Origin of the sequence: Mucilaginibacter pankratovii, assembly GCF_014773265.1 — a bacterium.
GTDB lineage: Bacteria > Bacteroidota > Bacteroidia > Sphingobacteriales > Sphingobacteriaceae > Mucilaginibacter > Mucilaginibacter pankratovii.
This window is the reverse complement of record NZ_JACWMY010000009.1, coordinates 115343-230685: the sequence shown is the minus strand read 5'-3', so window position 1 is coordinate 230685 and position 115343 is coordinate 115343. Positions and strand designations below refer to the sequence as shown.

105 protein-coding genes and 1 tRNA gene (2 of these 106 running past the window's edge) are annotated in these 115343 nt (G+C 45.3%); 55 read left to right on the top strand and 51 right to left on the bottom strand.

Features of this window, described 5'->3' with window-relative positions; genetic code table 11:
* Positions 1–89: the start of an acyl carrier protein gene (locus IDJ77_RS18075; RefSeq protein WP_031266521.1), read on the bottom strand. 148 nt of this gene lie to the left of the window's left edge; 89 of the gene's 237 nt are visible here — the first part of the coding sequence; it begins with the start codon at positions 87–89; its stop codon lies off the left edge, out of view.
* A gap of 152 nt (positions 90–241) precedes the next feature.
* On the opposite strand from IDJ77_RS18075, the gene IDJ77_RS18070 reads away from it, so the two are divergent.
* Complete coding sequence (locus IDJ77_RS18070; protein ID WP_191190384.1) at positions 242–661, top strand: IPExxxVDY family protein; 420 nt, start codon at positions 242–244, stop codon at positions 659–661.
* Between the two features lie 69 nt (positions 662–730).
* Complete coding sequence (pyk, locus tag IDJ77_RS18065; RefSeq protein WP_191190383.1) at positions 731–2167, top strand: pyruvate kinase; 1437 nt, start codon at positions 731–733, stop codon at positions 2165–2167.
* A 115-nt stretch (positions 2168–2282) separates the two neighbouring features.
* On the opposite strand, the gene IDJ77_RS18060 is transcribed toward pyk, so the two are convergent.
* The 7 genes from IDJ77_RS18060 to IDJ77_RS18030 all read right to left on the bottom strand — a co-directional run bounded on the left by IDJ77_RS18060 (position 2283) and on the right by IDJ77_RS18030 (position 12549).
* Entirely contained in the window at positions 2283–2972 is a 690-nt protein-coding gene (locus IDJ77_RS18060; protein WP_191190382.1) for an SIMPL domain-containing protein, read from the bottom strand.
* Between the two features lie 489 nt (positions 2973–3461).
* Complete coding sequence (locus IDJ77_RS18055) at positions 3462–3959, bottom strand: thioredoxin family protein (RefSeq protein WP_191190381.1); 498 nt, start codon at positions 3957–3959, stop codon at positions 3462–3464.
* Between the two features lie 279 nt (positions 3960–4238).
* Complete coding sequence (locus IDJ77_RS18050) at positions 4239–4844, bottom strand: lipoprotein signal peptidase (RefSeq protein ID WP_191190380.1); 606 nt, start codon at positions 4842–4844, stop codon at positions 4239–4241.
* On the bottom strand, positions 4845–5228 hold the full coding sequence (locus IDJ77_RS18045) for a TraR/DksA family transcriptional regulator (RefSeq protein ID WP_191190379.1): 384 nt from the start codon (positions 5226–5228) through the stop codon (positions 4845–4847).
* 1 nt (position 5229) lies between these two features.
* Entirely contained in the window at positions 5230–8619 is a 3390-nt protein-coding gene (ileS, locus tag IDJ77_RS18040; protein WP_191190462.1) for an isoleucine--tRNA ligase, read from the bottom strand.
* Between the two features lie 248 nt (positions 8620–8867).
* Positions 8868–10406 carry an OmpA family protein gene (locus IDJ77_RS18035; RefSeq protein ID WP_191190378.1) on the bottom strand — a complete coding sequence of 513 codons (1539 nt, stop codon included), beginning with the start codon at positions 10404–10406 and terminating at the stop codon, positions 8868–8870.
* Positions 10407–10728: 322 nt separating this feature from the next.
* Positions 10729–12549 carry a hypothetical protein gene (locus tag IDJ77_RS18030; RefSeq protein WP_191190377.1) on the bottom strand — a complete coding sequence of 607 codons (1821 nt, stop codon included), beginning with the start codon at positions 12547–12549 and terminating at the stop codon, positions 10729–10731.
* A 210-nt stretch (positions 12550–12759) separates the two neighbouring features.
* On the opposite strand from IDJ77_RS18030, the gene ku reads away from it, so the two are divergent.
* From ku to IDJ77_RS18010, 4 genes are all read left to right on the top strand, one after another.
* Positions 12760–13530, top strand: a complete 771-nt coding sequence (gene ku / locus IDJ77_RS18025; protein WP_191190376.1) for a non-homologous end joining protein Ku — start codon at positions 12760–12762, stop codon at positions 13528–13530.
* A 288-nt stretch (positions 13531–13818) separates the two neighbouring features.
* Entirely contained in the window at positions 13819–14361 is a 543-nt protein-coding gene (locus IDJ77_RS18020; protein ID WP_191190375.1) for a YciE/YciF ferroxidase family protein, read from the top strand.
* Positions 14362–14585: 224 nt separating this feature from the next.
* Entirely contained in the window at positions 14586–15248 is a 663-nt protein-coding gene (locus tag IDJ77_RS18015; RefSeq protein WP_191190374.1) for a hypothetical protein, read from the top strand.
* 256 nt (positions 15249–15504) lie between these two features.
* Complete coding sequence (locus IDJ77_RS18010) at positions 15505–16194, top strand: hypothetical protein (protein ID WP_191190373.1); 690 nt, start codon at positions 15505–15507, stop codon at positions 16192–16194.
* Positions 16195–16310: 116 nt separating this feature from the next.
* Here the strand turns inward: IDJ77_RS18010 and IDJ77_RS18005 are convergent, their stop codons facing one another.
* The 6 genes from IDJ77_RS18005 to uvrB form a co-directional block, all read right to left on the bottom strand.
* Entirely contained in the window at positions 16311–18830 is a 2520-nt protein-coding gene (locus IDJ77_RS18005; RefSeq protein ID WP_191190372.1) for a YfhO family protein, read from the bottom strand.
* Positions 18831–18990: 160 nt separating this feature from the next.
* The gene (locus IDJ77_RS18000; RefSeq protein WP_191190371.1) at positions 18991–19287 is read right to left on the bottom strand and encodes a hypothetical protein; all 297 of its coding nucleotides are present in this window, start codon (positions 19285–19287) and stop codon (positions 18991–18993) included.
* Between the two features lie 5 nt (positions 19288–19292).
* Positions 19293–19541, bottom strand: a complete 249-nt coding sequence (locus IDJ77_RS17995) for a DUF4834 domain-containing protein (RefSeq protein WP_191190370.1) — start codon at positions 19539–19541, stop codon at positions 19293–19295.
* Between the two features lie 88 nt (positions 19542–19629).
* A complete protein-coding gene (locus IDJ77_RS17990; protein ID WP_191190369.1) occupies positions 19630–19890 on the bottom strand; it encodes a Txe/YoeB family addiction module toxin in 261 nt (86 codons plus the stop codon).
* Positions 19875–20081, bottom strand: coding sequence for a DUF2683 family protein (locus IDJ77_RS17985; RefSeq protein ID WP_191190368.1), 207 nt, complete (start codon positions 20079–20081; stop codon positions 19875–19877). Before IDJ77_RS17985 ends, IDJ77_RS17990 begins: the two co-directional genes overlap by 16 nt.
* An 81-nt stretch (positions 20082–20162) precedes the next feature.
* Positions 20163–22190: an excinuclease ABC subunit UvrB gene (uvrB, locus tag IDJ77_RS17980; protein ID WP_191190367.1), complete on the bottom strand. Its 2028-nt coding sequence runs from the start codon at positions 22188–22190 to the stop codon at positions 20163–20165.
* 258 nt (positions 22191–22448) lie between these two features.
* On the opposite strand from uvrB, the gene upp reads away from it, so the two are divergent.
* From upp to IDJ77_RS17930, 10 genes are all read left to right on the top strand, one after another.
* The gene (upp, locus tag IDJ77_RS17975) at positions 22449–23093 is read left to right on the top strand and encodes a uracil phosphoribosyltransferase (RefSeq protein ID WP_191190366.1); all 645 of its coding nucleotides are present in this window, start codon (positions 22449–22451) and stop codon (positions 23091–23093) included.
* 178 nt (positions 23094–23271) lie between these two features.
* On the top strand, positions 23272–24243 hold the full coding sequence (locus tag IDJ77_RS17970) for a DUF2975 domain-containing protein (RefSeq protein ID WP_191190365.1): 972 nt from the start codon (positions 23272–23274) through the stop codon (positions 24241–24243).
* A gap of 2 nt (positions 24244–24245) precedes the next feature.
* Positions 24246–24455 carry a helix-turn-helix domain-containing protein gene (locus IDJ77_RS17965; RefSeq protein WP_191190364.1) on the top strand — a complete coding sequence of 70 codons (210 nt, stop codon included), beginning with the start codon at positions 24246–24248 and terminating at the stop codon, positions 24453–24455.
* Position 24456: 1 nt separating this feature from the next.
* Positions 24457–24873 carry a DUF4279 domain-containing protein gene (locus IDJ77_RS17960; RefSeq protein WP_191190363.1) on the top strand — a complete coding sequence of 139 codons (417 nt, stop codon included), beginning with the start codon at positions 24457–24459 and terminating at the stop codon, positions 24871–24873.
* A gap of 24 nt (positions 24874–24897) precedes the next feature.
* Positions 24898–25629 (top strand): YjjG family noncanonical pyrimidine nucleotidase, encoded by a 732-nt coding sequence (locus IDJ77_RS17955; protein ID WP_191190362.1) that lies wholly within the window; start codon positions 24898–24900, stop codon positions 25627–25629.
* The gene (locus IDJ77_RS17950) at positions 25626–26159 is read left to right on the top strand and encodes a DinB family protein (protein ID WP_191190361.1); all 534 of its coding nucleotides are present in this window, start codon (positions 25626–25628) and stop codon (positions 26157–26159) included. The genes IDJ77_RS17955 and IDJ77_RS17950 overlap by 4 nt, the downstream gene beginning before the upstream one ends.
* Before the next feature lie 353 nt (positions 26160–26512).
* Positions 26513–27367 carry a UDP-2,3-diacylglucosamine diphosphatase gene (locus IDJ77_RS17945; protein WP_191190360.1) on the top strand — a complete coding sequence of 285 codons (855 nt, stop codon included), beginning with the start codon at positions 26513–26515 and terminating at the stop codon, positions 27365–27367.
* Positions 27368–27864: 497 nt separating this feature from the next.
* Entirely contained in the window at positions 27865–28356 is a 492-nt protein-coding gene (gene msrA, locus IDJ77_RS17940; RefSeq protein ID WP_191190359.1) for a peptide-methionine (S)-S-oxide reductase MsrA, read from the top strand.
* Positions 28357–28470: 114 nt separating this feature from the next.
* A complete protein-coding gene (gene rpiA, locus IDJ77_RS17935) occupies positions 28471–29166 on the top strand; it encodes a ribose 5-phosphate isomerase A (RefSeq protein WP_191190358.1) in 696 nt (231 codons plus the stop codon).
* Between the two features lie 29 nt (positions 29167–29195).
* Entirely contained in the window at positions 29196–29759 is a 564-nt protein-coding gene (locus tag IDJ77_RS17930; RefSeq protein WP_191190357.1) for a DapH/DapD/GlmU-related protein, read from the top strand.
* Between the two features lie 17 nt (positions 29760–29776).
* On the opposite strand, the gene IDJ77_RS17925 is transcribed toward IDJ77_RS17930, so the two are convergent.
* The 3 genes from IDJ77_RS17925 to IDJ77_RS17915 form a co-directional block, all read right to left on the bottom strand.
* Positions 29777–30793 carry an LLM class flavin-dependent oxidoreductase gene (locus IDJ77_RS17925; RefSeq protein ID WP_191190356.1) on the bottom strand — a complete coding sequence of 339 codons (1017 nt, stop codon included), beginning with the start codon at positions 30791–30793 and terminating at the stop codon, positions 29777–29779.
* A gap of 233 nt (positions 30794–31026) precedes the next feature.
* On the bottom strand, positions 31027–31818 hold the full coding sequence (locus IDJ77_RS17920) for an alpha/beta hydrolase (protein WP_191190355.1): 792 nt from the start codon (positions 31816–31818) through the stop codon (positions 31027–31029).
* 207 nt (positions 31819–32025) lie between these two features.
* Entirely contained in the window at positions 32026–32880 is an 855-nt protein-coding gene (locus tag IDJ77_RS17915; protein ID WP_191190354.1) for a helix-turn-helix domain-containing protein, read from the bottom strand.
* Between the two features lie 374 nt (positions 32881–33254).
* Here IDJ77_RS17915 and IDJ77_RS17910 point away from each other — a divergent pair, with 374 nt between their 5' ends.
* The gene (locus IDJ77_RS17910) at positions 33255–34934 is read left to right on the top strand and encodes a lectin (protein WP_191190353.1); all 1680 of its coding nucleotides are present in this window, start codon (positions 33255–33257) and stop codon (positions 34932–34934) included.
* Positions 34935–35571: 637 nt separating this feature from the next.
* Complete coding sequence (locus tag IDJ77_RS17905; protein ID WP_191190352.1) at positions 35572–38010, top strand: outer membrane beta-barrel family protein; 2439 nt, start codon at positions 35572–35574, stop codon at positions 38008–38010.
* Positions 38011–38251: 241 nt separating this feature from the next.
* Here the strand turns inward: IDJ77_RS17905 and IDJ77_RS17900 are convergent, their stop codons facing one another.
* Both IDJ77_RS17900 and IDJ77_RS17895 read right to left on the bottom strand, forming a co-directional pair.
* Positions 38252–38923 (bottom strand): peptidylprolyl isomerase, encoded by a 672-nt coding sequence (locus tag IDJ77_RS17900; protein ID WP_191190351.1) that lies wholly within the window; start codon positions 38921–38923, stop codon positions 38252–38254.
* Positions 38924–39408: 485 nt separating this feature from the next.
* Entirely contained in the window at positions 39409–39810 is a 402-nt protein-coding gene (locus IDJ77_RS17895) for a winged helix-turn-helix transcriptional regulator (RefSeq protein ID WP_191190350.1), read from the bottom strand.
* 111 nt (positions 39811–39921) lie between these two features.
* Between IDJ77_RS17895 and IDJ77_RS17890 the strand changes: the two genes are divergently transcribed.
* Positions 39922–40551 (top strand): FMN-dependent NADH-azoreductase, encoded by a 630-nt coding sequence (locus IDJ77_RS17890; protein WP_191190349.1) that lies wholly within the window; start codon positions 39922–39924, stop codon positions 40549–40551.
* Between the two features lie 223 nt (positions 40552–40774).
* On the opposite strand, the gene IDJ77_RS17885 is transcribed toward IDJ77_RS17890, so the two are convergent.
* Positions 40775–41464 (bottom strand): adenylate/guanylate cyclase domain-containing protein, encoded by a 690-nt coding sequence (locus IDJ77_RS17885; protein ID WP_191190348.1) that lies wholly within the window; start codon positions 41462–41464, stop codon positions 40775–40777.
* 202 nt (positions 41465–41666) lie between these two features.
* Here IDJ77_RS17885 and IDJ77_RS17880 point away from each other — a divergent pair, with 202 nt between their 5' ends.
* The gene (locus IDJ77_RS17880) at positions 41667–45338 is read left to right on the top strand and encodes an ABC transporter permease (protein ID WP_191190347.1); all 3672 of its coding nucleotides are present in this window, start codon (positions 41667–41669) and stop codon (positions 45336–45338) included.
* Between the two features lie 68 nt (positions 45339–45406).
* On the opposite strand, the gene IDJ77_RS17875 is transcribed toward IDJ77_RS17880, so the two are convergent.
* Positions 45407–45973 (bottom strand): hypothetical protein, encoded by a 567-nt coding sequence (locus IDJ77_RS17875; protein ID WP_191190346.1) that lies wholly within the window; start codon positions 45971–45973, stop codon positions 45407–45409.
* A gap of 180 nt (positions 45974–46153) precedes the next feature.
* Between IDJ77_RS17875 and IDJ77_RS17870 the strand changes: the two genes are divergently transcribed.
* Positions 46154–47044: a winged helix-turn-helix domain-containing protein gene (locus IDJ77_RS17870; RefSeq protein ID WP_191190345.1), complete on the top strand. Its 891-nt coding sequence runs from the start codon at positions 46154–46156 to the stop codon at positions 47042–47044.
* Between the two features lie 80 nt (positions 47045–47124).
* On the opposite strand, the gene IDJ77_RS17865 is transcribed toward IDJ77_RS17870, so the two are convergent.
* From IDJ77_RS17865 to IDJ77_RS17855, 3 genes are all read right to left on the bottom strand, one after another.
* Positions 47125–48201, bottom strand: coding sequence for a sensor histidine kinase (locus IDJ77_RS17865; RefSeq protein ID WP_191190344.1), 1077 nt, complete (start codon positions 48199–48201; stop codon positions 47125–47127).
* A gap of 96 nt (positions 48202–48297) precedes the next feature.
* On the bottom strand, positions 48298–48543 hold the full coding sequence (locus IDJ77_RS17860) for a DUF2630 family protein (protein ID WP_191190343.1): 246 nt from the start codon (positions 48541–48543) through the stop codon (positions 48298–48300).
* Between the two features lie 83 nt (positions 48544–48626).
* Positions 48627–48920: a hypothetical protein gene (locus tag IDJ77_RS17855; protein WP_191190342.1), complete on the bottom strand. Its 294-nt coding sequence runs from the start codon at positions 48918–48920 to the stop codon at positions 48627–48629.
* 414 nt (positions 48921–49334) lie between these two features.
* Between IDJ77_RS17855 and IDJ77_RS17850 the strand changes: the two genes are divergently transcribed.
* From IDJ77_RS17850 to IDJ77_RS17840, 3 genes are all read left to right on the top strand, one after another.
* Positions 49335–50246: a helix-turn-helix domain-containing protein gene (locus IDJ77_RS17850; RefSeq protein ID WP_191190341.1), complete on the top strand. Its 912-nt coding sequence runs from the start codon at positions 49335–49337 to the stop codon at positions 50244–50246.
* Between the two features lie 119 nt (positions 50247–50365).
* Positions 50366–51097, top strand: a complete 732-nt coding sequence (locus IDJ77_RS17845) for an SDR family oxidoreductase (RefSeq protein ID WP_191190340.1) — start codon at positions 50366–50368, stop codon at positions 51095–51097.
* A 67-nt stretch (positions 51098–51164) separates the two neighbouring features.
* Positions 51165–51515 (top strand): MmcQ/YjbR family DNA-binding protein, encoded by a 351-nt coding sequence (locus IDJ77_RS17840; RefSeq protein WP_191190339.1) that lies wholly within the window; start codon positions 51165–51167, stop codon positions 51513–51515.
* Positions 51516–51608: 93 nt separating this feature from the next.
* Here IDJ77_RS17840 and IDJ77_RS17835 read toward each other — a convergent pair whose 3' ends face one another.
* Positions 51609–51935, bottom strand: a complete 327-nt coding sequence (locus tag IDJ77_RS17835; RefSeq protein WP_191190338.1) for a DUF6616 family protein — start codon at positions 51933–51935, stop codon at positions 51609–51611.
* Positions 51936–52192: 257 nt separating this feature from the next.
* Here IDJ77_RS17835 and IDJ77_RS17830 point away from each other — a divergent pair, with 257 nt between their 5' ends.
* The gene (locus tag IDJ77_RS17830) at positions 52193–52969 is read left to right on the top strand and encodes a helix-turn-helix domain-containing protein (protein ID WP_191190337.1); all 777 of its coding nucleotides are present in this window, start codon (positions 52193–52195) and stop codon (positions 52967–52969) included.
* Positions 52954–53061: a helix-turn-helix domain-containing protein gene (locus IDJ77_RS28040; protein WP_191190461.1), complete on the top strand. Its 108-nt coding sequence runs from the start codon at positions 52954–52956 to the stop codon at positions 53059–53061. Before IDJ77_RS17830 ends, IDJ77_RS28040 begins: the two co-directional genes overlap by 16 nt.
* A gap of 97 nt (positions 53062–53158) precedes the next feature.
* Here the strand turns inward: IDJ77_RS28040 and IDJ77_RS17820 are convergent, their stop codons facing one another.
* A complete protein-coding gene (locus tag IDJ77_RS17820; RefSeq protein WP_191190336.1) occupies positions 53159–53899 on the bottom strand; it encodes an EcsC family protein in 741 nt (246 codons plus the stop codon).
* Between the two features lie 276 nt (positions 53900–54175).
* On the opposite strand from IDJ77_RS17820, the gene IDJ77_RS17815 reads away from it, so the two are divergent.
* The 12 genes from IDJ77_RS17815 (at position 54176) to IDJ77_RS17760 (ending at position 66708) form a co-directional block, all read left to right on the top strand.
* The gene (locus tag IDJ77_RS17815) at positions 54176–55159 is read left to right on the top strand and encodes a glycosyltransferase family protein (protein WP_191190335.1); all 984 of its coding nucleotides are present in this window, start codon (positions 54176–54178) and stop codon (positions 55157–55159) included.
* Positions 55160–55295: 136 nt separating this feature from the next.
* Positions 55296–56282, top strand: a complete 987-nt coding sequence (locus IDJ77_RS17810; RefSeq protein ID WP_191190334.1) for a DUF6427 family protein — start codon at positions 55296–55298, stop codon at positions 56280–56282.
* Between the two features lie 45 nt (positions 56283–56327).
* Entirely contained in the window at positions 56328–57020 is a 693-nt protein-coding gene (gene purQ / locus IDJ77_RS17805) for a phosphoribosylformylglycinamidine synthase subunit PurQ (protein ID WP_191190333.1), read from the top strand.
* Positions 57020–57763 (top strand): type III pantothenate kinase, encoded by a 744-nt coding sequence (locus IDJ77_RS17800; RefSeq protein ID WP_191190332.1) that lies wholly within the window; start codon positions 57020–57022, stop codon positions 57761–57763. The genes purQ and IDJ77_RS17800 overlap by 1 nt, the downstream gene beginning before the upstream one ends.
* Complete coding sequence (locus tag IDJ77_RS17795; RefSeq protein ID WP_191190331.1) at positions 57756–59069, top strand: hypothetical protein; 1314 nt, start codon at positions 57756–57758, stop codon at positions 59067–59069. The genes IDJ77_RS17800 and IDJ77_RS17795 overlap by 8 nt, the downstream gene beginning before the upstream one ends.
* 10 nt (positions 59070–59079) lie before the next feature.
* Positions 59080–59655: an LPS export ABC transporter periplasmic protein LptC gene (lptC, locus tag IDJ77_RS17790; RefSeq protein WP_191190330.1), complete on the top strand. Its 576-nt coding sequence runs from the start codon at positions 59080–59082 to the stop codon at positions 59653–59655.
* A 98-nt stretch (positions 59656–59753) separates the two neighbouring features.
* On the top strand, positions 59754–61862 hold the full coding sequence (locus IDJ77_RS17785; protein WP_191190329.1) for a SurA N-terminal domain-containing protein: 2109 nt from the start codon (positions 59754–59756) through the stop codon (positions 61860–61862).
* Positions 61863–61944: 82 nt separating this feature from the next.
* Positions 61945–62460 (top strand): DUF2480 family protein, encoded by a 516-nt coding sequence (locus tag IDJ77_RS17780; protein WP_191190328.1) that lies wholly within the window; start codon positions 61945–61947, stop codon positions 62458–62460.
* A gap of 44 nt (positions 62461–62504) precedes the next feature.
* Positions 62505–63281 (top strand): DUF3108 domain-containing protein, encoded by a 777-nt coding sequence (locus tag IDJ77_RS17775; RefSeq protein WP_191190327.1) that lies wholly within the window; start codon positions 62505–62507, stop codon positions 63279–63281.
* Positions 63282–63283: 2 nt separating this feature from the next.
* Positions 63284–63847 carry a DUF3109 family protein gene (locus tag IDJ77_RS17770; RefSeq protein WP_191190460.1) on the top strand — a complete coding sequence of 188 codons (564 nt, stop codon included), beginning with the start codon at positions 63284–63286 and terminating at the stop codon, positions 63845–63847.
* Between the two features lie 93 nt (positions 63848–63940).
* The gene (gmd, locus tag IDJ77_RS17765) at positions 63941–65077 is read left to right on the top strand and encodes a GDP-mannose 4,6-dehydratase (protein ID WP_191190326.1); all 1137 of its coding nucleotides are present in this window, start codon (positions 63941–63943) and stop codon (positions 65075–65077) included.
* Between the two features lie 23 nt (positions 65078–65100).
* Positions 65101–66708: a gliding motility protein RemB gene (locus IDJ77_RS17760; RefSeq protein ID WP_191190325.1), complete on the top strand. Its 1608-nt coding sequence runs from the start codon at positions 65101–65103 to the stop codon at positions 66706–66708.
* Between the two features lie 206 nt (positions 66709–66914).
* On the opposite strand, the gene IDJ77_RS17755 is transcribed toward IDJ77_RS17760, so the two are convergent.
* Together IDJ77_RS17755 and tilS are read right to left on the bottom strand one after the other, a co-directional pair.
* Positions 66915–67403 (bottom strand): hypothetical protein, encoded by a 489-nt coding sequence (locus IDJ77_RS17755; RefSeq protein WP_191190324.1) that lies wholly within the window; start codon positions 67401–67403, stop codon positions 66915–66917.
* A complete protein-coding gene (gene tilS / locus IDJ77_RS17750; protein ID WP_191190323.1) occupies positions 67400–68734 on the bottom strand; it encodes a tRNA lysidine(34) synthetase TilS in 1335 nt (444 codons plus the stop codon). Before tilS ends, IDJ77_RS17755 begins: the two co-directional genes overlap by 4 nt.
* A gap of 51 nt (positions 68735–68785) precedes the next feature.
* Between tilS and IDJ77_RS17745 the strand changes: the two genes are divergently transcribed.
* The gene (locus tag IDJ77_RS17745; protein ID WP_191190322.1) at positions 68786–71359 is read left to right on the top strand and encodes an OstA-like protein; all 2574 of its coding nucleotides are present in this window, start codon (positions 68786–68788) and stop codon (positions 71357–71359) included.
* Here IDJ77_RS17745 and rdgB read toward each other — a convergent pair whose 3' ends face one another.
* Together rdgB and IDJ77_RS17735 are read right to left on the bottom strand one after the other, a co-directional pair.
* Positions 71360–71944 carry an RdgB/HAM1 family non-canonical purine NTP pyrophosphatase gene (gene rdgB / locus IDJ77_RS17740; protein ID WP_191190321.1) on the bottom strand — a complete coding sequence of 195 codons (585 nt, stop codon included), beginning with the start codon at positions 71942–71944 and terminating at the stop codon, positions 71360–71362.
* Between the two features lies 1 nt (position 71945).
* Positions 71946–72512, bottom strand: coding sequence for a hypothetical protein (locus IDJ77_RS17735; protein WP_191190320.1), 567 nt, complete (start codon positions 72510–72512; stop codon positions 71946–71948).
* Between the two features lie 155 nt (positions 72513–72667).
* On the opposite strand from IDJ77_RS17735, the gene IDJ77_RS17730 reads away from it, so the two are divergent.
* Both IDJ77_RS17730 and IDJ77_RS17725 read left to right on the top strand, forming a co-directional pair.
* Positions 72668–74104, top strand: a complete 1437-nt coding sequence (locus tag IDJ77_RS17730; RefSeq protein ID WP_191190319.1) for a peptidylprolyl isomerase — start codon at positions 72668–72670, stop codon at positions 74102–74104.
* Positions 74105–74111: 7 nt separating this feature from the next.
* Positions 74112–75074 (top strand): AAA family ATPase, encoded by a 963-nt coding sequence (locus IDJ77_RS17725; RefSeq protein WP_191190318.1) that lies wholly within the window; start codon positions 74112–74114, stop codon positions 75072–75074.
* 191 nt (positions 75075–75265) lie between these two features.
* Here IDJ77_RS17725 and IDJ77_RS17720 read toward each other — a convergent pair whose 3' ends face one another.
* The 7 genes from IDJ77_RS17720 to mutL all read right to left on the bottom strand — a co-directional run bounded on the left by IDJ77_RS17720 (position 75266) and on the right by mutL (position 83295).
* Positions 75266–76132: a hypothetical protein gene (locus tag IDJ77_RS17720; protein WP_191190317.1), complete on the bottom strand. Its 867-nt coding sequence runs from the start codon at positions 76130–76132 to the stop codon at positions 75266–75268.
* Positions 76133–76226: 94 nt separating this feature from the next.
* On the bottom strand, positions 76227–77717 hold the full coding sequence (gene cysS / locus IDJ77_RS17715) for a cysteine--tRNA ligase (protein ID WP_191190316.1): 1491 nt from the start codon (positions 77715–77717) through the stop codon (positions 76227–76229).
* Between the two features lie 73 nt (positions 77718–77790).
* Positions 77791–78633: an NAD-dependent epimerase/dehydratase family protein gene (locus IDJ77_RS17710; protein ID WP_191190315.1), complete on the bottom strand. Its 843-nt coding sequence runs from the start codon at positions 78631–78633 to the stop codon at positions 77791–77793.
* A gap of 27 nt (positions 78634–78660) precedes the next feature.
* On the bottom strand, positions 78661–79773 hold the full coding sequence (locus tag IDJ77_RS17705; RefSeq protein ID WP_191190314.1) for an endonuclease/exonuclease/phosphatase family protein: 1113 nt from the start codon (positions 79771–79773) through the stop codon (positions 78661–78663).
* On the bottom strand, positions 79763–80644 hold the full coding sequence (locus IDJ77_RS17700) for a rhomboid family protein (protein ID WP_191190313.1): 882 nt from the start codon (positions 80642–80644) through the stop codon (positions 79763–79765). Before IDJ77_RS17700 ends, IDJ77_RS17705 begins: the two co-directional genes overlap by 11 nt.
* A gap of 35 nt (positions 80645–80679) precedes the next feature.
* Positions 80680–81402, bottom strand: a complete 723-nt coding sequence (locus IDJ77_RS17695) for a rhomboid family intramembrane serine protease (RefSeq protein ID WP_191190312.1) — start codon at positions 81400–81402, stop codon at positions 80680–80682.
* A 33-nt stretch (positions 81403–81435) separates the two neighbouring features.
* Entirely contained in the window at positions 81436–83295 is a 1860-nt protein-coding gene (mutL, locus tag IDJ77_RS17690; protein ID WP_191190311.1) for a DNA mismatch repair endonuclease MutL, read from the bottom strand.
* Between the two features lie 136 nt (positions 83296–83431).
* On the opposite strand from mutL, the gene IDJ77_RS17685 reads away from it, so the two are divergent.
* Together IDJ77_RS17685 and IDJ77_RS17680 are read left to right on the top strand one after the other, a co-directional pair.
* Complete coding sequence (locus IDJ77_RS17685) at positions 83432–85063, top strand: amidohydrolase (protein ID WP_191190310.1); 1632 nt, start codon at positions 83432–83434, stop codon at positions 85061–85063.
* Positions 85050–86867: a serine hydrolase domain-containing protein gene (locus tag IDJ77_RS17680; RefSeq protein WP_191190309.1), complete on the top strand. Its 1818-nt coding sequence runs from the start codon at positions 85050–85052 to the stop codon at positions 86865–86867. Before IDJ77_RS17685 ends, IDJ77_RS17680 begins: the two co-directional genes overlap by 14 nt.
* Positions 86868–87037: 170 nt before the next feature.
* On the opposite strand, the gene serS is transcribed toward IDJ77_RS17680, so the two are convergent.
* Positions 87038–88309 carry a serine--tRNA ligase gene (gene serS, locus IDJ77_RS17675; RefSeq protein WP_191190308.1) on the bottom strand — a complete coding sequence of 424 codons (1272 nt, stop codon included), beginning with the start codon at positions 88307–88309 and terminating at the stop codon, positions 87038–87040.
* Positions 88310–88423: 114 nt separating this feature from the next.
* Between serS and rsmI the strand changes: the two genes are divergently transcribed.
* From rsmI to IDJ77_RS17655, 4 genes are all read left to right on the top strand, one after another.
* Complete coding sequence (gene rsmI, locus IDJ77_RS17670; RefSeq protein WP_191190307.1) at positions 88424–89152, top strand: 16S rRNA (cytidine(1402)-2'-O)-methyltransferase; 729 nt, start codon at positions 88424–88426, stop codon at positions 89150–89152.
* A 12-nt stretch (positions 89153–89164) separates the two neighbouring features.
* Positions 89165–89704 (top strand): DUF1572 family protein, encoded by a 540-nt coding sequence (locus IDJ77_RS17665; RefSeq protein WP_191190306.1) that lies wholly within the window; start codon positions 89165–89167, stop codon positions 89702–89704.
* Entirely contained in the window at positions 89704–91335 is a 1632-nt protein-coding gene (gene lnt, locus IDJ77_RS17660) for an apolipoprotein N-acyltransferase (protein WP_191190305.1), read from the top strand. Before IDJ77_RS17665 ends, lnt begins: the two co-directional genes overlap by 1 nt.
* 367 nt (positions 91336–91702) lie before the next feature.
* A complete protein-coding gene (locus IDJ77_RS17655) occupies positions 91703–92053 on the top strand; it encodes a hypothetical protein (protein WP_191190304.1) in 351 nt (116 codons plus the stop codon).
* On the opposite strand, the gene IDJ77_RS17650 is transcribed toward IDJ77_RS17655, so the two are convergent.
* From IDJ77_RS17650 to IDJ77_RS17630, 5 genes are read right to left on the bottom strand one after another with little or no spacing between them, the layout of a single operon-like run.
* Positions 92054–92905: an N-acetylglucosamine kinase gene (locus IDJ77_RS17650; RefSeq protein WP_191190303.1), complete on the bottom strand. Its 852-nt coding sequence runs from the start codon at positions 92903–92905 to the stop codon at positions 92054–92056.
* Positions 92902–93285 carry a response regulator gene (locus IDJ77_RS17645; RefSeq protein ID WP_191190302.1) on the bottom strand — a complete coding sequence of 128 codons (384 nt, stop codon included), beginning with the start codon at positions 93283–93285 and terminating at the stop codon, positions 92902–92904. Before IDJ77_RS17645 ends, IDJ77_RS17650 begins: the two co-directional genes overlap by 4 nt.
* Before the next feature lie 36 nt (positions 93286–93321).
* Positions 93322–94638, bottom strand: coding sequence for a TolC family protein (locus tag IDJ77_RS17640; protein WP_191190301.1), 1317 nt, complete (start codon positions 94636–94638; stop codon positions 93322–93324).
* Positions 94639–94644: 6 nt separating this feature from the next.
* Positions 94645–97773 (bottom strand): efflux RND transporter permease subunit, encoded by a 3129-nt coding sequence (locus IDJ77_RS17635; RefSeq protein WP_191190300.1) that lies wholly within the window; start codon positions 97771–97773, stop codon positions 94645–94647.
* Positions 97774–97777: 4 nt separating this feature from the next.
* Entirely contained in the window at positions 97778–98896 is a 1119-nt protein-coding gene (locus IDJ77_RS17630) for an efflux RND transporter periplasmic adaptor subunit (RefSeq protein ID WP_191190299.1), read from the bottom strand.
* A 271-nt stretch (positions 98897–99167) separates the two neighbouring features.
* Here IDJ77_RS17630 and IDJ77_RS17625 point away from each other — a divergent pair, with 271 nt between their 5' ends.
* From IDJ77_RS17625 to IDJ77_RS17615, 3 genes are all read left to right on the top strand, one after another.
* A complete protein-coding gene (locus IDJ77_RS17625; protein WP_224751151.1) occupies positions 99168–100925 on the top strand; it encodes a M61 family metallopeptidase in 1758 nt (585 codons plus the stop codon).
* A gap of 264 nt (positions 100926–101189) precedes the next feature.
* Positions 101190–101345: a lmo0937 family membrane protein gene (locus IDJ77_RS17620; RefSeq protein WP_191190297.1), complete on the top strand. Its 156-nt coding sequence runs from the start codon at positions 101190–101192 to the stop codon at positions 101343–101345.
* A 62-nt stretch (positions 101346–101407) separates the two neighbouring features.
* A complete protein-coding gene (locus tag IDJ77_RS17615) occupies positions 101408–102100 on the top strand; it encodes a PAS domain-containing protein (protein WP_191190296.1) in 693 nt (230 codons plus the stop codon).
* On the opposite strand, the gene IDJ77_RS17610 is transcribed toward IDJ77_RS17615, so the two are convergent.
* The 3 genes from IDJ77_RS17610 to IDJ77_RS17600 all read right to left on the bottom strand — a co-directional run bounded on the left by IDJ77_RS17610 (position 102097) and on the right by IDJ77_RS17600 (position 104936).
* The gene (locus IDJ77_RS17610; RefSeq protein ID WP_191190295.1) at positions 102097–102480 is read right to left on the bottom strand and encodes a hypothetical protein; all 384 of its coding nucleotides are present in this window, start codon (positions 102478–102480) and stop codon (positions 102097–102099) included. The genes IDJ77_RS17615 and IDJ77_RS17610 overlap by 4 nt on opposite strands.
* Positions 102481–102594: 114 nt before the next feature.
* Complete coding sequence (locus IDJ77_RS17605; protein WP_191190294.1) at positions 102595–104562, bottom strand: M56 family metallopeptidase; 1968 nt, start codon at positions 104560–104562, stop codon at positions 102595–102597.
* A gap of 2 nt (positions 104563–104564) precedes the next feature.
* Positions 104565–104936, bottom strand: a complete 372-nt coding sequence (locus IDJ77_RS17600; protein ID WP_191190459.1) for a BlaI/MecI/CopY family transcriptional regulator — start codon at positions 104934–104936, stop codon at positions 104565–104567.
* 134 nt (positions 104937–105070) lie between these two features.
* Between IDJ77_RS17600 and IDJ77_RS17595 the strand changes: the two genes are divergently transcribed.
* On the top strand, positions 105071–106474 hold the full coding sequence (locus tag IDJ77_RS17595) for an MBL fold metallo-hydrolase RNA specificity domain-containing protein (protein WP_191190293.1): 1404 nt from the start codon (positions 105071–105073) through the stop codon (positions 106472–106474).
* 202 nt (positions 106475–106676) lie between these two features.
* Here IDJ77_RS17595 and IDJ77_RS17590 read toward each other — a convergent pair whose 3' ends face one another.
* Entirely contained in the window at positions 106677–107636 is a 960-nt protein-coding gene (locus IDJ77_RS17590) for an isopenicillin N synthase family dioxygenase (RefSeq protein WP_191190292.1), read from the bottom strand.
* 183 nt (positions 107637–107819) lie between these two features.
* On the opposite strand from IDJ77_RS17590, the gene IDJ77_RS17585 reads away from it, so the two are divergent.
* Entirely contained in the window at positions 107820–109769 is a 1950-nt protein-coding gene (locus tag IDJ77_RS17585; RefSeq protein WP_191190291.1) for a DUF6600 domain-containing protein, read from the top strand.
* A 70-nt stretch (positions 109770–109839) separates the two neighbouring features.
* On the opposite strand, the gene IDJ77_RS17580 is transcribed toward IDJ77_RS17585, so the two are convergent.
* Together IDJ77_RS17580 and IDJ77_RS17575 are read right to left on the bottom strand one after the other, a co-directional pair.
* Entirely contained in the window at positions 109840–110697 is an 858-nt protein-coding gene (locus IDJ77_RS17580) for a ferritin-like domain-containing protein (RefSeq protein WP_191190290.1), read from the bottom strand.
* Positions 110698–110703: 6 nt separating this feature from the next.
* Positions 110704–111396 (bottom strand): ferritin-like domain-containing protein, encoded by a 693-nt coding sequence (locus IDJ77_RS17575; protein ID WP_191190289.1) that lies wholly within the window; start codon positions 111394–111396, stop codon positions 110704–110706.
* Positions 111397–111834: 438 nt separating this feature from the next.
* Here IDJ77_RS17575 and IDJ77_RS17570 point away from each other — a divergent pair, with 438 nt between their 5' ends.
* The 3 genes from IDJ77_RS17570 (at position 111835) to IDJ77_RS17560 (ending at position 112643) form a co-directional block, all read left to right on the top strand.
* A complete protein-coding gene (locus tag IDJ77_RS17570; protein ID WP_191190288.1) occupies positions 111835–112146 on the top strand; it encodes a hypothetical protein in 312 nt (103 codons plus the stop codon).
* 87 nt (positions 112147–112233) lie between these two features.
* A tRNA-Val gene (locus IDJ77_RS17565) sits at positions 112234–112308 on the top strand.
* A gap of 38 nt (positions 112309–112346) precedes the next feature.
* Positions 112347–112643, top strand: a complete 297-nt coding sequence (locus IDJ77_RS17560) for a GIY-YIG nuclease family protein (RefSeq protein WP_191190287.1) — start codon at positions 112347–112349, stop codon at positions 112641–112643.
* Positions 112644–112708: 65 nt separating this feature from the next.
* Here IDJ77_RS17560 and IDJ77_RS17555 read toward each other — a convergent pair whose 3' ends face one another.
* Positions 112709–114445, bottom strand: a complete 1737-nt coding sequence (locus IDJ77_RS17555; RefSeq protein WP_191190286.1) for a PAS domain-containing protein — start codon at positions 114443–114445, stop codon at positions 112709–112711.
* Between the two features lie 18 nt (positions 114446–114463).
* A protein-coding gene (locus tag IDJ77_RS17550; RefSeq protein WP_191190285.1) for a hybrid sensor histidine kinase/response regulator crosses the window boundary here: on the bottom strand, positions 114464–115343 show its 3' portion. The gene runs 683 nt beyond the window's last position; 880 of the gene's 1563 nt are visible here — the last part of the coding sequence; the start codon falls outside the window, past its right edge; it ends in the stop codon at positions 114464–114466.

Genomic DNA, 115343 nt, shown 5'->3' with positions numbered 1-115343 from the left:
GTGAAGCTTGCTTCTGGTGTAACTTCACTTTCGTCAACACCCAGTTTTTCCACGATAATAGCTTTTACTCTTGAAGCGATATCAGACATAGTCTTAATAGTTTAATGATTAATAAATTTTCAGTGCAAAGAAAAATAAATTATGTTAAATATCAAATCTAAAAACTTCGCATAATTTATCAGAACAAAATTTTAATGCAAAGGTTTGGATTAGTAATTTTAACGCCGTAAAAGTAATGATTTTGAACAGGAAAAATTTAAAGTTTGAGATCGATTTTGATTTTATATTAATTGCGCTCACAACATCCCTTAAAGATTACCGCATTTGTTACCTTATTAACAAAAGTTTAAACTTTAATTTTGTGCGCCAGGACGACCTAAAACTGGATATTGGAACCGCCGGAAGCGAAGTTTTGTTCTCGATTTACCATTATAGCTGGGAAACTACCGAAACTGATTTTATTTTTATTGGTAATAAGGGATCAGACGGTTACCTTGTGCCCGAAATGCGCGAGGCCGACTATTTTATTTTAATAAAAAATTATATAGACGAAAACGACCTTGAAAGCATAATTTCGGCCCTTAATAAGATCCCCGAAGTGGTTGCCGCGGTAAAGATTGAACCGAAAAAAATAAAATCACGGGAAAATCTTTTATTTTAGCGGAAATTTAGATGTGTCAATACTACACTATTATAGTATTATAGAATAGCCCGATTTAAACCTGAGAATATGAATTTTTATTATAACCGTACCAAAATTGTTGCTACCATGGGGCCGGCATCAGCCAAAAAGGAAGTTTTACTGGCCATGATACGCGCCGGCTTAAACGTTTGCCGCCTTAATTTTTCGCATGGTAAACCCGAAGACCACAAGAAATTTGTTGACCTTATCCGCGAAATAAACGCAGAATATAAAACCAACGTAGGCATCCTGGCCGATTTGCAGGGCCCAAAGATCCGCATCGGCCTGGTAAAAGATGGCGGTATACACCTTATTAACGGTACACGCATTAACATCACCACAAAAGAATGCATTGGCGATGACAACCAGATCTACATCACTTACGAAACTTTTCCGCAGGATGTACAGGCAAACGAGATCATCCTTTTGGATGATGGTAAATTACAGCTAAAAGTTATCGAGACCAACCGTGTAGACGCTGTTGTTTGCGAAGTGGTACACGGCGGTATCTTAACATCGCGTAAAGGTGTTAACCTGCCAAATACCAAAGTATCTATCCCAAGCTTAACCGCGGATGACCTTGTTAACCTGCAGTACGCCTTAGAATGGGACCTGGATTGGATAGGCCTTTCTTTCGTTCGTACCGGTGAGGATATTGTAGATCTTAAGCGTATCATTCGCGAAAGCGGCAAAAGCGCCCGTGTAATTGCCAAGGTAGAAAAACCTGAAGCGATAGATAATATAGACGCTATTATTGCTGCTACCGATGGCGTAATGATTGCCCGCGGCGACCTTGGTGTTGAAATGCCTTTGGAAGAAGTACCTTTATTACAAAAAATGATAGCCCGCAAATGCCGCGATGCCTCTAAACCGGTAATTGTTGCTACGCAGATGCTGGAAAGTATGATAACCACCCCGCGCCCTACCCGCGCAGAAGTGAACGACGTAGCCAACTCGGTACTTGATGGCGCTGATGCAGTGATGCTAAGCGGCGAAACCTCAGTTGGCGAGTTCCCGGTTATTGTTATTGAAACAATGGCCAAGATAGTACGTAACGTGGAAGACCTGGGTTATCCATTCAACGCATCTAAACAAGAAAACCTGGATACCGCTCATCCAAATTTCCTGAGCGATAACCTTTGCGGCAGCGCGGTTTACCTTGCCGAGCACACTAAAGCGGCGGGCATTGTATCTATGACCACCTCGGGCTACACAGCCTTCGAAATTTCGAGTTATAGGCCAAAGGCAGGCACATACATCTTTACATCAAACAAACAGCTCCTGAACGCGCTGAGCCTTGTTTGGGGCGTACGTGCTTTTTACTACGATCAGTTGGAAAGTACCGACCAAACTATCACCGATGTAAATGATATACTGAAATCGCAAAGCCTGATAAAAACCGGCGATGTGGTTATCAACACCGCGGCAGTGCCTATCACCAAGCATGGCAAAACCAATATGCTTAGGGTGAGTGTGGTAGAATAAGTTTAAAGTCTTTAGTCGGAAAGTCCGGAAGACGGAAAGTCCGATAGACAGAAGGTAAATAAAGAAAAGGGTTATCGTAAATACGGTAACCCTTTTTATTTATGAGCACTATGTTTTATTTTATCTCGAACACGGCAGATACCTGGAAACGCAGTTTGATAGTTTTAAAGTTGATATTTGAATCGGACGCGCCCGAATTGTTAAAACTAATTGAATTAGAATACTGAGCTACATTATCGTACCGGGAGGCAGGCTCATCCACCTCTGAAATATTAAGCACACCGCCCAGTTTCTCTCCTACACTGTTTAATAGGTACTCAGCCTTATCACGGGCGGCTAAAAGGGCTTTTATTTTTAATTCTTTCTTTACTGCTGTTATTTTTGAATAATCGTAATCAGTTATCTGTGTCGATTCTACACCTTTTGCATCAAGCTTACCCAATATTTGATTGTATTTGGTGAGTTCTTTAAACTTAACGATATATTGTTTGCTGGCCAGGAAGTTTAAATGCTTCTTCCGTTCTTCCCAGTTTGATGCCGAGAGGTCATCGATGCTGAGGTCTTCTTTACTTACACCGGCATCAGCAAGGGCCTTTTGCAATTGTGTTTCCAGCTGCGATATCGTTACCTTTTTCTTGTCTTTAGTAAAGTATTCCTTTAGCGATATGGTTACTTTAATAATATCGGGTATTACTTCCTGCTCGGCTATGCCGCTTACTTCAATTTTACGGCGCAGGTCTGTGGTTTGCGCGAATACGTTGAGGGCGAATGTTACCAGCGCTGCTACTATCAGTATTTTTTTCATGGTATTGGATTGATAAGGTTTATAGGCAGCAATATAATTGATTTTGTTTGGAGTTTAAAGCAGGGTTATTGCGTTGCCCAGGGGACGATGGTATGGCGGCTCTACGGCATAGCCGTCAACTTAAGAGGGTAAAGAAGACGCGTAGCGTTGACCGATATTGTAGCAACGGATTTCAATCCGTTGTCGCAAGATAATATCAACGTAAAGAACCGTAGGTTCGGCCAATATAAATGGTAAATATTGATCGTACCTACGGCACTCATCAAAAACCCCGGGGTTGCACCGGCGGGTTAAAACCCGCCGCTACAACATTTATCGAGCCGATGGCTCTTAAAATCAAAAGTTTGCCAATCCTTAAGTTGACGGCCATGTCTGCCTACGACGCTTGCCACGCTTCGCTCGCAACCACGTAATGGAATAAAACTAAAAAAGCGGCCGATGCCGCTTTTTTAGTTTATGATTTTTTTCCTGATCTCTAATCTTCAGTCTCTACTTTGTCTTCTCTACGTAGCTCTTCGGATCCAACGCGGCAGGAGCCCAGTTTTGGAAAAACTCCAGTACTTTTTCTTTACTGTAGCCTTTGCCTTCTTCCAGGTAGGCAGAGTTTTGGGTATGCAGGCGGTTGCCTTTGCTATCCAGTATAATAAACACCGGGAAACCAAAACGCTGCGGGTAGCCCAGTTCGGCCAGCAGCTTTTCATTTGTATTCTCTTTGCTGTAATTTACGTGTACTACTTCGTAATTGCTGTTCAGGTAGGTATTTAGCGAATCTGTAGTGGTAACCAGTCCGTTAAAACGCAGGCACCACGAGCACCAGTTACCGCCAATTTGCAGTAAAACATTCTTATGCCCGGTTGCGGCTTTCTTTACCGCGGCAGCAATTTCCGCTTTGGCATTAGCTTCGGGGTGATACAGGGTTGGTGTGGTTTGTGCCCCTGCAACATTAACAAAGGCAATTATGGCAGCAAAGAGAAGCAATTTTTTCATGGGGTATATTTTATTAAAACCCAATATAGGGATTTGCCCGTACCGATTGGTTGACGTAGCGTAAACTTTACATTTGCGGGCATTTCTCACCACACGTCATTGCGAGGTACGAAGCAATCTCTACGTTGGACAAGCAGATTGCAAAGCGGCTCTGATTACCGGGAGATTGCTTCGTGCCTCGCAATGACGAGATGGATAAAAACAGGAAAAGCGGCTGATGCCGCTTTTCCTGTTTTTATGTTTTCCTACCCTCTGATCTCCAGCCTCCAATCTCTAAACTCAATCCTCCACCATTTCGCTGTTTGGGCTGCTTTCTTCAAGCTGCTCGTGTTTAAAGTAGCGTTTCTGATTGAACAGGATCAGGATAACGCCTACCGATATGGCCGAATCGGCCAGGTTAAAAATAGGACGGAAGAAGATAAACTCCTCGCCTCCCCAGATGGGAAACCACAGCGGGAAATGCCCTTCTATCAACGGGAAGTAGAACATATCAACCACACGGCCGTGGAATAACGGCTGGTTTTGAAACATGATACCGTAAAAAACCGAATCGATAATGTTGCCTACTGCTCCGGCCAGTATCAGGGCTACCATCATCACTAACCCCCGGTGATATTTATGCTTAATTAAGTGAACCAGCCCGTAGCCAATGCCACAAACCGCCACTATGCGGAATAAAGTAAGTGCAAGTTTACCCAACTCGCCGCCCAGTTCCATGCCAAAGGCCATACCATTATTTTCGGTATAGCGCAGCATGCCCCTGTTGCCCAGGAAATGAATTTCCTCGCCCAGGAACATATGTTGCCTCACCCAGATCTTAACGATCTGATCGAGCAGGACGATAAATGCAGCGGTTAAGAAAGGTTTTGTATAAGCTGCCTTCATTTATTGCTTTAATTTGGCTTCCATAGTTAGCGTGGTATGCGGCACTGCACGCAAACGCTCTTTAGGGATAAGCTTGCCGGTTTCGCGGCAAATACCGTATGTTTTGTTTTCTATACGTACCAAAGCGGCCTCTAACTGCTCAATGAATTTCTTCTGACGGGCAGCAAGCTGGTTTATCTGCTCTTTCTCTAAGGTTGCAGAACCATCTTCCAATGTTTTGTAAGTACCTGCGGTATCATCTGTACCGTTTGCATTGGGCGAGCTTAATGATGTTGCCAATGCAGCAAGCTCTTCTTTAGAGCTGCGTAGTTTTTCTAAAAGCAGGTCTTTAAATTCTTTTAATTCTGCGTCAGAATATCTTGTTTTTACGTGTTCTTGGCTCATATTAACTTTTACTAATAACTATTAAAATTTCAATTCCATCAATCTCTACTTTGTCGCCTTCATTCAACTGACTATCAAGCACAAGGCTTTCTGCCAAAATTTCGGCGCAAATATAGGATAAATTATTTTTCACTGCTTCCCCAATGTATGGGTGGTCGCTTACGCGGACGTTTATCTTATCGGTAACTTCAAATTCTTTCGACTTACGCAGATTTTGTATACGATTTACCAACTCTCTCGATATGCCCTCCTGTTTTAATTCATTGGTTAGCGTAACATCTAAAGCCACGGTTAGTTTTCCCAAATTTGCAACTTGCCAGCCAGGGACATCCTCGGCGATAATTTCTACATCAGAAATCAGTACAGCGTATTTAGTATCAAGTATCAGGATACTACCTTCGGCTTCCAATTTAGCTATCTCGGTTTGGCCAAACGCGTTGATGGCGGCGGCAACATCTTTCATATCCTTACCAACTTTAGCGCCCAGGGCTTTAAAGTTTGGCTTGATCTTCTTTTTAACAAAACCTTCGGTATCGGTAATGTACTCGATGTTCTTGATGTTTGTCTCGGATAGTATCAGGTCTTTCACCTTCTCTACCTGCTCTTTAAAGTTCTTATCCAGTATAGGCAGTAAGATCTTGCCAAGCGGGCGGCGAACCGGGATCTCTATCTTTTTACGCAGCGATAATACCAGCGATGAAATATCCTGTGCCAGTTGCATCCGCTCTTCCAGTGCGGTATCAACCAATTCCGGTTGGTACTCCGGGAAGTATGCTAAATGCACCGATTCAAATTCCTCTTTACCAGTAACCGAGTTCAGATCGGTATACAAACGCTCGGCAAAGAATGGCGCTATTGGCGACATGAGTTTGCTGATGGTGATCAAACAAGTATAAAGCGTTTGGTAAGCCGACAGCTTATCATCCGAATTATCCGACCTCCAGAAACGGCGGCGGCTTAAACGGATGTACCAGTTGCTAAAGTGCAGATCCACAAATTCCTGTATGGCGCGGGCGGCTTTGGTTGGCTCAAAGTCGGCATAAAAAGCATCAACCTCTTTGCTCAGGGTATTTAATAGCGAGATGATCCAGCGGTCGATCTCCGGGCGGTCATTAATGTTTATCTCGGCTTCGATGTAATTGAACTTATCGATGTTAGCATAAAGTACAAAGAACGAGTAAGTATTATATAGCGTACCGAAGAACTTGCGGCGAACCTCATCCAGCCCTTCCAGGTTAAACTTGAGGTTATCCCATGGCGCAGCGTTACTGATCATATACCAGCGGGCAGCATCAGCACCATATTGGTTTATGGTTTCGAAAGGGTCGATACCATTACCCAGGCGCTTGCTCATTTTGTTGCCGTTCTTATCAAGCACCAAACCATTGCTGATCACGTTTTTAAACGAGATGCCTTTGTTGCCTACTTCGGCATTTACGGCTTTGATCTCGTCGCTGGCTTCGCTCAGCATTACCGCGATGGCATGCAGGGTAAAGAACCAGCCGCGGGTTTGGTCAACGCCTTCGGCTATAAAATCTGCCGGGTAAGCGGCAGCAAACGCTTCTTTATTCTCGAACGGGAAGTGCCATTGCGCGTAAGGCATGGCACCGCTATCAAACCAAACATCTATCAGGTCCGGCTCGCGCAGCATTTTGTTCCCGGTTGATGAGGTTAAAATTACATCGTCCACATAAGGGCGGTGCATATCTTCCAGTTTAAAACCAGCCGGCATAAAGCCCGCGGCGATAGACTTTTCAATCTCTGCGTTCAGTTCGGCTATCGAACCAATGCATTTTTCTTCGCCGCCGTTCTCCTCGCGCCAGATAGGCAGCGGGGTACCCCAGTAACGGGAGCGGGACAGGTTCCAATCCACCAGATTTTCCAGCCAGTTGCCAAAACGGCCTGTACCTGTACTTTCGGGTTTCCAGTTGATGGTTTTGTTCAGCTCCACCATTTTATCCTTCACGGCGGTGGTTTTAATGAACCAGCTATCCAGCGGATAGTACAATATCGGCTCATCGCTGCGCCAGGAGTGCGGGTAGCTGTGCTCGTATTTTTGTACGTTGAATGCTTTATTTTCTTCTTTCAGCTTGATAGAGATCAGCACGTCGGTCGGTTTAAAACCTTCCGCTGCGCGTTCTGCATCGCTGTAATATTCTTCTTTTACGTAACGGCCGGCGTAGTCGGTAACTTCTTCTACAAAGCGGCCCTGCTTATCAACAAGCGGCACATCCTTGCCATTCTCGTCCTTCACCATTACCGATGGCACGTTGTTTTCCTTACATGCCCTAAAGTCATCCGCACCAAAAACGGAGGCGGTGTGCACAATGCCGGTACCGTCCTCGGTAGTAACAAAATCTGCCGGGATCACGCGGAAAGCGTTTTTCTCCAGGTCTTCGTTTGTTACATAAGGCATCAGCTGGTAGTAGTGCAAACCAAGCAACTGACTGCCTTTTATTTCGGCATCTATGCGGTAAGGGATAATTTTATCGCCGCCTTTGTATTCGTCGAAAGATGCACCTTCGCCTTCAGTTTTGAAATATTTTTTAACCAGGTCTTTAGCCAATACCACGCAAACAGGCGTGTAGGTATAAGGGTTAAAGGTGCTTATTTTTACGTAGGTGATATTCTCGCCAACGGCCAGTGCGCAGTTGGATGGCAGTGTCCATGGAGTAGTCGTCCAGGCCAGGATGAATACATCCGTTCCGGTGGGGACACCGGAATACAAAAACTCCGAATCGCCATCGCGCTTTACTTTAAATTGCGCGGTGATGGTGGTATCCTTCACCATTTTGTAGGTACCCGGCTGGTTCAGTTCGTGCGAGCTAAGCCCTGTGCCCGATTTTGGCGAGTAGGGTTGCACGGTGTAACCTTTGTACAACCAGCCTTTTTTATAAAGCTGCTGCAATATCCACCAAAGGCTTTCAATGTATTCGTTCTCGTAGGTAACATATGGGTTTTCCAGGTCAACCCAGTAACCCATCTTTTCGGTCAGATCGTTCCATACGTCGGTATAGCGCATTACCTCCTTGCGGCAGGCATCGTTATACTCTTTTACGGAGATCTTTTTACCGATATCGTCCTTAGTGATGCCAAGCGACTTTTCTACAGCAAGTTCAATCGGCAGGCCATGGGTATCCCAACCGCCTTTGCGTTTTACCTGGTAGCCCTTCAGCGTTTTGTAACGGCAAAAAATATCTTTAATAGAGCGCCCCATTACGTGGTGAATGCCGGGCATTCCGTTCGCGCTTGGCGGGCCTTCGTAAAAAGTATACGGCTTGGTAGCCGACCTGCTGCTTATGCTCTTTTCAAATATGCCGTTCTGCTGCCAGAACTCCAGTATATCCTTCCCTGTTTGCGACAGGTTTAACTGCTTATATTCCTTGTACATCAATCTGTTCGCCTCGAATTTTAAAGGTTGCAAAAATACGCAATTTTATCTTAAAAAAGGAGAAAAGCAGGGAAATGGAAAGGCAAAATTAAAGCAAGGTGGCGATTTTTAACCGCAGAGGGCGCGGAGAAAACGCAGAGTAGCACAGAGCTTTGCAAATAGATAGTTTAGCGCGGTATCTCTGTGTAACTCTGCGAATATTAAAAAAGCAAATCTCTGCGTTCTTTGCGATTAAAAATATCTACGCATTAATAATTCAATATCGTAAACTCTACCCTCCTGTTTTGCGCGCGACCTTCATCGGTATCGTTGGTGGTTACCGGGCGGGTTTTGCCGTAGCCACTTGCCTTAAGGCGCGCCGCCGCGATGCCTTTTGTAGTAAGGTATTTCACTACCGAGAATGCACGGGCCGCTGATAACTTATTATTGGCATCGTCTGTACCTACGTTATCAGTATGGCCACCGAGTTCAATTTCAAGCTTGGGTTTGCTTTGCAGGAGGGTCACCAGGCGGTTCAGATCGGGAAACGATTCGGGTTTCAGATCGGCTTTGCCGAACTCGAAAAAGATGTTGTTGATACGCACCACCTGCCCTTTTTCAAACGGCACCATGTACAGGTCGCGGGTTATTTCCTGGTACTCGCCAACTTTGGTCAGGTCGAGGTTATCCGATATCGGGATAAAATTTTCCTGGCTGGAGTTAAAGCCAAAATTTTTGCCATACGGCAGCACGATCTGGTAGGCGCCGGTACCCGGGTCGCTGATGGCGATACCTTCGTTATTGCCATTGGCCAGGTCTTCATAAATAATGGCGGCCTCAATCGGCTCCAGAGTTTTCTTGTTCAGCACCCGGCCTTTTACCAGTACCACGGGCTGCGGTTTTATATTGTCGTTCAGTTTGATGCGCACAATATCGCTTTCGCCAAAACCGCCTTCTTTAGAGCTGATCATGTAAGCGTAATCGCCTTTGGCTGCCAGTCTGAAGTATGAATCCCATTTGGCGGAGTTTACCGACGGACCAAGATTAACCGGCTCGCTCCATTTTTGCCAGGTATCATCCAACCGGGTTGTTTTGTAGATGTCGTTATCACCTAAGCCGCCCGGCCTGTCGCTGCTGAAATAGAGTGTTTTATTATCCAATGCCACAAAAGGCGAGGCATCATCATTGGCTGTGTTAAGTACTTTTATAGGTGCCGGCCGGCTAAAGCTACCATCTTCTTTTTTAAAGGAGATGTACAGGTCGTTATTGGCAGCACCTTTTTCTTCGCTAAAGTAAAACATCATGGCTTTGCCATCGGGCGTTAGGGTTGCGCCAACATATTTCCCCTTCACCATATCGGCAAAGCCCTCTATCTCTATGCCTATGGGAGTTTTCCAGCCGCCGGTAGCGTTGCGGGTTACTACCGAGTAACCCGTGCCGGTTACGCGTGTGCCGTTTTTAAAATATCCCTTAATAATGATGGTATTATTATCGGTTGATACATTGGTAATTGCCGAATGCGTTAAGCCGTTATTGAAAGGCGCCGCCATGTACCGCGCCAGGCCCCATTCCCCCTTTTCGTCCTGCTTAGCGTACCACAGGCTTTGGATCTCTTCGTTAGCTGCCTTGCGGAACATCTCGCGCAAAAAGTACAACTCGCGGCCATCTGCAGATATCACAGGGGTAAGCTCGGAATAGCGGCTGTTTACTTTATTGCCTAAATTTACGGGCAGGTAGGCATCCTGCGCCTGGCTGCTAATAGCTGCAAAGGCCATCAGCATCAACAAAAATATTTTTTTAATGTCCATGGTAATTGTGGGGTAAAATAACAGCCGGTTTTTGGCCGGCTGTGTATGGTTTGGGTTGAAAGGGTTAATTTTCACCCTCTTTACCAAAGGTAGAGAGGGTCGAACAGCGCAGCGCATTCGGGGTGAGTTAAATAGCCACGCGGCAATGTCCGCCCGGCGAGTCGACTCACCCCCAGCCCCTCTCTCCTTCGGAAAGAGGGGAGTTTGAAGAGGCGGCACTTTATGTAGCCTCACCTAAATCCTCTCCAAAGGAGAGGACTTTAAAAGAAAAGCATTTGGCAACCCTCTCCTATGGAGAGGGCAGGGTGAGGCTGCCGCTTAACTATTTCGTCAGATCCACCCTTGATACCAGCACCTTATCCCCTTTTTCTGTTTCGCTAAAGAAGAGGCTGTAGTTACCCAGGCGGGTTTCGTTTGTATTGGGAAACAGGTAGAAGCTCTTCTTTTCGCTCTCGCCCAAAAACTTAAACTCTGATAAAGCGCCGTCGGCAATGTTGATAGAACCGTATTGCATATTAAACAAGGGCGACCACGTGGTGGTTTCGGTGTTGGAGCTGAAGCCGAACGTGGTATGCGATTCTTTATGGATAGATTTTGCCATACGCATCATCCAGTACAGGCTTTTGCCGTCGCCGCTTTCCTGGATAAAGCTTTTTGATGGGATCATATCCGAAGTTAACGGCGCTTTATTGAAGAAACCACTGGTTTTGCTTTGGTCTAAAAACACACCGTAGTTGCGTTTCAGGTTACCCGTAGGGTCGAACTGGAACATGTAAACGCCTTTGTAGCTGCGGCCTTTTTTTATCTTTTTAAAGTCCTGACCGTTCACAAACACGTCGCCGCTTTTAGAGAAGGAGATGCCATTGATCACAAAGCTTTTGCCGTCGAACTCGGCGAATTTCTTTTGATCGGCGGGCTTGGCCTGCAGTTTTTCAAAATCTTCGATAGTTGGACAGCTCAGGAAATCGAACTTACCGTTGCTGATTTTGCCTATCTGGAAATTGGTATACTTCATGGCATCCATAGTCTCGTCTATCTTGCTTTGGGTGATACCGAAGTCAGCAGAGCCGGACAGCATAGAGAATCCACTTTTCAGTGCCCCCAATCCTCCGCCGCCCGAGCTTGCCGCTTCTTTTTCGTCATCATCCGCCGATGTTGTAGGTGTCATCACGGTTTTATAGATCTGGTCGATATACTTATTGCCATCCTTGGTGTTGGCCGATCCGTACAGGAAAACCGAGCCATCGTGTTCATAGGCACCCAGCACGCGCCAACCGTTTGATGGCGATTTAAAGTTGAATTTCTCCAGCACATCACCCTGTGTATTTAGCCTAACGTAGGTGTAATTGCCGGTGTTGGGGTCGGCCACTTTGCCCAGGCCTGATCCACCTTGTGGTGCAAACACCATGATCCAGTCGCGCGGGTAATCATCGTTGTCCAGTTCGGAGTTATCGTCCTCTACAGGTTCAGAAAATATCGGCGCGTTAGGGAAATCAAAGTCAAGTTTGCCAACCGTTTTAATGTTCACCTCGTTATCGCAGCTCAGGATATCGTAATGCATCATCGAGCCGGCGAGGTCGCCTTTTGAGCCTGGTTTGCCCGCAATAACCAGCACGGTACTGTCGGGCTTAACCTCGTAAGAGCCACCGCGGAAAACATATTTCTCGCCGTTCTCCTCTACTTTGGGTTTTACTTTCTCCAGCTGTTTAACCGATTTATTGTAGCTTCCGGTGAGCCAGAGGTATTTCCAGGTGATCTCTTTTTTACGGAAAACCAACTTGCCGCTAAGGTTGGCCGAAGCGCTTAAGCTATGCGAAACATAGCTGTCTCCCTTAAAGTTGAACCACTTGTATTTCTTTTTCATCTGTTCGATGGGTTGCTCATCCTTTTCGGTGTTGATGAGGTTGAGCTCTTTATCGTAGGTGTAAATTTCGCGTTTCACCATTTTTTTGGTGCTGCTGCGCAATACAAAAACCATATCGAAGGTTTCTTTTGCGGCGTTCACTTCCACGCCACCCAGGTAGCCGTTTTTGGCCTTGCGGGAGATGTCATAGCTTTTTTCGAGAATAGGTAACTGTGCATAAGCAGTGGTGGCGAGTGTGGTGCCGAACACAATGCAGAGAAGTAAATGTTTAATTTTCATAACAAGGCGGGTTGTTTTTCATCAAAAGTAGCTTTGCGGGCAAAGGCGGGCAATACCGTTAAAACGGTATAATAAGTTGCGGTTTTCCGCAAAATTGCCCAAAGCAGCTTAGCCACCCTTAGTATAATACGTAAGATTCCATCTTAATCTCCTCATACTAAAACCCTTCCCGCTTTTGTTGGTTATATCCGGTACTAAATTGCTGTATTAATGAGATCTATCTGGAAAGGTTCGCTTGGGTTTGGGTTGGTAAGCATCCCTGTTAAACTGTATTCGGCGGTGCAAAAAAGCACGCTGGACCTTGATATGCTGGATGGGCGCGATCATGCCAAGATCCGCTTTCAGCGGGTGAATGAGAACACGCACAAGGAAGTGCCCTACGATAAAATTGTAAAAGGCTATAAGCTGAACGACGATTACGTGATAGTAGACGCCAAGGATTTTGAAGATGCCGCACCCGAAAAAAGCAAGGTAATAGAAATTGAAAGCTTTGTAGAACTGGCCGATGTAAACCCCATGTTTTACGAAACCAGCTACTACACCGAGCCCGATACCAAAAACAACAAGGCCTATGCCCTGCTATTAAAAGCGTTGCAGCAATCAAAAAAAGCAGGACTGGCGCGCTTTGTACTGCGCAGTACCGAAAGCCTGTGTATTGTACACCCGCAAAAAAATGTGCTGGTGGTTACCCGCATCCGCTTTGGGCAGGAGATCCGCGATACAGACGACCTGAACATTGCTGATGATGTAACGGTAAGCAAGAAAGAATTGGACGTAGGCCTCGCCCTGGTTAACCAGTATGCCGAGGATTTTGATGTATCCAAGTACAAAGACGAATACAACGATGAGTTGCTAAAAATCATCCATGCCAAGGCCAAAGGTAAACGCGCTACCGTTAAAAAACTGAAACCTCACAAAACCAGCAGCGACGACCTGTACGATCAGCTGATGAGCAGCCTGAAGGTGAAGAAGGGGGCGTAATAATAGCGATGGTTTTGAAACCTGGATAACAATACATATCACGTCATGTTGAACTTGTTTCAACACCCCATTATAAAAGTCGCCACCACGCCAACCCGCCTTGCACATGCGCTACCTTGCATATGGGGTGCCGAAATAAATTCTGCATGACGGATTTGATTTCAACCACATGCTATGACCTCTACCTTCCGAAATAAGTCGTTATAATTAAATAATTAAATAACAACTAAAACCTATCACTGATTGTTGTGTTAATAGAGTACAAACAAACATTAAAACTCTACCAACATGGCAACTACAAAAAAAGCACCCGAAACCACCAATGTGGTTGAAGATTCGGCACTGAATGAATTATTTTTAGATGAACTGAAGGACATCTACTGGGCAGAAAAACACCTGGTGAAAGCTTTGCCGAAAATGGTAAAAGCCGCAACGTCTGATGAATTGAAAAGCGCGATTGAAACGCACATCGCTGAAACTGAAAATCATATTACCCGCCTCGAGAGCGCCTTTGCATCCATAGATGAAAAAGCTGTAGCGGTTAAATGCGAAGCAATGGCCGGCCTGTTAAAAGAAGCGGACGAAATTGTAAGCGAAACCGAAAAGGGCAGCTTAACCCGCGATGCAGGTATTATATCTGCAGCGCAAAAAGTTGAGCATTACGAAATTGCATCGTACGGCACACTGCGTACCCTGGCACTTACTTTGGGCTATACCGAAGCTGCCGAACTTTTGCAAGCCACCCTTGATGAGGAAAAAAATTGCGACAGCCTGCTTACCCAGATAGCCGAAGGCGGTATTAACGAAACCGCCAAAACCGAAAAAGAATAATTAAACGATTCAAATTAGCACTATGTAAAAAGGGTGGCCTGTAAAAAGGCCGCCCTTTTTTGTTTGTAGAAAATTTTAACTATGGTGTAACGGATACACCTATGTCTTCGTCAATGTAATCAAAATGTTGCAAAGCATAGGTACCATGCAGGCGGCGTTTTATTTAATAAACATCTATTCACAATTTACAAAATGGCCAAAGGCCTTATTATTTTTTACAAACCATGAAAAAGTACATCCTAACCCTGGTAGCAATAACCACCATATTATTCAGTGCCTGCAAAAAAGACAACTCAAACCAACCCGGCGATGACGCCACCGGCACTTACCAGCCCGTAACTACAGGCTCTACCTGGAGTTACCGCAACGAAACCTTCGCTATTGGCGACATCGGCGATGCGGAATTAGATACCACCGTAAACACCATGACAGCCGCCACCAAAGTTTACAACGGTAAAACCTTTCATAAACTTACATCAGTTACCGGTATCGAAACCGAAAGCACCTACTTTGGCTTTACCAACCATATTTATTACAACCATAGCTTTAACGCAGAAGCTGATGCAGAGCTTGAACTGCCTTATCTTAACGAAGAAACATCTGTAAACGGCACCTGGACCACTCCTTTAACGGTATCAGAAGGGCCCGAGTCGCAATTGAAAGGTACTATAGTAGAGAAAAACATCAGCAAAACCATATTGGGTAAAACCTATAATAACGTTATCCATTCTAAGCTGGAACTGCAAAGCAAAATTGGCGGCGTGTTTACCACCGTATTTACTTTTGATTTTTATGTAGCCAAAAATATTGGCGTGGTGGCTATTTACACCAGCTACGATGGCAACCAACTGAGTAAATCGGAGTTGTTCAGTCACAACATTAAATAACAAAACAAGCACTGCAATCTTCGCTATCACCCTGATAGCCAGTAAGGCAGCAATGCTACTTGTCCCAAAAAACATAAAATTAAAATAAATCCGTAGTTTTTTTTGGACTACTTAATGCCCGGCCCGCTTAATAGGGGTTGGGCATTAGTTTTGTATTAATATCTTTGCAACCAAATGCTTCAAATGAAAGGGTTTACACCCGCGTTTGCAGCAGCAAACCAAAAGGCGGTATTTTCCGTATTGTATTAAAACACGTATGAATAGAAAGTTACTTATATTTTTTGGGCTTTTAGCTTTATTTACACAAGCCTGTAAGTTAGATCCGCCTATTTTTGGCCCGCCGCCGAAAGAAGACTGGTCGGCCAGTTTTCAACCGCTGGGTACAGGCAGCTATTGGCAATATGTTAAGCAAGTTGAAGGTAGCCTTACCGATACAGCCGTACTTCTTGTTACCGGCGAACAACCTGTTATCAATGGGTTAACCTATCATACGGTTTACAGCGAATCTAAAAGAAACAGGGGCGATGATTATTTTTATGCTGATAATCATGTAATAATTGTAAGAGAGTTTTTTGCCAAATACAATGATAATGTGGAGATCCAGTACCTGGTAGATACGCTCACTGCGGGCCAAAGCTGGACAGCTAAAATTACCGATAGTGGTTTATTAGAGGGCGTTCCGGCCCGTTTGGTAGGCAAGGTATTAGAGGATAGCATTACCAAAGTTGTTAGTGGGATAACCTTCCCCCGGGTGAGACATACACAAATGCAGTTACAGCAGGATAAAGGCAGCGGCTTTCAAACCTTCGCTACTTACGATTACTACATACAAATGGGGGTTGGTGTAATAGAAAACATAGGTGTACAGGCTGACGGTACCGACCTTGGGCACATTCGTATTTTAAGTTACGATATTAAAAGCAACGAGATCAAAACCACAAACTAACACCTCACGCACCTTACATAGAACTTTCAAAGTTGCACGCCGGTGTAGGCAGATACAAATAAAAAGAGCGATGGATCTTAAACCCACCGCTCTTTTTTATTATAATATTGCCTTTATTACTTCGATTTTTTAGTCTCTGCTTTTGCAGCAACGGGCTTTGGTTCCGGCTTCTTCTTTTTCAGTTCGGCAAATAGCGCGCCGCCCAGGGCAAGCACCAGCAATATCGAACTTGCTAACGAGATACCTTCGCCGGTGTAATACGATGCCGGGTGGAAGATGAACTCGATTTTATGATTCCCGGTAGGGATATTTGCCGCACGCAGTAAATAATCGGCACGGAAGTACGGTTGCTCTGCACCATCTATCAGCATTTTCCAGCCTTTTTTGTAGTAGATCTCCGAGAAAATAGCCACCTGGTTGGTTGCCGAGCTGCTTTGGTAAGTTAAATGATCGGGCGTGTATTTAACCAGCTTAATAGTTGCGCTGGTATCTATAGCTAATGGCCTTGCTTCGGCAATTGATTTGTATTGCTGATCAACCATCGCCTCATCCTTCGGTGCGAAGCTGCTGATGGCCAGCATTTCCTCGTCGGCATTTTTAACGTATTTAACGCTTTTTATAAACCAGGCATGGCCGCAGGCGGTTTGGTTATTTTGCAGGCGGCTGCTATTTGTTTTGGGATCTGTGGTGATGATATACTTTGTGTTCAGCATATCCAGCACATCCTGGTTAATGCTTTTGGTAAACTGGTTATCTATCAGTTCTTCAATTCTTTTTAACCGGGCAGCCGAATAGCCACCTACCGTTTTGTGGAAGAAAGGGTTTGTAACATCGTACCTGATATTTTGGCCGGAATCAAACACCCTAAAATCAGGGTCGGTATCCTTCATAATAAAGGTATCAACCTCCCTTGGCGCAACCGCCTGGGCAGCCTCTATTTTATCCTGGAAACTGCTCTCTTTAAGGTAGCGCTTATCTACCTGCCACATATCTACCAGCACAATCACAAATAGAATGATAGATAGTATCTGCGCTTTTATTTTATTGGTGATAAATGCCCATAAAAGCCCAAAAGTTATCAGCAGAAATATAAAAGTGCGGATGGCATCTGCACGCTCGAGCGACATCCTGTCGCTGATAACGGCTTTACCCACCTCGTTGGCCGTAGTGGTATCGTTTTTAAGCGCCTGGGCCAGGTAGTTAACCATATCTGTATGGTTATCTGTTCTAAAGCTAAGGAATACGGTTGGTACCGCTATCAGGATGAGGGTAAGCCCGCCCACAATGCCACCGGCTATGTATAGTTTTTTGGTGATGGCCTTTTTATCCGGGTTCTCAATAACTTCCTGTACGGCCAGTAAAGCCAGTATAGGGAAGCAAAGGCTGGCAACCGCCAGTATGGATTCTACCGCGCGGAATTTGTTGTACAGCGGGAAGTAGTTGAAGAAAATATCTGAAAGGAACGGCAGGTTGCGGCCAAACGACAGGAAGAGTGTAAGTAGCACCGTGCCCAGCAACCACCATTTTAAGCGGTTACGAACAATGATAAGGCCCAATACAAACAGAAAGCAAATTACCGCGCCAAAATAAAACGGCCCCGATGTACCCGGTTTGGTACCCCAGTACAGCGGTATAATTTGCGAGGTTATTTGCTGAGCGTACTGCGTGGCCTGGTCTTGCGGGATGCCTTTATTGGTAAATACCTTAACGGTTGCAGCGTCTTCGCTTATGGGCTCCGCACTTGGCAGCGCGCCTCCGTAGGCATTAGGCACCAAAAACGTTAACGATTCGCCAACGCCCTGGCTCCACTGGTAAGCATATTCTTTATCTAAACCGGTGCTTGGTTCCTGTGTGGTAGATTTAAGGTTGGATTTACCGCGGATGGTTTCGGTACCGTAATCATAAGTGCTCCAAAGGATGGAAGCATTTACCGCTATGGCCAGTAAAGTAGCACCGGCCAAAAAGCCAAGCGCCTTTAAAAAAGGCTGCATTTTTTTCCCTTTAATGGCATGGAATAATTCGATGCACATTAAAATGATGATAGATAACAGCAGGTAATAGGTCATTTGGATGTGGTTGGAGCGGATCTCCATCGCCAGGAAAAACGCTGCCAAAGCCGAGCCGCTGAGGTAATTCCCCCTAAGCGTCATGATGATACTGGCTATTATAGGCGCGAAGAACGCTATGGCGAAGGCCTGATTGGAGTGCCCCGCTACCAGCAGTATAATATTATAACTGGAGAACGTGAACGCCACAGCGCCGGCAGCTGCCAGCCAGGGGTTCATTTTTAATACGATGAATAAAAAGTAAGTGCCCAATAAAAGCAGCAGCAGCGTATCTACCGGGTTAGGGAAGGTTGATTTGATAACATCAACCACATGCGTGGTAATGTTATTCGGGTATGGTGCCCAAATTTGGAAAGCGGGCATCCCGCCGAATATCTGGTTGGTCCAAAGGATGGTGGTATCCCTGGCGCGGTAATCGTTTACTTCTTTTTGGGTGGATTGCGCGCCGATAACATCGCTTTGCCCTAATGTTTTACCCTGGAATGAAGGGGTAAGGTAGAAAAAGCATATAGCTAAAAAAATTCCAATAACAGCAAGGTGGATGCCATTACGTTTAAACCAGTTATTCATCTAAATTATTTAAAGGATATTTATCTAATATTCTTCAAAAATAGAAATTTGAACGACAATAGGACAATTTGAAGATGAGCTTATTTGAAAATTTGAAAATGAACTATAGAATGTCCAGCCAATAAACATTTTCAAATCTTCAAATTCCCAAATCTTCAAATTAACAGTTATGCGGTTGCTTATTGATGTAGTAGAACACCACGGCCATCCCAACAATGCTGATAATGTAAACTATTGTATTTAAGCGGTTATACACTTCGCGGTTGCGGCGTATGTTGTAAGCGTTGTATAAGGCAAGCAATGCAATTGCCGCCCAAAAGAAGTTATTGATCTTATCGCAGGTAGAAAAAAGCGATATGAGCACGGCCAGTACAATACAGTTGGTTACTATGAGCAGTAATTGCGGCGGGGTGTTATCATGGGCACGCCTCCGTTTGTACAAGTTCTCTGGCAGCATAAGGTTTATTTTATTTCTTCGTAATCTACAAAATCGCCCTCGGTATCGGGCACTTTGCTCTTTTGGCCTTCGGGGATGTAATCAACCTTTATACGTCCCTCCGGCCGTTTTGGCTGCTGATAATTTTGCTGTTGAGCAGCATTTTGCTGCGCATTATTTATTACGCTCCTGAATATGGCGGGCAACAACAGTTTAAACAGGTAGCGCACGATATACAGAATACAAATAATTATGATTAATACTTTAAGTAACATCTTTTAATATTTTGGCTTACAAATATAAGTAGTATAACGTAATAATTGTTTGGATAGTTTGTAGATGGGCGGGCGTAGCAAAGTGGGTTTATTCATAGTGTCCTTTAAATGACATTATGAATATAACATTGTCAACAATTTTATAAACGACCCTGTGCTCGCGATTTATTCGACGGGACCAGTAACCTGAATAATTATGTTTTAATGGTTCTGGTTTACCAAGTCCGATGAACGGCTGCTTTTCAATTTCTATAAGTAAAACCTCTATTTTCTTTAATATCGCTTTTTGACCCGACCTGACAAAAAAACGAATATCGTCTTTAGCTGGCTCAGTTAATCTAAGTTCCATATATCTGCCGGCTTTATCGTAGTGGTTCTGCCTGCTTTAATATCAGCCTCGCCCCTCTCCATCTTAGCCACAAACTCCGGATTGTAGGGACTCTTTTCGTCTGTTTCAAAAGAAATCTCCAACGCTTTTAACACGGCAACAACAGCATCTAGTTGCTTTTTTGTTTTAGGATGTACGCTTAATGTTTCCATACTCAAAGTTAATCATTCAATTTGAAGATTTGGCAATTTGAAGATTTCATTTTCAAATCTTCAAATCGTATAATCTTCAAATTAGCTAAATTTCTCTTCCATCATCTTCTCCAGCGCAAACATTTCATCGCGCAGCTTGGCGGCAAGCAGGAAGTCCATATTCTTGGCGGCGGCAACCATGTCCTTGCGGGTGCTCTCTACCGATTTTTTCATATCGGCTTTGGTCATGTACTGCACTATCGGGTCGGCGGCGAGGGTCATGGCTTCATTCTCTACATAGGCTTGCTGCACACCGCCTTTAAAGTCTACCACCGAGGTTTGCTCCATAATTTCCTCACGCGTTTTGCCAACTGTTCTTGGTACAATACCATGCGCTTCATTATATTTTATCTGCAGCTCGCGGCGGCGGTTGGTTTCGCTCATGGTGATCGCCATCGAATCCGTTATCTTATCGGCATACATAATTACCCGGCCCCTGTCGTTACGGGCGGCGCGACCAATAGTTTGAATCAGCGAACGCTCCGATCTTAAGAAGCCTTCCTTATCAGCATCCAAAATGGCTACTAATGATACCTCCGGCAGATCCAGCCCCTCGCGCAGCAGGTTGATACCTATCAGTACATCAAACTCGCCTAAGCGTAACCCGCGTAATATCTCAACCCGTTGCAGGGTCTTCACTTCCGAGTGGATGTAGCGGCATTTGATGCCCAGCCGGTCCATATATTTGGCCAGTTCTTCGGCCATGCGCTTGGTAAGGGTGGTTACCAGAATGCGGTCGCCCATTTTAATGGTTTTATCAACTTCATCCAAAAGGTCATCCACCTGGTTTATCACCGGGCGGATCTCAATTATCGGGTCCAGCAACCCGGTAGGACGTATCACCTGCTCTACCACCACACCACCCGATTTTTCGAGTTCAAAATCTGCCGGCGTAGCGCTTACATAAATAGTTTGCGGTGCCAAACGTTCAAATTCCTGGAAATTGAGCGGGCGGTTATCCATCGCCGCAGGCAAGCGGAAGCCATAATCTACCAGTGAGATCTTTCTCGACCTGTCCCCACCGTACATGGCGCGGATCTGCGGCACAGTAACGTGGCTCTCATCAATCACCATCAGGTAATCATCCGGGAAATAATCCAGCAGACAGAAGGGGCGCATCCCCGGTTCACGACCGTCGAAAAAACGGGAGTAATTTTCTATCCCACTGCAATAGCCCAGCTCGCGGATCATCTCCAGGTCGTAATTAACCCTTTCTTCAAGGCGTTTTGCTTCTATAAAGCGGCCGTCATCTATAAATTGTTTTTTGCGGGTTTCCAGCTCTTCCTGTATGGCCCAAACCGATTGCTGGAAGCGTTCGCGCGGGGCAACGTACAGGTTGGCGGGATAAACCACCATATGCGTCATCTTCTCGATGGTTTTGCCGGTGGTGATATCAAAAGTGCTCAGTTCTTCTATGTCATCCCCAAAAAAGGAGATGCGGTAAGCGAAATCCATATAAGCCGGGAAGATATCCACCGTATCGCCTTTTACCCTAAAGGTACCGCGTTTAAAATCGGCCGTGGTGCGGGCGTATAAAATTTCTACCAGCCGGTGTAAAAAAGCATTCCGGCTAATGCGTGTACCCACCGCGAATTTGAATACCGAATTGGCAAAATCCTCCGGATTACCCATACCATAAATGCAGGAAATGGATGATACCACAATAACGTCCCTCCTGCCGCTCATCAGTGCCGAAGTGGTACGCAGGCGCAGTTTTTCTATCTCCTCGTTTATCTGGAGGTCTTTTTCTATATAAGTATTTGATGAGGGGATAAAGGCCTCGGGCTGGTAATAATCGTAATAGGATACAAAGTAGTTCACCGCGTTATCCGGGAAAAACTGTTTGAACTCGCCATACAGCTGGGCCGCCAGGGTTTTGTTGTGGCTGAGTATCAGCGTAGGCTTTTGGGTTTGCTCAATTACGTTGGCTATGGTGAACGTTTTGCCCGAGCCGGTTACCCCTAACAGGGTTTGGAACGGGTCGCCACTGTTTACGCCTTCCACCAGTTGTTTTATGGCAGTTGGCTGGTCGCCGGTAGGTACGTACTGGGAAGTTATTTTAAAATCCATTTATACAAAGGTATAGATTTGAGATGTTAGATATGAGATTTGAGATTAGCTTCCATAACAGTTTAAAATGCATGCCATCCTCTGTCAACAATTCAAAGCTACGCCCGGTTAATGACAACCCTATGGCAGCAGCTTTTTAGTAAACGAATTTATTTACAGATTGATTGCTATTGTCTGTCAATTTAGCAACCTTTAACAAGGTTTAAGGCGACAGTGTTCTGTCTCAAATCTCATATCTAACATCTCATATCTAAAACCATGCCCTTCATCCTCAATAAAACCGATAGCATTGCCAACCTGTACCTCGCCGATATGCGCGATGTTAGCAGCCAGCAGGACCGTGCCCGTTTCCGCCGCAGCCAGGAAAAGCTGGGTGCCATACTGGCCTACGAGATCAGTAAAACACTGAAGTACGAAAACCGCGAAGTGCAAACACCCCTTGGGATCTGCAAGGTAAACGTGCCTGCACAGCAGCCGGTACTGGCTACCATATTGCGTGCCGGGCTGCCATTTCACCAGGGTTTTATGGATTTTTTTGAGCAGTCAGAATCAGCCTTTATCACCGCCTGCCGTAAAACTAAAAAGAGCGGCAGCTTTACCATACAGGTGGACCACATCAGCACCCCCAACCTGGATGGTAAAGTTTTAATTATGATTGATACTATGCTGGCCACCGGGCAAAGCGTAGTAAATGTTTGTAAAGAACTACTGGCCCAATACAACATTGCCGAACTGCACGTAGCCGCCGTTATCGCCAGCACGGAAGGCATAGTACATGTACGCGCCAACCTGCCCAAAGCAAAAATTTGGGTTTGCGCCGTGGATGAGGAAATGACAAGCAAAAGTTATATAGTACCGGGATTGGGTGATGCGGGCGATCTGGCGTTTGGGGAGAAAGTGTAGGTTGATTTCGGATTTTGATGTTCGATTTCGGATTTATTAAGTAGGGCGATAATGTGTCCTGCCGTTTTAAAAAAACGAGTCTCGCAATTGATACGGGATAATTATTTATTGATTTACAATAAATAATTGTTTATTTGCAATAAATACCTATTATTGCAGAACCAAATCCTATGCCGCAATGAAAATCAAATTTAATACCAACCGCCTCGTTAATGCCACTGTTATTATTGTGTTTGTTTTATTGGCAACGCAATTCTACCTGCTGTTCACACACACAACTGTACCGGGCTTATACAACCACGATACATATTCTTACTCTGCAACCAATAACTTAAAACCTATCGATCCGTATATTTCTACCGAGCTTCCGCATAATAAATACGAGGCCTTAAAACGGAACAGCGAAGTTGCGCGCAGCTTTAAAAATGGCGAGTGGTTTGGTAGTGGCGGCGCGCAATTAGGGTGGTTTTTAGCTACCGATGGCGGGCAGCTTTGCGACACCTGTACGGCAGATGGTTTTTTCGCGGGCGCAAAAGGCGTGCAGCAATATTATATAAGGCTCCCCGGCTGGAAATTAAACCCCTGCGCCGCCGAACATCGGGGATTAATCCCCTCCGAGTTTTATGTAGAGCGCGGCCAATCGTACGTGCGTAAATTTGTTACCGATAAGGTTGAAAAAATGGCAAATGGCAACCACTATACCGTTCACCGGGTAGATGTGCCCGTAAAGTTCAGGTATAATAGCAAAGAAAACTGCATGATGATACCCGTTTCTTCATCAACAAAAGATGGGGTGACCTATCTATTAACCGGATTGGGCATTTTGCTTTTTATCTATATCTTTTATTTAATTGCCGCATTTTTAAAGTTCATTATAGATGTATCCAAAGGCTTGTCGTTCACGGCCAATAATGTAAAAAGGTTAAGGCTTATTGCGTTTAGCTTGTTAGGCTTCCCGGTTCTGATGTTGTTGCTCACTTTACTAACCCGTTTGGTGTTTAACAGTTACTTCACCAGCGATATTGTACTAAATGGGGATGTATGGAGCAAATCGTGGCCGGGCTTAGCTGCGGGAATTATATTTTTACTGCTTTTTAAAGCTTTCAGGCAAGGGAAAGCTCTTAAAGAAGAAAACGACTTAACCGTTTAACCATGCCGATAATTGTAAACCTGGATGTGATGATGGCAAAGCGCAAGATGTCGTTAACAGAACTTAGCGAGAGAGTAGGTATTACCATGGCCAATCTATCCATCCTAAAAACCGGCAAAGCAAAAGCAGTAAGGCTGGAAACACTGGAAGCGATATGCCGTATTTTAAACTGCCAGCCGGGAGATATTTTGGAGTTTGTTGATAACAAATAATATGAAGAAAAACGAAATTGACCTAAGGTTTATCATTGCCGACATTGAAGATAATAGTCACGATGCTATTACATTTTTGACTGGCGTGAATCCAATCTATGTGCGTATAAAAGGACTGCCCCGAAATCCCAAAAATCCGGCTTCTCCTTTATGGACAAATAACCTTTGGTCGATGGATAGTGGTTTGGGAAAGCATGCAGACTTTGAAACACAAATGAATGCATTGCTGGATATCATTGAAACAAAAAAAGAGGTATTTAAAACTTTCTGTACTGAATACCACTGTGAATTTGCATGTGCTTTAATGGTTTATCGCGACAATGGTGAAAGCACACCATCGGTACACTTGAATAAGCGATATAATAAACTAATAAAAGAACTCGACATTGAATTTGATATTGACCTGTATGTTTTTTAGAAGAACATCTTCTAACTTTGCCTCATGCCCAAATCCGAAATCGAAAATCCAAAATCCGAAATAAAAAAATACACCCACCTCTTTTTCGACCTCGACCACACCATCTGGGATTTCGACAGAAACGCGGAGGAAACCCTGCACGAGCTCTACGGCACATATAATTTAAAAGATATCGGCCTGCACTCCGCCGACTTGTTCATCGAAACTTACACCCGCCACAACCACCGCCTTTGGGCGCAATACCACCTGGGCGAGATCACCAAAGACGAGCTGCGCGATGCCCGCTTCAAATCAACCTTTACCGAGTTGGGCCTGCACCCCTCCCTGATGCCTGCCGATTTTGAGGATGCCTACGTAAACCTCTGCCCTACCAAAACCAACCTTTTCCCCCACGCGCACGAAACGCTGGCATATCTGCAGTCGAAATATACACTGCACCTGATATCGAATGGGTTTAAAGATTCCACCACATTAAAAGTGAACGGCACCGATCTTGTAAAATACTTTCAAAACATCATCATATCTGAAGTGGTAGGTGTAAACAAACCCGATCCGCTTATCTTCCAGCACGCTATCGATCTGGCCGGCACTACCAAAGAAGAAAGCCTGATGATAGGCGACAGCATAGAAGCCGACATCCGCGGCGCACTGGGTTTTGGTATGGACGCCATTTATTTCAACCCGCTTGGTTTGGAAAAACCGGTGGATGTGCCTGTACAAATAACCCATTTAAAAGAGTTAACTTTAATGCTATGAACATCGCCAAAGAGCGCCGCGCCATCGAGGCAGCATTAGACAGCTACCGCCAGCAATTAGACGGTTTTACCGAAGAGCAATTCGCTACCACCCCACCTATCGGCGGTTGGAGTTATTCTGAAGTGTACGACCATATCCTGAAGGCCAGCCTCGGTTCCTCCATCGCGCTGGAGCGCTGTACTCATAACAATTGCCCGCCCACTAAAAAAGGCATGAACTTTTGGGGACATTATATGATGCTTACCAGTAACTTCCCGCCTTTTAAAGTACAGGTGCCTGAGACGGTAGCCGCTAAAATGGCCCCTAAGAAAATCACGGTAGAAGAAGCCAAAAACCTCATCATCAAAGTACGCAAACGGATAGAAGATACCGCCAGATTACTCCCCGATGCCTCGCTCCGCGCCAAATGGGAACACCCGCGTTTAGGCATGCTAAATGCCGAACAATGGTTCAAGTTTATCCGTATACATCTGCAGCATCATTTAGAGCAGTTGGTGCGGATAAGTAAATCGTTTGAGGCAACTGTATAACTCGATTCCATTTTATAAAAAGAGATATCGTACTCAACTTTTACTAAAGGTTAATAACCCCGCCGATGTGGAGAAAATAAATGCATCCGCCAATGAAACCTTTTACATTTAACATAGTCTTAACAGTATAATCATTTGATAATAGGATATTTGTAAAAACAATACAAGATGAATTTTGAGTTTGCTTACTTGTTTGTAGTTGGATTGCTGGTGCTGCTTGGCGCATTCTATCTGAGCCCTTACGAACTAAAGGTTAATGAAGACGAGGACGACGAATAACCGCCCGCCCCAAAGCAATCTCCTTGTTTTATACCGGTATTTTTTACCGGGCTGCACAATTGTCCCCAAATTGAATGGCTAAAAGAGAAGTTGATATTGTTATTATATCTGATGTGCATTTGGGCACATACGGCTGCCACGCCAAAGAACTCCTGAAATACCTGAAAAGCATTAAACCAAAAATGCTTATCCTCAACGGCGATATTATTGATATCTGGCAGTTCAGTAAATCGTACTGGCCCGAAACACATATGAAGGTGGTACGCCGCATCCTTAAATTTGTTACCGAAGGCATCCCCGTGTATTACCTCACCGGTAACCACGATGAAATGCTGCGCAAGTTCACCGATTTCGACCTCGGCACCTTCCAGCTCCTCAATAAAGTAGTTTTAAATATCGACGGCAAAAAAGCCTGGATCTTCCACGGCGACGTGTTTGATGTTACCATGCAACACTCCAAATGGCTGGCCAAACTTGGTGCCGTTGGTTACGATACGCTCATTATCATCAACAGCATAACCAACTGGTTCCTTACCGCTATAGGCCGCCAAAAAATGAGTTTTTCGCAAAAGGTGAAGGCTAAGTTTAAGGACGCTGTTAAATTCATCAACGCGTTTGAACAAACCGCTGCCGACCTGGCCGTGGAGAAAGAATACAGCTACGTAATTTGCGGGCACATTCACCACGCCGAGATCCGCGAGATCCAATCTACCGAGCAAACCGGCAGCGTGCTATACCTCAACAGCGGCGACTGGGTAGAAAGCCTCACCGCGCTGGAGTACAACGATAAAGAATGGAAAGTGTTCACCTACACCCCCGAAGCCTTCCATACCGATAACGACGACGAAGACACCACCGACGCCGAAGACCTCGACGCCAAACTTGATGTAAATAAGCTACTGGAACGGTTTAGGCAGGAAGCGGAGTAGTGTTTAAAAATCCCTCCTTGGGGAGGGGCGCGATGGGATTGCGGCTGCAGGGAGGGGTTTAGCCGTCATGCTATAAAATTTTGCAAATATTTTCAATCAAATATTTAACCACTATGGCGTTGCCTTCGGCCCGGGCTTTACGCTGCAAATCCTCGCGCCGCCGCACACCTCCACCCTTCGCTGTGGGTTTCCGCTTCAATCCCTAACGCATTTTTCTGAACCGCTGATTTTAATGATTAATTGATTCCGTTGATTGTCTGAACTCGAATTTCAAAGAATTTATAGAAAGTACAGAATGGTAAGGCTGCATTTACTTAAGCTAAATCATTAAATTCAAGTTCAGACATCGGCCAAGAGCGGAACGGATTCCCCAAAAAAACTAAACCTGTCACCCCCATGCAATAACCCATTCTTCCACTTCCCCCTCATCAAAATATTCTTTAACTTCGAATAAGAAACAATTTATTGGTTCTCCGATTTAATTATAAAACAAGAATATGAATACTGAAAAAGCCATATTGGCCGGCGGCTGCTTTTGGGGCGTAGAAGAACTCATCAGGCAACAGCCGGGTGTTATTTCCACCGTGGTAGGTTATACCGGCGGTGATGTGCCCAATGCCACTTACCGCAATCACGGCACACATGCCGAAGGTATCGAAGTTATCTTCGACCCATCTGTAATATCCTATCGCAAACTGCTCGAATATTTTTTCCAGATCCATAACCCAACCACCCGCAACAGGCAGGGCAACGATGTGGGCATGTCGTACCGCTCAGCTATTTTCTACCTGGACGAAACGCAGCATGAAACCGCCACCCAACTGATCGCCGAGATGGATGCCTCCGGCGTATGGCCCGGGAAGATTGTCACCGAAGTGGTGCCTGAAACCGCTTTTTGGAACGCGGAAGCCGAACACCAGGATTACCTGCAGAAAAACCCTTACGGCTACACCTGCCACTTCGAACGGCCGGAATGGACGCTGAGCTAACTGTGTAACGGCTTTTTTTCAATTCCCTCCCCTGGGAGGGGCGCGCCGGACATACGCGCAAAGGCAGGGAGGGGTTTCGCCACTACACCCAACGTCCAACCGCAAACTAATACCATGAACGACTATAAATTAACGGCAGCCAAAGCAGCGTTGGGCCTTATCGGCCCCAACCAGTCCGTTGGCCTGGGCGCAGGCAGCACCATAGCGCATTTGGTAAACTTAATTGCCGGTGAATGCGAATATGCTGCCTCACTTACCTTTACATCCTCATCCTTTAAAACAACGCAGCTGTTAAGCGGGCGGGGCCTGCGCATAACACCCCCTGCCCTGCTCCGTCAACTCGACGTATACTTCGATGGCTGCGACCAGTTCGATGCCGAACTGAACGCATTGAAAAGCGGCGGCGGCATCCATACAACCGAAAAAATATTGGCCTCAATGGCCGATGAGTTTGTGCTGCTGGGTGATGAAAGTAAATTCGCGAAGCAACTGAATGCCACTTACCCGCTGGTGATCGAGATCCTTCCGCAAGCCCTGCAAATTGTGCTTGCTAAACTGGCAGCCCTGTTCCCGCTTGCTACTATTACCCAGCGGATAAGTACCCAAAAAGATGGCGCGCTTATTTCTGATAACGGGAACATGCTGGTAGATGTTTATTTTAACGAATTCCCCGCACCTGAGGAACTTGACATACAGGTTAAAATGATCCCGGGAGTGGTGGAACATTCCTTGTTTTATCACCTGGCTACCAAAGCCATTATAGCGGGGGAGAATGGCGTTAAAACCATTTTGCCACGGCGGCTAAACTGAACACATAAATAAAGCCTTTTAATTAAAAAATGCATCAACCAGATATTTTTGACCGGCTCAGATCAGGCGAACTTGTCCGGCTCACCGATCCGGAATTTTCAAAGGTAGACGAGGTAGTCGCCCGCACCATACGGCTTTCCGCGCAACTGAACACCGCCGGCGATATTCAGCAGATCCGCGAAATTCTAAGCGATATAACTGGAAGCGAAATTGATCAAACCACCGCCGTTTTTGCGCCCTTTTACACCAACTTTGGTAAGTTTATCAGTATCGGGAAAAATGTTTTCATCAACCACGCCTGTTCATTTCTGGATCTGGGGGGTATAACTATTGAGGACCACGTGCTAATAGGTCCGAGGGTGAACCTCGTTACGGAAAATCATCCCGCCGACCCGGTTGACCGGCGTGCATTAATTACCAAACCCATTGTTATCAAGCGAAATGCCTGGATTGGCGCCAATGCTACCATCCTTCCCGGAGTTACCATCGGCGAAAATGCTATTGTAGCTGCCGGCGCGGTGGTGGCCAAAGATGTCCCCGATAATGCCATCTTTGGCGGAGTTCCTGCGAAATTTATTAAATCGGTTATTTAGTTGCCGATAAACCTTGATTACTTACTAACCAGTGGGATCACCTTTTCGCCAATAAGTTCTATCGAACGCATCAGTTGTTCGTGCGTAAGCCCGGCATTATCCATCTGAAAGGTAAAGCGATCAACACCACCAAGGGATTCGCTGTGGCGGATGAGTTTTTCTGCAACCTGCTCGGGGCTACCCACCACTAAAACACCTTGCGGACCAATTAAATGATCAAATTGTGTACGGGTTACCGGTGGCCAGCCGCGTTCGCGGCCCAGCTTGGTCCACAGTTCGGCATAACCAGGGTAATACTCGCTTACTGCTCGTTCATTAGTCTCGGCTACGTAACCCGGGGAATGTAAACCCACTTTTAATTGCTCAGGCGTAAAGCCTGCGCGGGCACCGGCTTCGCGGTACAGGTCAACCAGCGGGCGAAAACGGGAGGTGTTACCGCCAATGATAGCCACCATTAAGGGCAAACCCAGCGTACCTGCCCTTGCAAAGGATTCGGGCGTGCCGCCTACACCCAGCCAAACCGGCATTTTCTCCTGAAGCGGCCGCGGGTAAACCGGCAGATTAGGGATAGCAGCCCTAAACTTGCCCGACCAGCTTACGAATTCGTTATCGCGTATGCGCAACAGCAGGTCCAGTTTCTCGCGAAACAAAGCATCGTAATCGTTAAGATCGAAGCCGAACAATGGGTAGGCTTCTATGGAAGAACCCCGGCCAACTACCATTTCGGCCCGGCCTTTAGAGATCAGATCGAGCGTTGCAAACTGCTGGAAAATCCGTACCGGATCGGAGGCGCTAAGCACCGTAACAGCACTGGTGAGCCTGATGCGGCTGGTACGTGCTGCCGCAGCAGCCAGGATCACCGCTGTAGCCGAATCTAAAAATTCTTTTTTATGATGCTCGCCGATACCAAAAACGTCGAGCCCTGCCTGGTCGGCGTGCACTATGCGTTCCAAAAGCTGTTCCATGGCATCTGCGCTGCTGAGCGTACTTGTGCCATACATCGCCGAAGCAAAACTATCTATCCCGATTTCCATGATGCAATATGCACAGCATTCAGGTTACCGGCGGTAATAGGCGGGTCATTTTTTACCAGCGGTTGCGGGATAGCTTCATGTGCTAAATCGCGCTATCAGTTTAGGTTTAATTTTACCGATAAGATAATAAATCACAAAAGCGGTATAGTTCAGTACAAGGCTATTTCTTTATAAAAAAAACCGCATGCCCCGGGGGGCATGCGGCCAATTACATCAAAAAATTAAACCTGAATTTACTTTGACGTGGCGTTCTGTGCGGCTTCTATGATCACTTTTGCTACGGCTTGCGGTTGCGACATGAATATCACATGGCTTCCTTTCACTTCGGTGATCTTTGTGTTTGACCGTTCGTACATTTTATGCTGGATCACCGGGTTGATGCTTTTATCTTCGGTAGCAATAATGCCATAGGCTGGTTTATTTTTCCAGGCCGGGTTAGTGATGGGGGTAATAAACCCTTTGGCGTAAAAGGCACCCTGAGAGGCGAACATAAAATCAGCTTCCTCTTTGCTGATGTCGGCACAAAAACCAGCGTGGTATTTTGCCTGGTCGTAATAAACAATGCCTTTATCATCAGGAGCCAATACACCATTTTCCGGTGCCGGAGGCGCAGTTTGCAACCACTGTAATGCCGATTCACCTTTGTCTGGTTGAAATGCCGCTACGTAAACAAGTGCTGCAACTTTTGGGTGGTTACCTGCCTCTGTGATTACTGCACCGCCCCATGAGTGGCCTACTAAAATGGTCGGGCCGTCTTGTTTGTCTAATGCCACTTTGGTTGCTGCAACATCATCTTCCAGTGATGTTAGCGGGTTTTGAACTACTGTTACGTGGTAGCCTTTTTTGGAAAGTACGGTGTAAAGCGCTTTCCAGCCCGAGCCGTCTGCGAACGCACCGTGAACAAGCACAACATTTTTTACGGCCTGGGCCTGCGCTAAAGTTGTAAAGCTAAAAATTACGGCCAGGGTGAATACCAAATTTACCAGGGCGCCTTTGATTCTGTTTTTTACTGTTGGAGTTTTCATTTTGCTATTGTTATTTTTTTTATGAATGATTTAACAATACAAAGGTGCCCCAAACAGGCGGGCCGGAGAATGCGGAGACTTCCCGAAGAATTGTAATTATTTCCCGATTGGAGATGATAAAGGTTAAATAAACATCATATGCTCTAAATAAAAGCAAAAAGGCCCATGCAAAGCAGCGGCCCGGTGGTTTCGTGTATGTTACTTATATCAAGCCGCAGGCACCACCTTGTTATTCCTGAATTCATTTGGCGACATAGCGGTATGCCGCTTAAAGAAATTGCAAAAATAGGCAGGGTCGTCAAAGCCCAGTTCGTAGGTTACCTGTTTAACAGATTTTGGCGTATAATGCAACAAACGTTTTGCTTCCAGTAAAATACGCAATTGAATGACCTGTAACGGTGTTTTATCGTTATACAGGGAAAATATATTGGACAAGGTTTTCGGCGACTTGTTCAGCATTCCTGCATAATAATTTACAGAGTGTTCTTCATGGAATTTCATTTCCACAAGCAGGTTGAACTTCCTGAAAATATCAAGCCGCTGATCCTGCAATTTTTCATCAGGGGCGTATTTAGACCTCGCCAGTTGGGTAACGATGATGATGAGGCGTTTAAGCAGCATCACTAACATATCGTTTTGGATATGATCGGGCGTGTTCAGCTCCTGGGTAAAGATCTCCAGCAACAGTTTCAGCTTATTCTGGTACGGGCCGTCGAGGCTGATGAAAAGGATATCACCCATCCCAAACAGGAAACCGGCACAGCTTACTTCAGCATCATGGTCAACAATACAATAAAATTCGCGGTTAAATTGCCAGGCAATAATGTCGTCCGGCCGTTCAAAATTAAAAGATTGATTGAACATCAGGGGCAGAATCGTATCCGGCATAAAATCGTAAGCTATGCCATCTATATTCACCACCTGTAAAGGGCCCTTGTTCCATGCTATAGTGAAATACTTCTTCTCTTTATCGCGGCTGTAAAACAGCCGGTCGAAATCTTTTTCGCCGCTGATCAGCAGCAGGTCGCCCCCGGTCTTTTTGTCTGTAATGGTCAACTTCATGTTATTGTTTTAAGAAAAGGTAGCGGTAAATATAGCGGGTAAATACCTAAACAAAAATACAGGTGAACACATCAATGTTCAAATTGATGCCGCCATGAGACCGGCCAATGTTTATTTAACGGCAAATGCGCATTGACACACAAAGGCGGCTAACTACTTAATCAAAAGGATATTAATTAATCTTTTGTTAAGTATTTTTTAATGGGCAACTCTTTATTTGCTCTCTAACCAAATATTGCCAGGTACCTTCTCCGGGTGCAGGGTATTAATAAACCAATATTACGCTTATGAAAAAACATGCATTGAGGCCGCCTTAGCTTGGGCACGCGCATTTTTATCGATCAATCTTTTACCAACCATTAACCCATTTAATTATGAAAATCAAAAAAATTTACACCATCATTTGTGTGCTTGCCATCAGCGCTATAAGCGCCTGCCAAAAAAAGGAATTAGTAAGCGAAGCTTTAAACATCAACGATTCGAAACCAAAACCAAAGCAGAGTATTATGGCATCTCCGGCCGGCGATGTGGTAGGCAAAGTAACCGTTGGCTACCAGGGCTGGTTCGCCGCTATTGGCGATGGCTCGCCCATAAACATCTGGTGGCATTGGGCCGACCCGAATAACCAGGCGCCAAACTCAACCAGTATCCGCATAAAATCATGGCCGGATGTACGCGAATACACCAGTACCTATCAAACAGCATTTGCAAACCTCAACAACGGGCAGCCGGCAAAACTATTCTCCTCTTTTACAGATCAAACGGTAAATACCCAGTTTTTATGGATGCAGCAAAATGGTATTGATTGCGCCGCCCTGCAGCGTTTTAACCCAACAGGCGGCGAAGGCCCCGTGCGCGATGCCATAACCGCCAAGGTAAAAACCGCCGCAGAAGCAACCGGACGTAAATTTTACATTATGTACGATGTTGGGTACTGGACAAACATGCAATCGGAAATTAAAGCCGACTGGACAAATAAAATGGCGGCCTACACATCTTCACCTGCTTATGCTAAACAGAACGGCAAGCCGGTTGTGTGTATCTGGGGTTTTGGGTTTAACGACGTGGGGCACCCATGGTCGGCAGCGGTTTGTTTGGATGTAATTAACTGGTTTAAAAGCCAGGGTTGTTACGTAATAGGCGGCGTGCCTGCCTATTGGCGGGATACTAACGCCACCGAAGTGAGGCCCGGCTTTTTGGCTACCTACAACGCGCTGAATATGATCTCGCCCTGGATGATTGGCAAAATAAGCAACATTACGGAAGCCAACAACTTCTATACCAACACCCAGGTTGGCGACCAGGCCTATTGCAACGCCAACGGCATTGATTACCAGCCATGCGTATTACCCGGCGACCTGCAATTGCGCCAGCGCGCACACGGCGACCTGATGTGGAGGCAATTTTATAACCTGATAGGTGGCGGTGCACAAGGCCTTTATATCTCGATGTTTGACGAATATAACGAAGGGAACCAGATCGCTAAAACAACAGAAAACTCCTCCTTTATACCGGCCGGCTCCAACTTTTTATCGCTGGACGAGGACGGTACCGTATGCTCTGCAGATTATTACCTGCGCCTTACCGGCGACGGTGGTAAAATGCTGAAGGGCCAAATTGGGCTTACCGCCACAAGGCCAACCCAGCCTGTTGTTGTCGGTGGTGGTACGGTACCTATAGGGCAGTCGGTAACGTTTAAAGGCTCCAGTAACAACCTGTATGTGAGCTGCGAGAATGGTACGCAAGCCATGAATTGTAACCGCGCTACCGCCGGTGGCTGGGAGCATTTTACCGTGGTAAGTGCAGGCAGCGGCAAAATAGCGCTGCAAAGCCAGGGCAAATATGTATCATCAGAAAACGGCACACAAGCCATCACCTGCAACCGTACATCCGTTGGCCCTTGGGAGCAGTTTGACTGGGTGAACAATGCCGATGGTACGGTGTCGCTCCGCGGAAGTAATGGTAAATATATTTCGTCGGAGAATGGGACGATGGCCATGACCTGCAACCGCACCACTATTGGCGGCTGGGAATCATTTAAACTAAACCAGTAAGGTTATCAGAGCTGCCGGGTATAACTGATACTCCGGCAGCTCACTTTTTTTTGAATAAAATTAAAGCGATATGGTTGGGCTTCTCACGCCCAACTATTTGTGCAGAAGGAAGCCATGGGCACGCCACACTGCCCTTATTACTGTGTTTTATTGCCAACAAGCCCGCTGCAAACACCCTTCTTAAGAGAGTAATAGCCCATCAATAGGCATATTCCATAAAACGTTCCGCTGGAACGTAAAAATTGTCGCTTTTTTTCTACCCATAAGACGTTCCTCTGGAACGGCTTTGTTTTTCTTCATCACCTTCGGGATGTTTTATGGGTAGAAAATGCCGAAGAATCGTCTAACGTTCCAGCGGAACGTCTTATGAATTACTCCCACTGTCAAGTTAGGGGCTTTACTCTCAAGGGGGGAATCGCACATCTCTCCTCGCATTTTTTTATCGTCCAAAAACCCTTGGCAATAACATCAATATTGGCGCAAATTTTTTTTTAGATAAGTGTAACAAATCTATTTATGGCGGTGTCTCACACCTATAGTACTATGCATAGCATGGTATTATGCAAATAACACAACTCGTTAAAAGCGCTTCGGATCTGCCCATGAATTTTTCTGTAAACATTTAACTAAACAAACTATGAAACTGAAATTGAAACTCATACTCATCCTCCTCTTTTCCATCTTCATCGTTCCGGCCTTCGCGCAAACTGCGCCGGTGCTATTCGCGGTAAAGGGAACCACAACCGATTCGGTAGTAAAGAAACCGGTTGCCTATGTAACAGTTAATCTGCGCAATGCAGCCAGGCAACTTGTGCGCACAGCAGCAACAAGAACAGACGGAACATTCTCCTTTGAGAAGCTACAGTCAGGAAAATATCTCCTCTCTATAATAAGCGTTGGGTATAATTCAAAAACTGTAGCGGTTGATCTTACGGATAATACAAAACCTGTGTTTGACCTGGGGAGTATCGCCATCAGCGGGCAAACCACCCAGCTTAAAGCGGTGGCTATTACCATGGATAAGCCTACTGTAAAACAGGAGGTCGACAAGCTCACTTACGACCTTAAGGCAGATCCCGACAGCAAAAGCAACAGTGTGCTGGAGATGATGAGAAAAGTTCCGCTGTTATCTGTAGATGGAGAAGACAATCTCCTTTTAAGGGGGCAAAGCGGTTATAAGATCCTGGTTAACGGGAAGCCTTCCAGCATGATGGAGCGGGACGCTAAAAATGTATTGAAAGGCATGCCCGCCTCCACCATCCAGAGCATCGAAGTTATTACCAACCCTTCCTCAAAATACGATGCGGAAGGGATAGGCGGTATTATCAACATCGTAACCAATAAAAAAACAAGTAACGGCTACAATGGCTCCGTAAATGTAAGCCATGTATTCCCGGTGGGCGGCCCCAGGGCAGGAGGATCATTTTCTTCCAAACAAGGCAAGTTAGAATTGTCCGGATTTTTTGGTGCTAATATCGCCAACACGCCTGCAGTAAGAAGTTCCATCGTGAGGTTAACTACCGGCGGCAGCCCCACTAACCTTAACCAGAATAACTCGCTGGAGTTTGATGGCAAAAACGGGTATATAGAAACCGGGTTTAGCTATGAAATAGATAGCCTTAACCTCATCTCGGGTCAGTTTAACCTTAACGGCAATAACCAGGACGGCACAAACCTGCAGAATTCTATCCTGAATGGCACTGGCGGCCTTATGCAGCAGTACGATCTGTTTAACAGCAACCAGGCCGGCGGCAGGGGAATAAATACTTCTTTAAATTATCAGCTGGGTTTTAAAAGCAACAAGCAGCGGCTGCTCACTTTCTCTTACCAGTATTTCACCTTCAACAATAGGCAAAATGCCGACCTGATGGCATCAAACCGTGTTAACTACACTACGCCGGATTATCTTCAGCACAACGAAGGGGAATCTTCGGAACAAACCTTTCAGGTGGATTATGTACACCCTGTAAAGAAATTGAATATAGAAGCAGGTGTTAAGGCCATTTTTAGGGATAATAACAGCGATTTTCAATACCAGTCGTACAATCCGGCTAAGGGCAATTTCGAACTCGACCCGACACGGAGCAATAAATTCGATAATAATCAAAATGTGTTCGGGGCCTATAACAGCTATACGTACACTTTAAATAGCTGGGCCTTTAAAGCGGGAGCACGCATTGAGGAGACCCTCATTGATGCCGATTTTATTTCAACCTCATCGCAGCTGAACAAAAACTTCTTCAATATCATTCCTTCGGTGAGCATTAATAAGAAGTTTAAGAATATGAGCAGCCTTAACTTCGGGTTCTCGCAAAGGATCCAGCGCCCGGGGATCTATCAGCTCAATCCGTTTGTCGACCGGTCGAACCCAAATTTCGAATCATCCGGTAATCCAAACCTCCGGCCCGCAGTATCCAATAACATCCAGTTAGGATATAACAGATCTAAGAAAGCTTCTCTGAACCTGATGCTCGGCTATAATTATTTTAACGACCTGATTATGCCTGTTGTGGTGTTTAACCCGGCCACTAATATTACCCGCAGCAGTTTTGATAATACAGGCAAAGCCCGGCTGTTTACCCTCAATACCAATATCAGTTACCCCATCACTAAAAAATGGAGCTCATCATTTAACGGAAGAATAGCGCACGGGCGGGTGCAGGGATTGGTAAACGGCGTGCTGGTGAAGAACCAGGGATTGATGTACGGCGCATCTTTAAACACTGCCTATAATTTTGAAAAAGGCTGGCGCGTAAGCGTTAATGCATTTGTGAATGGACCCAACCTGTCTATCCAGGGAACTTCAAATCCATATGCCAGCACATCATTCAGCCTTAATAAAGATATCGTAAAGGATAAGCTTTCGTTCTCTGCGACGGTTAATAACCCTTTCACAAAGTATAGGTATAATATCAGGGATTCATTCGGCCCCGATTTTGCGCAGACGAATACCAACATAGCCTACTTCAGGGGATTTACAACCAGCCTCAACTACCGCTTCGGTAAACTAAAAGAGGCCATGAAGAAAAACAAAAGAAGCATTAGTAATGATGATGTGCAGGGTGGAGCAAATTAGCCCTTTTGGAAGTGGTACGGTGATAACACGATTGGTGTTCGGAATAATTGAATTCGTTTCTTATCGCTCGCACATTTGACTCACCCCGACATCGCTATCGCTTGTCGACCCTCTCTGCTTCGCAAAGAGGGTAAAGAAAAAGGAAAAAGGCACCCCCTCTTTGCGCAGCAGAGAGGGGGCAGGGGGTGAGTCTCCTCGCGATGCGGACATGACCGCCATATGTAGAACATTAAAGTTTGCGCTATTTGCCTGCAAGCACTTTAGCTACCTGTTTAGAATTTAAAACGGTAATTTTCATCCATACGGGCATATCGGGGTTACCGTTTTTATCCACTTTCACGGCGGTAATTTTGTCTATCAGTTCTATTCCCTTTACAATTTCGCCAAACACGGTGTAGTGCTGATCGAGGGAGGGCGTACCGCCTATCGTAGTGTAGGCCTGGCGTTGTGCTGCGCTAAAGTGTACATTAGATCGCTTCTCTATGGTATCTAATCTGCCGCTGGTATATTTTCGCCCGTCTACAATGTAAAACTGGGTGGTAAACGATGACTGGGCGGGGTTATCGTCGCGGCCCATGGCCACAGCGCCCCGTTTATGAAATAAAGTGGTGTCCAATTCCGGCGCTATCCACTTTTGGTCGGCATTTAAAGTGCGGCCTTTATCATATAGCGAGTCCTGGTCGCCGCCTTGTATCACAAAGTTTTTAAGGATGCGGTTAAAAGTAGTTTTATTAAGGTATCCGCTTTTAACCAGCCTTATAAAGTTATCGCGATGCACCGGTGTTTGGTTATAGAGCATTACTATACACCAGCCCTGCGGGGTTTCAATTTTAACGTATTGGTTTACTTGCTGGGCAAAGCCATTGATGTTTAGTAAGATAGTAACTACTAATAAGATGAACGCTTTTTTCATTCGACGCGGTATAAGGTAGAACGCAACTTGCGTATCCACATTTGCTAATTTATACAAAAAGCAGTGGATACAAAATAGCTATCGGAAGTGGTGCGATGATAACACCGACCACAGGCTGAATTGCGGAATGCATCGAGCAGAAACACACCCCTCCACCCCTCTCAAGAGCAATAGCCCATCATTAGACAGATTCCATAAATCGTTCCACAGGAACGTAAAAATTGCCGTTGTTTTTCTACCCATGAGACGTTCCTACGGAACGATTTTGTTTTTTCATCCCTTCGGGATGTTTTATGGGTAGAAAATACCAAAGAACCCTCTAACGTTCCAGCGGAACGTCTTATGAATTACCCGCCTGTCTAATGATGGGCTACTATTCTCTCAAGAGGGGAATCGCACATTCCCCCCGCTTTCTTTAATCTTCTGAACACCTATGATGATAACACCTACCACAAGCTGAAAAGAACCACCAGGCGAAACTGCAATCAGATAACAACGGATCTTTTGACATCAGCTTCTGGATGCTGGGTCAGCTTTCTCTTGTGTTCATATCCCCAGTCAGTCAGAGCAGCAATAATATCTCCCAGTGTTTGGGCGTACTCCGTTGCAATATATTCGACAATAACAGGTTTCTGATTGGCCTGAACCACTCTTTCCACTAAACCGTTCAGTTCCAAATCCTTCAATTCATTGGAGAGCACTCTCGCTGAGATCCCCTTGATGGTGCGTTGTATTTCATTGAAACGGCAATATCCGCTAACAAGCGCAATCACAATTCTCAATTTCCATTTACCTCCCAAGACGTATAAAGCGTCTTCAATTGCAGCCAGATTTCTTAAGCACTGCAACTCCGTATACATTACGGTTTGATTGTTTTTTCCTATCATACTCCATGAGGTAGTAACCTAAAAGTTACTACTAACCTTTTGATTATTAATAACTTAATAATTACAAATGTACATATGTTTGCGGTGTTAAAAAACAAAAAAGTAAAAATCATGAAAAAAGTATTGCACATAATCTCCAGTCCACGCACTGAAGGATCGGTAAGTAGAAAATTAGGAAATGCCGTTGTTGATAAGATTAGAGAAACGCACCCAGGCAGCGTTGTGAAAGATTATGACCTGTCAAAAATTCTTTTTCCGCATATGGGAGAAGCGCTTATTAGTTCGTTCTATACGCCCGAGGAGAACCGCACTCCCGAACAGACTATAGCAGTTAAACACTCCGACGATATCATTGCAGAGTTGCAGGAGTCAGACATCCTGGTGATTGATTCACCTATGTATAATTTCACTATCACCTCTACGCTAAAAACCTTTTTAGACCACATCACCAGGCCTGGCGTAACATTCCGCTACACAGAAAACGGCCCGGAAGGGTTAATCAAAGGAAAAAAGGTTTATATCGCTTTTTCCTCGGGCTGGATTTATGACGAAAACGCTCCGGTAATTCCGGAATTTAATATGCCATACATCAAGAATGACTTCAATGTACCTTTTTTGAAGGTTCTTCTTGGTTTTTTAGGCATGACTGATGTTACTGCTTTCCGTGCAGACGGCGCCGAGCTTCACGGCATCAAGGAAACAGCTTACAGCAATGCTGTCGACAGCATTTTAATCGCCTAAGGTCCTGGCAAACTAAGTGGTATTGAAGAGAATTAACTGTATTCCATTACTAATTAGCCGTTTATGAAGAAGACTAATATGGTGTCTTTTAATACGGCACTAACTCAGGGGTTCAACTTAGGCTTTGCGATGATTGGTATTGCCCCCCACCCGCTCCCACTGGTCGAAGTTTATAAACTTCGACCTAAAATAAAGAAAGCTTTCAGCTTACCCGCCACACAAATCAACCCGATATCGCCAGCAAATAATCCATTTCCAGTTCCGCTTCTTCCAAAAACAGCCCTTTGTGATAAGGGCTGCCGGCGAGGCGCACCTGTAAATGTTGGGTGATGCCCTGTAGCGCCACAGCTTGCTGGCCGGCAGCTAACTGTTGCTGGCCGAGGAACTGGTAGGCGTATTCGGAGATCAGCAGGTCGTTATCCAGCTCTTTGGTTTTGGCCTGCAGGCGGGCGGCTATATTAACGGGGAGGCCCATTACCGCAAGTTGTGGTGAGCCTTCCAAAGCAAATTCATCTATAAAAACCCGGCCCGCGTGTAAGCCGGCACCCATTTCCAGCGGGGCGTTATCATCGTTTGCTGTATACGAATCGTTAAACAAATTAACCGTTTTAAACATAGCCAGTGTTGCCTGGTAGGCATTGTTCACGGCATCGCGCAGGGTATCCTGTAGGCCAAAAACGGCGTACAGGCTATCGCCGCCGGTTTCCACAATTTTGCCGCTAAAGTTTTTGATGATCTGGTTGAACGCGGTAAAAAGGCGGCGAACGATCTGGATAACGTACTGCTCTGGCTGCGATTCCATCAGGCCGGTAAAATTGCGGACGTCTAAAAACAAAATGGCGAGTTCCTGCTCGCGGTGAGGGGCGGCGCTGAGCGCGGGTAATGATATATGGGTGAGGTAATTGTTTTGCATATTAAATGTATTTATACCTATCAGACGACTCACATCGCCAAACATTTCAAAAAAAATTAAATTTTTTATTTCCTGATGCCGGCATGACAGAGGTGGCGGTCCATTTTGGGGTTCTATCGCAATTATTCTGCTTTACCCCGTTTAATTCTCGTAAATTAGTTGTCCTTGTTTTGATGGAACAGGCCTTGAGATAAAGAAAAACTTGAATACATATACCTTCCATATCACCCCCTTTCACCTGGCCTTCCTGGGAGCGATATTTATCGGGTTCTCTTTTGCGTTGCAATTAGGGTTCGCTAAAAGAACAAACCAAGCTGCAAACCGATTTTTAAGTTTAGCCCTAACTACCCTGGTGCTATGGTTACTTTGGGTACTGGGCCGGGACATCGGCCTTGCTACCCACTTCCCCCGCTGGAGCTTGCTGCCACTGCGGTTTTCGCTGGCGTTTGGCCCCCTCATCTTTTTTTATGTGATGAAGATAACACGGCCGGAGTATCAATTCCGCCGGAAGGACCTGTTACATTTTAGTCCGCTGTTGCTGGAATTGGGTATTCATGTTTTAGAAGTTAGGGATAGTATCATAACCGGAACGGCTACTTATAACACGCCCGCCTTTCATCAGCTGAACCCGGCGTTGCAATTGCTGGCCTTCATTTCGGTAAGCGTCTATCTATACGCATCTTACCAACTGGTAGAACGCTTTTACCGGGGCCTTAAATTTAACGGTGGCGACCGGCACCGCTACCAATTGCGGTGGCTGCATCACTCGCTAATAGGTTTCGGCGCGTTATGGCTTTTGTGGATCCCTTTTACAGCCGCCGACTATTTTTATCACCATTCCCGGTTAAGTATCCATGCTTATTATCCTTTATATCTTCTTTTAGCGGTAGCTGCCATCGGGATGGCGGCCGCAGCTTTTTTAAGGCAGGAAACCGGCATGTCGACAGCCCCTATTCCATATTTAAAGCTCCCGCTTCCCGCGGAAATGAAGCAAAGTGGTATTTGGCTAAAGAAAGCCCTAAAAGCCAACCTGTATTACCTGGACCCGGAGCTAAGCTTAAGCTCGCTTGCCGAAAAGCTTGAGCTAACCACTCACGAGTTATCCCGCATCATCAACACCGTGCTCAAAAAAAGCTTTAACGATTTTATCAATGAATACCGCGTTGCGGAAGTAACCCGTAAAATGCAGGACGCCGCATATGACCACATCACCCTGCTGGGCATTGCATTCGAATCGGGCTTCAATTCTAAAACCACCTTTAACCGCACTTTTAAACAGATCACGGGCAAAAGCCCGGTGGAATATAAAAACGATCTTAAAAAAGAGCGCCCATCTTATAATTTGGAGCGTTCGCCAGCGATTGCGACGGTAGTTTCGTCCCAGGAAGCCAGCCCAAAATGGTTTCGGTACAAACTAACCCGCAACTATATGTTTAAAAATTATTTCAAAATAGCCTGGCGCAACCTCACACGCAATAAAAGCTACGCTGCTATTAATGTTACCGGCCTGGCCGTGGGTATTGCCGTTTGTATAGTGATCTTTATCATTATACAATTTCAAACAAGCTTCGATAATTTTCATGCAAAGCAGCGCCGCATCTATCGTGTGCTCACCGAATACCATCACGCAGAAGCAGCAACCGTTTCTTACAGCAAGGACGTGCCCTTTCCCATGCCTGTAGGGTTGAAAACGGCTTTCCCGCAAATAGAGCAGGTAGCGCCAATTTATGCAAGCCAAAACGACCAGTTACTGATACTGGATAACAATGGCAACACCGAAAAGATATTTAAAGAGCAGCGGGGTGTATTTTATACCGATCCTTCCTTTTTTAAAACCTTTGATTTCCCTTTGCTGGCAGGTTCGTACGCATCCTTAAACGATCCCGACAATGTATTGCTTACCAAAGAAACAGCGGAAAAATACTTTGGCGACTGGAGAACAGCAATAGGCAAAACCATAAAGCTGCAGGCAGGCGGGTTTATATTTAGCCATGGCACCGATGTGTTGAAGGTTTCGGGCATTTTGGCAAGCATCCCTTCAAATACCGACTTTCAGCTAAAGCTCGTCGTTTCGTTTGCAACAGGCAGCGGAGTTGATATGCTAAAATCCACGGATTGGGAGGACAGGACGAACTCGGATTTTGGCTGCTATGTTTTACTGCCACCGAATGTATCGGTCGATAATTTTAACCGGCAATTGCGGGCGTATTCCCTCAAAGTACAATCTCCCGTTAATAAGGATACGCATATTTTGCAGCCCCTAAGCGCTGTGCATTATGATACCGAGGCCGGTAATTACAGCAACAAAACAATCAGTCACCAGTTGCTTAATGTATTATGGCTCATCGCGGCGTTCATCCTGCTAATTGCCTGCGTAAACTTCATCAACCTCTCCACCGCGCAGGCTGTTAACCGCGCAAAAGAGGTTGGCGTGCGCAAAGTTTTGGGGAGCAGTAAACATCAGTTGCAGATCCAGTTCATCATCGAAGCATTTTTGATAGTAACCGGCGCCGTAATACTTGCGGCGGCTATTACCATGCTTGCGTTGCCGTATGTAAACCGACTTTTAGAGCTTTCGCTTTCCTTCAACATCTTCAGCGATCCTGTAATTATTTTATTCCTTTTAGCGGTAACCATTGTGGTAACCGCACTCGCAGGTTTTTATCCCGCTATTGTTTTATCGGGTTTCAATCCTGTTAATGCCCTAAAAAGTAAGATCACCGTAAATACCGCAAACGGAATCTCCTTACGGCGGGGCCTGGTAGTAGGGCAGTTTATTATTGCGCAGGCACTCATCATCGGCACGTTTATTATTGCAAGGCAGATGGATTTCTTTATGAATCAGCCCCTCGGTTTTGATAAAGAGGCGATTGTAAACGTTCCGTTCCGTGTGGATAGCGTCCGCATCAGCCGGCTGGATTATTTACGGAACCAGTTATTATCGGTAAACGGCGTAAAGGCGGTAAGCTACAGCTCCAACACCCCGGTAGAAAATGGCAACGACCTTTGGAACGCCATCAGGTTTAACCACGCCATAAAGGAGACAGATTTTAAGGTGATCACCAAATTTGCCGACGAGGGCTATGTGCCGGCCTACAAATTACAGCTGATAGCCGGGCGAAACCTGAAACCTTCCGGCACGACGAGGGAGTTCCTGGTGAATGAATCGCTCCTGAAAAGTTTGGGGATCAAAAACCCGAACGATATACTGAACAAAGAAATAAGCATGTGGGACGACCGGATAAATTGTACGGTTGTTGGCGTGCTGAAGGATTTTAACGACCGCTCCTTCCGCCATAACCTGGCACCCTTACTGGTTACCACAAACGTAACAATGTACAACCAGGCCGGGATAAAACTGGCCACCACAAATATGCCTGCAACCATGCAATCGGTTAAAAAAATATTTGAGCAAACCTTTCCCGATTTTGTTTACGAATACCGGTTTTTGGATGATAAAATTGAAAGCTTTTACAAACAGGAAAACCAGTTGGCCGCCTTGTATAAAATCTTTGCCGCCATCGCCATCTTCCTCAGCTGCCTTGGTTTATACGGCTTAGCCTCGTTTATGGCCGTGCAGCGGGTAAAAGAAGTGGGGATCCGTAAGGTACTTGGTGCAACTGCGGGCAACATTGTTTATTTATTTTCGAAAGAGTTTATCATCCTTATTGCCATAGCCTTTGCCATTGCAGCCCCTATTGCCTGGTACTACATGCACCAATGGCTGCAGGATTATGTTTACCGCATCACCATCAGCTGGTGGCTATTTGTGGCAGGCGGGCTTGTAGCCATCATTATTGCACTGGCAACCATCAGTTTCCAGGCCATAAAGGCAGCATTGGCCAACCCGGTGAAGAGTTTGAGGAGTGAATAACCCCCAAAACACCAAAGCCTCAAATCTTTCAATTTGAGGCTTTGGTCGCATTGCGAAGCTGGTGATCCTTAGCAACCACCTTTGCGTGGGTCCCGTTTAAAAATTACTTTATTGTCCCGCTCAATATAGTCGCCCGCTAATACTACATTGTGGCCTTTACCCAAATAACCTGCGCTATGGCTTCTTATAATTACTTTGTCGTTAACTTTCAGGCTATTCAACTGCCTAAGATCATTGTTATACTTCGTAACATCCTTGTCAGACTTCTCCGGCCAATAATTAACAATATATTCATCGTCATTGATCTTTACCAGCATTCCGAAGCCGCCTACTGATCCCGACGGACGGGAAATAGAGGTTATAACCCCCTCCATATTGGAAAAATCTTTTATGTGCTTTCTTATTTTATCGGCACTGGCATGCGCTTTTATACCGTCGGGGGATGTTTCCCATTTTTTATACCTTAAACCGTCGGGAGAAGCTTCCCATTTCTTTTTATCGTCCCGGTGAGCTGCTTTGCTTTCGGCAGCAGAAAGCGGCTTGCGAGCAGCATCATTTTTAATTGCACTATTCGCAAATACCAGTCCGCTCACCACAACCAGTGGTAAGATCAGCGCATAAATTACTTTTTTCATACTTTTTGTGGGTTTATTAAATAACATAAAATTCTCCTGACAGATCAGATCGGATAAGACGTGCTTTTTATTTTCATATCCTTTCAAAACTGATTCAACAAAATTACTTTGATATATTGCAGTGCGGAGAATTTAGATTGTAAATAAAAATGTAACCTTTGTAAATAAATCGTAAATAGTATGTTAGATAGCCCAAATCTCCTCTCCGGGAAACGCAAATACCTGCTCGGCTTGATATTACTCTCGCTTATCTCTGTGATCTGCGTGGCTTTCAGTACAACCGGCACTGACGATTTTGATATTGCCAGACGCGAAGTTTTGCTCCGCAGCATCGGGCATGAACTACTCCTACAATCGGGCGATAGTACATCAAGGGTACTCCCGGTAAAAAAGATCGCGGAGAATGAATACCAGATAAGGTTTGAGAATAAGCTTAGTTTTTCACCCAATTCCCTGGTGAATACTACTCAGCGTTTGTTAGCCAACGACCCCTTCGCCAGTGATTATGTTGTTAACATTCTCACCTGTGGCACCGACAGTGTAGCCTATGGGTACGCTATATCCAAAAACAAAAAAAATGATATTGTACCATGCAAAGGAAGAAAGCAGCCTAAGGCATGTTACATGATCAACATTAAATTTAAACCAACGGGGATAATTACTGCAAAGAATGGATATCTCCTGGGCAGCCTTTCGTTTTTAGCAATTGTTGGCTTTATTATTTGGAGACCAGCTAAGCCGCGGAAGGCTTTAACTGAAGATCAATATACTGACGTATTAACTTTAGGCGCGGTGTCGTTCGATGCGAAGAATCGTACGCTAATCATAAACGGAAAGACGATAGACCTAACCGCCACAGAAACCCGTGTACTGCTCATTTTCGCGTTGTCGCCAAACGAAACTATAGAGCGAAGCCGGCTTCAAAAAGAGATTTGGGAGGATGAAGGTGTTATTGTGGGGCGCAGCCTGGATATGTTCATATCAAAATTGAGGAAAAAACTGGAGTTCGATCCCAATATCAACATTGTTGTAATACGCGGCAAAGGATATAAATTGGAAGTTAATGGCTAAAAAGCCCTTCCAAAAACTGATCTTATTAGGATTCGACCTATGGCGCGGTGATAACACCTGCCACAGGCCAAAAGGGAAACTTATTCTGCTTTGATATAAACCTGAAATTCGGAACCTTTCCCTAACTCACTTTTCAACACTATTTTGCCGCCTGAGTTTGTTACGATCTCGTTGACCAGGTACAAGCCGATACCCGAACCTTCAACGGTATTTTCGATACGGCTGTACTTTGAAAACACCTCTTTTTGATTACTTTTATCTATACCAATACCATTATCCTTTACGCTTATTACCACGTACCCTTTCTCCTTTTTGGTACTTATCGTTATTTCGGGAGTGCGGTTGGGGGAATGAAACTTAATGGCATTATTTACCAGGTTATAAACTATACTCCTCAGTTTTCGGCGGGAATATAATATTTCAGCCACTTTAACGCTGGAGTTAATTACAGCGCCCGATTCCATAATTGTGCCTGCCAGGGTAAGACGCACATCTTCGAGGATATTTTCAAAATCCAAAAGCTCCTCCTCTGCTTTGTATTTATGCTTCAACCTGCCGGCATCAGTTAACTCTGTTATAAGGGCTTGCATTTTTTTAACGGAGCCCTCTAAAATCCCAAAGAACATTAAAAATGCTTTAGAGCTATCGGTAGAAACCGTTTTAAGCTGATTGATAGTTAAAAGCAAACTGGTTAACGGTCCTTTAATATCATGAGATATAGTATCCAGCAATGTTTCATGCTCGGCAACTAAACCTTCCTGGTTAACCAGGTCCTTTATCCTTGCCGTTATCTCAACAAAGGTGATGATCACCCCATTGGTTTTTTTGGTTTTCGTAATAACGTAGGGTATAATGTTCATTTGATACCATCGTAAATCCGTTGTCTGGATCTCCTTCTCCAATATCTCATTACTATTAATTACCTGTTCAATATTTTCCACTATAGTAGGGAAGCGAAAATTATCTTTAATATCGTCTATGTTCTTACCTACGTCGCCTACTTTCAACGAAAACTGCTTCATAGCCGGAGGCGTGAATTTCCTAAGGATCAGGTCACTATCCACAAACAATTGCGGAATTATCGTGTTCCGGAAATAATTCTCTAACTCATCATTTAGCTTAATGAGTTTTTTTATCTTTTTATCTTTATCAATCATACTTCCAGATAAGTCGCTGACAAATGTATTATTTCTACTGAAGAATCAATCAAGGCAATATATGCCAAAAGCCCCGGCGTGATAACCGAATTCGCATTATTTTTTGTAATGCTCTATCGTATCAACCGATCTCATTTGTGCCCTATCCGGGTTATCTCCCGCATCGCGGAAAGCCCGGCGCTGACGAAGCAAATCCCAGTACTGGTCAAGTTCAGACTTTACTATGTGCATTTCCTTAATATCCTCATCGGTTAGTTCCGTTTTGCCATATAAATGCTCTTCTCTTTCTGTGAGTTGCCTGATATGTTCAATCACCGAGATGTCTTCTTTTTTTTCTTCCATAATGTGTTTGTTAATATTAACTGCCCTTATTTTTAGGGCAGTTAAATAGTTTATTTATCCTGTAGCGGAAAATCTATTTTCTCTTAACTGGACTGTTCAACCAGGAAATCGTGAAGGTGCTGCCCAAGTAAATTTGTTTGGTATTCTGTATCATCGCCATTGTTTGTTAACGCTATTTCATTTTCGGTAACGGTAATGGTAAATACAGTACCTTCTATAATTTCCGGGAAGGAAACATTGATGATATCGTAAACGTGCGCATATTCTATACTCAAACTCGAATTCATTTTGGCATTAATGTCGTTGGCAAAATCTTTCTTTAAAATAAGAAAAAGTGCCTCTGCACTTAGCGGGTGTACATTTTTGATGGATGTCATTGTATAGTGTTAGTTAAAAGTTAAATTAAGTAAAGCAACAAGCCTATTAAAATGAGCCGGATAAGTGGGTGGAGAATCTTAAGCGATCTGTTAAAGATAGGAGTTGTACAAATACAACAATCGTACACGGATTTGTTTGAGTTTGTAACTTATAAATAAGTAATTACGATAAGGGTTGACAACCTGATTCGACCAAGCGAGCCTATGTCAATTACCCGGGGAGTATAAGTATTCGTCGGCAGGGTATTATATTTTGAATACTCCTAACGAAATCATAACGCATTACATGGAACATATATAACCCTTTGGAAGTAATGCCCTGGAAGCGGTGCGGTGATAACACCGAACACAGGCTGAAGAGTCCCTATCCCCAACATCAATTAACGTTCTATAAATTTTTGCATACTTTAGTATATGAAATTACCTGATGATACATCTTCTATTGCCCCCGCAAAATCCTCTGTAATATCAGACACCATTCAAAATGATGCAGTTACTTTCCATATACTGGATCTGAGTATAGCTAATAACCCGATTTTTTCATTTGAATATAACAGGAAGATATTTTACACGGCCACTTTATTGCAAGGGGAATATCGACTTGAATTTGAAGATAGAAACATTGATATTTCGGGTAACTCATTACTTTTCACCACAACCAAAATTCCTTTTGGGATACACGCGACCGGTTTGGGATACTCCGGGATCAGCTGCATGTTTAAAGAAGAGTTTATTACTAAAGCTAACAGTGGTTATCGTTTACTTGAATTCCCGATCTATAAACCAGGCAGGCAGAACATCTATTCGCTCACAGAGGAGCAAACGAAAAATTTTATTGATATCTACCTTAAAATATTCAATGAAAAACAAGTAAATAGCGCCTTTAAAGATAATCTGCAACGTACTTATCTACTTGAAATCATTTTTAATGCACAAAACCTCGCTCCGGTTACCTCTTTCGTAAAAACAAATAATACGACCGAGGTTATCGCCTGTTCCTTCATAAGATTATTAGAATCGCAGTTTCCCATAGAATCCCCGCAGGATGCGATCAAATTTAAAACTTCAAAAGATTTCGCAGACAGCCTGTCACTCCATCCCAATTATTTGAACCGCCAGGTAAAATTATCTAAAGGAAGGACAGTAACAGAGATCATCGCAGCAAGACTTGTTCAAGAGGCTAAGATCTTATTAAAATTAACCAACTGGAACATTGCGGAGATCTCCTTTGCACTCGGTTTCGAGGAGCCTTCCCATTTCAATCTATTTTTTAAAAAGCATGCAAATGGTTCTCCTACTGATTACAGAAAACTACACAAGGAATAGTTTGCTCTTTCAAAGATCTGAGACAAATAAGTTTGATTTTAGTAAGGATCGGTTTTATTTGCGCTAACACTGGCTATGCGTCCGTTCTACCTTTGCATTGAAATTAAACAATTTTCAATATGACAAAGATAGCATTAGTGACCGGTGCCAATAAGGGCATTGGTTTTGAAACAGCGAAACAACTTGCACAACATAATATCAAGGTTTTATTAGGGGCAAGAAATGAAACTGAAGGTAAAAAAGCAGAAGCAGTTTTACGGGGCTTGTCGTTAGATGTTACCTACATAAGACTGGACATCAGTGATTCGACAGATATAGAGAACGTTAAAAGCTACATTGAAAGCGAGTATGGCGCATTGGACATCCTGGTCAATAACGCAGCCGTATTTTTAGACGGCGCATGGTTCGGAAATAACACAGAATCCGTTACATTACAAACTCTTCGTGATACTTTTGACATTAATTATTTTGGAACTGTGGAGCTGACCCAGGCTTTATTGCCGGCGATCAAAAAAAGCGAGGCGGGGCGAATTGTGAACATCAGCAGCGTTTCTGGTTCCTTTGGCGTTCATTTGAATGAAGCTCATTGGCTGTACGCTTTAAAACCATATGCTTACAGTGCATCAAAAACAGCTTTAAACCAGTTTACAGTTTTTCTGGCTCACGCACTTCGCGAAACTAAAATAAAAGTAAATGCAGCAAATCCTGGTTGGGTTAAAACATCCATCGGCTCAGATCAAGCGCCACTTACACCTGAAGACGGTGCGAAAACAGGAGTAGCATTAGCCCTGCTGGATGACAATGGACCAACGGGTACTTTTTCTGAGTCTGGCGAGGTATTACCATGGTAAATAAATCATAAAAACGCATACCTTCAATTGTTAGGCATTTGCTTAAAGATGTTACCTCACTTCATATATGAATGTAGAAGAGTTCAGAGATTTCTGTCTGTCATTCCCGGAAACCCGGGAAGGTATGCCATTCGAGGGTTTCTTTAAAAATTCACGGTCTATCCTCGTATTTTATGTTGGTAAGAAGATGTTCTGCCTGTTCGACCTTAATAAATTTGATCGTTGTACAGTAAAATGTGATCCCAAGCTCATTGATGAGCTTAGGGAACACGAGGGCATCAACAAACCATTTAACTTAAGTTCAAAACACTGGATAAGTATTGATTTAAACGGGGATGTCTCCTGGGAATTAATCCAGGATCTTGTTACTAAATCTTACAAACTTGTCGCAGAGAGTATTTTGAAGAAAAACATATAAAATGAAATGTTTAAAAATTCTGTTACAAAGAATTTATATCATCAGTACATCAGACAACCGAAGTAAAATAGAGCCGCCGACAACCCTTTGAGATTAGATATTAATCAGTTTTTTAAAAATATCTGTAGAATCGCCTTTTAAATTTAACTGATCAAAGTAAGTAAACCAGTCCGAATCTGCCATAAGCTCTTGAACAGCATTGGCAAGCTCATCCGTTGGGATTGTCCAGATAACAAAGAAATTATAGCCAGCACGATGAAGGGTGTCCTGGTCATTTTCGCTCATGCTAACTATCACTACACCCTGGTCCATCAGTCCCTTCGAAGAATCGTTAACGTGAGTCAGGTAAGCGGCTCTCTCTTCTTTGCTTAGATCAAGCCAGGCTTGTGTGGGTGAAAACATTTCGATAAAATACTTCATAATGCTATTGTTTATTTTTTGTTAAATGATACTGATCTAAGTAACTTAACTGTGAATAGTAAATACTTGATCAGCTGCTGACAAAGGTATAGGCAGTCAAAATAGTATGAGATAGACAAATCGTGCCATTAATGTCACTATTGGTGCTTTTGTATTGATCGATCAGGGTGTTTGATATCGATCAAATATCATGGGTGCTGCTCACTGTCATAAATTATGAGTGACAATTGCTAAAAAATCTGTTTATCTTAATCGTCATGAAATCAATAGTTCAGTATCATTTTGTCAATGAAAAATATGGGAAAACTTTATTGATAGATATTGTTCCGATTTCTGAAATTAATAAGTACATAGAAAAAGAGCCCATCCACAGGCTTACTTTTTATGATATGACATTTATAACCAGTGGGAATGAAAACGTATTTATCAATCAAACGGAATTGCATGTCCGGTCAGGGGATGTGATCTGTTCTATTCCTGGCGAGATCTGGAGCTGGCCAAAACAGACCGCAATGCAAGGCTACGTGTTGCTATTTGAAGAAGAATTTCTGTTTTCATTCTTCAACGATAAACAGTTTATAAACAAATTCAGGTATCTGAAACATGGTCGTACTTCTCCGTTGATACGGCTTAACAAAGAGCTCTTTAAAAACGTTATAGGATATCTGGAGCAAATAAACAATGAAATCCAACTGGGCGTTAGCAGCAGTGAACATGTTCTCCGGGCATTGGTATATCTGATCCTGGCACTGCTTGAACGGGCAGAGGTAGTACCGGTTATGACTAACGACACCATCACGAAAGAAGAACAGGCCAACAGGCATATTCAGGCCTTCGTACAACTGGTAGATGAACATTATTTGCGATCACATGATGTTCAGTTCTTTGCTGACAAACTTTTCATAACGGCCAATTATCTAAACAGGATGACTAAAGAGTATTTGGGGTCTACGTCCAAATCATTTATACTTAACAGGGTTATGCAGGAAGCAAAAAATTTACTCAACTACACCAGCCTATCAGTTGCGAGATAAGCAATCAATTAAAATTTGAAACGCCGAACTACTTTGTCCGTCTATTCAGAAAGTATGTGGGGATGACCCCAAAGCAATATCGTGATAAATGACCTTGACATCTGGATTTTTACACTGCAAATGAATACCGAACACTTTTCTTATGTTTTCCATGGAACGATTGAATCAGCATTTAGCCCGTGGTCGGCGTTATCGCCGCACCACTACCGAGCCCCCCAACACCCGCATCCTGTAACAATTCATGGCCGTTTCGCCAAGCTGGGCTATGAGGTGGTAATTGGCAATAGCGCCAACCGCGGCGCCGATAACGGGGATAAGCTGGGCCATTTTGGCCAGGTCGATATAGTCGCGGTATTCCAGCTGAAAGGTGCGCCAATCAAACTCTTCGCTGCCGGCAGGCAACAAGCGGCTGTAACTTTCCCAGTTCTCTAACAAATGATACACCTTGTTGCGGCGTTGCTGGCTACAAAAAGTAAGCTGAAAAATGTAGAGGATGTACAGCCTTTCCTTATAATCCTTCACATCAAAACCATACAGGGCGGCAATGTTAAACAGCAGTTTCATTTTTATACCGATGAGGATAGGGAATTCCGCAAAGCCAAGCAAAATGCCTCCCGTGCCGATAGCAGCACCCTCTACCGCGGCGGTTTTCTGGTAGATGCCAATCTGCCTTTTAACATAACTTTCCCGCAGCAGTAGCGAAGCATCGGGAGCGAGCCGGTCGGTGGCGGTATATTTAGCGCCGAAAAGCACCGCCTTCACCATTTTTTCGATAGTAACGGTAATTACCTGATGCGCCTTTTCGGGGATAATGCTGTTGATCTTGTTTTGCAGGCCTTTGGCTATGCGGTTGGCAAGAGAGGGTTTCTTTTGCATGTTTTGCCGCCATTGGCTAAGCAGTACATAAGCTTGTTCTTCGTAGGCATCCATGCAATTAAAGTTAATTAAATAGTAGATGATAATTAGGCAGCAATGTTACTGCCAAAATAAAAAGGCTCCTGTTGGCCGGTTATTTTAGGTGGAAGCAATTAAAAACTGGGTAAAATGGTGTTTGTTCGGGCTTGTTCGGGCTGTTCGCGCTACATCGCGAACGCGAACAAGCCGTTCATTAAATAAGAGTTAAACGCATATACAATTACTTTCATTTCATTATTTAATAACACAGTATAAACTTTTCTTTGCTAAATTGCCCGCAATTCTACGCCTATGAAAATATTGTTCGGTATACAGGGTACAGGGAACGGCCACATCAGCCGCGCCCGCGAAATTGTGCCCCTGCTGCAGCAATACGGCGAGGTAGACCTGGTAGTAAGCGGCACCGAAGCCGAGGTGAGCCTGAGCCAGCCGCTTGCCCATAAGTTCCACGGTTTTAGCTTTGTATTCGGCAAAAAAGGGGGCGTAGATAACTGGGCCACCTTCAAGATCATGAACCTGCGCCAGCTGTGGAAGGACATGCACAGCCTCCCCTTAAACCAGTACGATCTCATTATCAACGATTTTGAGCCCGTAAGCGCCTGGGCTTGCCGGTTGCAGAAGATACCGTCGGTATCGCTCAGTCACCAATGCTCGTTCGTATCGCCAAAAACGCCCCGCCCCAAAAAGTGGGACTGGGCCGAATGGCTTTTTAAATATTATTCGCCCACTACGTACCATATCGGCTTCCACTTTGAGCGGTACGATGATTTTATCCATACCCCCGTTATCCGCGGCGATATCCGCCGTATGGAAACCTCCAACCTGGGCCACTACAGCGTTTACCTCCCCGCCTACAGCGATAAAACCCTGCTAAAAAATCTTGGCGGCACCGATGCCGAGTGGCACGTATTCTCCAAACGCACCAAAACGCCTTACCGCGAGGGCAATGTACACGTGTTCCCGGTAAACAATGATGGCTTTAACAACAGCCTGGCCAGCAGCGCCGGCCTGCTTACCGGCGGCGGTTTCGAGGGCCCTGCCGAGGCCCTGTTTATGGGTAAAAAAGTGATGATGATACCCATGAAGGGACAGTACGAGCAGCAATGCAACGCCCTCTCGGCATCCAAACTGGGCGTAAAAGTGGTAAGCACCATAAACGAAAGCTTCCCAACCCACATCAACAACTGGCTCGCCGACCCAACCCGCATCAACGTAAACTTCCCCGATGAAACCGCGCAGATTGTGGATGATATGGTGAAGAAATACGCGAAGTAGAGAGGATTTCGAATGTCGGATTTCAAATGTCGGATTTTTCTGTTGCTGGCTTCAGGAGCTTAATTTCGAAATTGAACATTCGACATTCGAAATCATACCCCTTTTCTGCTAATTTTGCCGCAACAAGCAAGCCGCTATGGTCAATATTTTTAAGGTGTACAATCCGCTCAATGTAATATGGCTTGCCATCCTGCTGTTCGTGCTGCGTATTGGTTACATTATACAGGTACCCGATAAACTGGAATTTATTTTTGTTGAACCCTTTGCCCGCCTGCTGGTACCGGTAGCATACGAGTATGTATTTTCTCCCGGGTTAAACATGTTTTTGGCAGGTGTGCTGGTGCTAAGCCAGGCTGTATTGGTAAATTACCTGGTTAACCATTACAACCTGCTCAGCAGGCCCACTTTTCTGCCCGCCTTGATGTATGTTACGCTAACGGCTTTGTTTACACCGTTTATGGTACTGAGCGCCCCCCTTATCTGCAATTTTCTGTTAATATGGATGCTCTTCAAACTCCTCAGCTTTTATAAAAGCGACGACGCCAAATCCATCGCGTACGATCTGGGGATGATCGTGGCCGTTGGCTCGCTTATTTATTTCCCTTTTATATTCCTGTTTTTAGCCATTTGGATAGCCCTCGTAATATTTAAACCCTTTAACTGGCGCGAGTGGGTTTCTGGGATACTGGGTTATGTAACCGTTTTCTTTTTCTTAGCAGTGTTTTACTACCTCAATGGCAGGCTTGGCCGGTTTTACGATATCTGGGCGCCGCTGGGCTCAAAATTCCCCAACAGTATCCATATCGAATACCTGGATTACCTGGTGCTCGTTCCTGTGATCATTATCATTGTGCTTTATTTTGTTAAACTGCAGCAAAACTTTTATAAAAGCTACGTGCAGGTGCGCAAATCGTTCCAGTTATTATTTATCATGTTTTTAATAACCGGGCTATCGTTTTATGTACGCACGGCGTTTAATCTTAACCACTTTATATTGTGCGCAGTGCCCGCGGCGGTGTTTTTTAGCTATTATTTTGTAAACGCCACCACCAAATGGTTTTACGAAAGTTTGTATTTATTGCTGCTTATCAGCATAATATATTCCCAGTTTAACACTTTTTAACTTTTACATTCGTTCAAATTTCGGCGTAAACATTAGTTTTGTAGCATGAAATTTGGCGTAGTAATATTTCCCGGCTCCAATTGCGATGAAGATATCATCCACGTTTTGCAAAATGTAATGGGCCAGCAGGTGGTTAGGTTGTGGCACAAAGACCACGACCTGCAAGGTGCAGAGTTCATTGTTTTGCCCGGCGGTTTCTCTTTTGGCGATTACCTTCGCTCTGGCGCTATCGCCCGCTTCTCGCCTATTATGCAGGAAGTTATACAGTTTGCCGCTAAAGGCGGTAAAGTATTGGGCATCTGCAACGGCTTCCAGATCCTGGCCGAAGCAGGCTTACTCCCCGGTGCATTGTTGCACAACAAAAACCGCAAATTTATTTGCCGCAACATCTACTTGAAACCGCAAACCGCAAATTCGCTGGTTACCCGCCAGCTGGATCCTGAGCGTGCTTTAAAGATTCCTATCGCACATGGCGAGGGCAATTATTTTGCCGATGCTGATGTTTTGAAGGCAATAAATGATAACGACCAGGTGCTTTTCCGCTATTGCGATGAGGCCGGTAACATTACCGACGAAAGCAACCCTAACGGCTCTATTGAGAACATAGCAGGTGTTTGCAATGCAGAACGTAACGTGTTTGGCTTTATGCCCCACCCCGAGCGCGCTTCGGAAGCGTTGGTAGGTAACGAGGACGGAGTGTTGATATTCGAATCGATATTAGCGCTGGCAAAAGCCTAATGACCAGCCTGGTTATTGATATTGGCAACACCCTCACCAAGATCGCTGTTTTTAAAGATAACGACTTGCTACAGGTGCAGCAATACCAGCAACCCGGTAATGATGAGATAAACAGCCTGCTGGATAAGCATCAGATAAACAAGGCGATATTATCATCTGTAAAAAAAGAAAAAGAGCCCTGGCAACTAATGCTCGAAGATAAATTTACGGTAGTACATTTTAACAGCAGTATTGCCAGCGGCATAAATAACCATTATAAAACACCAAAAACGCTCGGCCCCGATAGGCTGGCAGCGGTAATTGGCGCAAACCATTTATATCCGCATACCAGCAACATCATCATAGGCGGGGGCACCACCATCACTTACGATTATGTTGATGCCGGGGCAAATTATTTTGGCGGCAGTATATCACCGGGTTTAAAAATGCGTTATAAAGCCTTAAATTATTATACCGGCGCGCTGCCGTTGATAGAGGCCGATGAGAGTTTCAGTAACGCATATGGCGATGATACCGCTTCGGCCATCACATCGGGGGTGCAAAACGGCATAAAATACGAGCTTACGGGCTTTATAGAAGAGTATATTAAAACACAAAAAGCGTACAATATCATACTACACGGGGGCGATAGTATTTTTTTTGATACGCTGTTAAAAAATAGCATCTTTGCCCCCTATATAAAAAATGAGCCTTACCTGGTTCTAAAAGGATTAAACGCAGCTATACAAAAGCATAATGATTAGATATATAAGGTTCTTAATAATACTTTCTCTTACTGCAACAGCCTTTGGCGCACATGCACAATCTACTGCTACTACAAGCTCTCCATATTCGCGATATGGCCTTGGCGATCTAAGCCCTACCGTTTTGCCTCAGCAAGCGGCAATGGGTGGTATTGGTGCCGCTATCAACAAAATAAACAGTTACAACTACATCAACTTTTTAAATCCGGCCGCTTATTCCTCTATTAACTACACGGTTATAGATGCTGGTATCTCCAGCAATATCAATACCCTTAGCAAAAGCGGTGCAAGTAACCAAACCAACGCAAGCTTCAGGCTTAGCCACGTGGCTTTCGGTATCCCGTTGTCTAAAAGGTCGGCATTGAGCTTTGGTTTATTGCCATATACCGAACTGGGTTATAACTATCGCCAGTCGCAAGCCAATTTTGGCACCGGTATGCCTGCCGATACCAACGCCGTAAACTACTTATACAGTGGCGATGGTGGCTTAACAAAAGCATACATAGGCTACGGTATACGCGTAGGTGGTCTTTCGGTAGGTGCAAACGCATCGTACATATTTGGTAACTTAAAAGAAACCCAATCTACCGAGGTACCTAACCTGTTTGGCACCTTAAACTCCAGGGTGGAAGAGAGCAACAGCATCCACGGCCTTAATTACGATTATGGCGTGCAGTACAGTATCGATTTCTCTGCCCGGAAACACCTTGTATTGGGTTATTCTGCTTCTACAAGCTCAAAACTTACAACGCAAAACAGCTACGTTGTAAGTAGCTACTTTACCGAAAACGGTGATGAAGGTGTTGCTACAGACAGCCTTGTAAACCGTAAGGACGCCAAAGCAAAAATAAACCTGCCGCAGATACACCACTTTGGTGTAAGCTACCAGTACGATGGCAAATATTTAATTGGTGCGGATTACAGCATTGGTAACTGGAGCGACCTAAGCGTTGCAGGCGTAAACAAAGGCTTGCAAAATAGCAAAACATTTAATGTTGGCGGGCAAATAACCCCTAACATGAACTCGCTATCCAACTATTTTGCACGTGTGGATTACCGCTTTGGGGTGATATACGATCAAACTTACCTGTACGTAAACAATACCAATATTAAAAGATACGCGGCCACCTTTGGGTTGGGCCTGCCTTTACCACGTAACAATACCGCGTTTTATAAAATTAACCTTGCTGCCGAATACGGCAAACGCGGCACCTTAACAAACGGACTGGTAAAAGAGAACTACATTAACCTACGCCTCTCCTTCACGCTGAACGACCTTTGGTTTGTGAAGTATAAATATGATTAATAAGCCTTTTATGCTTACCAGGTTGCTATCGGGAAAGATTTGGCTATCTGCGCTTTGCGTAGTGATGCTTTTTAGCGCCTGCGAAAACGATATCAATAAAATTAAGGAGATTGCCGCTGCCGACGCTACCAAGCCTATACAGCGCACTACCGATCTGGATGTGATCTTCAGCGATTCGGCGCTGGTTAAATTCCGCTTAACCTCTCCCCTTTATATCGAATACAAAGTAGAGAAACCTTACGGCATATTACCCAAGGGCGTAAAGATTATTTTTTTGGATAAGGACGCTAAAGAGGAGGGTAACATTGTTGCCGACTCGGCCTCGATGCATGATGATAACAAGTTTATCGAATTTCATAAAAATGTTGTAGCTACAAATTCAGAAGGTACCGTATACAAATCCGACGAGTTGATATGGGATCAGAAGAAAAAGATCTACTACTCCAACAAGCCGGTAGAGATGACAAAAGTTGGCGGCGATGTGATGAGGGGCACAAGCTTTACCAGCGACGACAAACTACAGCACCCCATCTTTCAAAATTCCACAGCAATTATTCACGTTAATGGCGACAGTTTTTCGCAATAGACACTCAAATTCATTACGCAAAAATTTGTGTTATAGAATTTTAGTAAAAGTTGTATCTTGCGCCTCTTTTTGAGAAATATAAAATATATAAGAGTTATATGGGTATCATGAGTTATTTGCGGGAGCGAATGGGAAAAATTCTCGCAATTGTTATTGGATTGGCACTTCTTGCATTTGTTGCGGGTGAAGTTATTAAGTCGGGCAGTTCTATTTTTAAGGATAATGCCAGCGAAATTGGAGAAATTAATGGCTCTGTCGTTAGCTATAAAGAATTTAACGACAGGTTAGATCTTTCCACCGCTCAGTTTAAACAACAATCCGGCCAAAGCATTTCGCCACAGATCACCAACTATTTACAGGAAACTACCTGGAACCAGTTTTTGACCGACAGGCTGCTTGGTAAAGAAATTGAAAAGTTAGGTATCACCGTTGGCGATGCCGAAACGCAAAACATGGTGAGCGGCGCTAACCCCGATCCGCAGATTGCACGCCAGTTTACCGATCCGCAAACCGGCCAGTTCGATAGAGCGAAACTTAACCAGTTTTTGCAATACCTGCAAAGCCCTAAGGCTGATACTGCCCAGTTATCATCATGGAGCACCTTCCTTACCGAACTGATTAAGGATAAAAAAAGGCAAAAATACATGGCTTTGGTTAGCACAGGTTTATACGTAAACACGCTTGACGCGCAGGACGATTACCTGGCAAAAAATAAGCTTGCTAACTTTAAATACACCGTGCTTGATTATGCTTCGATACCAGATAGCAAAATTACCTTAACTGATGATGATTACAGCGCCTACTACAACGGGCATAAATCGGAGTTTAAAAACAAACAGGAACTGCGCAGCTTTGATTACGTAAGCTTTAATGCCGCGCCTTCTAAAGAAGATAGCCTGGCTATAAAAAACCAGGTTGACAAGCTTGCTGCAGATTTTAAAGCATCTACAAATGATTCTTTGTTCGTGCAGATCAACTCAGAAACAAAAGCACCTATTACCTATCTAAAAAAAGGCCAGTTAGAGCCGAAGTTAGATTCGGTAATGTTTAACGCAGCACCGGGTTTTGTTTACGGCCCATACTTATCTGGCAGCAGCTACAAAATAGCAAAACTGATCACGGCTAAAGTTAGTCCGGATTCTGTTAAAGCGCGCCATATCTTATTAAATCCGGCTATCGAAGGCGGTGTCGATAAAGCGCTTGCTAAAGCAGATTCAATTAAAAAATTGCTTATTGGCGGTAAATCATTTGCCGATTTGGCCAACAGCTTCTCTATAGACAAAAACGCTAACCAAAAAGGTGGCGACCTGGGTACATTTGGCCGTGGCTTGATGATCCCTGCTTTTGACGATGTAGTTTTTGATGCTAAAAAAGGCGATATTAAAATTTTCACTACACAATTTGGTGTTCACTTAGTTGAGATACAAAACCTGGTAGGTTCATCTAAAGTAGTTAAGGTTGCTTTGGTTGATAAACCGTTAGAAGCAAGCCAGAAAACACAAAACGACGTTTACAACAAAGCACAGGCGTTCCTGAGCTCGTTAACAAAAGATAATTTTGAGGCCCAGGCCAAAAAAGCAGGTCTTGCTGTTAAAAAAGCAGATGATGTAAACGGCACAGCAGCAACATTGCCGGGCCTCGAAAATGCCCGCGCACTGATCAAATGGGCGTTTAAAGCAGAGAATGGTGATTTCTCTGAAGAGGTATATCCTATCGGCGACCAATATGTAATAGGCAGCCTTACACAAATTAAGCCTATAGGTTACTTAAGCCTTGATGCTGTAAAAAAACAGATAGAGCCTGCCGTTAGAGTAATTGTAAAAGGCAAACAACTATCTGAAAAACTGCAGTCGGCTTTAAATGGCGCGTCATCTATCGATCAGGTAGCTCAAAAAGCGGGTAGCAAAGTGGTACCGGTACAAAACATTGTATTGGCCAATCCAGTAATACCAGGTTCGGGCCCGGAGTATAAAGTTATTGGTGGTATTTTTGGTGCACAGCCAAGCAAATTATCAAAACCAGTTGCAGGTACGCAAGGTGTTTATGTTTATACGCTTGATAGCTTTATTAACCCGGCTGCATTAACAAATGCGATAAGAGAGAAACAAACATTAGGCCAGGTGCTTGCACAGCGTGCCGACGGACAGGTGCTTGAAGCCCTGAAAGATAAGGCGAATGTAAAAGATAACCGTGCTAAGTTCTTATAAGCTAAATTTAAAGTAATTTTGCAACCGGTAACAGCGTTATAACTGTTGCCGGTTTTTTGTTTTATAAAGATTTGGCCCTAAAATGGAAATACAGGAAAATATAATCAATAAAGTTGCGCAAAGCGGGCTGGTTACGCTGGACCCCGCCCAGTTTTACCCAGCCGGAGAACGCGTTGTTTATGATATAAAGGATAATTTATTTCACGGCTTGATGCTGCGCGAAAAGGATTTCCGCGAGTTTGTAAAAGGGCACGATTGGGCGCAGTACCAGGATAAACTGGTTGCCGTAACCTGCAGCGCAGATGCCATTGTGCCGGCCTGGGCTTATATGCTGCTGGCTAACCGCCTTGCTCCTTATGCCAGGGAAGTTGTTTTTGGCGATGCCGAAGTTTTAGAGACCGTTTTGTTTGTAAAGCAGATAGCCACAATGGATGTGGAACAATACCGCGACCAGCGCCTGGTAATAAAGGGCTGCGGCGATACGCCGGTGCCGGTATCGGCTTATGTAGAACTCACAAAAAAACTTACACCTGTTGCAAAGAGCCTGATGTTTGGCGAACCTTGTTCAACAGTACCCATATATAAGCGCCGCGATTAAACCGTTCGGCCTTAATATGGTCTATGAGGTTCGATACCAAATAAATGAAGAAATATTATTTCGCTCTCTTATTAATAATCTGCCTGGCAAAGGCTTACGGCCAGGAAGCCTCTAAAACCGATGAGGTGGTTTTCCAGGCTGGCGAGCAGATCACTTATAAATTAAAATACGGCATTTTCACCGCGGCCGAGGCCATTATCAAAACCGAGAACAGCACGCAAAAATTTGACGGCAAACCTGCTTTGCGCATCCATGCTGTGGCAAATACCGCGGGTACGTTCAACCTGCTGTTTAAGGTGCGTAACCAGTATCAAACCTTTATCAACCCCAATACCCTGTTGCCTTATTATTATTCGGAAGAGCGGAAAGAGGGCGGCTATAAGCACAACGATAAGGTGATATTTGACAGGGATAAGAATATCATTACGGCCAATAGCGGCACTTATCCGTTTACGGGGAACGTATTCGATTTTTTATCGGCTTATTACTTTGCCCGTAACGTGGATATATCCGGGCTTAAGATCAACGATAAGCTGGATCTGAGGTATTTCCTTGAAGATGGCGTACACACGCTTACAATTACCTATTTGGGCAAAGAACAGGTTAAATGCGGGCTGGGCACCTTCAATTGCTTAAAATTTAATCCAACTATTATCCCCGGGCGTATTTTCCGTAAAAATAGTAAGCTATATTTGTGGATCACCGATGATAAAAACCGCATCCCCGTAAAAGCGCATGTGGAATTGGTAGTGGGTAGTTTGGTGATGGACCTTACCCAGGCAAGCGGGCTTAAATATGATTTAAACCCGGTAAAAAAATAATGATGATAGAAGTAGGGAGTGTTTTACTGCACGAGGATGTAGTGAAAGAAAATTTTGTATGTAACCTTAACAAGTGCAAAGGTGCTTGTTGCTTAGAAGGCGATTCGGGTGCGCCATTGAATTACGATGAACTGGATGTGCTTGACGAGATCTATCCAAAAGTAAAGCCTTTTATGACGGCCAAAGGCATTGCTACCGTAGAAGAGGTTGGCACCTACGTAACCGATTTTGAAGGCGATTACACCACGCCCTGCGTTGATACCAATAAAGAGTGCGCGTACGTAACCTGGGACAACGGCATTACAAAATGCGCGATAGAAAAAGCGTATGAGCATGGCGCAATAACCTGGCAAAAACCAATCTCCTGCCATTTATACCCTATCCGTATTACTTCATACCCCGAGTTTGACGTTTTAAATTACGACCGCTGGAGCATTTGCAGCCCTGCATGCAGCTTTGGTAACGAGTTGAAGGTATCGGTACATGAGTTTTTAAAGGGCCCGCTGATCCGTAAATATGGCGAAGACTGGTACCGCGAACTGGAAGATACCGTTGCCGGAATTTAAAATATTAGCAGGTTTGTATATAAGCTTATACCGGCATTTTCGATTATTTTGGTAATATTGCAATTAGATAATTGCTTAGCCTAATATTCGTTAATGAAAAAAGCTTTAATTACAGGTATAACAGGGCAGGATGGTGCCTATTTAGCTGAATTTTTGCTAAAAAAGGGATACGAAGTGCATGGCGTTAAACGCAGGTCCTCCTCTTTCAATACAGATAGGATCGACCATTTATACCACGACCCGCATGAAAAGGGCGTTAAACTGCACCTCCATTACGGCGACCTGACAGATTCTACCAACCTCATCAGATTAATACAAGAAACCCAACCCGACGAAATTTACAACCTGGGCGCACAAAGCCATGTTAAGGTTAGCTTTGATACCCCGGAATACACCGCAAACGCCGATGGCGTGGGAGTTCTACGGATCCTGGAAGCGATAAGGTTATTAGGTCTTACTAAAAAAACACGTATTTACCAGGCATCCACATCCGAGCTGTATGGCTTGGTGCAGGCCGTTCCACAAAGCGAAAGCACGCCATTTTACCCGCGTTCGCCTTATGCAGTTGCCAAATTATACGGCTACTGGATAATTGTTAACTACCGCGAAGCTTATGGCATGTACGCATGCAACGGCATCTTGTTTAACCACGAAAGCCCTATCCGTGGCGAAACCTTTGTTACCCGTAAAATTACACGCGCTGTTGCAAAAATATCATTAGGCTTGCAAACCTGCCTGTATGTTGGCAACCTTTCGGCACAGCGCGATTGGGGCCACGCCAAAGATTATATAGTTGCCATGTGGCTAATGCTTCAGCAGGAAAAGGCCGAGGATTTTGTAATTGCTACCGGCGTAACCACCACGGTAAGGGAATTCATCAAAATGTCGTTCCTGGAGCTGGGTATCGAAATTGAATTTAGCGGAAAAAACGAATACGAAAAGGGCGTTATTATAGATATCGACCAGGCGAGAGTGAACGAATTGGGGCTTAATTTATCGGCCCTCCATTTTGGCCAAACCGTTGTAAAGGTAGATCCCAAATATTTCAGGCCTACGGAGGTTGAGCTTTTAATAGGCGACCCCACCAAGGCCAAAGAACAACTGGGTTGGGAGCCGAAATACGACTTGCAGGCACTGGTTACAGATATGGTACAAGCCGACCTGAACCTGGCCAAACAGGATGAGCATTTAAAAAAAGGTGGTTATAAAACATTGAATTATTTTGAATAGCACGAATTGATACCCCGGCATATATGAAGAAAGTTTTTATCAGCAGTTTTATATTACTGGTTACTATGGGGGTTGCAAAAGCGCAATCTGTATATCAACCCTACAATTACCAGTTTTACCAAAAGCTGAATGTCGATGTATATTCCACCAAAACGCGGGTGCATTCCTCGTTAAAACCATACATGGTTGATGATTCCCTGTTAAGGGCACGTGTAGATTCGTTATTAAATTATGGTGTTGTAAAAAATGGCGCTTATGCCAAAATCTTCAACGAACATTTAATTGACTACAAAAGTAACGCCTCTACCTTTTACGCCGATCTGCTTCCCGATTTCAACATCGGCCGCGATTTTAGCGGCAAAAAAACAACCCATTACAATTCGCTTGGCTTACAAATTGGCGGTTCGGCCGGAAAAAACTTCAGCTACAACGTTGCCGGTTATTTAAGCAACGCAAAGTTTCCGGATTACCTGTCCACTTACATTAACCAGGTGGGTATTGTCCCCGGGCAGGCATACGCGCGCCGGTTAACAAACGACGCCGATGCCTACAACTGGTCGTACATTACCGCCACGGTATCTTACACGCCATTCAAATTCATCAACATCAGCGCAGGGCGCGATAAAACGTTCATTGGCGATGGTTACCGCTCGGTATTGTTGTCTGATAATACATCGCCGGCCCCATTTTTTAGGGTAACTGCCGATGTGGGCAACGTAAAATATATGGCCATGTGGGCCTTGTTCCAGGATCCGGCTTCCACAAGCGACCAGTTTATCGACCGCAAAAAATTCGGCGTATTCCATTACCTCGACTGGAATGTAAGCAACCGCCTATCCTTTGGTTTCTTCGATTCGGTCATTTGGTCCAACACCGATGATTCCGGTCACTCCCGAGGCTTCGATTTTAGCTACATCAATCCCCTTATATTTTTAAGGCCCGTAGAGGCAGCTAACGGCTCACCTGATAATGCCTTGATTGGCCTTACCAGCAAGTTAAAGGTAACCAACGGACTTACCCTTTACGGCCAGTTTGCACTGGATGAGTTTGAATCGAAAAACTTTTTTCATAACCCGGGCAATTACCGTAATAAATTCGGCTGGCAGCTGGGTATCAGGGGCGCAGATTTGTTTGGTGTAAAAGGCCTGAACTACCTGGCCGAAACCAGCACAGCAAGGCCTTACACTTATTCCGAGCGTGCATCGGTAATTAACTATACGGCCAACAGCGAGCCGCTTGCACACCCCTTTGGTGCCAACTTCCGCGAGTATGTGGCGTTGCTGAACTATTCGTACAAACGTTTTGATTTTTCGGGCGAGGCCGATCTGGGGCATTATGGCCTGGATATCAACAATCTCAACTACGGTAAAAACCCTTTCTTAAACTACCAGAACCCGGCCAAGGTTGATGGCAACTATATAGGCCAGGGCTTAACCACTAACATGGTTTACCTGCAAGGCAAGGTAGCATTTCTGCTTAATCCAAAATACAACCTGAGGTTAGAGCTTGGCGGCATTTACCGCACCGAAAAGAACACCGCCTTTAACGATAAAACCAGTATGCTCACCTTCGGCATCCGCAGCTCGTTCCGCGATCTGCATACCGATCTGGCGAGCTTTAAATCGCATTAAGAAATTGCGTTGTTTAGTTTAACCGCGCTTGTTCGCGTTCGACATGGGGCGCGAACAGCCCGAACAAGCCCGAACAAGCATTATTTTAAACGAATCGACACTGAATAAGCCCGTAAAAAATTCTAAAAGCTATTTCCCGTGGTTTAACCACAAAGTACGCAAAGCTAAAACACAAAGAGCTTTGTGATCTTTGTGGTTAAAAACCCCTACCCCTTCGCTTTCATCTCTTCTTTTATCGCCCTTAAAAACTCATTTACGTGCTGCGAGCCGATGATGTACAGCAACCCGTCCCTATCGGTAAGGTGGATGGCATCATTGCCGGCGGTGTAGAAACGGATGGTGCCTTTGGTATGCAGGTTGTAAACCGGGTTGTTGAACAGGTAGCGGCTGTAAGTTCCTTTTTCTACTTTAACAATGCTGTTAAGGTCTATTTTTACCTTACGCGTTGTCCACAACCCGTCAAGCGTAATGCTTTTGTTGGCAACGGTGGTGTTAAAATGAACCACAAAACCCAATATGATAGATATAGTAATAATAGCAAAGCCTACTACAGCAAGCAGGTCGCCATTGCGTTCGCGCTCATCGGTAAAAAAGTAGGCGGCAAAGCAAAACATTGCCAAAACAAGGCGAATAGTGATAGGCATCCACTCGCGGCCCAAGTATTGTTTTTCGGTAAAATCGGCTTTATCGGTCATAATTTAATCAATTCGAATATAGTAACTTTTTTAGTGTTTTTATCCACTTTATACCTTTCGTCGGGCCGGTAACCGCCAAGCCAAACAATATCGCCGTTGGCGTTTACCAGCACAGGTATCGCGCCTTTTTGATGAAGCGGCACTTTCTGGTGAATGAAAAAATCGCTCAGCTTCTGCCGGGTTTTCATCCCCAGGGGATAAAAAAAATCGCCTTGCTGCCAGCCGCGCAAAGTTAAGGGATAACCCAGTTTTTCCGCATCAATGGATACCGCCAGGGGGTTATCCTTAACGATCAGCGGGCTGTCGTCGTGCAAAACCGTCAGTTTATAATGTTGATAGTTTATAAAATGAGCGCCTTCGTTTATCAAAACCTGTTCAGCCGCGCTGCTTTTTTTTAAAGAGATAATCAGCATCCCCCTATCCACCACCAAAATGTGTGTGCCGCTTTCAAATACCCGCCCGGCGTGTTTATCCAGGGCCGTCAGCAGATCGTCTACCACGTTATCTATGAATCCGAAAGGCTGCAAAAGTTTAAAAAGCAACAGGCGTTGCGGCGATAATTTTTTAATGGCATCTATCGCAAAGTGTATCTCATCTCCTTGCTGCACCAAAATTTCGTTTCGTAGGCTCTCTACTTTCTCCTCCAGCAATTGCTCCAGTTCGCGAAAGTTGCGCAGGTTGTTTTCAAAAGTACCCTCCAGCGAAGGGTTCAGTTCTTTAAGCAATGGTACTACCTGGTGCCTTATTTTATTGCGGGCATATTTGGTAGATGCGTTGGAACTATCCTCCACAAAGGCGAGTCCTTCGGCAGTAATAACTTCCTGGATCTCATCGCGCGTTAAAAAAAGCAGTGGCCGTACCAGGTTGCCATTTTTAGGTAAAATACCATGCAGCCCGGCTATGCCCGTACCCCGCGTAAGGTTTAACAATATTGTTTCGATCGTGTCGTTCTGATGGTGTGCAAGCGCAATAGCTTCGTAACCTGTTGTTTGGCAAAGCTGGTTAAACCAATCGTACCTCAGATGCCTCGCCGCCATTTGGATGGATATTTTGTTATCCGCCGCATAGGTTTTGGTATCGAAGCTGGTAGTATGAAAGCTTACGCCAAGTTGCGCAGCCAGCCCGCGGGTAAATTCCTGGTCGGCATTGGCTTCATCGCCGCGCAGCATAAAATTGCAATGTGCTATGCCAAAATTATAACCTGCAGACTTAAATAAATGAGCCATTAGTACCGAATCCATGCCCCCGCTAACCGCCACCAGTACTTTTGTACCGGGCTGGAATAATGTATTTTGCGCAACAAAATCTACAAAGCGTTTAACAGGAAGCATAAGTCAAAATTATTAATTTAATAACCCCAGCAAAAAACTAATTTTGCCATTGTGATAAAATACGCTTTCAGCCTTTTTTTAATACTAACATCTGTTACGGTATTGGCACAGAAAAAATCTGTAGTGAACCTCATCAGCTCTAAAAGCAGCGAGGGCGTTAAGATAAACGGCAAGGATGTAATTAAGGTTTACAAAGGCACGTTTAAGCAAGATTACTCTATCATGCGGTCGGACAGTGCGTACTTTTACGCGCAGGACAACGCCTTTGATGCTTTCGGGAACGTAAATATTACCCAGGGTGATACCTTAAATATTTTCTCGGATAAACTGAATTACAACGGCAATACCAAAATTGCCATCCTTACCGATAATGTAAAGATGGTTGATAAAGACGCTACCCTCACCACCAATTACCTCACCTACAATACCGCTACACGCTACGGAACATATACCAGTGGGGGCAAGCTGGTGAATAAAGACAACACCCTAACCAGCAAAAACGGTTACTATTTTGCCGGCTCCAGAGATGCTTTCTTTAAATACGATGTGGTATTGGTAACGCCCGATGCCCTGATAAAAACCGATACCCTGCGTTACAATACCGGCACGCGCATCTCCTATTTTTACGGGCCAACCAATATTTACGATACCAAGGATAAGAAAGACACGCTGTATACCGAAAACGGCTTGTACAATACGGTGACCGAGCAGGCTTTCTTCGGTAAGAAGAATTTATACAAATCGGGCACCAAACGGTTAAAAGGCGACAGCTTATTTTACGATAAAAAGATAGGTTTTGGCCGCGCGGTAAAGAATGTTGTATTTACGGATAGCGAGCAGAAAACCACCATGCTGGGCGGCCTTGCCAATTATTACAAAAGCGAGGAACGCACCGTAGTAACCAGGGACCCTTACGTAATCATCGTCACCGAAGAAAAAGACACCACAAGAAGTGATACCGTCGCTTTAAAAACCATCCCTGTAGATAAAAATGGCAAGGTAAAAAAAACAGCATCGCCAATAAAAGCGCCAGCGTTGGGTACGCCGGCAAAGGCGTCGCCCGTAAAAGCACCACCTTTAAGTTCGCCCGTAAAAGCGCCGCCACTGGGCACCCCTATAAAAACACCACCGGCAAATTCACCTGTTAAAGCCCCGCCGGTGGGTAATGCAACGAGTGCAAAAAATAAACTGCGGGCCGCTACCGATTCTTTAGCAAGATTAGCTGATACTGCCAAACACGATATGTCCGGTAAAACGGATTCGCTTGCAAAAGCTAAAAAGCCGGAGAAGATAAAACGCGATTCCATTTTTATTTCTGCGGATACGCTGGATACCCAAATGTTCATTAATAAGGATTTGAAGGTTTTCCTTGAAAAACAGCGCCTCGCCAGTATAAGGGATACCTCATTAAAGGTTAAGGGTACCGGCCTGGCAACTTCTTCTTCAAAACCCCTGTCTAAATTCCTTAGCGCGGTATCACTTTGGATACCTAAGGATAGTTTGATATTGCACCCCCTGCAGTTTGGGCTGCCCAAACCGGAACCCGTTGCCGTTATTCCACCGAAGCTGGATAAAAAAGGCAGGCCCATTAAAGAGAAAAACGCGCCGCCTGTAGTAATTGTTCCCGAAAAACTGGATAAGGACGGCATACCCATTCCGGCAAAAAAGCCGCAACAAAAAGAGCCCATTGCCGATCCGGACGATAACGACCCTGCCTTTATTGTAAAAACCAAGCCGGTGAGCGATACAGCCAGGATCAGGATCATAAGAGCTTATCATCACGCCAAGCTTTTTAAATCAGACCTGCAGGCAAAAGCCGATTCGATGTTTTACAGCTACGGCGATTCTACCCTGCGCTGCTTTGTAAACCCTTTGATATGGACGCAGGGCTCGCAGTTATCAGGCGATACCATCACTATGCAAATGCGCAATAAAAAGATGGACAACCTGATGCTGTTTCCATCGGCCTTTGTTGTGAATATTGAGAAAGACGACTCCCTTACTTTTAACCAGATGGCGGGCAAACGGATGCGCGGCTTCTTTAAAAATGATAAGCTGGATAAGATGTTTATATCGGGCAATGCCGAAAGCATTTACTTCTCTCGCGACAGCACCAAAAAGGTAACGGAGATGGCGCGCTCATTAAGCACGCGGATGCGGGTGGAGTTTAAAGACAACAGCGCTACTAATGTTGTATCTATTACCAAGCCCGAGCATCGCTACGGACCATTGGCAAAATTTACGGACGAGGAAAAAATATTGAAGGGCTTTATTTGGAAACCTAAAGAGCGGCCTGTTTCTAAGGAATCCATCATTCCTTCCTACAGCAGAAAACTCGCGGCAGCGCAGCCTGGGACCGTGCCCGGTAAAAAAGGCGCTAAAACGCCGGCTCCCAAATTAATAAACGGCAAACCCGCGCCTACCGATAGCACTGCTACCAAATTACCGGCCGGTGGCCTAATTAAAGCAGGAAAGGATTCGCTGAATATAAAACCGGTTATAAAAGGCAAGGCAGATAGCACGATACTTAAGCCGGCACCGGCGGTTAAACAAAAACGCGACACATCGGTAACTAAACCAGCGGCCAAACCTAAAACAGATTCTGCCGCGGTTAAGAAACCGTAATTAAACCGCCCGGGCGTTTAAGAATGCGATGAGCTTTTCTACCGCGATGGCGCGGTGGCTGATACTGTTCTTCTGCTCCAGGTTCATTTCCGCGAAGGTGATATCATAACCATCTGGCTGAAAGATGGGATCGTAACCAAAACCGTCGGTTCCGCTTATTTCATGGCGAATGGTACCGGCGACTATGCCTTCAAAAAAAATCGCTTCCCCATTCCAAATTAATGAGATCACGGTGCGAAACTGTGCCTTGCGGTTGCTTACGCCGTTTAGGTTACCAAGCACTTTATCATTATTGGCCTTGTGGTTTCCGTATTCGCCGGCGTACCGCGCCGAGTAGATCCCCGGCTCGCCGTTAAGGGCATCTATCTCCAGTCCGCTATCATCACCAAAGCAATTGAGCTGGTATTTATCCCATATATAATGGCTTTTGATGGATGCATTCGCTTTAAAGGTTAGCCCTGTTTCTTCTATCTCATCGGTGCAGCCAATATCATCAAGAGTGAGCAAAGTAATCTGCCCTTTTATTTTGGCAGATACCTCCATCAGCTTATGGCGGTTATTGGTTGCAAAAACTAATTGCTGCATATTAAATTGTTTTCATCTGGTCCCAAAAAGCCTTTTTATTTTCGTTACTGCTCATCATTTCATCAAAACTAAAGCTATACAACACACTGGTTTTTCTCCCCTGTACCGGGGTGTTCAATACTAAATTTCCAATCCCCTGCGGCAACGCGTCCTTACCCATAATCACCATTTTCTCAGGCTTAAGCAGTTCGGCTATTTTTGCAATGGTAATAGGCTGATATTTATTTACGTTCATTATAGCTACATCATCTAAAGCAAGTTCCTTCCGCTTCAAAATATTCTCTAAGGCGGCAAGGTGCGGCGCGGCTATAAACTCCTCGTTTTGGTAATTTACCAGTATTAAAAAGCGCTTATTGTTCTTACCCAGATAATTAAATTCAGGCTCAGTCGTTTTTATAGCCTGGGGAGCTTCGGTAACAGCGGCGGCTTGCGGGGCAATAACGGGCTCAGCGGCTGTGGCAACCGGCTCAACAGCTATGGGGCTTGGTTTGGCAACCTTATCTTCCGGCAGCAGGTAAAGCTCATCCGGCATAATAAAACGGAAAGCACTGGGGTTATCAACCTTCATATTATTTAACATATTTTAACCAAAAGTACCTAAAGCAGTTGAAGCATTATAGGCATATTCGCACAACGGCTTAATTATATATTATTATTAATAAATTTTACCGAAATTTGCATTTTAGCGGTATAAGCACCCGCCATATTAGTTTAACGAAATTCATGAGAAAAATAGGGATATTCATTGTAAATATTTTTTTAGTTGCTACCGTAGCCCAGGCACAAATAGATACTACAAAACAAGTTAAGGCCGATACCACCACTAAAACTTTTACAGGCCCGGTGCGTACGATAGATAAAATTGCCGGTATTGTTGGTTCCAGCATCATTTTACAATCAGATATCGAATTGCAATACGCGCAGTACCTGGTAAGCGGCCAGCAGCCAAACGCCGATTTTAAGGCGGTATTGCTGCAAAACCAGCTAACCCAAAAATTACTTGCCCAGCAGGCCGTTATTGATAGCGTGCAGGTAAAGGACGAAGATGTTGATGCCGACGTAGAACGCCGTATGCGTAGCTTTATACAACGCGCGGGCGGGCAGGAAAAGCTGGAGCAATTCCTTGGCCGTTCGGTTATTCAGTATAAAGATGAGATCCGCCCGGATATCAAAGAATCTATGATAGCCCAAAGAATGAGGCAAAAGATCACCGAAAAGGTGAATACCAGCCCGCAGGACGTTAAGCGCTTTTTTGATTTAATGCCAAAGGATAGCCTTCCAACGTTTAATAAAGAGGTGGAAGTGGGCGAAATTGTATTTGATCCTAAAATGAGCAAGGAAGAGAAACAATTTTATAAAGATAAAGCCGAAGAACTGCGCCAAAGGGTAAAAAAAGGCGAAGATTTTGGTGCCCTGGCCAGGTTATACTCACAGGACCCCGGCTCTGCACCTGATGGTGGCGACCTGGGTTTTAACGACCGTAATGGCTACGTAAAAGAATATTCGGCTGTTGCCTTTAAACTAAAGGCTGGTGAATTATCACCGGTATTTGAAAGCGACTTCGGTTTTCACTTTTTACAGGTGATAGAGCGCCGCGGTGAGCAGGTGCACACCCGCCACCTGCTGATAGTTCCGGCTACTACCCCTGCAAGTTTGGATAGGGCAAAAGTAAGCGCGGATAGTTTATACACAGTTATGAAGGCTAACAAGCTGATCGATTTTTCGAGCGCCGCGTCGTTATTCTCTGATAATAAAGAAACCAAATACAACGGCGGTATGATGCTGAATGCTGATAACGTGCAAACCCGCTCTACTTACATCCCAACCGATAAGCTTGACCCGCAGGTGGCCCTGGTTATTGACACTATGAAGGTAGGCAGCATATCAAAACCTACGTTATTTACTGATGCACAAACCGGTAAAAAAAGCTATAAAATACTTTACCTTAAATCGGTTACCGATGCGCATAAGGCAAACCTTGAACAGGATTTTGCTAAACTGAAAGAAATGGCCATGGACGATAAGCTTAACCGCACCGTAAGCCAATGGTTTGAAAAACGCCGTAAAGAAACATTCATTAAGATAGATCCGGAATACCAGGCGTACCCTATCTTACAAAAATGGATAGCCCCGGTTACCACTGCACAGGTAAAACCTTAATATAAATATGCAACACCGCTCTGATGTAGAGGCCGCCGATGCATTGAAGCATGCTTACCAGCAAATTCGTGCAGAAATTGGAAAAGTTATTATAGGGCAGGACGAGGTTATTAAATTCGTCCTGATCTCTATTTTTAGCAATGGCCATTGCCTGCTGGTTGGTGTGCCGGGCCTGGCCAAAACCCTGCTGGTGCAAACCGTAGCACAGGTGCTTGACCTTGATTTCAAGCGTATCCAGTTCACTCCCGACCTGATGCCATCAGACATCATCGGTTCGGAAATACTGGGTGAGGACCGAAACTTTAAATTCATTCCCGGCCCCGTGTTCTCCAACATTATCCTGGCCGATGAGATAAACCGTACCCCCCCAAAAACGCAGGCAGCGCTGTTAGAAGCTATGCAGGAAAAAGCAGTAACCGCAGCGGGTGTTACCCATAAATTAGCCAAACCGTTCTTCGTATTAGCTACCCAAAACCCTATTGAACAGGAAGGTACTTACCCCCTGCCTGAGGCCCAGCTGGACAGGTTTATGTTCAACGTAGCCTTAAACTACCCTTCGTTTAAGGAAGAGCTACAGGTAGTAAAGAATACCACCAGCACCCACCAGGTAACGGTAAACAAGCAATTGAATGCCGAGCAGATCATTTACTTTCAGCAGTTGGTGCGCAATATACCGGTTACCGATAACGTGCTGGAATACGCTGTAAAACTGGTATCAAAAACCCGCCCCGATAGCGAGTTTGCTACCCCGCAGGTGAAACGCCTGTTAAACTGGGGCGCAGGCCCGCGGGCATCACAATTTTTGATATTAGGCGCCAAATGCCACGCTGTGCTCAACGGAAAGTATTCGCCGGATATTGAGGACGTAAAAGCGGTTGCTAAGCCTATACTAAGCCACCGCATCGTTCGCAGCTACCACGCAGAAGCAGAAGGTTTATCCGCCAGCGATATCATCGAGCAATTATTCTAAAAAGCTTTACGCCTAACGCTCCGGTAGGAGCATCCTGTTTATAGCCTATATTTATAAAAACATAAAGCTCCGTAGGTGCTTCCTGTTGCCTTATATTGGCGAGGGAGCACCTACGGAGCTTTAGCTATTAATTTTGTTTGTCTATAAACAGGATACCCCGCTGGGGTAACGTGGCTGATTTTATAACGTTATTACTCTACTGTAGAAAATATTTCCAGCAGTACGTTCCATTTGTGAGTAGCATCTATCTCCCAAATACGCACGTAGTTGTAGTTGTTTACAATATTACCTTTACGGATGCGGGCTGTACCATAGCTATAGGCCAGATCGTTACTGGTAGAGCGGCCGGCATTCACCGTTTGGGCAGATATGCTGATGCCTTCGTTAGCTATAAATTTGGATATTTTATCCCTGCCTACAATTGGCTCAAACCCCGGGAAATAATACATACCTTCCGGACTTAAAAACTCTTTATAAGCAGCCAACACCGACAAATCCAACGAATGGTTGAGCGTTTTATCAGTGCCGGTAATGAGGTCTTTACCTTTAAAGGGGTCTTTACTTGGCGCTACTTGTTTAGCAGTATCGGGCTCCCTAAAGTCGGTACCTGCTTCAGCCTCAGGCTCGGGGTGTTGTATTCCCAGGTCTATCAGCAGCTTCAATTTATTATCGGCGGCGTCACGTTTCCAAACCGATACGTACTGGCCGTAAACTTTATCGTCATCGGTTTTACCGTTTTGGTAAACGTAAGGGCCGGCGGTAAAGGCAAGGTCGCCATTGGCAGATATCCGGGCTACTTTTGGCTGCCAGGTAAGTTTGCCCGGCATTTTATCAATAGTGCCGTAAAACTCAGATATTTTAACAACGTTTGGTTTAAAAACTATCCCTTCGGGGTCGGCAACCGCCAAAAAACCTGCCTTTATCCCTTTGCGTTCAACCAGCTTATTAAAGTCAATTTCGGCATTTACTACTTTACTAACCTCAACAGGTGTTTTTTGCGCAGATACGTTGGCGCTAACACCGGCCAATAAAAAAGCAGCTAATAATATTTTCTTCATAGGATATATTTTGCGGGCAATTTTTAATTAATTTAAGCTGTATAAATGTACGCATGCCCGGCGTACATTTATACAAAACCGGTTTTAAAATTGGTTAAATTTTTATCCAATCGGTTGTACCTTGTTTATTATCATTTAGTTGAAAGCCAATTTGTTTTAGGCCCTCCCTAATTTTATCAGATGTTGCGTAATCTTTATTGGCCTTTGCCTGGTTGCGCAGGTTTACAATTAAACCCAGCAGCCCGGCTGTATCGCCACTCTCGTTGTCATCCTGCTTTAAACCTAAAACATCGTAAAAGAAATCGTTATACGTTTTCTTCATAAGCTCAAAGGTCTCTGCAGATACAACGCCCGAGTTACGCGTAGCATTTGCAAACGAATTTATCCATTTGGATAAATTATTCAGTGCTTCTAACGTTTTGGGCGAATTAAAATTGTCGTTCATACCGTTATAGCAATCTTCGCAGGCAGCTATGATGGCGCTTTCCGCCTCGTCTTCAACAGCAACCAGTGTATTTTGTTGCAGTGTATTTAACTTTTTAGCAGCTTCGGCCAAAGTTTTATAAAATTTCTCGGCCGCGTCCAGTGCTTCGTTGCTAAAATCTACCGTGCTGCGGTAGCTTGCCTGCATAAAAAAGAACCTTACCGCCATTGGGCTATACCCTTTTTTTAGCAACTCGTGGTTTCCTTCAAATAATTGCGCGGGTAAAAAACTATTGCCAAGCGATTTTGACATTTTTTGCCCGTTCACCGTAAGCATATTGGTATGCAGCCAGTAGTTGGCCGGGCTGTTACCGCAGCTGGCTACGTTTTGCGCTATCTCGTTGGTGTGGTGCGTAGCCATCAGGTCCATCCCACCTCCGTGGATATCAAATTTATGCCCCAGGTACTTATTACTCATGGCCGAGCACTCGAGGTGCCAGCCCGGGAAACCAACGCCCCATGGCGACGGCCATTTCATCAGGTGCTCGGGTTTGGCCTTTATCCAAAGGGCAAAATCAAGCTTGCCGTGCTTTTCGTTCTGGCCGCCCAAAGCGCGAGTATTGTTCAGCATATCCTCCAACTTACGGCCGTTCAGTATGCCGTAGTCCTGGGTTTCATTATACTTTTCTACGTCAAAATATACCGAGCCATCCACTTCGTAGGCATAGCCTTTTTCTAAAATGGCCTTCACCAATTCTATCTGCTCAATAATATGCCCGGTAGCTGTTGGCTCGATGCTTGGCGGCAAGGCGTTAAAGGTTTTCATCACCTCGTGGAAATCAACGGTATATTTCTGTACAATTTCCATCGGCTCCAGTTGCGATAGCCTTGCTTTTTTTGATACTTTATCCTCTCCCTCATCGGCATCGCCCTCTAAGTGGCCGGCATCGGTAATATTACGCACGTAGCGTACCTTATAACCCAAATGCAGCAGGTAACGAAAGATGAGATCGAAACTTATAAAAGTGCGGCAGTTGCCCAAATGAACATCGCTATATACGGTGGGGCCGCAAACGTACATCCCAACATGGGGTGCATCAAGCGGTATAAATTCTTCTTTTTTACGTGTTAAAGTGTTGTAAACAAATAATTTTTGTTCCATGAGCGCAAACTTACAATTTTTAGGATTGAAGTATAATAAATCCGTATCTATCTAATTCAATATTACTTTAAACTTAACTATTCAATAAATATTCAAAAGTGTACTTAGGCCGGTAGTTAAAATAGCACTTAGCTTTATCGCATACGTATACCCTATCGATACTCTGCGGAAACACCCAACCCTTAACTTGGTAAATGGCTTCTGCTCCCGGATAGTACTTGAGTATCGGGCCCAGCGGCGAATGCTTCAGCGCTACCACATCCTCTTGTTTAAATGGCGAGCCGCTACTGATATTAAAGATCTCAAAACCTTTAAAATTCACATCCAATGCCAATCGCAGGGCCTCGGCGCCGTCGCGCTCATCCAACCCGCGGTAAAGGCGGTGGTTTGTTTTGAGGTTATCATCTTCGGGCAAAAACCGGCCCACCCGGTATACCGATGTTTGCAAGCCTTCCTTATAAAAAAAGTCGCGGCAAAGCTGCTCCGTGGTTTGCTTGGTAATGTCGTAAATATCGCGGGGGCGCTCGGCTAAAGTTTCGTCTACCCAAACGGCTTTATCCTTATCTACCAATGCATCGCCATAAATTGATGTGGTACTGGTGTACAGGAATTTTTTAACGCCATTTGTTACACAAGCATTCAACAAATTCAGCGTGCCGATGATATTGGTTTGGATAAAAGCCTCGCGCGGGTAATTCAGCTCATAATGCTTGCCATGCAGGGCCGCGGTATGGATAATGGCATCAAAACCTTTGGTTACAGCTTCAACAGCCTCCTTATCTTTTATATCGAGGATTTGATTTGTAGTGGCCGAAGGCATCACATCTATGCCGGTAACATTGTGCCCATAAGCTTTAAGGTGAGTTACCGTAGCTGAGCCTAACTGACCGGAAGCCCCGGTTACCAAAACTTTCATGATGGGTTATCTGCTGCTGTTATTCAATTATTTTAAGGCCACAACAGCTGTTACGGGGTAGTGGTCGGAAAGTTTCTTTTTAATGATATCATAGCCCAGCACACTAAACTGCGGGCTCACCATAATATAATCTATTTGGTAGTTGGGGAAATCGCCATTGTAGGTACGCCCCAGGCCCGAGCCCTTTTCGCGGAAGGTGTTCTTCATCCCCACCTCCATCTGGTTAACCGCGAAGGATGCCGGCGTATCATTAAAATCGCCGGAGTAAATGTAAGGATACGGGCATTCTTTGGCGTGCGCTTTAACGGTATACACCTGGTCGGCCCGTTTTAAAAAGGCTGTTTTGAGTTTACTGCCCAGGCGCTTGGTGGCGGTCATATCGGTTTTTCCTTTTTTAGATACCTCGCCCAGGTATTTGTAGTCCTCCGGCTCAAACTTAATGGATTGCAGGTGCATACTGTACAGCCGTATTTTTTTATCGTTCTTTTGGATATCTACAAACAAGCATTGGTTACCCGTCATTTTACCGGAAAGCGATACCAGCCCGAAATTAAAAATAGGATACCTGGAGAATATAGCCATGCCCGATGCCTGGTCGTAATTCACATCAAAGGGCTCAAAATAATAAAATTCGCTGTTCATGATCTTTTTGATGGAATCGATCATATCGTACTGCCCCCGCTTACGGGTGTAAAACTCCTGTATGCCGATGATATCCGGATTGTTTTGTTTGATCAGTTCGAGGATCTCATGCTTGGTGGAGATATCATTGTTAGAGCCGTATCGTTTAAAATCGTGCGCGTTATAGGTCATTATCCGCAACACGCCCGGATCGGTAGACGCAGCTACTATAGTAGGTAAGCGGAAGCCGATATTGTTTAGCAGTACTTTATAACCAATGAGGATGGTAATTACCGATAACAGGAAATACAGCCTGCGCCTTAGCAGCCAGTAAACAACGGCAATTATGTTAAACAATAGCAGCGGCGGATAGGCCAGGCCGAAGAACGCGATAAGCCAGGCTTTGCGCGGATCGAGGTATGGGGCGAGGTAACTAAGCAATAAAGCCAGGCACAGCGCATAATTAAGCCATAAAATTATTTTGCCAAAAAAACCAAGACCGCCTTTTTTATCCTTCATTATTGTTGCTTGCTCGGAGTAGTGTTTCCTTTTCCTGTTTGGTCAGGCTGTTTTGTCCCGATACAGAAATTTTATCTAAAATACGGTCAATTTCTTCCTGACTGGGCAAATTAGTGGATTTTTTTTGAGGGGAATTATAACTCATTACTTTCATTTTTGGCTTAGGCGTAAACAGTTTATTGATGCCGCCTATCCAATCATTGCCTTTTTGCAACTGTTTGATATAAACAAAACCGAACAAAGCTCCGCCGAGGTGGGCAATTTCGCCACCGGGATTTTCTTTTGCGATCAGTAAAAAATCTATTATAACCATGAAAATTGCCAGCCACTTCAATCTCACCGGCCCAATAAATATCAATGATATAGTATAATCCGGCACTAATGTGGCGGTACCAACCACAATAGCCATAACGCTTGCCGAGGCACCGGATATAATGCTAATTTGTGCAAAATTGTAATTGGTAAAGGCTGGCAACAAATTGTATGCTGCAATAAAGAATATCCCCCCCGCCAAACCACCAGCGATGTACAAACCAACGGTGCGACCTTTACCCAAAAACTCCTCAAATATTTGCCCCATAAAGTAAAGCCAAATCATGTTAAAGAGGATGTGCATGGGCCCATCGTGCATAAACATGTAGGTTATGGGCGTCCAAAAACGATAAAGGAGCTTAGGGAGATGAGCGGGTAAAAAAAGATAATCCCGAGTATAAAACTCTATTGAACTATTACCAAAGCCCACAAAAAGCTGCTCAATTACCGCCGGGACGTTAATAACAAGATAAACAATCACATTTATCCCGATTAGCACCGTTAATTTGGTGCCCGATTTTGATAACTTATATTGTATGTCTCTCCAGAGGGTACTCATAAAAACAGCTGTATTTACTATGATAACAATAAAATTTAATAATAATTGTTTGTGCTTTTAAGTCCCCAAATTTTTATCAAAATAAACCCAAATAATGCGCCGCCAAGGTGGGCAAAGTGGGCCACCGGGTCGCCCGCAAAACCCTTGAAACCACTGAATAGCTCTAAAGCAATATAACCTATAACTACGTATTTGGCTTTAATGGGAACAGGGATGAACAATATCATCATTTCCATATTGGGGAACAGCATACCAAAGGCTACCAACATACCAAATATAGCACCAGATGCGCCTACCATGCTTCCATTGTAAAGTGCATACAAATGCTCTGCCTGCGCCTGCCCGCCGCCAAATGCAAAATAGGAAGCGTCCAACTCCGGATGCGATATAGTGAATGCACCTACTATATTATATATCTGTATGGCATGTACCAGCATGTTTAGCAGATAACCGCCAATACCCGACAGGAAATAAAGATTAAAGAACTTTTTTGACCCCAGGGTACCCTCTAATATAGGCCCGAACATAAACAGGGCTATCATGTTAAAAAGTATATGCTTAAAATCGATAGGACTATGCATAAACATATACGTAATGATCTGCCATGGTTTAAATAGCGGAGAGCCTATATAGTAAGCAGAAAAAAGAGCGCCTAAATCAACAAATTGCCGTAAGGCAAACATGGCAATGTAGACCAAAACGTTTATGATAATAAGGTTCTTAACAACCGGTGTTAAATTGGCAAATGGTGATTGCATATTCTGTATTAAATATTTTTAAAAGCCTAAAGGCTATTTTTCAAATCTTTCGGCTAATTCGTTCAGCGTAAAGGTAGTAATTACGGGCTTGCCGTTTAATGCCAAATTTGGCATCTGGCAGGCAAAAAGCTGGTCTATTAATTGGTTCATTTCCTCCATGGAAAGTTTTACACCGGTTTTAATGGCAGCATTGCGCGCCAACGACCGTGCCAGGTTATCGCGCTTATCCAACTTTAAAATGGCCAGGTTGTTTTTAAAGCCTTCCAGTAGTTGTTCCAGCAGTTCGTGCTCATTGGCGTTATTAATATCCGCCGGGATGCCTTCTACTACTACGGTGTTTTTACCAAACTCGCGCACATCAAAACCCAGCGCGCGGATATCGGGTAAAAGCTCTCTCAATAACTCAAAATCGCTACTGTTTAGTGTAACCGATTGCGGAAATAAGCTTTGCTGGCTCAGTCCGCTGTGCGTTTGCAGCTGGTGCAAAAAACGCTCGTACAAAATACGCTCGTGCGCCCATTGCTGATGGATGAGCATAAAACCTGATTTTATCTGCGACAGGATAAACCGGTTATGCACCTGGAAGAACTGCTTCTCGCCCGATTTTGTGATTTCCTGCTCGTTGATGGATGTGCTTGGCTCCGCATGCATCTCGTGCTGCAGGCTTTCCTCTTTTTTGGCTATCTCGTAAAGTGTATCCCAGTTTTTTGGTATTGCAGAGCGATGATCGCCGCCGCCGTTGTTTCTTAGGAAAGGCAGTTCGCGCTCCGGCCTTTTCTCCGCCGCGAATGGATTAAAATCGGGGTTGAAAGCAATGGTTGGCTGCACAATTTCCTCGAAAGGTTTTTGTGTGATGAGGTGCCCAATGCTATTCTCCTGGTCGAAATCCAACGTGGGTGTGATATTATATTTACCCAACGAACGTTTTACCGCCGAGCGGATGATAGCGTAGATGGCTTTCTCATCCTGGTATTTTATCTCGGTTTTTGTGGGATGTACGTTGATGTCGATCTTGGACGGGTCGATATCAATGAACAGTACATACAGCGGGTAAGTATCATCCGGCAATAATTCCTCAAAGGCTGTAAGCACCGCGTGGTTTAAGTAAGCATCTTTGATGAAACGGTTGTTCACAAAAAAGAATTGCTCGCCGCGCGTTCTGCGGGCAAACTCGGGCTTGCCTACGTAGCCGTTCAGGCGGATGATGGTGGTATCTTCCTCCACCGGTACCAGGCGTTGGTTATAATTATTACCCAGCAGGTGGATGATCCGTTGCTTTAACGAGGCTGCCGGCAGGTGATAAACTTCCTGCCCATCGTGGTGCATGGTTAAAAACACCTGCGGGTTGGCCAATGCCACCCGTTGAAATTCATCAATAATGTGGCGCATCTCCACCGGGTTGCTTTTTAAAAAGTTGCGGCGGGCAGGTGTATTATAAAAAAGGTTTTTGATGGATATGGAAGTCCCCGTATTGGCAGAGCAGGGTTCCTGGCTCAGCACTTCGCTACCCTCTATAAAAATACAGGTCCCCAACTCGTCCTCGTGGCGGCGGCTTTTCAGCTCCACCTGCGCAATTGCGGCAATGGAAGCCATGGCTTCGCCCCTGAAACCCATGGTACGGATGGCAAAAAGGTCTTCCGCCTTGCGAATTTTTGAAGTAGCATGGCGCTCAAAGCACATACGGGCATCTGTTACGCTCATGCCGCAGCCATTATCAATAACCTGTATCAGCGCTTTACCGGCATCTTTCAGTATCAGTTGTATCTTATCCGCACCTGCATCTATGGCGTTCTCTATCAATTCTTTTACTGCCGATGCGGGGCGCTGCACCACTTCGCCTGCGGCTATCTGGTTGGCTACCGAATCGGGTAAAAGCTGTATTATATCTGGCATTTAAACGTATTTCCCTTCTCCCGGCTTTCCCAGGATCATTTTCGATGCTAAATTAATTATTTGATTGCATAACTTTACCTTTACATACTTGTATATAGTATTTACGTTTATCTAATTTACATCCGCCTGTTTATTTATGAAGAAATTGTGGCCCCTGTTCTTTATCCTCATTGCCGCGTGCAAGCAAAAGGAATATAATGCCGACACCCTTGTTAAAAATGCCCTCGTATATACTGTAGACAGCACCTTCTCCACCGCTAACGCCTTTGTTATCAGCAATGGAAAAATCATAGCGGTAGGCAACGCCGACACCCTCGAACAAAAATATCTTGCCAAAGAAACTATCGATGCCGGCGGTAAACCGGTTTATCCCGGCTTTATTGATGCCCACACACATTTTTACGAATACGGCCTTGGCCTGCAGGAAGTAAAACTGGTTGGCAGTAAAAGCTGGAATGCTATTGTAGACACCGTAAGCGCCTTCGCCCGCAAAAACACCGAGGGCTGGATCATCGGCAATGGCTGGGACCAGAACATCTGGACCGTTAAGCAGTTCCCAAATAAAGCAAAACTCGATTCCTTATTCCCTATCCGCCCTGTAATTTTAAGCCGGATAGACGGGCACGCCGCTATTGCTAACCAGGCAGCTTTAAACATTGCCGGCATTAAACCCGGCCAAACCATTACCGGGGGGCAAATAGAAACCATTAACGGAAAACTTACCGGCATACTGGTAGATAATGCTGTAGGAATAGTAACCCGTAAAATCCCCGAGCCTACCGAACAGATTGTACAATCGGCCCTTTTGGATGCCCAGCGTAACTGCTTTGCAGTTGGGTTAACAACTGTAGACGACTGCGGCCTGCCCTACACCATGGTAAGCACTATAGCCGCCCTGCAGCACAAAGGCGACCTGAAAATGCGCATGTACCTGATGCTTGCCGATAAAGAAGAGAACTACGAGTACCTGTTTAAACGCGGCGCTTATAAAACCCCCGGCCTCAATGTGCGGGCATTTAAAGTTTATGGCGATGGCGCGCTGGGCTCAAGGGGTGCTTGTTTATTAAAGCCCTACGCCGATAAAGCCAACTGGAACGGATTTTTACTAAGCAACAAGGCCCACTTTGAGGAAGTAGCCAAGAAAATAGCCGATAAAGGTTTCCAGATGTGTACGCACGCCATTGGCGATTCGGCAAACCGGATGATCTTAAAAGTATATGCCGATGCCCTTAAGGGTAAAAATGACAAACGCTGGCGCATAGAGCACGCGCAAATTGTATCGCCCGAGGATGTTAAATACTTTGGTGAATACAATATTATCCCTTCGGTACAGCCTACGCACGCTACCTCGGATATGGCATGGGCCATTAACCGCCTGGGTGCGGCCCGCCTTAAAAGTGGCTATGCCTATAAAAACCTGATGAAACAAAACGGCTGGATCCCGCTGGGTACCGATTTCCCTGTGGAAAATATTAACCCGATGTATACGTTTTATGCCGCAGTGGTGCGTAAGGACCTTAAGGGCCTGCCCGCCCGGGGTTTCCAGATGGAGAATGCGCTAAGCCGTATGGAAGCTTTAAAAGGCATGACCACCTGGGCGGCGAAAGCCAATTTTGAGGAGAACGAAAAAGGCAGTATAGCAGTTGGCAAGTATGCCGATTTTGTGATACTGGATAAAGATATTATGAAGGTGGCCGGCAGCGAATTGCCGAATGTGAAAGTAATAAAGACATATATAAATGGTGTTAAGGTTTATGAGAAGAAATAAGCAGCATATCTATCTGCTGCTTTTATCGGGGTTTGTAGTTTTTAATTCGGCATGTGCGCAAAACCCTCCCTTTACCGGCAAAGCTTATGTACAGGAACAAAAAACAGTTGCGCTAAGTACTGTATTGTTAAACAACGAGAAACAGGTTATACCCCTCCAAAACCTCGAGGTTGCTAAAGTTGCCAGCATTCATTTTTCGGGTGTTTACACCGCAGCTTTCGATAGCCTGCTGAACAAGTACACCAAAGTGCAGCCGTTTAACGGCAGCGATTACCTTGGCGTAAAAACGCTGGATGCGCTCTCGCTGGATACTAAGTTTTATACCACGCTGATCATTCAGTTAGTTGATGCCGACCTGAATAACCCCCAGATCATCGATTTTATCAACACCAATCAAAAAATGAAGAACGTGGTGGTATCGCTTTTGGGTAGCGCCGCATCGCTTACTAAACTGAATGACGTTACCGCGCCGGTGCTATGGTCGGCAAGGCTTTCGCCGGTATCTGCTATGTACAGCGCACAGGCCATATTTGGCGGGGTGCCCGTTACGCAAAAACTCAGCAGAACTTATACGCCAAAATATAAAAACGGCTACGGTTTCCTCACTGCAAAAACACGCCTGCAATATACCGTGCCCGAGGATGCCGGCATTAAAGCCGATAATTTATCAGAGATAGATAAAATTGCTAAAGAAGCCATCAGCAGCCAGGCCACGCCGGGCTGTGTGGTAATGGTGATAAAAGACGGCAAGGTGATCTATAATAAGGCCTACGGTTACCACACGTATGAGAACGAAATCCCCGATAGGATAACCGACATCTTCGATGTGGCATCCATGACCAAGATCTCGGCAACCACCATGGAAACCATGCAGCTTTACGACCAGGGCAAACTTGCCCTGGATTCTACCGCAGGCACTTACCTTGCGTTGGCTCGTAAAAGCAATAAAAAAACTTTAACCGTCCGCGAAATTTTGGAGCACCAGGCCGGTTTGATCCCCGATATCCAAACGTTCACAAAAGTAAAACCTACCGATTATAGCGTTGATTCATCTGCCAATTTCCCAACCAAGGTGAATGAGAACTACTACCTGCGAAAGAATTATTTTGAGGAAGTGATGTGGCCCGATATGCTGAACTCCCCGGTAAAAACACGCGGGCAGTATGTGTACAGCGATGTAGGCATGTGTATTATGCAGCAGATTGTAGAGACGCTTACTTCCACACCCATCAACAACTACCTACAGCAGCAATTTTATAACCCGCTGGGCATGCAAACAGCAGGCTATTTGCCGCTGAACCGCTTCCCTGCGGACAGAATTCCGCCGACAGAAAACGATAAAACCGACCGCCATACTCTGATCGATGGTTACGTGCACGACCCAACCGCAGCCCTGATGGGTGGCGTTGCCGGCCATGCCGGATTGTTTGCCAGCGCCAACGATATAGGCATTATGTACCAAATGATGCTGAACCGCGGCACATACGGCGGCGTGCAGTACATCAAGCCAGAAACGGTTGACCTGTTCACCTCCAAACAAAGCACCATAAGCCGCCGCGGCCTGGGCTTCGACCGCTGGGACCCGATAGCCGATCACAAGTACCCATCGCAATTAGCATCAGACCAGGCATACGGCCACACCGGCTTTACCGGCACCTGCGTATGGGTAGATCCTAAATACAACCTGGTTTACGTGTTCCTATCCAACCGTGTGCACCCCAATGTAAGCAGTAAATTAGGCAGCCTCAATATCAGGCCGAGGATACAGGATGCAATTTATGAGGCGATAAATAAGGGGATGTAAAACAGTTTTCCAAACAAACAAAGCGGCAATTGCCGCTTTGTTTGTTTATATCCACTACGTCTTTGCGAGGCACGAAGCAATCCCCGGCAAGCAGGGCGGATATGCAGCGCGGCTCTGCTTGCCGATGATTGCCGCGCTATCGCTCGCAAGGACGAGGTGCTATAATCTTATTAATCTATCCACTCAAACTTCGTATACGGCACCAACACCTCAGGTATTTTAATTCCTTTCTCCGTTTGGTTATTCTCCAACAAAGTAGCCACAATACGCGGCAAAGCCAATGCACTGCCGTTAAGGGTATGCGCCAATTGGGTTTTACCCTCCGCATTGCGGAAACGTAGTTTCAGTCGGTTACTCTGGAAAGTTTCGAAGTTTGATACAGACGATACTTCCAGCCAGCGGCCCTGCGCGGCGCTCCAGGTTTCCATATCGTAGGTAAGGGCCGCAGTAAAACTCATATCGCCGCCGCAAAGGCGCAGTACGCGATATGGTAATCCAAGTTTTTGCAGCAGGCTTTGTACGTGCAGGCTCATCTGCTCCAGCACATCGTAAGAAGTATCGGGGTGTACTACTTGTACTAACTCCACTTTATCAAACTGGTGTAAACGGTTCAGGCCGCGTACGTGGGCGCCATAAGAACCTGCCTCGCGGCGGAAGCATGGGGTATAACCTGTGTTACGGATCGGCAGTTCGTCGCCTTTTAATATCACATCGCGGTACAGATTGGTGATAGGCACTTCAGCAGTTGGTATCAGATACAGGTTGTCCTGTCCTACAAAATACATTTGTCCTTCTTTATCCGGCAACTGCCCGGTACCAAAACCCGATGCTTCGTTCACCATCAGCGGCAGCATCACTTCATCGTAACCGGCTTTTTCGGCTTCATCTAAAAAGAAAGCGATGAGCGCGCGTTGCAATTTAGCGCCCTTACCTTTATATACGGGGAAACCTGCACCCGTTATTTTAACGCCCAGTTCAAAATCTATCAGGTTGTATTTAGTAGCCAATTCCCAGTGAGGCAAAGCATTAGCAGGTAACTCCGGGATACCGCCGTGCTCCAGCACAACTTCGTTCTCCTCGGGTGTAATGCCCTTAGGTACGGATGAATGCGGCAGGTTGGGCAGCAAAACTATTTTGTTCTGTAGTTCCTGCCCTATCGCGCTCAGTTGTTCGCCAAGCTGTTTGCCTTCTTCTTTCCATTTGCCTGTGTTGGCTTTTATGGCTTCAGCTTCTTCTTTTTTTCCGTTGCGCATCAGTTCGCCAATTTGTTTGGCAGCCGCGTTAGATTGGGAGGAAACGTTATCCAGTAGAGTTTGAGTTTGGCGACGTTTGTCGTCCAGGCCAATCACCTCATCTATCAATTCGGGCTGTTTAAAATTTTTTACAGCCAAACGTTCTAAAACCTGTTCCCTGTTATCACGGATATAACTAACTTGCAGCATTATTATAATTTTTAGGCAAAGATATAACAGTTTGCAGTTTGCGGTGGGCAGTTTGCAGTTTTTTTAGAAACTAACGCCTTTTCCCTAACTGCCAACTGAAAACTGCCAACTGACATGACAGGTAAACTATACTTAGTACCCACACCCATCGGCAACCTGGAGGATATGACCTTTAGGGCCATCCGCATTTTAAAGGAAGCCGATTTGATACTGGCCGAGGACACACGCACCTCCGCCCCCTTGCTGAAACATTTCGAGATCCAGAACAAAGTGTTTGCCCACCATCAGCATAACGAGCATCAAAGCAGTAACGAGATCATCAAATTCCTGCTGATGGGGCAAAACGTGGCGCTGATATCTGATGCCGGCACGCCCGCAATATCCGATCCCGGCTTTTTCCTGGTGCGCGAGGCCTTGAAGTTTAACATCGCGGTGGAATGTTTGCCCGGTGCAACGGCATTTGTGCCCGCTTTGGTTAACTCCGGCTTCCCTACCGATAAGTTTTGTTTTGAGGGTTTTCTGCCCTTAAAAAAAGGCCGCCAAACCCGTTACAAACAATTGGCTACAGAAGAGCGAACCCTGATACTTTACGAATCGCCCCACCGTTTATTAAAAACGCTGGAAGAAATGGCCACTTTTTGGGGTGCCGACAGGCAGGTATCCGTATCGCGCGAGCTGACAAAGATGTTTGAAGAAACCGTACGCGGAACTGTTACGGAAGTAAAAACCTATTTTGAAACTCATCCGCTAAAAGGCGAGTTTGTAATGTGCGTTGCCGGGGCAGCGCCGGTTGAGGTGGATAAGAAAAAACGAAAATACCAGGACGACGAGGACGAAGATTAATACCCTGTTGATATGGACAATTACCTGCAAAGCGCACGTAAGCAATTTGAATATTATAGATCGGTGGGCGAACGTGCCATGGCGCAGGTGGCCGACGAAGGCCTGTTTTGGCAATACAATGCGGAGAGCAACAGCATTGCCACCATTGTAAAGCACCTTTGGGGTAACATGCTATCGCGGTGGACGGACTTTTTAACTACCGACGGCGAAAAGCCCTGGCGGGAACGCGAAGCTGAATTTGAAAATGATATTACAACGCGGGACGAGCTCCTCGCGAAGTGGAACGAGGGTTGGGCCTGCCTTTTTTCTGCTTTAGAATTGGTAAACGAAAGTACCATCCACAACCATGTTTTTATCCGTGGCGAAAAACACACCATTACCGATGCGATAAACAGGCAATTGGCACATTACCCCTATCATATTGGCCAAATTGTATTCATAGCCAAAATGATCGCGGATAATAATTGGAGTTCCCCTACTATCCCCAAAGGAAAAACCGGGGAATTTAACGCCAAAAAGTTTGCCGAAGAAACGGCAAAAAAAACTACCTAATGAAAAAAAATATCCTCCTATCTATATTCTCCGGCTTAATGCTCTGGCTGGCCTGGCCGCCCACCCCTTACACAACCATACTTTTGTTTTTAGGATTGGTGCCGATGTTGCTGGCGATGGAAAATATCATCCAATCCACCTCCGCAAAAAAGGGAAAGCAGATCTTCAACACTACCTTTGTAGGTTTTGTAATTTGGAACACGCTGTGTGTTTACTGGGTTTATAACTCGCTAAAAATGATAGGCCCGATTGTGGCCGCGCCCATCTCGATAATACCGTACACATTGGGGCCATTATTGATGAGTACTGCCTGCTGGTTGTATTACCGCCTGCGCCTAAGAACCAACCGAACTATCGGCTTGATCGGCTTGGTTTGTTTTTGGATAGGCTACGAATACCTGCACCAAAGCTGGGACCTCAACTTCCCCTGGATGACTTTGGGCAACGGTTTCGCGGTATCGCACCAATGGGTGCAATGGTACGAGTATACCGGCGTATACGGCGGTACCATTTGGGTATGGGCGGCAAACATCCTATTTTTTTTAATTTACATCGGGCTTCGCGAGGAACAGACCAAACAACTCAGGTTAAAGCTTATCATCAGCCTTACACTGGTTCTGGTGATACCGTTGGGTATCTCACTAACACGTTATTACAGTTATGAGGAACACATAAACCCGGCCAACATTGTGGTTGCGCAGCCCAATATCAACCCGTATGAAAAGGAAGGCACCATCCCGGTTTATAACCAGATAGAAACGCTTACCAAACTGTCCGATTCGCTGGCACAGCGCAACACCGAATTTTTCATCTGGCCCGAAACTGCTATTGTAGAGCCAATTGATGAGGACCGTGTTTTAACAAACAATTATTATTTGCAGGTAAGGCGTTTTCTCTACAAGTACAAAAATGCCAATGTGCTTACCGGGGGCGAAACCTACCGCTTTTACGATAAGCTTGTAAACAAAACCGCTTCACCTATCCCCGATGGTGGTTTTTGGGACCGCTATAGCACGGCAATCAATATCGAGAATTCCGCCAAGGTGCAGTTCTACCATAAATCGCGGTTGGTGCCGGGTGCCGAATCGCTGCCCTTTGCCAACGCGTTGTTTTTCCTGAAACCTGTGTTTGCGCATTTGGGTGGGGCCACGGGTAATTACACCATACAGCCCGAGCCCAGCGTATTTTATTCGCAAAGCGGCATTGGCGTAACGCCGGTTATTTGCTACGACTCCATCTGGGGCGAGTGGGTGGCCAAATCGGTAAGGCAGGGTTCGGAGTTCATCGCCATTATTACCAACGATGGCTGGTGGGAAAACACGTCAGGGAAAGATCAGCACCTGGATTACGCCAAACTGCGCGCCATCGAAACCCGCCGCTGGGTATGCCGCTCGGCCAATACGGGCATCTCCGCATTTATCAACCAGCGCGGCGATGTGGTGCAACATAGCGCCTGGTGGGTAAAAACGGCCCTGAAGCAGGATATCAACCTCAACAGCGACATTACCTTTTACGTGGCATACGGCGATTACCTGCCAAAGACCGGCAGCATTTTGGCCGTGCTGGGGATTGCCTTTTTATTGATAAAAGCATTTTTCAAAAAGAATGTAGCGGCAAAAATTAATGGGTAAATCGCGTTTGGTTGTAAGCCAAAATTTCCTTTAGCTTAACAAAGCTGCATCTGCGATTGGCAAAAAAGTTTACAAAAGTTTACACAATTCAGATGTAAACTTTTTAAATATTTGATAATCAAATATTTATACTTTAACAGGGTTTACATAAATCCTGGCACACGTTTAATTTTGGTAAAGTCGTATCAGCGTTCAATCCACCGTAATGGCCACAAGCAGCGGCTGGTTTGCAAAAAAAGAATAAGGTTACTTTTTACGGGCAAAAGTATTAAGGTTAAACATGATGAAAAACAAGTTATTGATTCTCAGTCTATCTTTAATATTAGTGATCACTTTGATCAGTAGCTGCGACTATTACAATCATAAGTTGAAAGTTCATAACAAATCAAAGGAGATTATTACAGTAGAATATGCAGACAGGGAATTGCCCGAGATGAACAATGTTGGACACACCATTGCTGGCTATAAAGCAATTATGCCGGATTCGACCAAAGATATCGTTAAGTCGGGAAGAGATGACGCCTGGCATGACTACATAGATCGCGGCCCCAGTAAAAAACTATTTGTTTACATTTTCTCGGTGAAGGAAATCAGTCAGCACCAGGACAATGTTGTAGGCGATGTCGTCATAGACGGCAAATATTTAAAACGGTTTGAATATACCGAACAAGAACTTATCAGCCGTAATTGGGTGATTGATTACGAGCAGGAAAAATAATTACCCGTTCCTCTTCACCATAAACTCCAGCAGATCGTTTATGGGTTGCTTGATGATCTTGCCTACATGCACCCCGTTTTCTTCACATACCGCTTTTAACTCGATAGAGAAAACAAAGGCGATAGAGCCCACAAAGTGGCATTTGAATTTGTTGTATTGCGGGTAGCTTTTAACATTGGTATCTACAAACTCCTGGAAAATGTTTCTTAGCAGCGCCTGGGCGTATTCTGTTTCGCGGATGCCGGCAATAAACTTAGAAAACGATGCCAGGTAAGAGTTTGCTGCCGGGCGCTGATACACATTTTTTATCACCACTTCCTTATCCAGGTGATAGGCTTCGTTAAACAGCACATGAATATGATGCGGCATTTTGCCGTATAAAAAATCGGTTACCAGGGTTTTGCCAATAATAGTACCGGCGCCCTCATCCCCTAAAACATAACCCAGGCCGTGATGCCCGTCGTGGAGTTCTTCGCCATCAAAAAAAGATATGTTTGATCCGGTGCCCAATATGCAGCAAAAACCTTTCTCGCGCCCGCAGGTGGCGTATGCAGACGCCAACAGGTCGCTATCTACGCTGATATAAGATTGTGGAAAAAGCACACTCAATGCATTGGAAACGATCTCGTGCCTGTCGGGACTGGAGCATCCTGCACCAAAAAAGTAGATCTCTGCTATTTGCGGGGCGTAGGGCAGCAGATCGGTTATCTGCTCCTGGAGTATCTTTAGAATTTCTTTTTCGGTAAGAAAGTATGGGTTTAGCCCTACCGACCTGAATGCTTTAGGCTCGCCATCCGGGCCCGAAAGCAGCCAATCTGTTTTGGACGACCCGCTATCTGCTACTAATATCATGTGCTAAGTTCTTGGAGCGCCTCGTAAGTTAGTGGTTTGTGTATAAATTGCGCTACATGCCTGCTATTACGCGAATTGCTCATATCGGTTGGGTCCAGCGAAGACGACAGCATGAAGATCTTCACCGGATTTTCTAAATCAAGGTCCAGCTTATCGTATTCTTCTAAAAATTCAAAGCCGGTCATCACAGGCATGCGGATATCTAAAAAAATAACATCCGGTTTAATAATACCCTGTTGTATAGCTATTAAAGCTTCCTGGGGCGATTGCTGAACAATGATCTTCTCCGCAAAGTTGCCGCTCTCTAAAATCTTGCGCGTCACAAAGTTATCGATGTAATTATCATCGATGAGCAAACAAGTTTTATAGCGGACAGGCATGTTCAAAAATAATCTTTTAAAGCAATTAAATATACTTTATTGAATATTAATACTATTGGTAATTTGTTTTAAGGTAACCTCGGCCATTTTGCTTTGATATTGTGCCGAAAAGAAGGTGGATTGTGCATCCAGGTAGTTCCTTTGCGCTTCGCGGATCTCCAGCGGGGTGATGTTGCCCAGCCTGTATTTTTCTAAGGAGATCTCCAGGTTTTTGCGCGCCAGTTCCACGTTAGATTGCCCTATCCTGATCAGGTCGAGCCCCGAAAGGTACGAAACGTAGAAATTGCTGATCTGCGCTTCAACATCCAGCATCGTTTTTTTGTAGTCGATATCCGCGTTATCTATCTGCAATTTGGCGTTACGCTCCCTCCGCCATTGGTTCAACCCATCGAAGATGTTGATAGATGCAGTAACCCCGTATGCAAGGCCGTGCGCGTTTTGCTGCAGGGTGAAGCCAGCAGGCGTATTGCTGCGCGAAAAGGTATAACCCGATGTAAGCCCTACCACCGGGTAACGCGTGCTGCGTACCTGTTTCAGGTTGATCTCGGCCAGGCGCTTGCTTATTTGCGACGAAAGGATGCCCGGGTTTTGCGTTTGCGCTTTGCTGATGATATCGCCCAAAACCAAAGAGCGGTCTACCTCGATGGTATCGCCTACCGAAAAATCGGTTTGCAGATCGCGCACCAGCAGCTGGTTTAGCTGAATTTTGCTGCTTTTAAATTGCTGCAATTGTACAATAAGCGCGGCGGTATCGGTATTCAAATTTACCTGCGCGTTGTATACATCTAAGCGCGAAACACGCCCAACGGTAAACTTATCATTGGAGTACCGCAATTGCGTGCGCGAGATATCTATGGCCCCGCGCAATGCTTTTATCTGCTCGTTTTGGCTGATGAGGTTATAATACGTATTGATAACGCTGGCTACGGTGCTCTGGATGGTATCCTGCAGGCGGATGGCGCCAAGCTTATCCAGCTGTTTCAACTGATCGTAGGTAGCAAACATGGCAAAACCGTCAAATATTGTCCAGTTGAGGTTTACGCCGTAGTTTAAGTTGCTGTTATGCGCATTTTTGATGTCGTTCACCGTTCCGTCGCTGCGGGTTTGCTTGGTGGTTTGTATGCTGCTGTTTTGAGTAAGGTTACCTGTTACCGTTGGCAAAAAGCCGGCATTGCCCAGCGTTACGTTATTACCGGATATGGCCGCGTTGTTTTGCGACAGCTTAATGTTGTAATTGTTCTTTAGAGCGATCTCCACCGCCTCGCGCAGGGTAAGTACCGGCGCGTCCTGTGCTTTCGCGGTAGCAAAACCCACGCAGCAAAAAATTAAGCCGATTATATATTTGATGTTCATGGCTGCTTAATGTTTTTGAATGATGATATGCGATGGATGAATAGCGCTTGCCTCTTCTTCGGTTTCTTCGTCAGGGTCTTTACGGGTTTTAGAGGCGAATACCATATACATGGTTGGGATCACATAAAGTGTAAGCACCAGCGAGAAAAGCATCCCCCCAATAATTACGATACCTAACGATACCCGGCTTTTTGCACCCGCGCCCAAAGCTAAAGCAATTGGTACCGAGCCAAGCACCACGGCCAAACTGGTCATTAATATGGGGCGTAAACGGGAAGTAGCGGCCTCCACTACGGCCTCGTATTTATTTAGGCCCTGCTCCATGCGCTGGTTGGCAAACTCTACAATTAAGATACCGTTTTTGGTTACCAGCCCTACCAGGGTAATTACGCCTATCTGTGCGAAAATGTTCCAGGTTTGATCGAACAGCCAAAGTGAAAGGAACGCGCCGGCTATAGCCAAAGGTACCGTAAGCATCACAATAATAGGGTCAACAAAACTCTCAAACTGAGCAGCCAGCACCAGGTAAATAAGCAAAAGTGCAAATAAAAATGCGAAGGCGATATTTGATGAGCCTTCAGCAAAGTCCCTTGATGGGCCGCTTAGCGCGGTGCTGAAGGTTTCGTCCAGCATTTCTTTAGAGATCCGGTTCATTTCGGCGATGCCGTCTCCCACGGTTTTGCCCGGGGCGAGACCAGCCTGCACGGTTGCCGATTTATAACGGTTAAAGTGGAAGATAGAGGGGGGCGTGGCGCTTTCCTGTATCTTTACTACGTTATCCAGCTGTACCAAATTACCTTTTGAGCTGCGCACGTAAACCGATTTCAGATCCAGCGGCTGGTCGCGGTTGGCGCGGTCTACCTGGGCAATTACCTGGTATTGCTTACCGTTGATGAGGAAATAATCTAAACGGCCACCGCTGTAATACAGCTGCAAAGTTTGGGCAATATCTTCTACCGAAACACCCAGGTCGCGTGCACGGTCGCGGTCGGTTGTTACGCGCAGTTCGGGTTTGGTAAATTTAAGGTTGATGTCTGTCCCCTGGAAAACGGGGCTTTTTGATACCTCTGCAAAAAAATCGGGCAGCACCTTGCGGATCTTTTCAAAATCCTGGTTTTGAATAACAAACTGCACCGGCAGCGAGGTACGCGCACCGCTACCACCACCGCTTATGGTTTGTTCCTGCACCACTATAGCCCTTGCATCGGGCATGGCGCGTAATTTTTTATTCAGGAAATCGGCTATCTGCTGTTGGGTTCGCTTCCGCTGATCCGGCGGTACTAAACCAACGCGGCCAAAGCCCGAGTTTGCCGAACCGCCGCCACCGAATGATGGTGATACGATCTCGAGGTTCACATTTGCTTCGGGCACCGAATCAGCAACGATCTGGGCTACCTTATCCATGTAGCGGGTCATGTACTCGTATGTTGCACCTTCCGAACCTGTTACCGAATAACGCAGCAAGCTGCGGTCGTCAAGCGGGGCGAGCTCCGATGGGGTTATTTTGAATAACACACCTGTAAGTAAGAGCGAGCCCCCCAATATCACAAACGATACCCATTTCTTCTTCATGAAGTTCACCAGCGTTTCGGTGTAACCATTGGTCATGCTTTCGAAGAAAGGCTCGGTTCTCTCGTAGAACTTTGATTTTTTCTGACTCTTGCGGATCAGCTTTACGTTCAGCATCGGCGTTAAGGAAAGCGACACAAATGCCGATATCAGTACCGAGCCTGCCACCACTACCGCAAATTCGCGGAACAGCCTGCCTGTAAAACCCTGTAAAAACATGATGGGTAAAAACACCGCCGCCAGCGTAACCGAAGTAGATACTACCGCGAAGAAGATCTCTGCTGAGCCCTGGAATGCTGCCTGCCTGATGGCCATACCGCCTTCTACTTTTTTGTAGATGTTCTCGGTTACCACAATACCATCATCCACCACCAAACCCGTGGCGAGCACAATGCCCAGCAGGGTTAATATATTGATGGAATACCCAAATACATACATGATAAAGAACGCCCCAATTAAGGACACCGGGATATCAATCAGCGGGCGGAAGGCGATGAGCCAATCGCGGAAGAACAGGTAGATGATGATCACCACCAGTACAAAAGAGATCAGCAGCGTTTCCTTTACCTCCACTATGGAGTTGTTGATGAATTTGGTATTATCCAAAGCCACCTTCACCTTAATATCGGGCGGCAGGTCTTTTTGGATCTGCGCCAGCCTGATATAAAAATCTTTGGCTATCTGCACATAATTGGCACCCGGCTGGGGCACTACGTTGAGGCTCACCATCGGCACAAAAGATTCTTTCAGCGAGGTTTCCTCATTGGCAGAACCCAGCACCGCGTAACCAATATCGCTCAGCCTGATCACCCGGTTACTATCGGCACGGATGATGAGGTTATTAAAATCTTTTTCGTTGGTAAGTTTACCCAGGGCACGAATGGTGATCTCGGTATTGTTACCTTCAATTTTACCTGCGGGCAGCTCCACGTTCTCGCGGTTTAGCGCGGTGCCGATATCTGTCGCCGTCAGGCCCAATGCCGAAAGCTTGTTAGGGTCTATCCATAAACGCATGGCGTACTGGCGCTGCCCCTGTATGTTGATGGTACTTACACCGGGGATAGTTTGCAAACCTTCCTGCAACACATTTTCGGCAAAATCATTCACCTGCATAATGTTGCGCTTATCGCTGCTTACGGTAAGGGTGATGATGTTATCGGCACTGGCATCGGCTTTGGTAACTACCGGCGGAGCGTTAATATCCTGTGGCAGCTGGCGCTGTGCCTGGCTCACTTTATCGCGCACATCGTTTGCGGCGGTCTCCAGGTCGGCATCAAGGTTAAACTCTACGGTAATATTGCTGCTCCCTACCGAACTTGTTGACGAGATATTACGAATCCCTGGTACACCGTTAATGGCTTTCTCCAATGGCTCGGTTATCTGCGATTCTACTACATCGGCGTTGGCGCCCGAGTAGCTGGTGGATACGGAAATGATAGGCGGATCTACCGAGGGGAAATCCCTCACCCCTAAAAAGGTATAGCCAATTACGCCAAATACGACAATAACAACCGACATTACCGTTGCCAGTACCGGCCTTTTTATACTTATGGACGATAAACTCATATGGCTATTGTATAACTTTTAGAACTTTCAATGGCGATTTCGGGCGGATCTGGATCAACCCCGACACTACCAAACTATCGCCCTGTTTCAACCCATCAACAATTTGTATTTTGGTATCGGTACGCAGGTCGGTTTTTACATTTTGCGCTACGGCTATGCCGTTTTTGTATAAATACACCTTGCTGCTTTTCAAATCGGGGATCACGCATTCGGTAGGTACCATAATGGTTTTGGGAATCTGATCGAGCGTTAAATTTATTTTAGCGAACGAACCAGCCGTAAGCTGGTTACCCGGGTTTGGCGCTTTAGCCCGTACGGTAATGGTACGCGATGTAGCATCCAGCGATGGCTCGATAGCATAAACCGTTGCGGCAAATTCTTTTTGTGAGCTCTCGATAGTAAACTTTACCTTGCTGCCTTTGCCAATGATAGGCAGGTAACGCTCAGGTACCGAGAAGGTAACCTTTGCCGGATCTATATTGACGATGGTGGCGATGGGCGTGGAGGGCGAAAGATAACCACCCGGGCTCACATTGCGCAAACCAATAGTGCCCGAAAATGGCGCACGGATCTCGGTACGGCTTATTTGTGCCCTGATCACGTCTGCCTGTGCTTTCATGGCGTTTAGCGACGATAGCGAGGTTTCGTATTCCTCCTTGCTCACCGCCTCTTTCTCTAACAGTATTTTGTTACGGTTGTTGATGTCACGTGCCAGTACCATCTGCGCATTTATCTGTTGGAGGGCTGCCTGCTGGTCCTGGTTGTAAACTTTTACCAGCAATTGCCCTTTGCTCACTTTAGTGCCTTCGGTAAAATATATACCGGTAATATTGCCGGCTGTTTGGCTTATCAGGCTTACTTTTTCGTTGGCATCTATAGTGCCTGTGATATCGATCTGGTTGCTCACGGCAGTATCTTTTACAACCATCAGCACTACCGATACCGGCGGGTTTGCTCTCCCACCCTTTCCACCTTTAGCATCCTTACCCCCTTTGGCACCACCGCCTCCTGCCCCGCCTGTAATGGCATCGCGTTCTTTAGCATGCTTGCTAAAAAACTTGTTATAAATAAGGAAGGCAACCAATAAAGCCAGCAGGGTGTAGATAATGTATTTAGTTTTCATGTTTGGCGTATTGGCAAAGTAATTGGGTTTTAATAGTATTGATTAAAGCGTCGTAGCTGTTCATTCACGCAAATATAAATGTATATCGGTTATAACCTGCAATTGGTAATATCCGCAAAACTAACCGCTTAGGGCATATTTTGATTGCTTGTATCAACCATTTTACAACATTTGCATTTTTTGCTTTGCAATTAAAAAACATAAAAATTTATAACTTGCAGCCATGAAAAATTTTAAACCATTAGCCCTGGCTTATTTATTACTATTAATTATGAAGATTTCCACGGCCGGCGCCGCTGTAGTTTACCCTAAAATAGCATATAAAGTTACCTTCCCCGAAGCACAAGCACATTATGCCGATATAGAAATGACGGTAAGCGGCTTAAAGCAACCCACCCTCGACCTTAAAATGCCCGTTTGGACACCCGGCTCGTACCTGGTAAGGGAATTTGCCAAAAACATCGAGGGCTTTACCGCTACCGCTAATGGCAAAGCAGTTCCTGCGCCAAAAACAAGCAAAAACACCTGGCATATCAACACCACCGGCATATCAACCGTGGTGGTTAAATATAAAGTTTATTCCTTCGAAGTATCTGTTCGTACCAGCTTTGTGGATATTACGCATGGCTTTTTATCAACCACGGGTGTATTTTTATACCCCAAAGGGATGCTGAACCAACCATCAACCATTAAAATAATCCCTTATAAAGATTGGACCACCGTATCTACCAGCCTGGAAAAAGTTGGCGGCGACCAGTTCAGCCTTACTTCGCCAAACTTTGATATCCTGTACGATTCGCCTATTGAGGTAGGTACACAGGATGTTTTTGGCTTTGACGCAGCAGGCGTAAAATACGAAGTAGCTATGTATGGCGGCGGCAATTACGATAAAGAACGCCTGAAGAAAGACATGGCTAAGGTAGTTGAAGCAGAAACCGCTGTTTTTGGCGAGAACCCCAATAAGCACTATACCTTTATTGTACACAACCGCGCACGCGGTGGCGGCGGGCTTGAGCACTTAAGCTCAACCGTGTTGGGTGCCGGTCGCGATCAGTATGGCAGCGAAAGCGGCTATATTAACTTTTTAGGCCTGGTAGCGCATGAGCATTTCCACCTGTGGAATGTAAAACGCCTGCGCCCTATTGTATTGGGCCCGTTTGATTACGAGACCGAAAATTACACTACCAACCTTTGGATAGCCGAAGGCTTTACCGCCTACTACCAGAATTTGATACGCCGCCACGCCGACCTGTATTCGGTAGATAGCTACCTGGCCGATGCCGTAGGCGATATCAACACGGTTGAGAACCAGCCGGGCACTAAAGTACAGCCCCTTGCCGAAGCCAGCTTTGATGCCTGGATAAAAGCATACCGCCCCAACGAGAACTCTTACAACACCGGCATCTCTTATTATGATAAAGGCGCGGTGATAGGTATGCTGCTTGATCTGGAGATCATGAACACAACCGGCGGCAAACAATCACTGGATGATGTGATGAAATACATGTACAACACCTATTACAAAGGCAAGAAACGCGGCTATGCCGATGCCGAGTTTAAACTGGCGTTCGAAAAATTCTCGGGCAAAAATCTGGACGATTTCTACGCCAGGTACATCAACGGCCTGGCCCCTATCGATTATAACAAATACCTCAGCTACGCCGGTTACAAAATTACCGATCAGCTGGCCGATAGCAATAACCCAACCCTTGGCGTATCTGCAAGCAACCAGCCCGGCGGCAAAAAAATTGTAAGCATGGTGCTGCGCGATGGCGCCGGCTGGAAAGATGGCATAAACGTGGGCGACGAAATTGTATCGGTAGATGGCACCCCGGTTACCGATATGACCACCCTGATGAACGGCCGCAAGGTTGGCGATAAAATAACCGTTGCTGTAATACGCGATGGCAAACCCTACAGCCTGCCGGTAACTTTATTACGCAACAATAAAGTACAATTTAAAGCCGAAGAATTACCAAACCCAACTGTACAGCAACTGGCCGTGCGCAAAAAATGGCTGAAATTGTAAAAAACTTCTAATTTATTTTTAAGGCCCCTTTCCGGAAGTTGGAAAGGGGCTTTTTTATATCCTACCGCGTCATTGCGAGGTACGAAGCAATCTCTACGCAGGCAAAGCGGATATGCATAGGGCTCTGCATATTTGGAGATTGCTTCGCTCCTCGCAATGACGATAGGGTTTAATTGGCATTATTACCCCGGCGCAAGTTTTTGGCACGCTATTTATTAGTATATACTTAACACACTATCTATAAAACATTTTAAACCATCAACCATGAATTCATTATTGTATATAATTGCCGTTATCCTCATTATAGGCTGGGCAATTGGCGTATTTTTCACAGCAGTGGGCAGCCTTATACACGTGCTGTTAGTTATTGCCGTTATCGCGTTTTTATTAGGCATTATCCGCAGGCCAACTGCCATATAAATTTCTTTGTAAAAATATTTGGCCCCGGTTTTCCGGGGCCTTTTGCATAATATACCCGTACCATGAAAATACCCTTCACCCCACAATTACTTGGCGACCTGATAGAAAAGGGTTATACCTATTTACTGGCCAGCACAGCTTCGGAGCCCTCCATGGAAACAGCGCTAACCTTAAAGCCCGTACGTAAAAAACCCGTACTTTATAATCTGCCCAACGGGTACGAAACCTTTTACAAAATAACGCGCGAACCCATGGTAATGGCCACCGGTATTAATGATACCAGTATAATGGTTGAATATGAAACTATCAACGACACCATCACTGGTGAAGATATTTTCGACGACAGCTATTTTAGAATGAGTGAAGAATTTTTCCATCAGGTGCTGGAGAGCCTGGAAGATTACGCGGTGATCACTACCGATAAAAACGGCGATATTAACAGCTGGAACTCGGGTGCCGAAAATGTATTGGGTTACAAGGAGGTAGAAGTGATTGGCGTTAGCGCTAAAATATTTTTCACCCCGGAGGATGTTGCCGCCGGGGCAGCTGAAAAAGAACTTACTACTGCTAAAACGGAAGGCCGCGCGATAGACGAACGGTACCACCTGCGCAAGGATGGCTCCCGTTTTTGGGGCAGCGGCCTGGTTTTCCCCTTGTACGATGAGGAGCAAAACCACAGGGGCTTCACCAAAATAATGCGCAACCTGCGCGAGCGGCAGGAAGCCGAAGCCGCTGCTGAAGCGGAAGAAATTTAATTTTTCGTCACCAGTTTTGAAGCGATAAAGGCAAACAACCCCTGTATCAACCCGAACGCGATACCGAAAACGGGCGCCATTAATATCATCATTACCCGTGGGTGCCTGCCCAATTCAAATGAGGCCATATTAGGGTGATGCGGCAGATAATTGTCGTAAAAAATGGTATGCACAATGGTTATCCAAACACTGTTTATTAAACTTAAAACAAAGCCATGCCAAAAATATCTGCCGGGGCACGCCTTGGCTATAACCACCGCGCAAAAGATAAATATCACCACCCAAAAAACGGGTTCGATATTTTCGGGAATTAAGGATATGGTGCCAAATGCCATAATGAGCCCGAAGACGGATAATTGGAATAAGAGTTTAAGGTTCATGCTATTAGGGGTTTATGCCATAAATTTAACTATAAGATCCCAATAAATTATAGCACAAAAAAGCCGGCAAATTATTTATCTGCCGGCGTAGGGTTTATAATTAACTAACTGATCTTATTTTACCTTCTTCTTCATTGTAACTGTTATAACCCCATTCTTCCTTCTGTCCCCGTCCTTATAAATAGCAGATGCATCCTTTGTAACATTAATGCTCTGTATATCGTTAGGGTTAATGGCACTCAAATCCTCAACTTCTTTGCCATCTACAAGGTACAATGGCTTTGCAGATCCCTTCAGCTCGATAAATGTGGTGCCATCGCCTGTTTTTAAAGTAGTTGCATCACCGGCTACTGCGGTGTATGTTTTAGGATAAATGGCGGGGTCTATTTTTCCCTGCAGGTTTAATTGCTTACCATCCAAAGTAAACGCTATGGGCAAAGTATACTTTACATTTACCGGCCGGCCGTTTTGCATACCCGGGTACCATTTAGGCATGTTTTTGATCACCCTAACCGCTTCCTCATCGGCACCGTAACCAATTCCATTTAACACTTTCACATCGCCGATGCTGCCATCCTTCATTACAACAAAGCTGGTTATCACCCTGCCCTGTATTTTGTTTTTACGGGCCTCTGCAGGGTATTTAATGTTTGTACGGAGGTAAGTGGCACAAGCCTGGTTACCGCCCGGGAAGCCCGGCTGCTGCTCTACCTCGGTAAATATAGCTTCGGTTAAACCGGTGCTCAGGTCGGTTTGCCCAACTTTAACTGAAGCGGCTTTGCTCTCCAGCGCGAAATTTACCGGTACCGAAAATTGAGTACGTACCTTTTTTCCGTTCTGTCTGCCGGCTATCCACTTTGGCGATGCCTTTATAGCACGTACGGCTTCTTCGTCGCAACCGCTGCCAATGCCGCGTAGAACCTTTATATCACTAACCGAACCGTCTTTCTCTATTACAAAGGTGAGTATAACGCGGCCTTGCACGTTATTGTCGCGGGCCGCTTTAGGGTACCTGATCGTCTTAGCAAGGTAGCGGTCAAAAGCATCTTCATCACCCGGGAATTGCGGCATTTGCCCCACCTTCATAAAAACCTTTCCCTGTCTTGGCGTGTCAATAACAACTACCGTCTCCTTAAACAAAAGGTTCTTTGCTGCTGGTGCTTCTGCCTGTGTTGTTTCTTCGGGAGTATTTCCCGTAGCGGGTTGCAATAACAATTCTTCAGCGTTATCGTGTAAAGCTTCTATGGCCTTGCTATTGCTGATGGTGGCCGATGACAGTACCAGCATCAGTACAAATAAAGGTGCCGACAGGCCGTATTTTAACAGCTTAACCCGCTGCGATTTATTCTTCTGTAACATCATAATACGTTGTTTTAGTAAACTGTGGTTATAAAATGGGTTAACTAATTGGTGCGCGGGGGCGTTAAAGGTTTGGCTCAGCAGCAATAAAGCATATTCGGCTTTATCGTTACCTGCTTTTATCGCTTGCCTGTCGGCGATGTATTCGTGGATATGTTTGATGGCGAAACGGTACAGGTACACCACCGGGTTAAACCAGTTGATGATCATTACCGCCTCGATGATCAGCACATCTGCCGAATGCCATTGCTGCGCGTGCACTTCTTCGTGCGCCATCACAACATCCTTGCTTTCGGTATCGTCGGCAACGTTTATTTTATTGAAGAAAGAGTATGGCGTGGCCGATGGCACCGCTTGTTGTATCACCCTGCGCAGTTGTATAAACTGCCACATCAGGCGCAAGGCAAGCACAATTACGCCGGCAAGGTATATCATCACCATTATTTCGCCCAGTGTGTAGGGTGTATCTTGTATGGGGGCAAGCGCGGTGATATTAATATCGGTGCCACTACCATAAAATGCATACTGCACCTTTTGCGTAATAAACAGGTTTTTCACCCATTCCGATTGGATCAGCGGGATAAAGAACGACAGCAGCGCTGCCCCCACCAAATAGATGCGGTTGAGCTGGAAAAATGTTTCGCGGCGTAAAAGCAGCGCGTAAAAGCCAAAAAACAGGGTGAGGTAAATATTTACCAGGAATAAATAATGCCACCAAGCCATAACTATTTATCTTTAAGTTTCTCAATCAGTTTCATGATCTCATCGGCCTCTTTCAGGTCAATTTTCTCCTTCTTCACAAAAAAGGAAAGCATCCGGTTTACCGAGTTATCAAAGTAGCCCGTCAGCAGTTTATCGGCAGCAAAATTTTTGTATTGCTCCTTGCTTACTATCGGGTGATACTCGTGGCTTTTGCCATATGCGGTGTGGCCCACAAAGCCCTTGGTCTCCAGAATGCGGATAATGGTTGATACTGTATTGTAAGCCGGTTTTGGCTCGGGCAACACATCCAGCACATCTTTTACAAAGCCTTTTTTTAACTGCCAAAGCACCTGCATTATCTGTTCTTCGGCGCGGGTTAACTCTTTAATTTCCATCATAATAATAAAACTAACTTGTTAGTTAAACGAAGTTAAAGTATAAAAATCAAATTTACAACTAAAAGTTTAGTTTTTTATTTATTAAACTTTTATCCGCATGTTTGGTTCTTCATTCCACAACCAATTTATAGATGGATATAACCTTTCACGGCGCTGCCCGTAACGTTACCGGCAGCAAACACCTGTTACGCTTAGCAGATGGTACAGGCATATTGTTAGATTGCGGCATGTTCCAGGGCATGGGCGATCAAACCGAAGAAATGAACGAGCATTTTGGTTTCAACCCGCAAAAGGTTGACTACCTGATCCTCTCCCACGCGCATATAGATCATTGCGGCTTGATACCCCGCCTGGTGGCCGAAGGTTTTGAAGGGCAGATTTTTTGCACTGCCGCCACCATGGACCTTTGTAAGATCTTGCTGGCGGATTCGGCCAAGATCCAAACACAGGATAACGAGTACAGCAATAAGCACCGCGCACGCAAAGGCCTGCCGCTTTTAGAAGCTTTGTATACTGATGATGATGTGATAAAAGCGCTGAGCCTTTTTAAAATAGTGGATTACCACGAGCCCTACCACATTACACCAACCGTAAAATTTAAATTTACCGATGCCGGGCATGTTTTAGGCAGCGCGGCGGTACACATAGCTGCCGAGGAAAACGGCAAGACGACTTATATTACCTTCAGCGGCGACGTTGGCCGCTACGGCGATCTGCTGCTGAACAACCCGCAAACCTTTCCGCAGGCAGATTATATTTTGCTGGAATCTACCTATGGTGACAGTTTGCATAAAGACATAGGCCCTATTGAGGATGCCTTGCTGGAGATCATCAAACAAACCTGCGAAGTAAAAAAGGGCAAGGTAATTATCCCGGCATTTAGCGTAGGGCGTACGCAGGAACTCCTTTATGCCTTAAATGCATTGGAATTGAAGGGCGAATTACCAGATGTGGCTTATTATGTAGATAGCCCGCTATCAGAGAAAGCTACCCAGGTATTGAAGGACCACCCCGAAGTTTATAATAAGGATGTGAAAGAGGTGATGAAGATTGATGCCGACCCGTTTGGGTTTAAGGGATTGAAATTTATCCAGTCTACCCAGGAATCTATCGCCCTGAATGATGATGTACGCCCTTGTGTTATCATATCCTCATCGGGCATGGCAGAGGCCGGGCGGGTGAAGCACCATATCAAAAACAACATAGGTAACCAAAAGAATACCATACTGATGGTGGGTTATGCCGAGCCGAACTCGCTGGGCGGTCGCCTTGCCCGCGGGGAAAAGGAGGTACATATTTTTGGCGAGCAATACCAGGTAAAAGCCGAAGTGCAGTCAATCAAAAGCATGAGCGCCCATGGCGATTACGAAGATCTGCTCCATTTCCTTAGCTGCCAGGACCCTAAATTGGTAAAACAGGTGTTTTTAGTCCACGGTGAATACGAGGTGCAGCAGCATTTTGCCGAGAAGATAAAAGAAAAGGGATTTGCCAATATCGAGATCCCATATCAGCACCAGAAGGTGGTGTTGGAGTGAGAAGAACAAGGGAAAGGCCGTTTGCATTTAGCAAACGGCCTTTATTTTTACTGGGTTGTCATTTCGAGGGAAGCGCAGCGATGAGAAATCTTGTTAGATGTGCAAAGCGGATACGCAAGGTGGCGAACTTTGCATGGACAACAAGATTTCTCCCTCGTGCCTCGGTCGAAATGACATAATTTATAAATATGATGTATTCTTACTATTTCTTCAACCCTATCTCCCTCAATCGCTCATCCAAATACTCACCCGCGGTGATATCGGTATAAACCTTAGGGTGCTCCGCATCAATGGTTGACGGTAGGCTGGTGAGGTCCATATTTGATTTTGGGTGCAGAAAGAACGGCACCGAAAAACGGGAATTCATCTGCTCGCGCGGCGGATTCACTACGCGGTGCGTGGTTGATTTTAGCTTGTTATTGGTTAAACGCTGCAGCATATCGCCCACGTTCACTACCAGGTCCTCGCCAAAAGCCGTAACAGGGAACCATTTATTTTCGCGGGTTAACAGCTCTAAACCATCAGCGCTTGCGCCAATTAACAGCGTTATCAGGTTAATATCCTCATGTGCCCCGGCACGTACCGCATCATCCGGCAATGCATCCGGGTTCTCTATCGGGAAATAATGCAGGGTACGCAGTATCGAGTTGCCATGCGCTACCTTATCATCAAAATAATTCTCGGGCAGTTCCAGGTAAACGGCTATAGCGCGCAACAGATGCTTGCCTGCCGCTTCCAGTTTTTTGTAAACCTCTTCGGTAGTAGTGTTAAATTCGGGCAGCTCGGCAACCTCCATATTATCCGGGTAATCTTCTTTGCTGGCAGTTGCTTCCGGGTCTATCTGGCCAATCTGCCAAAACTCTTTCAGATCGGGCACCTTGAAGCCTTTAGCGGTTTCCTTGTTCTTGCCGGTATAGCCACGCTGGCCCGCCAGTTCGGGGATCTCGTATTGTTGCTTGGTTGCTTCGGGCAGGGCAAATAAAGCTTTCACCTGCTCGTATAATTTATCCATCAGCTCTTTACTTAAACCATGGTTGGTTACGGTAACAAAGCCGGTTTCGTTAAAAGCCTTGCCAATGCTTTCAGAAAATTGCTTTTTTTCTTCGGCGCTGCCGTTTATGTAAGTGTTCAAGTCGAGGCGAGGGATGTTTACTGTGCTCATAAAATGCTGTGTTAAAAATGCCTGTAAAATTATTAAAAGATAAGGCAGAAATCAGCCAAATGTGCTAAAATTTCTCTGCCCGGGTTTTGTTATACAATATAAGGCTTAAAACTATTTATTGTTTAAACGTTTTATACTTAGCGCAGTCATACCTGTATATAAGCCTATCTTACTCGAAATATTATGAAAATATTAACCAAAATATGGGGGACAGCACTTTTAGCCATCATGCTGATGGCAATTGCCCCCGCAAAAAGCTCCGCACAAGATGAGGGCGGGCAATATATCTCCACACAGGAGTTTTACGATCAGCTGGCGCCTTATGGCACCTGGGTATATGATGCCAAGTATGGCGATGTATGGGTGCCTGATGTAGACCAGGATTTCCGCCCGTATGTAACTAATGGCCACTGGGTGTATACCTCCTATGGTAATACCTGGGTATCTGATTATGAATGGGGATGGGCAACCTTCCACTATGGCCGCTGGACCTACGATGATTACTATGGATGGGAATGGGTACCCGGCAGCGAATGGGCACCCGCCTGGGTAGACTGGAGAGACGGTGACGGTTATTACGGCTGGGCACCGATGACACCTGAAGTGGCTTATAATGCATCGTACAACGATGATTATTACAACTCCTATTCTACACCCGATTTTTATTGGTCGTTTGCGCCGTACGCGTATATCAACTACACAAACGTTTATAACTATTGCGTGCCATATGCACGGGTACATACCATATACGGAAGGAGTAATTTCATCCGCAATACTTACAGGTATAACAACCGGGTTTATGTAAGCGGCCCGCGCCGCGATGAGATACAGCGCTATACCAAGCGCGTTGTAAGAGTTTATAATATCAATAATATAGACCGGCCTTCGCGCAACACTTTCAATCGTAACTCGGTTAATTTTTATCGGCCGGACATCCGCAGGGACAGAAACGCGCGCCCATCAAAAGTAATTGATGGCGCAGCTTACAGGCAACAGAATCCTAACCAGCGAATAGGCGGTACCGATAGGCGCAACGGCGCCGTTACACAGCGCGAGAACGCCGGCAGGCTGGCAAACGAGGCGCGCTCAAACAACAGCCGCTTTGTACGTACTGATAATAACCGACCTAATACACCAAACGGGCAGCGTGGCGACGGCAATGGTCGTTTTAACAGGCGCCCCGCCGATGCAGGCAACGCCGTACAGCCCGGCCAACAGGTTGGTGCTGACAGGCCTGCCCGCCGCCCTATCGACCTGAATAACCCCGGCCAGCAGGCAGCAGAGCAGCAAAGACAAACCCGCGAGCAGCAACGCCAGCAAATGCAGGTACAACGCCAGCTGCAAACGGAACAGCAGCGTCAGCAGCAAACCGAACAACAACGCCAGCAGGCAGATCAAAGTCGCGAACAGCAGCGCCAACAAATGCAGCAGCAACGCCAGCAGCAACAGCAGGCCGGCGAGCAACAAACCGATTTGCAAAGGAAACAAGAACAGCAACAGCGTGGCCAGCAACAAAGGCAACAGCAGGAGCAATTAAGACAGCAGCAAACCGAGCAACAACGTCAGCAGGCCGAACAGGCCCGTGAGCAACAGCGCCAGCAAGTGCAACAGCAACGCCAGCAGCAAACCGAGCAACAGCGCCAGCAGGCTGAACAGGCACGCGAGCAGCAGCGCCAGCAAGTGCAACAGCAACGCCAGCAGCAAACCGAACAACAACGCCAGCAGACCGAACAGGCTCGCGAACAACAGCGCCAGCAAGTGCAACAGCAACGCCAGCAGCAAGCTGAACAACAACGTCAGCAGCAAGAGCAAACCCGCCAGCAACAAGCCGAGCAACAACGCCAACAGGCAGACCAGGTTCGCCAGCAGCAAAAGCAACAGCAGGAGCAGCAACAGCAGCAGGCACGTGAACAACAGCGCCAACAACAGGAACAGGCACGCGAGCAACAAAAGCAACAGCAGGAACAACAGCGCCAGCAGCAGGAACAGGCCCGCCAACAACAGGCCGAACAGCAACGCCAGCAACAACAGCAGGCCCGCGAGCAACAAAGGCAACAACAGGAGCAACAGCGCCAGCAGCCGCAACAACAACCGCAACGCCCCTCAAGGCCCTACTTACGCGGCAAAAATTAATATTATATAACAAAGTGGCCCCGGAGAAATCCCCGGGGCCGCTTTGCATTTGTTGTTTTGGTAAAAGCAGTTAGTTCACAATGAACGAACCAACTAACAGGGCCAGCACCTGATCTTTAGTTAAAGGTTCATCAAAGGCAGCAGTAACCACAGCGGCCGAAGCCAGTGAGCTTAAATTCACACCTCCCTGGGTAACGTTCTCTTCACCTGCATAATTGCCGTTAGCAACAGCTACACCGGTATCGTTACCTAAAGAGGCCGTACTAACAATGTACGGCAATATCGTTGGTTTTGCGGTTGCGCCGTTCGCCCTGTCGTTACGCAATTTACGTATGGCAGCTGCGTGGCGTGCTTCTACAGCATGGATACCCAAAGCAGCAGTTAATACCACCTGGTTACCCAGTAAGATAGGAGCAGCGCCTTTATAAGCACGTACGCCGGTATCTTCAAACACCTGGGCCACCGCCAAAAAGGTATCGTAGTTTGTAAACACGGTAGCGAACGGCCCTCCGCCTTTGTTATTACCACCGGTATAATCTACCGCAGGGGCAGCAACGGCAGTACCGCCTAACGAGCCAATCACATTTTTCAAAAAGGTAACGTGGTGGTTTTCGTCGGCAGTAATTTTGTTGATGTATAGCACATCCGAACCAGGGAACAATCCCGGTTTTGCACTACCTGCATTATAAAAGCCGGCCTCAAGATATTCTAACGTTAAAGCATAATTTAATACACCTATAACATCGGCAGTAGATGCAGCGCCATAAGCTTTTTTAAACATGGTGCCTAAAGCAAAAGGCATGGCAGCAAGGGCTACTTTAGAGCCAAAGCTGGTTATATTTTTGATGGCGGCACGGCGGGGATTTAACCTTTCGTGTATTTCCGGATCAACTTTTTCTATTTCGTTTACTATTTCAAATAAATTCATGGCGGGTTATACTTTATCGTAGTTAAAACTTGATGCTATTACTTTGGTTTTCAGGAAACCATTAACTGCGCCGAGTATTTCGGCAATTGATGCAGACCTGTTGATACCATTCTCGTCTACCTGATCGGGGTTAACAAAGCTACCCGGAGTTATCAGGTTAGCTATTAACGAGGCGTGCCTTGCTTCTACCGAAACAATTTTACCCGCTATGGTTAAATAGTCAGGGTTTTGGATTAGGTAACCCGCGCCGTCGTAAGCCTTTACGCCCGTATCTTCAAAAAGTTTGGCTGCATTTAATACACTTGCACGATCGCTGAAGTTGATGGTAGAAAAATCTGGCGTAAGCCCTTTTATTGCTGCGCCCCCCAATGCTGTTTTAAAGAAGTCGCGGTGCAAAACTTCATGGTCCTTAATATCGGTAAGGTAAGCTGTTTCTGCGGTACTGATGCCGCTATAGGGCGTAGCAACAACCTGCAGGTAAAAGGCCGCTTCCAGCTGCTCCAGCGCGTAAGCATAGTTTAATATGCCAATATCGCCCGAACCGATGTCTGTGTAATCGGTAGGAGGTTCGATATGGCCTGTTCTGCAAGATGATGCGCCAAGCACAGCAACGGCAGCGGCACCCGCTCCGGCATAACGCAAAAACGACCGCCTGGCCATATTTGCTCCGCCTGTAGTTGAGTTAGTTTCTGTTTTCATAATACTTATTAAAGATTACTGTAGATGTTTAATTAATGTGATAAACGCATTCGCCGGATAATCAGATTGAGATTTATGCTAAACTTGTTAGCTGTAAACAGAGTAGCTAAAATGGGAGTAGCTAAAAAAAGAGTGTGATTTTTAAAACAAAAAAAGGCCGAAAAAACTCTCGCAGTTTTGTCGGCCCTACATCTACCTATGAAAAACACCCTTTGAGAAGGGTATTAACTCTAATTCAATACTTGTGCCGAAATTAAAAAGCGCTTAATTATAAAGAAATAAGGGCTTTTTTGGCAGGTGTGGTTTTAAGTTGTAGAAATACATTCACAACTTATGGGGAAATTTCCCCCAATGGCTATAATTTATATTATCAAAAACACAATGCCCGGTAATTAGTTATCATTAAGATATTTATAAACCACTCCCAATACTAAGCAGATGGATTACAATGTATATTTATTGGCTACCGATCCTAAGGATCCATGCAGGGATGTTATTCATTCAAGAGACACCAGTTTAAAAATAAGGGTTTACTGTTTAAACTACGATCGTTTTAGCCCGAGCGAAAGCGAAATTCAACTTTACGGATACGCCCACGAGAAGCTCTACGCTTTCGAAACTATCAATATAGCCGCCGAGGATGCACTGGATGTGGTGAGCGCAATACAGTGGTATGCCGACTATATTGACTACCCTGAGATGGAAATTTTACCCGAAGACCCACGGCCGGGCCACAACATAGCAATGTAATCGCCTTACTTACTGCCTGTTAAAAATATTTTAAAATATTTTTTGTCTAATTAACACTAAACTCTATATTTGCAATCCCAAAACGAAGGGAGTTTAGCTCAGCTGGTTCAGAGCATCTGCCTTACAAGCAGAGGGTCACTGGTTCGAACCCAGTAACTCCCACGAAAAGGCATCCAATTGGATGCCTTTTTCATTTACAAATGTTTTTCACTTACATACTTTACTCAACAAATCTCGACAAGTATTATATCGGCTCTACCTCCGACCTTGTTGACCGTTTGAAAAAACATAATACTAATCATAAAGGATTTACCGGTAGGACTCCTGATTGGACAATTGTTTGGACAGAAGAGCATCCAACTAAAGGAACCGCTGGCAAACGCGAACATCAGATCAAAGCCTGGAAAAGCAGAAAGATGATTGAAAACTTATCGAACAATTTAGCTCAGCGCATCCCGATTTATAATCGGGAGCGGTCACTGGTTCGAACCCGGTAACTCCCCACGAGGATTTATTGGTTTATTTCTAAGCGCTTCATCATTATCCTAAATTCACCAACTTCTTACTCTGTTACAGTACTGTCCCTGGCATCGCTATACAAAACAATGCGGGTAATCGTGCCCAGGCCTGGTCCGTCGCTCTCAATCACAAATGAACCACCATGGCTATCTATAACTGTCCTGCAATTATAAAGCCCCAGGCCGGTACCGCTTTCCTTTGTGGTAAAACCACGCTGAAAGAACCGGCTTCCGGTTGCCGCATCGAAACCTTTGCCATTATCGGCAATATTCAGTTCCAGGCGTTCGCCAACTGCCTTAAGAGATATACTGATCCGCTTGTCAGCTGTCTCCTCGTCCATAGCTTCTATACTATTCTTTATCACATTTAAAAGCACCTGCATCAGTTTGGTGTGGTCTCCTTTTATTGATTGAACGCCGGTAGCAATTTCTACATTCAGTGTTATTTTCTTCTTTTCCAGCGATGCATTCAGCATAGCCCGGCAATCCTCAATTACATTAGCCAGGTTTACGGCTTTACGTTCGTTATTGCCCTCATGGCCCTTAACAAATTGCCGCTGGATGGATAGGATATCCTGAATGTGCGACAGAATGTTCATCAGCTCTGTAACAGATGCCGCGAGATCCGTTTTATTATCTGCCTGCGTTTTTGCGAGCCCGGCTGTAAGTGATGCAAGGGCATTGCTTTTTGCCTCGCCAAGCCCAACTGCCAGTAAAGACTGCTGTGCCTGAATAAATGAAGCCAACTGAATAACCGTTTCGGTATTAAAACGATCCAGCACTCGCTTTATACGGTTAAGGTATGCCGAAAACCCAACCAGCGCGTTGCCAATATCGTGCAGCACTTCTGATGCAATTTCAAATTTCCCGCGCGCTATGGCTTGCTCCAGCTCCTGCTCTTTTCGCAGCGTAAGCTGTTGATTAAGTGCCTGCAGTTCGGTGTTCAGGTTCCGCAGCGCCTCTTCATTCTTTTTACGCTCGGTAATATGATGGCCAATGCCCAATATGCGGGTAACTTTGCCGGACTCATCCCTCACCGGCACTTTAGATGTAAGTAACCAGTGCGGCGTGCCATCGGGGTCGTAAAAAAGTTCCTCTTTGTTCATCATGGCCACGCCACTGGCCAACACCTGCAGGTCATCCTGGTAACCGCGCAAACCTATTTCGTTATTAAAAAGTTCCAGGTCGGTTTTGCCAAGCACTGCCGCTTCTGAGGCAGCACCTATGGCCTTTACATCCGCTTTATTAGCGATGATTTTGCGGGCACCCACATCCTTAATATATATCGTATCAGGAAGGTTATCTATAAGCGTTCGCAACATTAAGCGTTCGCGCTGCGTTTCTTCTTCTGCAGTTTTAACAGCGGTCGCATCGGTATGGGTGCCAATTATCCTGTCGGTATTTCGTCCGTCCTTATCCTTTATGTACCTGCCGCGCGACCAGATCCACACCCAAGACCCATTGGCATGTAACATTCTGAAAAAGTTTTCATACGCCTGATCCTGCGGGTCGAGCACATACCGCTCAAAGCAGTTGGTTGCCGCGGCAACGTCATCCGGGTGGAGCAGGTCTATCCAGATCGGCTGCAAATTGTCGCCCTGTAATTCAAATTCATGAGACGACCGCCCCAACAGTGAAAAATAAACTTCGTTACAATTGAGCCTGCGGCTGGCTATAAAATACTCCCAGGCGCCTGTATTAGAGGCGGCTATCAGCTCGCGATAGGTCTCAATGGTTTTTGCTGCATCTTCCTCTTCAGATATGCCTGCTGTTGTTATCATAATTTGTGGTAAATTAGGCTATAAAGGAAGTGTGATTAAAAAGCAGGCGCCGCCATTATTGTTTATGGCAATTTCGCCGCCATGTGCGCAAACATATTGCTTAACAATAGCCAGGCCCAACCCGGTACCGTTACTTTTATTGCGGGTTACAAATGGGTCGAACAGTGTGCCAATAATCTCCTCAGGTATGCCCGGCCCATTATCAGATACGGATAGCTCAATACCGCTACCTGTTTTAAGTGCTGCTATAACAATTTCGGCACCGGCTGTGTGGCTGCCCGTAAGAGCATCTACCGCGTTGTTTACCAGGTTACTTAAAGTACGCCGTAGTTTACTTTCATCGCCATAGATCATCAAGGCATCCTCCATCTGTACTTTGATGCTAACCTGCCCAATACCATCCCTACTTGCCGCTAAGTTTACGGCATCGTTGATAATGGCTTTCAGGTCGACCGGTAATTTTTTAATTGGTGTTTGATGGATAAAATCAAGAAAATCATCAAAGATGAGCGAAGCTTGTTCTGCCGAACCATCTATCATATCAATGAGATCGCTTTCAACACCCTCATCACGCATCATATCAGTCATCAGCTTAATGTTTTTAATAGGTGCACGAAGATCATGCATTACCATGCCGATCACCTGACCAACGGCCGATAGTTTTTCTTTTTGGATAAGCTTCTCGTTAAGCTCTGCATTACGGATAGCTTGCGCCGCATTCTGAACAAAAAGTTTGAGCATATACATCTTTTCGGTTTTTAGCCGCTCTCCTTTTTTCAACAGCGCAAAAACCGAGTAATTGTCTATCCTTGCCAAAACAAGTTCGTCCAATTGAACAACGGTATCTTCTTCTACCGGCACACTTTTTACCCTGGAAATGAGCTCTGTAAGATTGATC

Excerpts from the sequence above, each read along its gene's own strand:
- pyk (WP_191190383.1), top strand. The coding sequence starts at position 731 with ATGAATTTTTATTATAACCGTACCAAAATTGTTGCTACCATGGGGCCG.
- IDJ77_RS18060 (WP_191190382.1), bottom strand. The coding sequence starts at position 2,972 with ATGAAAAAAATACTGATAGTAGCAGCGCTGGTAACATTCGCCCTCAAC.
- IDJ77_RS18055 (WP_191190381.1), bottom strand. The coding sequence starts at position 3,959 with ATGAAAAAATTGCTTCTCTTTGCTGCCATAATTGCCTTTGTTAATGTT.
- IDJ77_RS18050 (WP_191190380.1), bottom strand. The coding sequence starts at position 4,844 with ATGAAGGCAGCTTATACAAAACCTTTCTTAACCGCTGCATTTATCGTC.
- IDJ77_RS18045 (WP_191190379.1), bottom strand. The coding sequence starts at position 5,228 with ATGAGCCAAGAACACGTAAAAACAAGATATTCTGACGCAGAATTAAAA.
- ileS (WP_191190462.1), bottom strand. The coding sequence starts at position 8,619 with ATGTACAAGGAATATAAGCAGTTAAACCTGTCGCAAACAGGGAAGGAT.
- IDJ77_RS18035 (WP_191190378.1), bottom strand. The coding sequence starts at position 10,406 with ATGGACATTAAAAAAATATTTTTGTTGATGCTGATGGCCTTTGCAGCT.
- IDJ77_RS18030 (WP_191190377.1), bottom strand. The coding sequence starts at position 12,549 with ATGAAAATTAAACATTTACTTCTCTGCATTGTGTTCGGCACCACACTC.
- ku (WP_191190376.1), top strand. The coding sequence starts at position 12,760 with ATGAGATCTATCTGGAAAGGTTCGCTTGGGTTTGGGTTGGTAAGCATC.
- IDJ77_RS18020 (WP_191190375.1), top strand. The coding sequence starts at position 13,819 with ATGGCAACTACAAAAAAAGCACCCGAAACCACCAATGTGGTTGAAGAT.
- IDJ77_RS18015 (WP_191190374.1), top strand. The coding sequence starts at position 14,586 with ATGAAAAAGTACATCCTAACCCTGGTAGCAATAACCACCATATTATTC.
- IDJ77_RS18010 (WP_191190373.1), top strand. The coding sequence starts at position 15,505 with ATGAATAGAAAGTTACTTATATTTTTTGGGCTTTTAGCTTTATTTACA.
- IDJ77_RS18005 (WP_191190372.1), bottom strand. The coding sequence starts at position 18,830 with ATGAATAACTGGTTTAAACGTAATGGCATCCACCTTGCTGTTATTGGA.
- IDJ77_RS18000 (WP_191190371.1), bottom strand. The coding sequence starts at position 19,287 with ATGCTGCCAGAGAACTTGTACAAACGGAGGCGTGCCCATGATAACACC.
- IDJ77_RS17995 (WP_191190370.1), bottom strand. The coding sequence starts at position 19,541 with ATGTTACTTAAAGTATTAATCATAATTATTTGTATTCTGTATATCGTG.
- IDJ77_RS17990 (WP_191190369.1), bottom strand. The coding sequence starts at position 19,890 with ATGGAACTTAGATTAACTGAGCCAGCTAAAGACGATATTCGTTTTTTT.
- IDJ77_RS17985 (WP_191190368.1), bottom strand. The coding sequence starts at position 20,081 with ATGGAAACATTAAGCGTACATCCTAAAACAAAAAAGCAACTAGATGCT.
- uvrB (WP_191190367.1), bottom strand. The coding sequence starts at position 22,190 with ATGGATTTTAAAATAACTTCCCAGTACGTACCTACCGGCGACCAGCCA.
- upp (WP_191190366.1), top strand. The coding sequence starts at position 22,449 with ATGCCCTTCATCCTCAATAAAACCGATAGCATTGCCAACCTGTACCTC.
- IDJ77_RS17970 (WP_191190365.1), top strand. The coding sequence starts at position 23,272 with ATGAAAATCAAATTTAATACCAACCGCCTCGTTAATGCCACTGTTATT.
- IDJ77_RS17965 (WP_191190364.1), top strand. The coding sequence starts at position 24,246 with ATGCCGATAATTGTAAACCTGGATGTGATGATGGCAAAGCGCAAGATG.
- IDJ77_RS17960 (WP_191190363.1), top strand. The coding sequence starts at position 24,457 with ATGAAGAAAAACGAAATTGACCTAAGGTTTATCATTGCCGACATTGAA.
- IDJ77_RS17955 (WP_191190362.1), top strand. The coding sequence starts at position 24,898 with ATGCCCAAATCCGAAATCGAAAATCCAAAATCCGAAATAAAAAAATAC.
- IDJ77_RS17950 (WP_191190361.1), top strand. The coding sequence starts at position 25,626 with ATGAACATCGCCAAAGAGCGCCGCGCCATCGAGGCAGCATTAGACAGC.
- IDJ77_RS17945 (WP_191190360.1), top strand. The coding sequence starts at position 26,513 with ATGGCTAAAAGAGAAGTTGATATTGTTATTATATCTGATGTGCATTTG.
- msrA (WP_191190359.1), top strand. The coding sequence starts at position 27,865 with ATGAATACTGAAAAAGCCATATTGGCCGGCGGCTGCTTTTGGGGCGTA.
- rpiA (WP_191190358.1), top strand. The coding sequence starts at position 28,471 with ATGAACGACTATAAATTAACGGCAGCCAAAGCAGCGTTGGGCCTTATC.
- IDJ77_RS17930 (WP_191190357.1), top strand. The coding sequence starts at position 29,196 with ATGCATCAACCAGATATTTTTGACCGGCTCAGATCAGGCGAACTTGTC.
- IDJ77_RS17925 (WP_191190356.1), bottom strand. The coding sequence starts at position 30,793 with ATGGAAATCGGGATAGATAGTTTTGCTTCGGCGATGTATGGCACAAGT.
- IDJ77_RS17920 (WP_191190355.1), bottom strand. The coding sequence starts at position 31,818 with ATGAAAACTCCAACAGTAAAAAACAGAATCAAAGGCGCCCTGGTAAAT.
- IDJ77_RS17915 (WP_191190354.1), bottom strand. The coding sequence starts at position 32,880 with ATGAAGTTGACCATTACAGACAAAAAGACCGGGGGCGACCTGCTGCTG.
- IDJ77_RS17910 (WP_191190353.1), top strand. The coding sequence starts at position 33,255 with ATGAAAATCAAAAAAATTTACACCATCATTTGTGTGCTTGCCATCAGC.
- IDJ77_RS17905 (WP_191190352.1), top strand. The coding sequence starts at position 35,572 with ATGAAACTGAAATTGAAACTCATACTCATCCTCCTCTTTTCCATCTTC.
- IDJ77_RS17900 (WP_191190351.1), bottom strand. The coding sequence starts at position 38,923 with ATGAAAAAAGCGTTCATCTTATTAGTAGTTACTATCTTACTAAACATC.
- IDJ77_RS17895 (WP_191190350.1), bottom strand. The coding sequence starts at position 39,810 with ATGATAGGAAAAAACAATCAAACCGTAATGTATACGGAGTTGCAGTGC.
- IDJ77_RS17890 (WP_191190349.1), top strand. The coding sequence starts at position 39,922 with ATGAAAAAAGTATTGCACATAATCTCCAGTCCACGCACTGAAGGATCG.
- IDJ77_RS17885 (WP_191190348.1), bottom strand. The coding sequence starts at position 41,464 with ATGCAAAACAATTACCTCACCCATATATCATTACCCGCGCTCAGCGCC.
- IDJ77_RS17875 (WP_191190346.1), bottom strand. The coding sequence starts at position 45,973 with ATGAAAAAAGTAATTTATGCGCTGATCTTACCACTGGTTGTGGTGAGC.
- IDJ77_RS17870 (WP_191190345.1), top strand. The coding sequence starts at position 46,154 with ATGTTAGATAGCCCAAATCTCCTCTCCGGGAAACGCAAATACCTGCTC.
- IDJ77_RS17865 (WP_191190344.1), bottom strand. The coding sequence starts at position 48,201 with ATGATTGATAAAGATAAAAAGATAAAAAAACTCATTAAGCTAAATGAT.
- IDJ77_RS17860 (WP_191190343.1), bottom strand. The coding sequence starts at position 48,543 with ATGGAAGAAAAAAAAGAAGACATCTCGGTGATTGAACATATCAGGCAA.
- IDJ77_RS17855 (WP_191190342.1), bottom strand. The coding sequence starts at position 48,920 with ATGACATCCATCAAAAATGTACACCCGCTAAGTGCAGAGGCACTTTTT.
- IDJ77_RS17850 (WP_191190341.1), top strand. The coding sequence starts at position 49,335 with ATGAAATTACCTGATGATACATCTTCTATTGCCCCCGCAAAATCCTCT.
- IDJ77_RS17845 (WP_191190340.1), top strand. The coding sequence starts at position 50,366 with ATGACAAAGATAGCATTAGTGACCGGTGCCAATAAGGGCATTGGTTTT.
- IDJ77_RS17840 (WP_191190339.1), top strand. The coding sequence starts at position 51,165 with ATGAATGTAGAAGAGTTCAGAGATTTCTGTCTGTCATTCCCGGAAACC.
- IDJ77_RS17835 (WP_191190338.1), bottom strand. The coding sequence starts at position 51,935 with ATGAAGTATTTTATCGAAATGTTTTCACCCACACAAGCCTGGCTTGAT.
- IDJ77_RS17830 (WP_191190337.1), top strand. The coding sequence starts at position 52,193 with ATGAAATCAATAGTTCAGTATCATTTTGTCAATGAAAAATATGGGAAA.
- IDJ77_RS17820 (WP_191190336.1), bottom strand. The coding sequence starts at position 53,899 with ATGGATGCCTACGAAGAACAAGCTTATGTACTGCTTAGCCAATGGCGG.
- IDJ77_RS17815 (WP_191190335.1), top strand. The coding sequence starts at position 54,176 with ATGAAAATATTGTTCGGTATACAGGGTACAGGGAACGGCCACATCAGC.
- IDJ77_RS17810 (WP_191190334.1), top strand. The coding sequence starts at position 55,296 with ATGGTCAATATTTTTAAGGTGTACAATCCGCTCAATGTAATATGGCTT.
- purQ (WP_191190333.1), top strand. The coding sequence starts at position 56,328 with ATGAAATTTGGCGTAGTAATATTTCCCGGCTCCAATTGCGATGAAGAT.
- IDJ77_RS17800 (WP_191190332.1), top strand. The coding sequence starts at position 57,020 with ATGACCAGCCTGGTTATTGATATTGGCAACACCCTCACCAAGATCGCT.
- IDJ77_RS17795 (WP_191190331.1), top strand. The coding sequence starts at position 57,756 with ATGATTAGATATATAAGGTTCTTAATAATACTTTCTCTTACTGCAACA.
- lptC (WP_191190330.1), top strand. The coding sequence starts at position 59,080 with ATGCTTACCAGGTTGCTATCGGGAAAGATTTGGCTATCTGCGCTTTGC.
- IDJ77_RS17785 (WP_191190329.1), top strand. The coding sequence starts at position 59,754 with ATGGGTATCATGAGTTATTTGCGGGAGCGAATGGGAAAAATTCTCGCA.
- IDJ77_RS17780 (WP_191190328.1), top strand. The coding sequence starts at position 61,945 with ATGGAAATACAGGAAAATATAATCAATAAAGTTGCGCAAAGCGGGCTG.
- IDJ77_RS17775 (WP_191190327.1), top strand. The coding sequence starts at position 62,505 with ATGAAGAAATATTATTTCGCTCTCTTATTAATAATCTGCCTGGCAAAG.
- IDJ77_RS17770 (WP_191190460.1), top strand. The coding sequence starts at position 63,284 with ATGATAGAAGTAGGGAGTGTTTTACTGCACGAGGATGTAGTGAAAGAA.
- gmd (WP_191190326.1), top strand. The coding sequence starts at position 63,941 with ATGAAAAAAGCTTTAATTACAGGTATAACAGGGCAGGATGGTGCCTAT.
- IDJ77_RS17760 (WP_191190325.1), top strand. The coding sequence starts at position 65,101 with ATGAAGAAAGTTTTTATCAGCAGTTTTATATTACTGGTTACTATGGGG.
- IDJ77_RS17755 (WP_191190324.1), bottom strand. The coding sequence starts at position 67,403 with ATGACCGATAAAGCCGATTTTACCGAAAAACAATACTTGGGCCGCGAG.
- tilS (WP_191190323.1), bottom strand. The coding sequence starts at position 68,734 with ATGCTTCCTGTTAAACGCTTTGTAGATTTTGTTGCGCAAAATACATTA.
- rdgB (WP_191190321.1), bottom strand. The coding sequence starts at position 71,944 with ATGCAGCAATTAGTTTTTGCAACCAATAACCGCCATAAGCTGATGGAG.
- IDJ77_RS17735 (WP_191190320.1), bottom strand. The coding sequence starts at position 72,512 with ATGAAGGTTGATAACCCCAGTGCTTTCCGTTTTATTATGCCGGATGAG.
- IDJ77_RS17730 (WP_191190319.1), top strand. The coding sequence starts at position 72,668 with ATGAGAAAAATAGGGATATTCATTGTAAATATTTTTTTAGTTGCTACC.
- IDJ77_RS17725 (WP_191190318.1), top strand. The coding sequence starts at position 74,112 with ATGCAACACCGCTCTGATGTAGAGGCCGCCGATGCATTGAAGCATGCT.
- IDJ77_RS17720 (WP_191190317.1), bottom strand. The coding sequence starts at position 76,132 with ATGAAGAAAATATTATTAGCTGCTTTTTTATTGGCCGGTGTTAGCGCC.
- cysS (WP_191190316.1), bottom strand. The coding sequence starts at position 77,717 with ATGGAACAAAAATTATTTGTTTACAACACTTTAACACGTAAAAAAGAA.
- IDJ77_RS17710 (WP_191190315.1), bottom strand. The coding sequence starts at position 78,633 with ATGAAAGTTTTGGTAACCGGGGCTTCCGGTCAGTTAGGCTCAGCTACG.
- IDJ77_RS17705 (WP_191190314.1), bottom strand. The coding sequence starts at position 79,773 with ATGAAGGATAAAAAAGGCGGTCTTGGTTTTTTTGGCAAAATAATTTTA.
- IDJ77_RS17700 (WP_191190313.1), bottom strand. The coding sequence starts at position 80,644 with ATGAGTACCCTCTGGAGAGACATACAATATAAGTTATCAAAATCGGGC.
- IDJ77_RS17695 (WP_191190312.1), bottom strand. The coding sequence starts at position 81,402 with ATGCAATCACCATTTGCCAATTTAACACCGGTTGTTAAGAACCTTATT.
- mutL (WP_191190311.1), bottom strand. The coding sequence starts at position 83,295 with ATGCCAGATATAATACAGCTTTTACCCGATTCGGTAGCCAACCAGATA.
- IDJ77_RS17685 (WP_191190310.1), top strand. The coding sequence starts at position 83,432 with ATGAAGAAATTGTGGCCCCTGTTCTTTATCCTCATTGCCGCGTGCAAG.
- IDJ77_RS17680 (WP_191190309.1), top strand. The coding sequence starts at position 85,050 with ATGAGAAGAAATAAGCAGCATATCTATCTGCTGCTTTTATCGGGGTTT.
- serS (WP_191190308.1), bottom strand. The coding sequence starts at position 88,309 with ATGCTGCAAGTTAGTTATATCCGTGATAACAGGGAACAGGTTTTAGAA.
- rsmI (WP_191190307.1), top strand. The coding sequence starts at position 88,424 with ATGACAGGTAAACTATACTTAGTACCCACACCCATCGGCAACCTGGAG.
- IDJ77_RS17665 (WP_191190306.1), top strand. The coding sequence starts at position 89,165 with ATGGACAATTACCTGCAAAGCGCACGTAAGCAATTTGAATATTATAGA.
- lnt (WP_191190305.1), top strand. The coding sequence starts at position 89,704 with ATGAAAAAAAATATCCTCCTATCTATATTCTCCGGCTTAATGCTCTGG.
- IDJ77_RS17650 (WP_191190303.1), bottom strand. The coding sequence starts at position 92,905 with ATGATATTAGTAGCAGATAGCGGGTCGTCCAAAACAGATTGGCTGCTT.
- IDJ77_RS17645 (WP_191190302.1), bottom strand. The coding sequence starts at position 93,285 with ATGCCTGTCCGCTATAAAACTTGTTTGCTCATCGATGATAATTACATC.
- IDJ77_RS17640 (WP_191190301.1), bottom strand. The coding sequence starts at position 94,638 with ATGAACATCAAATATATAATCGGCTTAATTTTTTGCTGCGTGGGTTTT.
- IDJ77_RS17635 (WP_191190300.1), bottom strand. The coding sequence starts at position 97,773 with ATGAGTTTATCGTCCATAAGTATAAAAAGGCCGGTACTGGCAACGGTA.
- IDJ77_RS17630 (WP_191190299.1), bottom strand. The coding sequence starts at position 98,896 with ATGAAAACTAAATACATTATCTACACCCTGCTGGCTTTATTGGTTGCC.
- IDJ77_RS17625 (WP_224751151.1), top strand. The coding sequence starts at position 99,168 with ATGAAGATTTCCACGGCCGGCGCCGCTGTAGTTTACCCTAAAATAGCA.
- IDJ77_RS17620 (WP_191190297.1), top strand. The coding sequence starts at position 101,190 with ATGAATTCATTATTGTATATAATTGCCGTTATCCTCATTATAGGCTGG.
- IDJ77_RS17615 (WP_191190296.1), top strand. The coding sequence starts at position 101,408 with ATGAAAATACCCTTCACCCCACAATTACTTGGCGACCTGATAGAAAAG.
- IDJ77_RS17610 (WP_191190295.1), bottom strand. The coding sequence starts at position 102,480 with ATGAACCTTAAACTCTTATTCCAATTATCCGTCTTCGGGCTCATTATG.
- IDJ77_RS17605 (WP_191190294.1), bottom strand. The coding sequence starts at position 104,562 with ATGGCTTGGTGGCATTATTTATTCCTGGTAAATATTTACCTCACCCTG.
- IDJ77_RS17600 (WP_191190459.1), bottom strand. The coding sequence starts at position 104,936 with ATGGAAATTAAAGAGTTAACCCGCGCCGAAGAACAGATAATGCAGGTG.
- IDJ77_RS17595 (WP_191190293.1), top strand. The coding sequence starts at position 105,071 with ATGGATATAACCTTTCACGGCGCTGCCCGTAACGTTACCGGCAGCAAA.
- IDJ77_RS17590 (WP_191190292.1), bottom strand. The coding sequence starts at position 107,636 with ATGAGCACAGTAAACATCCCTCGCCTCGACTTGAACACTTACATAAAC.
- IDJ77_RS17585 (WP_191190291.1), top strand. The coding sequence starts at position 107,820 with ATGAAAATATTAACCAAAATATGGGGGACAGCACTTTTAGCCATCATG.
- IDJ77_RS17580 (WP_191190290.1), bottom strand. The coding sequence starts at position 110,697 with ATGAATTTATTTGAAATAGTAAACGAAATAGAAAAAGTTGATCCGGAA.
- IDJ77_RS17575 (WP_191190289.1), bottom strand. The coding sequence starts at position 111,396 with ATGAAAACAGAAACTAACTCAACTACAGGCGGAGCAAATATGGCCAGG.
- IDJ77_RS17570 (WP_191190288.1), top strand. The coding sequence starts at position 111,835 with ATGGATTACAATGTATATTTATTGGCTACCGATCCTAAGGATCCATGC.
- IDJ77_RS17560 (WP_191190287.1), top strand. The coding sequence starts at position 112,347 with ATGTTTTTCACTTACATACTTTACTCAACAAATCTCGACAAGTATTAT.
- IDJ77_RS17555 (WP_191190286.1), bottom strand. The coding sequence starts at position 114,445 with ATGATAACAACAGCAGGCATATCTGAAGAGGAAGATGCAGCAAAAACC.